Genomic DNA, 115,343 nt, shown 5'->3' with positions numbered 1-115,343 from the left:
TGAGGAATACCCAGGTTCATTTGATGTTTATGTCAACGGAAACCAAGCTCATAGTTCTAAGCAATATACATTCAATTAAAAGAAGAGAGCTTAGTGAATAAGCTAAGCTCTTTCTACTTGCTTTGGGGGAAATTAAGGAGGTCATGCATGGCAACTGGTATGATTGTAAAAGCCTTAAGTGGTTTTTATTACGTTCAAAATGAAGATGGAATATTCCAATGCAGAGGTCGTGGAAATTTTAGAAAGCGCAAGATTAAACCGCTTGTAGGAGATGAGGTGGAATTTGAAGCCGAAAATCGAACAGATGGTTATATTTTAGATGTATTTGATCGAAAGAATGAACTGGTACGTCCGCCTATTTCTAATATCGATCAAGCATTGCTTGTTTTTTCAGCGAAGGAACCTGACTTCAGTCCGCTGTTGCTCGACCGTTTTTTAGTACATATCGAAGCAAACAATATCAAACCGGTTATTATTATTTCTAAGGTCGATTTATTATTACCAAATGAACTAGCGGAAATAAAAGAATATCAAAAGCAATATGAAGCCATTGGGTATACCGTCATTTTAACAACAAATCAAAACCAATCTTCAAATCAAACGAACGAAATGGTAGAAATTCTATCTTGTATCAAAGATCAAGTCACCGTTATCGCGGGTCAGTCAGGAGTAGGTAAATCCTCTCTGCTAAACGTACTAAAACCGGAACTAGAAATTGAAACTAATCAAATTTCAAGTCATCTAGGTCGAGGCAAGCATACAACAAGACACGTAGAATTATTAGCAGTAGGCGGGGGATTAATTGCAGATACCCCTGGCTTTAGCTCACTTGATTTTATTGAAATGGAGCCTGAAGACTTATCAAGCTGTTTTCCTGAAATGGCAAGCGTCCATAATCTATGCAAGTTTCGGGGCTGTACGCACACCTCTGAACCTAAATGTGCAGTAAAAGAAGCGCTTGTGCAAGGTGAAATTGATAACGGCCGTTATGAGCATTATCTTGTTTTTTTAGATGAAATTAAGAACACTAAACGGAGGTATTAGATCATGATTAAAATTGCACCATCGATTCTTTCAGCTAATTTCGCTACCCTTGGAGAAGACATTAAAGAAGTAGAGGCAGGCGGTGCCGATTACATCCATGTTGATGTGATGGACGGGCATTTTGTTCCAAATATTACGATCGGTCCCTTAATTGTGGATGCGATCCGTCCCGTTACTAAACTGCCGTTAGATGTTCACTTAATGATCGAAAATCCTGATCAATATATCCCGCAGTTTGCAAAATCAGGTGCAGATATCATTACCGTGCATGTAGAAGCGTGTCCGCACCTTCACAGAACCATTCACTTAATTAAAGAGAATGGCTGCAAGGCAGGAGTCGTTTTAAATCCTCATACCCCGTTTGACGCGGTTAAACCAATAGTGGAGGATCTGGATATGATTTTATTTATGACCGTAAATCCAGGTTTCGGCGGCCAGTCTTTCATTTCATCTGTTCTGCCAAAAATTAAAGAAGCTTCTTCCTACATTAAAGAAAAAGGCTTAGATGTTGAGATTGAAGTGGACGGAGGAGTGAATCCGGAAACAGCTAAACAATGCGTGGAAGCTGGTGCTAATGTGTTAGTAGCTGGTTCAGCTATTTACAATAAAGAAGACCGTGCGAAGGCAATTGCTGACATTAGAGGGTATTAATCTGTGTGAACGTTAGTCATTTGACTAACGTTTTTTTGTTTTCTTAGGTTCTTTTTAATTGCAGGGAACGGTTGGGTCAACTAGTGCATATAAGTATTATGTGCTTTAGGGTCAGATAAAGAGGTGTACTTACCCAAAAAGTCCAAGACATATCTAGTAAAGAAATGCATATGTATAAGGTAGGAAGACAAGGTTAGAGAATTCTCGGGAAAAAGTAGGTATAGTTCTTAGCTTGTGAATATACTAGTAGAAAAGAGTGTTGTTTTTATCCTTTCTCTATTATACTGCAAGTCTTTTTATCGAAAGGGTGAAGCAAGCTTTGCTAACGCCCGCTCTGGTCGCTAGCTAAAGTTCTTTATCATTAACTCATGGGTTTTACGTTGAGGAGGAGGAGCTATGAAATTCTACACAATCAAACTGCCCAAATTTTTAAGTGGATTCGTAAGGGCCATGCTGAACTCATTCAAAAAGGGGTAAATACAAAAAAGCACCGTGTATACGGTGCTTTTTTGTTAGTAACGAAGTAAATTATACGCGTTCAACTTTACCAGACTTAAGCGCACGAGTAGAAACATATACACGCTTAGGCTTACCATCTACTAAAATACGAACCTTTTGTACGTTTACACCCCAACGGCGTTTTGTTTTATTCAATGCGTGAGAACGCTTGTTGCCGCTTTTTGCTTGTTTTCCAGTAATTGCACATTTACGAGCCATGATCTGCACCTCCTTATACCAATAGCGATGACCACAGAAATCATACTTGACTATAGTAGCACAGCCCCTATATGAATGCAATAGCTACACGGAAAGTTTATCAAGTAAAGTTGCTTGACAGTGTATCTTTGCCCCGCTTATTTTAAAACAACTTTAAAAAACCCTTTGAGTATAGTAAAATGACGATAATGACCGAAGTCTTGAATTCGAGAAGGAGGAATCATTTATGTCCATTGAAATGAAAACCCAACTAGGTGTTGTAGATGTTTCTAAAGATGTAGTAGCTACAATTGCTGGCGGAGCAGCAGTCGATTGTTACGGTATTGTTGGGATGGCTTCCCAAAAGCAAATCAAGGATGGTATTACTGATTTGTTAGGAAAAGAAAACTTTCGCCGCGGTGTGGTAATTCGTGAGATCGATAAGGAAATTCATATCGATATGTACATTATCGTAAGCTATGGTACAAAAATTTCTGAAGTAGCTTACAATGTCCAAACGAAAGTGAAGTATCAGTTAGAACAAATGTTAGGGTTAGATGTTGATTCCGTGAATATTTTTGTTCAAGGCGTCCGCGTTACTAATCCGTAAGGTGTAGTTAGGAGGAGCTTGTTGTGTCAGTAAATTCGATTGAAGGAAAAAAACTTGCCCATATGTTTGTCGAAGGGGCAGCTAATTTATCAAAACATGTTAAAGTGGTGGATTCACTTAATGTATTCCCTGTTCCGGATGGAGATACAGGTACAAATATGAACTTGTCCATTACTTCTGGGGTAAAAGAAGTGAAAGCACAAGTTAGTGATGATGCAGGTAAGGTCGCTGCCTCTTTTGCAAAAGGACTCTTAATGGGAGCACGTGGTAATTCCGGTGTTATCTTATCTCAATTATTCCGTGGTTTCTCTAAGGATGTAGAAGGTAAAGAGTCGATTGGTGCACTAGATTTAGCTAAGGCATTTGAACATGGTGTTGAAACAGCATATAAGGCGGTTATGAAACCTGTTGAAGGAACGATTCTAACTGTTGCAAAAGATGCGGCAAAACACGCTGTGAAAACAGCCAAACATGAAAAAGATGTCATAGCAATGATGGAAGAAGTGCTTAAAGAAGCACGTGCTTCTTTAAAAAGAACACCGGATCTTCTCCCTGTATTAAAAGAGGTTGGAGTGGTTGATTCTGGTGGGCAAGGATTAGTTTATATTTACGAAGGATTTTTAGCAGTGCTTAAAGGTGAAAAGCTGTCTGATTCATTGCCTGAAGAGCCGCAAATGGAAGATCTTGTAAAAATTGAACATCACAATGCTCAAAGTCATATGTCTACAGAAGATATTGAATTTGGCTATTGTACAGAAGTGATGGTGCGTTTTGAGCAAGAGAAATTAGCTGCTAATCCATTTGATGAAACATCATTCCGTAATGAACTAAGTGAACATGGTGATTCACTTTTAGTGGTATCTGATGAAGATCTTCTGAAAGTACATATTCACGCAGAGGAACCAGGAGCAGTTCTATCGAAAGCTCAACGTTTTGGTGATCTAATCAACATTAAAATTGAGAATATGCGTGAACAACATACCCACCTTCTAGACGAAACGAAGGCTGTATATGGAGGCGAAGAAGCTTCTGCGGCCACACCGAAGGAAAAGAGTGAATACGGTATTGTAACGGTATCTATGGGCGATGGTATTGCCAAGCTGTTTGAAGGCTTAGGAGCAAGTGCTGTCATTCAAGGCGGGCAAACGATGAATCCTAGTACTGAGGATATTGTGCGTGCGATTGAAGAAGTAAACGCAGAAAAAGTAATTATTCTTCCTAACAACGGGAATATCATTATGGCAGCAGAACAGGCTGCGCAAGTAGTGGATGCAAAAGCGGTTGTCATTCCTTCTAAAACTGTTCCTCAAGGACTTGCTGCACTACTCGCATTTAACCCATCAGATGCGCTTGATGCAAATGCACAAGGAATGAAAGAGGCAATGTCTCATGTGAAAACAGGACAAGTTACATTCGCTGTTCGTGATACAAATATTGATGGTATCGATATTAAAAAAGATGATTTCATGGGAATTGCAGAGAAAAAGATCGTCAGCTCAGGTGCCGATGTACTAGAGGTTACAAAAGAGCTGCTGCAAAAGTTAATGGATGAAAATAGTGAGATTATTACAATCCTGCAAGGGGAAGATGCAAGCAGTGAGTTAACAGATGAGTTAGCTGCCTACATTGAGAGTGAGTATCCAGATGTAGAGGTAGATATCCATTTAGGTAATCAGCCGCTATACTCATATATTTTCTCGGTTGAATAATCCGTACGGGGGTTGGATTGTATGTCAAAAGTAGTAGTGGTAACAGATAGCACAGCGGATATTCCAAAGGAGCTTGCTGAACAATTAAACATTACGGTCATTCCATTAAACGTGATCTTCTCTGAAGAGGAGACATATCAAGATGGAGTCACTTTAACATCGACTGAGTTTTATGAGAAGGTTGTAGCAGAGGATCGGATCCCTTCAACATCTCAGCCGACTCCTTATCAATTTGAAGAATTGTATCGTGAGCTGCTTACTGAAGAGGATACAACGATCATCTCGATTCATTTATCATCTAAAATGAGCGGGACATACCAAGCTGCCATGATTGCAAAGCAATCACTGGATCTTTCTGATAAGCTTCATGTGATTGACTCGAAGCGAGCATCCTATGCGATTGGAATAATCGTTGTTGAAGTCGCGAAGATGGCTAAAGAAGGAAAGTCAGTTGAAGAATGTCTTAGCCGTATTGATGAGTTAATGAACGACACGAAGGTGTATTTCTTAGTAGATACGCTTGAATTTCTGCAAAAGAATGGCCGAATCGGAAAAGCGTCAGCTATGCTTGGTTCATTGTTAAAAATTAAGCCCATTCTCAGCCTGACAGAAGACGGGGAAGTGTACCCTGTAGAAAAAGTACGTGGTCAGAAGAAGGCGTTAAGTCGTATTTTAGAAGTGCTGCGTGATCAATATGGACAAGATCGTGTTCATGTTGGCGTCTCACATGCTGTAAACGAAGAGCTCGCTCGTGAAATGCTGGATCGAATGCGAGCTGAATTTAATGTGGAATCAGAAGTGATGACAGATATCGGAGCCGTAATCGGTGCACACGTCGGCCCGGGCACTGTTGCCTTTTCCATCACAAAAGCATGATGAATCATAAGGATATTCCTGCCTACACCATAGCTAGGTAGGGATATTTTTGCTTTGTAGATTGGTTTCATTTCGTCGTTTCTAGAGAATTGTAGTAGTATATGGATGATAATCACAGGAGGAAAGCTATGAAGTATCGTACAGTGTTTGATATTATTGGACCTATTATGATTGGGCCTTCAAGTTCTCACACTGCAGGAGCAGCGAGAATAGGGAGAGTAGCAAGAACATTGTTTGCAGAAAAACCAGATCGTGCAGATATATATTTTTATGGATCATTTGCTAAAACGTATAGAGGACATGGAACAGACGTAGCGATCGTTGGAGGAATATTAGACTTTGACACCTTCGATTCTAGGATTACGAATGCGCTTACAATTGCGAAAGATGAAAAGATTGATATTCATTTTCATGAGGAAGAAGCCTTAACGGATCACCCCAATACGGCTAAAGTGGTGTTAACTAAAGGAGAGGTCACAATTGAACTGGTCGGTATTTCCATTGGGGGCGGTAAAATAGAAATTATTGAGCTGAATGGATTTCAATTAAAGCTTTCTGGAAATCATCCTGCTATATTAGTCGTTCATAATGACCGGTATGGTGTGATAGCAGGCGTATCGAATGTGCTTGCTAAGCATGAAATTAATATTGGACATATGGAAGTATCGCGAAAAGAAAAAGGGAAAGAAGCTCTTATGGTGATAGAAGTGGACCAAAATGTACCAAATACGATTTTAAAAGAACTAGAAAGCCTGCCAAATATCGTGAAAGTGACAAAGATTCATGATTAGGCTGAATGCTAGTAGGAGGAATGAATATGTTTCGTAATGTGGCGGAGCTTGTAGAATTAGCTGAATCACAAGATATACCTATTTCTGAAGTGATGATCAGACAGGAAGTAGAAGTAAGCGGCAAATCACGAGAGGTCGTCATAAATCAAATGAGAGAAAATTTGAAGGTGATGAGAGCCGCTGTTGAAAGAGGAATTTCTGAAAATGTTCGTTCAGTATCCGGCCTAACTGGCGGAGATGCGGTTAAGTTACAAGAATATATTAAAAAAGGCAATTTTCTATCTAGTGATGTCTTATTAGATGCGGTTAGTAAAGCAGTTGCAACGAATGAAGTAAATGCTGCAATGGGAACGATCTGCGCCACGCCGACAGCAGGTGCTGCAGGCGTTGTACCGGGAGTATTATTCGGACTAGAAGCAAAATTAAATCCGACAGAAGATGCGATGATTGGTTATTTATTTGCATCAGGTGCTTTCGGATTTGTAGTAGCGAATAATGCTTCTATCTCTGGTGCGGCTGGAGGATGCCAGGCTGAGGTGGGCTCTGCAACCGGAATGGCAGCAGCAGCCTTAGTAGAGCTTGCTGGAGGCACGCCGAGTCAATCCGCAGAAGCAATGGCAATTGCTTTGAAAAATATGCTTGGTCTTGTATGTGATCCTGTGGCAGGGCTTGTAGAAGTACCGTGTGTGAAACGTAATGCAATGGGAGCATCAAATGCTGTGGTGGCAGCGGACATGGCATTAGCAGGCATTACAAGCAGAATTCCGTGTGATGAAGTAATTGATGCGATGTATAAAATTGGACAAACGATGCCTGAAGCTCTCCGTGAAACAGCTCAAGGAGGATTAGCAGCGACACCAACTGGACGGGAGCTAGAAGCCAAAATTTTTGGTGTATCGCTTGATAAGAAATGAATCACATCATGAGTTTACCGGTTACCGAAGTAAAAGGAGTCGGTGAGGAAACCGCAAAACAAATGGCTGGGATGAATGTTCATACAGTCCAAGACTTAATCGAGCACTTCCCTTTTCGGTATGAGGATTACCAGTTAAAAGATTTACAAGATACAAAGCATGATGAGAGAGTAACGGTAGTCGGTGTAGTGCAAAGTGAACCATCGATCCGCTACTACGGAAAGAAAAAAAACCGCTTGTCCGTAAGGCTGTTAGTCAATCAAATTTTAATAACGGTTACTTTTTTTAATCGGGCGTTTCTAAAAAAGTACTTTCAAATCGGCCAGGAGGTTACCGTTACAGGAAAATGGGATCAGCATAGAATGACCATCGCCGGCAGCGAGTGCTATCCAGGCAGAGTAGAAAAAGAACAGACGATCGTACCTGTCTATTCAGTATCAGGCAAATTGACGTCAAAATCACTTAAAAAATATATTTATCAAGCGATGCAGCAATACGGTGAGGATATACCTGAGGTGCTTCCGGAATCGTTTTTAGAAAAATACAAGCTTCCAACTAAAAGAGAAGCGATCTACCGTCTGCATTATCCATCAAAAGATGAAGCAACAAAACATGCGCGACGAAGAATGGTCTATGAGGAATTTCTTTTCTTCCAGTTGAAAATGCAAGCATATCGAAAAATAAACCGTGAACAATCAGTCGGTGTGCCGCTTATGCTTGATCGAAACAAGGTGAGAGATTTTGTGAGCGGACTGCCATTCCCGCTTACGGGTGCTCAAAAAAGAGTAGTGAAAGATATTCTTCATGATATTGAATCTGATTACCGGATGAACCGCCTTTTGCAAGGGGATGTTGGATCCGGTAAAACCATCGTTGCGGCCGTATGTATGTATGCCGTTGTTCAAGCCGGAAAACAAGCAGCACTTATGGTGCCCACAGAAATATTAGCAGAGCAGCATGTTTCCTCACTTAAACCTCTCCTTGAACCATTCGGTATTGAAGTTGAGCTCTTATCAGGTTCAGTCAAAGGGAAGAAAAGAAGAGAGAGACTCGAGCGCCTTGAATCAGGGGAGATGCATATTGCTGTTGGCACTCATGCGCTCATTCAAGAAGATGTCATCTTTCACGACTTAGGTCTAGTCATTACAGATGAGCAGCATCGTTTCGGTGTAGAACAAAGAAGAGTGCTTCGAGATAAAGGGGAGCATCCTGACGTATTATTTATGACGGCAACACCAATTCCTAGAACGCTTGCTATTTCCGTTTTTGGGGATATGGATGTATCAATTATTGATGAGATGCCTGCCGGGCGGAAGGTAATTGAAACGTATTGGGCAAAACATGACATGTTAGACCGTGTGCTTGGTTTTATTGAAAAAGAATTGCAAGCAGGGAGACAAGCCTATGTCATTTGTCCGCTTATTGAAGAGTCGGAATCACTCGATGTACAAAATGCGATTGATGTTCATGCGATCCTCCAGCAGCATTACGGCGGGAAGTTTAAAGTCGGCTTAATGCATGGGCGTCTTCATCCAAAGGAAAAAGATGAAGTGATGGAAGCGTTTAGTGAGAATTCGACACAAATTTTAGTATCGACTACTGTGGTTGAAGTTGGTGTGAATGTGCCTAATGCTACTGTTATGGTTATTTATGACGCCGAGCGCTTCGGACTTGCTCAGCTTCATCAATTAAGAGGCAGGGTAGGACGAGGTGAAGCTCAGTCTTATTGTATATTGCTCGCTGATCCTAAATCGGAAGTCGGAAAAGAGCGGATGCGGATTATGACAGAGACAAATGATGGGTTTGTGCTGTCTGAGAGAGATTTGGAGCTGCGAGGACCTGGCGATTTTTTCGGTTCAAAACAAAGCGGACTTCCTAATTTTAAAGTAGCTGATGTGGTTCATGATTACCGGGCGCTTGAAGTGGCCAGGCAAGATGCAGCTGAATTAGTAAACAAAGCTGATTTCTTTGAAAACCCTGTCTACAGCTACTTTAGAAAGCACTTAGAGGAGTCTGGTGTATTTGCTGGAGAAAAGCTTGATTAACTATTGAAATTATAAGTGTGCAATTATATACTACTCTTAGTACCTAGTCATATAAATATGAGTTGTTTGATTGAACCAACAGGGCTGCGATCGTCACAAGCTTTTCACGCACTTTTTATGACTTTGCTTGAAAAGTAATATCGTGAGGTGTCTGCACCTAGGTAAAGGGTGGTAGGGCAAGATATGAAAAGACGTAAAAAAGAACGCCAATCGATTTTACAAGAAACGCTGGCAAGCAATCCATTTATGACAGATGAAGAGCTTGCCAAGCGTTTTTCCGTAAGTATTCAAACGATTAGGCTTGATAGAATGGAACTTGCAATCCCTGAACTTCGTGAGAGAATTAAAGATGTTGCTAAACAGCAGCTTGATGATGTTCGTGCGCTTCATCCTGATGAGGTGATCGGAGAAATTGTCGATTTACAGCTTGATGAACGAGCGATATCCATTTTAGATGTACAAAACGAACATGTCTTTAGTCGTTCAGGTATTGCAAGAGGGCATCATCTATTTGCCCAAGCGAACTCGCTGGCAGTGGCGATCATAGATGATCCGCTTGCATTGACACAGCGGGCTGTCATTCACTTTACACGGCAGGTTAAAGCCGGCGAAAGGGTTATAGCCAAAGCGAGTGTATTACTGACAGAACAAGGGCGTACCACTGTTAAAGTAGAGAGCTTTGTAGACCAAGAAATGGTTTTCCAGGGTGAGTTTGTGATGTATCGCAACAATGATATAGGTTGAATAAAAAAGGAGAATGAAAATGAGAATTGCAATTGATGCAATGGGCGGAGATCATGCACCGCGTGCCCAAGTAGCAGCTGCCGAGCAAGCAGTGAAAGATTTTTCCGGGCTGGAAATTACGCTGGTGGGCAACGAATCAGACATTCGTCCACATTTAAAAGATGATACAAATATTACGATTCTTCATACAACAGAAAAAATTGAAGATACAGATCAGCCGACAACAGCTGTCCGCAGAAAAAAGGAAGCTTCGATGGTTCTTGGTGTGCGTGAAGTACGAGAAGGTCGTGCTGATGCCAGCATATCGGCAGGAAATACAGGTGCTCTAATGACAGCAGGGCTCTTGCATGTTGGCCGGATTAAAGGAATTGATCGACCAGCCCTCGCGCCAAAGCTGCCAACACTTGACGGCAATGGTTTTTTACTGCTTGATGTAGGGGCTAATATGGATGCAAAACCAGAGCAGCTGCTTCAATATGCAATCATTGGCAATACATATATGGAAAAAGTACAAAAAGTTAAAAAGCCTCGTGTAGGACTATTAAATGTCGGTACTGAGAGCGGAAAAGGAAACGAATTAACAAAAGAAGCGTTCCCGCTCCTAGAAGCAGCTAATTTTCATTTTATCGGAAACGTTGAGGCCAGAGACCTTATGAACGGGGTCGCTGATGTAGTGGTTTGTGATGGCTTTGCAGGGAATTTAGTTTTAAAAACAATTGAAGGAACAGCAGGAACTTTATTTTCTTTGTTGAAAAAGGAACTAACGAAATCTGTGAAAAATAAACTTGCAGCTGGAATGCTTAAGTCAAGCTTTAAAGATATTAAAAGTCAACTAAGTTATTCAGAGTATGGCGGTGCGGGGCTGTTTGGGCTTAAGGCACCTGTCATTAAAGCACATGGTTCCTCTGATGAAGTGGCAGTATACCATGCGATCAGACAAGCAAGACAAATGGCTGAAGAGCAGGTTACAACCATTATTGAAACAGAAGTTGCTGCAATAAATTCTACACAAAGCAAGTAGAGAATGGGGAGGAAGCTAATGGGGAAAATCGCTTTTTTATTTCCAGGACAAGGTTCACAAGCTGTTGGGATGGGAGTAGAACTCAGAACGAATGAGCCAAAATGTAAGGAAATTCTAGATCGTGCTGATTCCAGGCTCGGATATTCTTTAACAAAAATTATGGCAGAAGGGCCAGAAGAGAAGCTCCGCCGCACTGAGAATACTCAGCCTGCACTTGTCACAATGAGTATTGCGGTTCTAGAACTGTTAAAAGAAGAAAATATAACGCCTGATTATGTAGCCGGCCACAGTTTAGGAGAGTACAGTGCGCTAGTTGCTGCGGGGTCTCTATCTTTTGAAGATGCTGTGTATGCAGTACATAATCGCGGTTTATTTATGGAAGAAGCTGTTCCTTACGGGGAAGGCGCCATGTCTGCTGTTCTTGGTATGGAAGCAGATCTCTTAGCCGAAGTATGTAAGGAGATTCAAGCAAAGGGGCATGTGGCAGAACTTGCGAATCTAAACTGTCCTGGGCAAATTGTTATTTCTGGTTGTAGCGAAGGCGTTGCTCTATGCGGTGAACTTGCTAAAGAAAAAGGGGCTAAACGGGTGATTCCACTTCCGGTAAGCGGGCCATTCCATTCATCTTTAATGAAGCCTGCTGCAGATAAATTAGAAGGTGTATTAAAGGAAATCACGATTAAAGATGCAAAAGTTCCTGTCATTGCAAATGTGACAGCTAAAGCGCAAACAGATGCGAATGAGATCGAACAAAAATTAGTAGAGCAAGTATATTCTCCTGTGCGTTGGGAAGAAACGATTAGAGAACTACAAGATCTTGGAGTCGATACATTTATTGAAGTCGGTTCAGGAAATGTATTAACGGGTCTTGTGAAAAAAGTAAACCGCCGCGCGCAAGCTTTTGCTGTAAATGATCGAGAAAGCCTTAATAAAGTGGTCGCTAAACTTGAAGGAGTGAAGGAATAATGCTACAAGGGAAAGTCGCAGTCGTAACAGGTGCATCACGAGGAATCGGACGTGCTATTGCACTAGAACTTGCTAAGAACGGCGCAAATATTGTGGTGAATTATGCAGGAAGTGTCGCTAAAGCTGAAGAAGTAGTTGCTTCATGTAAAGAATTAGGTGTGGATGCACTGGCTGTTCAAGCAGATGTGGCAAACAGCGAAAGCGTCCAAGCTATGATAAAAGAATCAATCGAGGCATTTGGCCGAGTAGATATTCTTGTTAATAACGCAGGTATTACTCGTGACAATCTTCTCATGAGAATGAAAGAAGATGATTGGGATGCAGTGATTGATACAAACCTTAAAGGAGTATTTAACTGCTCTAAGGCTGTGACCCGTCAAATGATGAAGCAGCGCTACGGGAGAATAATTAATGTAGCTTCAGTAGTCGGTATTTTAGGTAATGCCGGGCAAGCAAATTATGTAGCAGCAAAAGCGGGTGTCATCGGTTTAACTAAGACAATGGCAAGAGAGCTTGCTAATAGAAACATTTTAGTGAATGCTGTCGCACCTGGCTTTATTACAACGGATATGACAGATGAATTAACAGAAGATATGAAAGCACAAATGCTTGGGCAGATTCCTTTAGGAGCCCTAGGCAAGCCAGAACATATTGCCTCTGTCGTGCGCTTTTTAGCTAGTGATGATGCAGCGTATATGACTGGCCAAACACTGAATGTTGATGGCGGTATGGTTATGCAGTAAAAGGAAAGTTCAATACGGTATTGACATGTTGCTTCTTTACCGTTAAAATTCTTCTAGCTTTCACACGACTTGAGAGGGGGTGAACGTACATGGCAGATACATTATCACGTGTAACGACGATCGTTGTTGATCGTTTAGGTGTTGAGGAAGCAGACGTAAAACCGGAAGCTTCATTCAAGGATGATTTAGGCGCAGATTCATTAGACGTAGTTGAGCTTGTTATGGAGCTTGAAGATGAGTTTGATCTTGAGATTTCTGATGAAGAAGCTGAGAAAATTTCGACTGTTGCTGATGTCGTTGATTACATAAACAGCCGTCAGTAGTTGGTGAGGAGTCCCATATGCAAATCATGTGGGACTTGCTTTACAAAAACAGATAATCCCAAACAAGTACATTTTCATAGTGTTGGAGGTCAACATGCCGCAATCTTCTAAGAACCACCGTAAACCGAGATCGAATTATTACGATCGCCGGCGTCATAATCGCCGACTCACTTTGACCGAAGAACAAAAAAAGCAATTTGATGATTTGCTTTTGAAAATTGATCTGACTTTTGAAAATCGTAAGCTACTCATCCAAGCATTTACTCATTCATCCTATGTGAATGAGCACCGTATCTACTCGTTTCAGGATAACGAAAGACTTGAATTTTTAGGGGACGCTGTACTTGAACTAGCTGTTTCACAATTTCTTTATAAGAAATTCAACTCGATGAGTGAAGGGGAAATGACGAAGCTTCGTGCTTCTATTGTATGTGAGCCGTCATTAGCCCGTTTTGCCGAAGAGCTTGAGTTTGGAGAGCTTGTTTTATTAGGTAAAGGGGAAGAGATGACGGGCGGCCGCAATAGACCAGCCCTGCTCGCCGATGTGTTTGAATCCTTTATCGGCGCCCTGTATCTAGATCAAGGTTTAGAAGCAGTTTATAAATTTTTAAGTCAAACGATGTATCCTAAAATTAACGATGGTGCTTTTTCTCATATGATGGATTTTAAAAGTCAGCTGCAAGAGTTTATTCAAAGAGATAACCTCGGTCAGATTCAATATGTGATTGTCCAAGAAATCGGACCAGCGCATAATCGTGAGTTTGTATCAGAAGTACAATTAAATGAAAGTAAGTTAGGTGTTGGTTCTGGCCGTTCTAAAAAAGAAGCCGAACAACACGCAGCCCAGCAAGCTCTTATCAAGCTGAGCGAGAAAAAAGATAAGTAGACATTAAAAAACGTGCCTGATCCATGAGTTATGGAAGGCACGTTTTTTATTAGCGTTTTCTCATTTTGCCTAGCTCTGAAACGATTGCATCCAGTTCACTTACAGAAAAGGATTGTTTGCTCATAATCATTTCATAAATATCACGAAGGTCTTCATACTGATCTGTGTCAAAACTCTTTGCATTTAGTGCACCGGCATTTACAATTTGTAACTTCGTCTTAATTTCTTCAATCATATACTCAATATTTTCACGGCTTGTAGTGGAGAGATCCATATTTACACCTCATCTATAAATTAGTCAAATTCTATCGTATCATACGAGGGTCTATTTGTCCTACAACGTTTAAAGAAACTGAGTTTAATTTAAATTGAGTATGATCTAAGGAGCAGGTTCCTGAGTAAGAGACGGATGTATTCATACAGGTATTATGGTAAAATAGGAAAGTTGTTAAACAAGGTTAGGGGGAAGGATTATGTTCCTCAAACGACTAGAGGTCGTAGGATTTAAATCATTTGCAGAACAAATGAATATTGAATTTGTCCCAGGGGTCACAGCAGTAGTCGGTCCAAATGGGAGTGGGAAAAGTAACATATCAGATGCGGTTAGATGGGTGCTTGGTGAACAATCTGCTAAGTCACTGCGCGGTTCGAAAATGGAAGATATTATTTTTGCCGGAAGTGATACGCGCAAGCGGTTAAACTACGCAGAGGTCAGCTTGATTTTAGATAATGAGGATCAGCACTTATCGATTGATTATAGTGAAGTGAGTGTCACAAGACGGGTCTATCGTTCTGGTGATAGTGAATACTTAATTAATAAGCAGCCATGTCGATTAAAAGATATCATCGATTTGTTTTTAGACTCGGGGCTTGGCAGAGAAGCTTACTCCATTATTGGACAAGGAAAAGTAGAGGAGATTTTAAGCAGCAAGGCAGAAGATCGCCGAGTGATATTTGAGGAAGCTGCAGGTGTCCTTAAGTATAAGACGAGAAAAGTTAAAGCAGAAAAGCGATTAACTGAAACACAAGATAACTTACTGCGTGTTGAAGATATTCTTCATGAATTGAAGGCTCAAGTAGAACCGTTGGAGATTCAGGCTTCGATCGCTAAAGATTACTTAGAGAAAAAAGAAGAATTAAAAGAAGTAGAGATCGCTTTAATGGTGCATGAAATCGAAGAGCTGCATCAAGAATGGAACAGTGAAAAGGAAAAACTCCAAAGCTTGCATCAAGAGCATGATAAAAGACATCAAAAGCTTATTGAGATGGAAGAAGAACTTGAGAGTCTTAGAGAGCGCTCTAAACATTTAGATCGAGAGCTCAGCGTAACGCAGGCAAACTTGCTCGCAGTGAGTGAAGAACTTGAGAAAAATGAAGGGAAGCGAGAAGTATTAAAAGAACGAAAGAAAAATGCTTCGCAAAATAAAGAACAGTTAGAGAAGTCAATAGAGCGGATTTGTGAACAACAAGCAGCGCTTTTGGCCGAGCTTACTGAGCAAGAAGATAAGGTGATATCCGCCCAATCCATTGTTAAATCTTTAAATGAAGAAATTACAGAACAAGAAAAACGATTAAAGCTAACTGAAAAAGATGTTAATAAAGAGTTAGATCGTTTGAAATCAGATTATATTGAAGTCCTTAATGAACAAGCATCGATTCGAAATGAGCGCCATTACTTGGTCGAACAAAAAAGGCAGCAAGCATTTAAACAATCAAGGTTAGAAGATGAAAATCAAGACCTGCTTAAAGGCCGCGAGCAGCTTTCTAGCAGGTTGAATGAAGCAAAAGTGGAAGTTGAAGTGAAAGAACGTGAACTAGAACAAAATATAGACCAGTATCGCAAAAGTCAAACTCAATTAGATCAAGTAAGAACACGTTACCAAAAGCGTGAATCTAAACTTTATGAAGCCTATCAGCTCATTCAAAAAATGCAGTCAAGGGCAGAGGTGCTTGAAGAAATGCAAGCTGACTTTTCTGGGTTCTTTCACGGGGTAAAAGAAATCCTGAAGGCCAGAGAAGGGAAGCTTGAAGGGATTGTTGGGGCGGTTGCAGAATTAACTACCGTACCAAAAGAATATGAGACAGCTCTTGAAATAGCATTAGGAGCTGCTTCACAGCACATCGTGGTTGAGAGTGAGAAAAGTGCTAGGGGAGCCATTACTTTTCTTAAACAACATCGTCTTGGCCGGGCCACGTTCCTGCCTTTGCCGGTTATGAAAGAGAGACAGCTTCCCGATCACCTGCTTCATTCCTTAACACAGGAACCAGCTTTTGTCGGAATCGCCTCTAAGCTATTAACATATGAAGAACGGTACCATCAATTGTTTTCGCAGCTTCTTGGTCAAGTTATTATTGCTCGTGACTTAGAAGGGGCCAATAAAATAGCTAGGATGCTTAACCATAGATACCGCGTCGTCACCCTTGAGGGGGATGTGGTTAATCCAGGCGGTTCTATGACTGGCGGAAGCATTAAACAAAAGCAAACACCGCTCCTTGGCCGTAAACGCGAGCTCGAAGAATTAGTGGCGAAACTAAATAAACTAAAAAGTTCAGCTGCTGCGCTTGAAACAGAAGTGAAAGAATCAAAAAGAGAAATGCAGTCGCTGGAAGCGGATTTAGAGTCGCTTAAAACAAACGGAGAACAGGCGAGAAATGCTTTTCAAGATGCAAAGACCCGTTTGAGAGAGTTAGAACTAGAATCAGGCAGCATGGAAGATCGCTTTAAGCGCTACGACCGTGAACAATCTAGTTTCAGTACAGAAACAGAAAAGATGGACGAGCGCTTACGTGAGCTTGACACGCATGAAGAAGAGATGAAAGCAAGCGCAGCTCGACTTGAACATCAGGTGAGCGAATTAGAAGCAAGACAAAAAGAGCAGCAGCAATCTAAAGAAACGATTTTGCAAGAGTTAAATCAAGCAAAAATTGATTATGCAGCTGCACAGGAGCGCTATTTATCTGCGAAAGCTCAAAAAGAAGGAACAGAAGCTCGTTACAATGAAGTGTTAAAAGATGCATCTGACCTTAAGGATCAATTAAACCTGCTGCAGATGGAAGCTTCAGATCGTACAGATGGCGAGAGCAGTATATCAAATAGGATCGAAGCGAATAAAAAGCATAAACAAGAGATTACCATCAAACTCGAGCAATTAAAGAAAGAAAGGCAAGAGATCGATGAATCGTATGCATCTCTTGATAGTATGATCAAGATGCAGCAAGGTGAACACCGATTAATTGCTGATGAATGCCGTCAAATTGAAGTGCGGGTAAACCGCCTTGATGTAGAACTAGACAGCCGGCTCAATCATTTGAGAAATGAATATGAATTGTCGTATGAAGCTGCGCGTGAATCCTACAATTTAACGGTTGAGCCTGACCAAGCGAAAACAAAAGTGAAGCTTATAAAGCTAGCTATTGAAGAACTTGGATCAGTGAATATCGGGGCAATTGATGAGTACGAGAGAGTAAGAGAACGTCATGATTTTCTTACAGAGCAGCAATCAGACCTTCTTCACGCGAAAGCAACGTTACACGACGTCATTCAAGAAATGGATGTTGAGATGACAAAGCGTTTCCAAGAAACATATGTCATGATTCAAAAAGAATTTAAAGGCGTGTTTTGTGAACTGTTTGGAGGCGGTGAAGCCGATCTCGTCTTAACTAGTCCGGAAAACCTTCTTGAAACGGGTGTCGAAATCATGGTGCGGCCGCCTGGAAAGAAACTACAGCACCTTGGCTTATTATCAGGCGGTGAGAGAGCACTAACGGCTATTGCTTTATTATTTGCTATTCTAAAAGTACGTCCTGTGCCGTTTTGTGTACTAGATGAAGTGGAGGCAGCCCTTGATGAGGCGAATGTCAGTCGTTTTGCGCATTATTTAAAAGATTTCAGCGGCTCGACACAATTTATCGTGATTACTCATCGTAAAGGTACAATGGAAGAGGCTGATGTGTTATATGGGGTGACCATGCAAGAGTCAGGAGTCTCAAGGCTGGTCTCTGTCAGACTTGAAGAAACTAAACAATTAATGGAGACATAGGAGGCAGAATCATGAGCTTTTTTAAAAAACTTAAAGAGAAGTTGACCACTCAAACAACCGAAGTGACTGACAAATTTAAGACGGGTCTAGAAAAAACGAGAGATTCTTTTGCGACGAAAATGAACGAACTTGTCTACCGTTACAGAAAAGTAGATGAAGAGTTTTTTGAAGAGCTTGAAGACATTTTGATTGGTGCTGATGTTGGCGTCAATACGGTCATGACCTTAATTGATGACCTAAAAGATGAAGTGAGAATCCGCAACATTAAAGATACAAAAGATATTCAACCGGTTATTTCAGAGAAATTAGCAGAACTTCTTCAAAAAGAAGAAGAGGATGCCGCATTGAATATTCAAACAGACGGAATGACGGTTATTTTAGTGGTAGGAGTTAATGGAGTTGGAAAAACGACAACGATCGGCAAGCTTGCTAATCACCTGAAGCAGGACGGGAAATCGGTTATGCTTGCAGCTGGCGACACTTTCCGTGCAGGAGCAATTGAACAGCTAGAAGTGTGGGGAGAACGTGTTGGAGTTGACGTGATTAAACAGCAAGAAGGGTCAGATCCAGCTGCTGTTATGTATGATGCGCTTCAAGCCGCTAAGTCTAGAGGCGTGGATGTATTAATTTGTGATACAGCAGGCCGTCTTCAAAACAAAGTGAATTTAATGAATGAGCTTGAAAAGGTGAAGCGTGTGATTGAGCGCGAAGTTCCTTCTGCTCCTCATGAAGTCCTTCTCGTATTAGATGCGACAACCGGTCAAAATGCGATGAGCCAAGCAAAGACGTTCGGCAAGAGTACAGATGTGTCAGGTATTGTATTAACGAAGCTTGATGGCACAGCTAAGGGTGGTATTGTACTTGCGATCAGGCATGAACTCGATATTCCTGTTAAATTTGTCGGTCTTGGTGAAAAAGTAGATGACCTGCAGCCGTTTAATGCAGAGCAATTTGTCTATGGACTATTTAAAGATATTTTAGAAGAACAGGAAAAAGAAGAGATCGAAGACTAAGTTATAGGATGTAGTATATCTCTTTGCGATCAGGGGTCTCTTTAATGCGTGGTACATAGGGATTTAAGTTTGTTAAGAAAAAAACTTGACACTTAAATCCCTATCCTGTAAGATGTTATCTTGTAAAGGGAAATCACTTAACAAGGAGTTGGATGGTGTGCTGGACAAAACGCTTCGAATGAATTACTTATTCGATTTTTATCAGTCTTTATTAACACCTAAACAACGAAAATACATGTCATTGTACTACCTTGATGATTTTTCTTTAGGTGAAATTGCCGAAGAGTTTGAAGTTAGTCGCCAAGCCGTTTATGATAACATTAAGCGTACAGAAGCGATGCTTGAGGAATATGAAGAAAAGCTGTCTCTGCTTGTTCGATTTGAAGAACGCCAGCAGATATTGAATCACTTAAGAACAGCAATCCAAAGCAACGCGGCTCCTGAAGAGATCATAGAGCACATTCAATCTCTTGAGAAATTGGATTAGGAGGCGACAGCATGGCATTTGAAGGTTTAGCTGAACGACTGCAAGATACATTAACTAAGATTCGCGGAAAAGGAAAGGTAAGTGAACAAGACGTTAAAGATATGATGCGTGAAGTTCGACTTGCTCTGCTTGAAGCGGATGTTAACTTTAAAGTTGTTAAGCAATTTATTGCCAGTGTGAAAGAAAAAGCACTCGGGCAGGAAGTTATGAAAAGTCTTACTCCAGGGCAGATGGTTATTAAAGTAGTTAATGAAGAATTAACAGCTTTAATGGGCGGCGAGCAAAGTAAAATTGCTGTTGCCAATAAACCGCCTACGGTTGTCATGATGGTTGGTTTGCAAGGGGCGGGTAAAACCACCACTACTGCAAAACTTGCCAATCATCTCCGTAAAAAGCAAAATCGTACACCGATGCTTGTAGCAGCTGATATCTACAGACCTGCAGCAATAAAACAATTAGAAACTTTAGGAAAGCAGTTAAATATGCCTGTATTCTCACTAGGAGATCAAGTAAGCCCTGTTGAGATTGCCAAACAAGCGATTGCTAAGGCAAAAGAAGATCACCATGATTACGTGTTGATTGATACAGCCGGACGTCTTCACATTGATGAAGAGTTAATGGGAGAGCTTCAAGAGGTAAAAGAAATTGCTAAGCCGGATGAAATTCTGCTTGTTGTTGATGCAATGACTGGTCAAGATGCAGTAAATGTTGCTGAGAGTTTTAATGAGCAGCTAGATGTAACAGGTGTTGTGTTAACGAAGCTTGACGGTGATACACGCGGTGGTGCTGCGATCTCAGTTAAAGCCGTTACAAATACCCCGATTAAGTTTGCAGGGATGGGAGAGAAAATCGATCAGTTAGAACCATTTTATCCTGATCGCATGGCCTCGAGAATTCTTGGAATGGGTGATATGTTAACGCTGATTGAAAAAGCACAATCAAATGTGGATGAAGAAAAAGCAAGAGAGCTAGAGAAAAAAATGCGGACGATGGATTTTACGTTCGATGATTTCTTAGAGCAGCTTGATCAAGTGAAAAGCATGGGACCGCTTGATGAAATTCTAAACATGATGCCTGGAATGAATAAGGCTAAAGGCTTAAAGGATCTAAAAGTCGATGATAAACAGCTGGTGCGTGTTGAGGCCATTGTCAGATCAATGACTAAAGCAGAAAAGCAAGATCCGAGTCTTATGAATGCAAGCAGACGCCGCCGTATTGCAAAGGGCAGCGGAACGACCATTCAAGATGTCAATCGTTTGCTGAAGCAGTTTGAAGATATGAAGAAAATGATGAAGCAAATGACTAACATGACATCAGGTAAAGGCAAGAAAAAAGGTAAAGGTTTTGGAGGCTTAAAGCTTCCGTTTTAAAGAGGAAATCCTTTTTTTTAGACTGTAAAGGAAATTCCCTTGAAATCTAAGAAAATTGATGATATTATATACCATTGTGTTAACTATTTTTGGAGGTGTCTAACGAATGGCAGTAAAAATTCGTTTAAAACGTATGGGTTCAAAGAAAGCCCCATTTTATCGTGTAGTAGTAGCAGATTCTCGCGCACCGCGTGATGGTCGTTTCATCGAAGAGATCGGAACGTACAACCCATTAACTCAACCAGCTAAAGTTGATCTTAAAGAAGATAAGGCTGTTGACTGGATGTTAAAAGGTGCTAAGCCTTCTGACACAGTTCGTAACCTATTCTCTAAAGCTGGTTTAATGGAAAAGGTTCATAACGCGAAGAACCAAAAATAATTCTTCTACAAAAAGGAGAATGTGATGAAGTCTTTAGTTGAACACATTGCAAAAGCACTTGTTGATGAGCCCGATGAAGTTCTGGTAACAGAGCAGCAAGAAGGAGACACGCTTTCGATCACACTTTATGTCCATCCAAGTGATGTCGGTAAAGTGATTGGCAAGCAAGGTCGTACAGCAAAAGCAATGCGCTCGCTTGTCTATGCGGCAGCAGTGCCTGAGCACAAGCGAGTACGATTAGACATCGTCGATTAAACAGCATGAATACAAAAAAGGGTGAGGGCAACCTCTCCTTTTTTGTTTATCTGCTCCTTTTATAGAATAAGATAAGCAGCGTAAACTAGAACGTAACTAAACTCTTTACATAAAGGAGTATTAGATGAATGCTTAAAATAATTCGCAATGCTCAGGTAAAGTATATTTTAACAGATGTAAAAAAGGAAGAAATTAAAAAGCAGCTTGAATCTGACCTACACCAAACCAAACGAGAATTAGCACAGTTAACATTTCAAATGCAAAAATCAATAAAGAGTCAAAAACATAACGAAGAGACAAGTCGTAAACGATATAAAGAAGAATGCATAAAAAAAGAAGAGCAAATGAAGTCGCTGACCTTTCAACTAGATCAGCTTGGTTTACTTCAAAATGGAACTGAGTTGAAGGGAGAAACAGTTGAGACGATGACAGAGCTCTCTATTGGTGATGAGTGGGTTCATCCATCAGATCCGCTTGAGATCATTGTTAAAGATGGAATTATTCTAGATATTCGAGGAAGTGGGCAAAAGTAATGGCGGATTTATTAAAGGTTGGAAAAATCGTAAATACACATGGTGTTCGTGGAGAGATTCGTGTGATCTCATCTACGGATTTTCCCGATGAGCGTTACGCTAAAGGCTGTGAGTTATGGATTGTAGATGCTAATACGAAAAAGCATATCTCTGTTGTCGTAGCAAACCACCGAGTTCATAAAAACTTTGATCTTCTTACTTTTGAAGGGTACGATTCCATCAATCAAGTAGAAGAATTTAAAGGGAGCACGTTGTATGTATCAAAAGACCAGCTTAGTGATTTAGATGAAGGAGAGTTTTACTACCATGAAATCATCGGCTGTGAAGTGTATACAACGAACAACGAGCATTTAGGACAAATTAAAGAAATTATTGAAACAGGCGCAAATGATGTATGGGTGATTCGCCGTGCAGGCGGTGGAAAGGATATTTTAATCCCGTATATAGAGGATGTTGTTATTGAAATTAATCTTGAGGAAAACAAGGTTATCATTGATCCAATGGAAGGGTTAGTCGAATGAAGATCGATGTGTTAACGCTCTTTCCTGAGATGTTTGAGGGAGTTTTTGGCTCATCTATTTTGAAAAAAGCAAAAGAAGAAGGTCATGTTTCCTACCAAGCCGTCGACTTTCGGGAATACACGACAAACAAGCATAAAAAAGTTGATGATTATCCTTATGGGGGCGGGGCAGGCATGGTACTTAGTCCTCAGCCGATCTTTGACGCTGTAGATGATCTCAAGCAGCAAAATGATACCTCACCTCGAGTGATTATGTTATGTCCTCAAGGGGAGCGTTATACTCAAGCTAAAGCAGAAGAACTTGCTAAAGAAGAGCATTTAATTCTGCTTTGCGGCCATTATGAAGGGTATGATGAGCGGGTACGGAAACATCTTGTAACAGACGAAATTTCAATAGGAGATTATGTGCTTACTGGCGGTGAATTAGGAGCAATGGTGATTGCAGACAGTGTAACACGCCTTCTGCCAAATGTACTTGGTAATGAAGAATCTGCTGTAACAGACTCTTTCTCTACTGGCCTGCTTGAGCACCCTCAATATACGAGGCCGGCCGAATTCAGGGGTATGGAAGTACCGGATGTCTTATTATCAGGGCATCATGCCAATATTGAAAGATGGCGTAAAAAGGAGTCTTTGAAAAGGACACTTGAACGCAGACCGGACCTGCTAGAAGAAAGAGAATTGACTGTTGAAGAAGAACGTCTTCTAGAGGAAATAAAAAGAGAGCAATAGCGGTAAAAGTTTCGTTGATTTATAATGAAATGCTTGTATATTTATTTTCTGTATGATATTATATTCTTTGTGGCTTAGGCCAGTGATTACGATGTTCCGCTGCAGGAAATTCTGATAAGAGCATCTGTATGGAAGGAGTGGAATTATACGATGAACAACCTTATTCGTGAAATCACAAGTGAGCAATTACGTACAGATCTTCCGGCATTCCGTCCTGGTGACACTTTAGTTATCGACGTTAAAGTTGTTGAGGGTACTCGTGAACGTATTCAAAAATTCGAAGGTGTCGTGATCAAGCGTCGCGGTACTGGAGTTAGCGAAACATTCACAGTTCGTAAAGTGTCTTACGGTGTTGGTGTTGAGCGTACATTCCCATTACATTCACCGAAAATCGCTAAGATTGACGTGAAACGTCGCGGTAAAGTACGTCGTGCGAAACTTTACTATCTACGTGCATTACGTGGTAAAGCGGCTCGTATTAAAGAAATCCGATAAGAAACGAGAGAAGGAGCTTAGGGAACTAAGCTCCTTCTTTTAAATTGGAAAAAGTATGAACGTCGATTAAACCTATGCTAAAATAAAGAAATGATACATATAGAGATCGTATAATAAAATAGAGATGTGATTCAAGTTATTGGGGGCGGAAAAATGGAAAGTAGCAAGTCGAATTCGATGGAGTGGATTAAAGCTGTAGTCATTGCGGTTCTTGTCGCATTTACTATTCGTTATTTTTTGTTTGCTCCCATTGTCGTTGATGGTCAATCGATGATGCCTACTTTAGAACATAGCGATCGAATGATTGTAAACAAGATCGGTTATGTGGTCTCTGAGCCTAAAAGATTTGACATTATTGTCTTTCATGCACCAGGCGGAAAAGATTATATCAAAAGAATTATCGGACTTCCTGGAGATCATATTGAGTATCGGGATGACCAGCTGTACGTCAACGGAGAGGTCTTAGATGAACCTTACTTAGATGAACTGAAAGCTGCATACGGCCCTGAATTTGTCACAAGAGATTTTGAGTTGTCAGAAGTCATTGGCGGACAAGTCGTACCGGATGATCATTTATTCGTTCTTGGGGATAATAGACATAACAGTTTAGATTCAAGGGATATAGGTTCGATTCACAAAGATGAAGTAATAGGTAAAGCAAATGTTGTTTTTTGGCCATTTGCTAATATTGGATTTGTAGAGTAGGTGAATAGGTTGGCAATACAATGGTTTCCTGGTCATATGGCCAAAGCGAGAAGAGAAGTAACTGAAAAACTTAAATTAATTGATGTTGTTATTGAATTAGTTGATGCAAGGCTGCCTCTGTCTTCGAGAAATCCGATGATGGATGAAATTGTCGGGCAGAAGCCGCGTCTTGTTTTATTAAACAAAGCGGATTTAGCAGATCCTCATATGACAAAAAAGTGGGCAGGATATTTTGAAGAAAAGGGTGCTACCGTTCTTGCTATTAATGCCCAAACAGGAAAAGGGGTAGAAAAAATCAGCGGTGCATGCCGAAAGCTTGCAAGCCCTCTGATCGAAAAGTGGAAATCTAAGGGTATGAAGCCGCGGGCAATTCGCGGAATGATTCTTGGAATCCCAAATGTCGGGAAATCCACCCTTATTAACCGTCTTGCTTCAAAGAAAATTGCTAAGGTCGGAGATCGACCGGGCGTAACTAAGAAGCAGCAATGGATTAAGGTAGGAAATGATGAACTGGAACTGTTAGATACTCCAGGTATTTTATGGCCTAAATTTGAAGATCAAGTGATTGGGTACCGATTAGCTGCAACAGGTGCGATAAAAGATGAGTTATTAGATTTTCAGGATATTGCCCTCTTTGTACTAAACTATATGAAAGACCACTACCCAGAACGGATTGCGGAAAGGTATAAGCTAGAGGAAGTACCGGAGGAAGGGCTTGCTTTATTTGATGCGATTGGTAAAAAACGAGGCTGTCTGCTTCCTGGCGGGTATATTGATTATGATAAAGCCGCTGAGATTATCTTAAGAGAACTACGTTCAGGCACGCTCGGACAAGTTACACTCGAGCAGCCGCCGCATACTGTATAAGCCGTGGAGACGATAAAAAGTCTTCTGCGGCTTTTTTTCAGGTCCCGGCAATTTGTGTGATGGATAATTAAAGCAATTGCCAGTTTAGCCTAGTAATGAAAAATGATCTCTAGTACGATAAAAAGGTTATAAAAAAATGGACCATAGCACCGATAAAAAGGGTAAGAGAAAGATAGGGGAGAATATGAAACGCTTAGCAATTAAAGAGATTGAAGCAACATTGTTTAATGAAATGGAAGTAAGTGAGGAATGGATTGATCAACTTAAGTATGATGAACGTAAAGGAGTTCAGCGTCTCCTTGGTAAATATGAAAAACAAAAAGCGTTAGAAGCTGAACGAATGCAAATGCATGAGATCATGCTGATGCATGAACGAGAGGCTTGGCAGAATGGTTATAACTATGTAGCAGGACTAGATGAAGTCGGGCGCGGACCGCTTGCAGGACCTGTAACAGCAGCAGCAGTTATTCTACCGAAGGATGCGTCTTTACCAGGATTAACAGATTCTAAAAAGCTATCTAAAGAAAAAAGAGAGTTTTTTGTTGAAGAAATAAAAAAACAAGCCTTAGCTTATTCGGTTGTTTTTGTAGATGCAGATGAAATTGATCGAGTAAATATTTACGAGGCAACCAAGCTTGCTATGCAAAGGGCAGTCAATAATTTAGACATTCAACCAGATTACTTGCTGCTTGATGCGATGAAACTAGCTAACTCTCTTCCACAAGAATCATTGATTAAAGGTGACCAAAAAAGCTTAACAATTGCAGCGAGTTCTGTTCTTGCAAAAGTAGCAAGGGATGAGTATATGGTGGAACTTGAAAAGGTGTATCCTGGTTACGGCTTTGCCAAACATGTAGGCTATGGCACCGAAGTGCATTTAAAAGCGATGAACGCATTAGGTATCACAAAAGAACACAGAAAATCATTTAAGCCAGTAGCTGACTGTTTAATTAAACAAAGCACGTAGCTGACAGGCGAGGGGAGAAGAAAAATGATACATACGACCAGTATTAATCAAGAAGTGAAGACAGCAGGTGCAAAAAAGCGGACTCCCCTCACGTTTGTGCCTGGTCATATATTTCAAGGGAAGATTACGAAGTTGTTCCCTAATCACCTAGCTTCTCTTTCGATTAATGGGATGCAAGTGACAGCAAGGCTTGAAGCTGCATTAACAGCTGGGGGAAGGTATTGGTTTGAAGTACAGGAAGGAAGCGGTCTGCCAAAGTTAAAAGTGATTGACAATCAAGGGAGAACAGGCCAAGGGTCACCGCCTCCAGTAAATGAACAATTGATTAGGCAGCTGGGTCTTCCTCAAAATCCCGCGATTAATGCTCTTTTGGACCAGTTAGCTGTCAAGCAGCTGGCTCTGCCAAAGCATGCATTAAAAGAAGCTGCGCAATTGTTGACTACTTTAAATAAGTACGATCGTCAAACAGTAGATTTAGTCCACCTCCTCATTCAAAAGAACCTGCCGTTATCAGAAGAAGCAGTGAGGGCAGTACAAGCATTTCAAAAAGAGACGGGTGTGAATCAGCAGATACAGCAAGTTATACAGCTTGCGCAGAGTGCAGAATATGCCTCTCATCCGTCGATTGAAAAATTAGTGTCAGCCTTAAAACAATTTAATGCCCAAACCGAATTCGGCCAAACGAAGCAGCCAGTCCTACACTTGCTTCAGCAGCTAGTCCACCCATCTGCAACAGCTGAACAACGTGAGGCTGCTAAGATTCTTTTAACAAGGCTAGGCTTAAGTGACACAAAAGAAACGATAGATGGCTTTATCCATCGATTTCATCAGGTTGTGCTTAATCAGCAGCAAACAAGCAGTGAGGTTCGCCCGCTTTTGCCGCCTCAGTTGACCAACCAAGTTGTTCAGTTGCAGCCGAGAGAAGCAATGCAGCATATCTTAGGCTCCTTAAGCAATTTGCCGCAAGGGGAAAAGGGCAGCCTAGAGTTACTGTTCCAACGGTTAAATGGATCTCAGAAGGCGCTTGATATTGAAGGTGGACTAAGGCACTTAGTCAGCCAGCAGCTGCCAGCGAATGAGCGATCGATGCTGCTGGCTGCCTTATATCATTCCGTCTCACCTGCCATAACGGATGCGAAAAGCGGATTTGGTTCTCACCTTCAAAATGTGGCAGCATTACTTGGCTTACATTATGAAAGCGAAATAGCTAGGCATGTTCAACAAACGAATGTAAATGAACTAAGTCATCAAGAACGTCTAAAAGGGATGCTTATGCAGCTAGAACAATCGTTGCCTCTGCCGGTAAGAGAGAAAGTAACAGAAATGATTCAGCGTATAACAGGCAGTCAATTAATGGCTCAAGAGCAGCAAGGTCCCCTTCAACAAGTGCTTATGCAATTACCGCTTGTCTTAGGTTCTTACCAAACAGATGTAACGCTGCAATGGGAGGCAAGGCGGCAGGAAGACGGCAGTCTAGACCCAAATCATTGCCGAATTCTATTTTATTTAGAGCTAGAAACACTCGGAGAGCTTATCGTGGATATGCAAATACAAAATAGAGTCATTTCACTTACTGTATTTAATGAGGGGGATAAACCGAGCAGACTTATTGATCTATTACTGCCGACTTTACATGATGCATTAGATGGATTTGATTATAAGCTCACTACCCTCACTTGGAAAAATATTAATGAATACAGCCATAATAAGGTTCAATCGCATCATGAGTCTGCCTATAAACAACGCGTTGATTACCAGGGAGTGGATATTCGGATATGAATAACGAGCTGAAAAAGCAAGCAGTAGCATTACGGTATGATGCGGCGAAGCAGGATTCACCTGAAGTGATTGCTAAAGGGAAGGGCATCATTGCAGAAGAGATCATTGAAAAAGCAAAAAATCATCATATCCCGATTCAAGAAGATGCCTCTTTAGTTGAATTATTAAGCCAACTAAACATTAATCAAACGATCCCCCCGGAACTTTATGAAGTGGTAGCAGAAGTATTTGCCTTTATTTACAGAGTGGATAAAAACTCTGCAAAAGGGTAGAAATGCAATCGAACCATTTATATTTGAACAAGTCATAGCATCGGGACATTAAGGACATACTAATCCACACACCTAATCAGGTGATCTTTAAGCGGGAGGTATGAATTATGAAACCGAACAAATTAAATGTTCCTGAACTTGATTCGTTTATGAATCAATATAAAGAGGAATATGCTCAAGAATTTGGAGTTCATCACTCTATTCAAGAACAAGATGCAAAAGCGAAAGATATGACAAAGTCAGTCATGCAAAAAGCTCAAAACAAAGAAAAATGCGACTAGTAAAATGAAAAGCTAGTAAATTCTCTCAGAATTTCTAGCTTTTTTTATTTTTATTTTAACGTTGATAAATTCTAACGTTAAAGCTAGAAAGCCTTGTCACACCAAGGGTATGGTAAAAAGTAATTTTATGAATTGGACTCTAAAAAAGTTAGAATTAAAAGAAATTTGAAAGAGGTTACACATTTCTCTCCCAAAATATTTTAAAAAGTGCTAAAATGGAAGAGGAATTTGTCGTTCATCCACGTATAAACGAAAGAGCGACTTGAAATCATATGCAATTGATAGGAGGCTGGAGAGAGAATGAATATTCATGAGTATCAAGGTAAAGAACTCCTTCGTAAATACGGAGTTGCAGTCCCTAATGGGAAAGTCGCATTCTCAGTAGAAGAAGCAGTTGAGGCTGCAAAAGAATTAGGCACAGAAGTTTGTGTTGTAAAAGCTCAAATCCATGCAGGAGGCCGCGGTAAAGCTGGCGGTGTAAAAGTTGCTAAGAACTTGGATGAAGTTCGTACATATGCGGATGAGATTTTAGGTAAAACACTTATTACTCACCAAACAGGTCCTGAAGGTAAAGAAGTAAAGCGCTTACTTATCGAAGAAGGATGCGATATTAAAAATGAATACTACGTTGGTTTAGTTCTAGATCGTGCGACAAACCGCGTTGTATTAATGGCTTCTGAAGAAGGCGGTACTGAAATCGAAGAGGTTGCAGAAGCAACTCCTGAGAAGATCTTCAAAGAAGTAATTGACCCGGCTGTAGGCTTACAAGGCTTCCAAGCTCGTCGTCTAGCATTTAACATTAATATCCCTAAAGAGCTTGTAGGACAAGCTGTTAAATTTATGATGGGACTTTATAAAGCATTCTCTGAAAAGGATTGCTCAATTGCTGAGATCAATCCGCTTGTTACAACTGGAGACGGAAAAGTAATGGCGCTTGATGCGAAGTTAAACTTTGATTCAAATGCTCTATACCGTCAAAAAGACGTACTTGAATATCGTGATTTAGAAGAAGAAGATGAAAAAGAAATCGAAGCTTCTAAATATGACCTAAGCTACATTTCATTAGATGGTAACATTGGATGTATGGTTAATGGTGCTGGACTTGCTATGGCAACAATGGACATCATTAAGCATTACAGCGGCGACCCAGCTAACTTCCTAGATGTTGGCGGCGGTGCTACGGCTGAGAAAGTTACAGAAGCATTCAAGATTATCCTTTCTGATGAAAACGTTAAAGGTATCTTCGTTAATATCTTTGGTGGAATCATGAAATGTGACATCATCGCAGAAGGTGTTGTAGCAGCTACAAAAGAAGTAGGTCTTGAAATTCCATTAGTTGTTCGTCTTGAAGGTACAAACGTAGACCTTGGTAAACAGATTCTTAACGAATCAGGTCTGAACATCACTGCTGCAGATTCAATGGCTGATGGTGCACAGAAGATTGTATCTCTAGTTAAGTAATAATTTGTATAAAATACTAACTTAAAAGACTCTTGTTAAAGATGTCTTTAGATAAAATGATTCAATTTAATTGTTAATACGAAAGGCGGGACAAAGAGAATGAGTATCCTTATTAACAAAGATACAAAAGTCATTGTACAAGGAATTACAGGCGCAACTGGCCTATTCCATACACAACAAGCAATTGAGTACGGTACACAAATTGTTGGTGGTGTAACACCTGGTAAAGGCGGAACAGAAGTTGAAGGTGTCCCTGTATTTGATACAGTAGAGGATGCTGTTAAAGCTACAGGAGCTAACGCATCAGTTATTTATGTTCCACCTGCATTCGCTGCAGATGCAATCATGGAAGCAGTAGACGCTGAATTAGATTTAGCTATTTGTATTACTGAAGGTATTCCTGTAATGGATATGGTAAGTGTTAGACGTTACATGGAAGGCAAGAAGACTCGTCTTATTGGACCAAACTGCCCAGGTGTCATCACACCGGAAGAATGTAAAATTGGAATTATGCCAGGCTACATTCATAAAAAAGGTCATGTAGGTGTTGTATCTCGTTCTGGTACATTAACGTATGAAGCTGTTCACCAGCTTTCAACGAATGGTATCGGTCAATCGACAGCTGTTGGTATTGGTGGAGACCCGGTAAACGGAACAAACTTCATCGATGTATTAGAGTTGTTTAACGAAGATCCAGAAACATATGCTGTGATCATGATCGGTGAGATCGGCGGTACAGCAGAAGAAGAGGCTGCTGAGTGGATTAAAGCTAACATGAAGAAGCCGGTAGTTGGTTTCATTGGCGGTCAGACAGCACCTCCAGGAAAACGTATGGGTCATGCTGGTGCGATTATCTCTGGTGGTAAAGGAACAGCAGCCGAGAAAATCAAAACACTTGAGAGCTGCGGCGTAAAAGTGGCTGAAACACCTTCTGTTATGGGTGAAACACTTATCAAAGCTCTTAAAGAAAATGACTTGCTTGAAAAATGTACAACTCATGAAGTAGCAAAATAATCAAAAAAGCTCCTCTTATTTGAGGAGCTTTTTTATCTTATGAACCCCGCACCACTACCCTCATCTCCCCAAAAGGAAGTGTTCATAAATGAATACATTTAGAGAACGGTTGATTGTGCTGCACAGCAGCATGTTTTTGTCTTGGAAACAAATTGCTGCACTGATCAATCATGACCCAGAGCTTCTGACTCCATTCACCTCATCCTCTGCCTTTTTTATAAAGCATCTCCATTTAAAGCGAGATAAAGCAGTAAAACTTGTAACCTATTTAAAGGAAGTAAACTCACGTGAATATGTAAGCAAGCTAGCAACCTCGCAAATTACTACGTTAACTCGTTTTGATGCAGATTACCCTGAACAGCTGAAAGAGTTATATGATCCTCCTTGGGTGCTTTATTGCAAAGGGGATATAGATCTTTTGCTTATCAAGATAAAATTGGCAGTAGTAGGTTCAAGAACGCCCACAAATAGGGGGCTTGGGGCTGTTGCAAATCTAGTGAAACCGCTTGTGAAGGAAAATGTATGTATTGTAAGCGGGTTAGCTCTTGGCATTGATACGGCAGCTCATCAACAGACCATCTCGCAAAATGGACATACGATCGCTGTGTTAGGATCTGGCTTTCATCACTTCTATCCAAAAGAGAATAAAAATCTTTTCACTTACATGGCTGCCCATCAGCTTGTGATAAGCGAATACCCTCCGCATCAACCTCCAGCAAAGTGGACATTTCCAGCAAGGAATCGCATAATTAGTGGTTTATCAAAAGGGGTTTTGGTCATAGAAGCAAAAGAAAGAAGCGGCTCACTTATTACGGCGGACCAAGCATTAGATCAAAATCGTGATGTATTTGCCGTGCCTGGTCCTATTGACAGCGAGTTATCAAAGGGCACAAATCAACTGATTAAAGAGGGAGCAAAATTAGTAGTAGAAATGAGTGATATTTTAAACGAATGGACATAAAATCGTCATAAAATTTCCGAGTTTCTTCTATATAATATAGTCGTTTTTTGTCAATTTCCATACGTTTTAATACGAAATTTTTAAACTCTTGTTTGACAAATGGTAAAAGTCTGTTTAATAATAGGGAAGATTTTAATTTAACTTCGAGAGAGGGAGCTGCTTGTTATGGCCGATTATTTAGTAATCGTTGAATCTCCCGCCAAAGCAAAGACCATTGGTAAATATTTAGGCAAAAAATACATTGTAAAGGCTTCAATGGGACATGTCAGAGACTTACCAAAAAGTCAAATGGGAGTAGATGTTGAAGAAAATTTTCAACCAAAGTATATTACAATCCGCGGGAAAGGCCCCGTGTTAAAAGAATTAAAGACAGCTGCTAAAAAAGTGAAACGAATTTATCTCGCAGCTGACCCCGATCGTGAAGGAGAGGCTATCGCTTGGCATCTTGCCCATAGTCTTAATATTGATGAGCAGTCTGATTGTCGCGTAGTGTTTAATGAAATTACAAAGCAGGCAATTAAAGATGCATTTAAAACACCGAGAAAAATTAATATGGATTTGGTAGATGCTCAGCAAGCACGACGCATTTTAGACCGTTTAGTTGGCTATAATATTAGTCCTCTTTTATGGAAAAAAGTTAAAAAAGGATTAAGTGCAGGTCGTGTTCAATCTGTCGCCGTCAAAATGATTATTGAGCGTGAGAAAGAAATACAAGCGTTCGTACCTGAAGAATATTGGACCATTCAAGGCAAGTTCTCATTAGGGGATGAGGCTTTTGACGCTAAATTTTACGGAGTAGACGGCAAGAAGCAAGAACTTAAATCAGAGGAAGAGGTCCAAGCGGTTTTAAAGCAATTAAAAGGTAAGTCGTTTGATGTGGCATCTGTAAAAAAGAAAGAACGTAAAAGAAACCCTGTAACTCCATTTACTACCTCTTCTCTTCAGCAAGAGGCTGCAAGAAAGCTGAATTTTAGAGCAAAGAAAACAATGATGATTGCTCAGCAGTTATATGAGGGGATTGACCTAGGCAAGGAAGGGACAGTTGGTTTAATTACGTACATGCGTACCGACTCTACACGAATCTCAGAGACTGCGCAAAATGAAACAAGGCAATACATTGTAGAACAATTTGGGGAAGAATACACGAGAGTAGGACAGCGTGCGGTGAAGAAAGATAAGAAAGCACAAGACGCTCACGAAGCTATTCGCCCTACTGCTGTATTTAAAGATCCTAAAAGTTTAAAGAGCTATTTATCACGTGACCAGCTTCGTTTGTATCGTCTAATCTGGGAACGTTTAGTTGCAAGTGAAATGGCTCCAGCTATTATGGATACGATGTCTGTGGACCTTGTAAACGAAGGAGTACTATTTAGAGCAACAGGTTCGAAAGTGAAGTTTCCTGGTTTTATGAAAGTGTATATCGAGGGAAATGATGACGGAAAGAAAGAAGAAGACCGTCTGCTGCCTAACCTTGAAGAAGGTCAAAAAGTAAAGAAAGAATCTATTGACCCGAACCAGCACTTTACTCAGCCCCCGCCAAGATATACAGAGGCGAGACTAGTAAAAACGATGGAAGAGTTAGGGATTGGCAGACCGTCAACCTATGCACCTACACTTGATACGATTCAAAAGCGTGGATATGTGGCTCTTGAAGAAAAAAGATTTGTTCCGACAGAATTAGGTGAAATTGTATTAGAGTTAATCGTTGAATTCTTCCCAGAAATTTTAGACGTGGAATTTACAGCTAAAATGGAAGGTGACCTCGACTCTATTGAAGAAGGGAATCATGAATGGGTCCACATTATTGATGGTTTTTACCAAGGCTTTGAAAAGAGACTTAAGGTTGCAGAAGAAGAAATGAAAGAAGTCGAGATAAAAGATGAACCTGCTGGTGAAGATTGTGAAAAATGTGGACATGAAATGGTGTATAAAATGGGACGCTACGGAAAGTTCATGGCATGTTCTAATTTCCCAGAATGTCGAAACACGAAAGCAATTGTAAAAGATATCGGTGTGAAATGTCCGACGTGTAAAGAAGGAAATATCGTAGAGCGGAAAAGTAAGAAACGTCGTACATTTTACGGATGTGACCGCTACCCAGAATGTGAATTCATCTCATGGGACAAACCAATTTCTCGTCCGTGTCCAAAATGTTCCGCGATGCTCGTTGAGAAGAAAACGAAAAAAGGTGTCAATGTTCAATGTTCTTCATGCGATTACAAAGAAGAAGCAAATTAATTTGTTTTTGTTGAATCTTGACGAAAAAAGTATTATGATGTACTAGGATTCATAGAAAGTCATGGTGAGCACGTACTCACCAGCAAAGAATGGTTAGTTGATACAATTGCCACAAGGTGATTGAACAAGGAAAAACCAAGGGTCTGAACCGCTAATGTGCAAGTACTCACCAGGATAATGGATCGCTTCGTTATCTTGTCCTTGCCTTAGTCACCGTTCAGACCTTTTTGAATGATTTTAGAGTGGAGGCGTTAAAAAATGGATCAACAACATGTAAATGTGATCGGTGCTGGCCTTGCTGGAAGTGAAGCGGCTTGGCAGCTAGCGAAGCGTGGAATAAATGTACGATTATACGAAATGAGACCTGTAAAACAAACACCAGCACACCATACAGACAAATTTGCTGAGCTTGTATGCAGTAACTCTTTGCGTGGAAACAGCTTAACAAATGCGGTTGGTGTATTAAAAGAAGAGATGAGGAAGCTTGATTCGGTTATTATTTCATCAGCTGATGACTCATCTGTACCTGCTGGTGGAGCCCTTGCTGTGGACCGTCACGAATTCGCTCAAAATGTTACTGATCGTGTGAAGAATCACCCGAATGTAACCGTGATTAATGAAGAAATCTCTGAAATACCTGAAGGACCGACGATTATTGCTACTGGTCCGTTAACCTCAGAAGGACTTTCAAAGCAGCTTCAAGCACTAACAGGTGAAGAGTACTTATACTTCTATGACGCAGCCGCGCCTATTATCGAAACGGATTCAATCGATCGTGATAAAGTGTATCTTAAATCTCGTTATGATAAAGGAGAAGCAGCATATCTAAACTGTCCAATGACGGAAGAAGAGTTTGATCGCTTTTATGAAGCGTTAATCTCAGCTGAAACGGTTCCTTTAAAAGAATTTGAAAAAGAGATTTTCTTTGAAGGGTGCATGCCGATCGAAGTCATGGCAAAAAGAGGGAAGAAGACGATGTTATTTGGCCCGATGAAACCAGTCGGCCTCGAGCATCCTGAAACAGGGAAGCGCCCATATGCAGTTGTACAATTACGCCAAGACAACCAATCTGGTACATTGTATAATATCGTTGGTTTCCAAACACATTTAAAATGGGGACCGCAAAAGGAAGTCTTAAAATTAATACCAGGCTTAGAGAATGCAGAGATTGTGCGCTATGGAGTTATGCACCGTAATACGTTTATCAATTCGCCGAATTTATTAAAGTCTACTTATCAATATAAAGATCGCGAAGATTTATTCTTTGCTGGTCAGATTACTGGTGTTGAAGGTTATGTGGAATCAGCAGCTGCGGGGTTAATTGCCGGTATTAATGCTGCAAGGCTCGTTAATAATGAGGAGCTGCTTACGTTCCCGGAAGAAACCGTTTTAGGGAGCATGGCAAATTACATCACTACTGCGAACCCAAAAAACTTCCAGCCGATGAATGCGAACTTTGGTTTGCTTCCGCCTCTTAGTGAGCGCATTAAAAATAAAAAAGAACGCTATGAACAACTTGCTGAGCGAGCTTTAGGGTCAATTCAGAATTTTGTGAAAAAAATGTAAATATCATTGCGGGAGCTACTGAATCGTGATAGAATTTAGTAGCTCTGTGAGGTGATTCGGATGGATCAATCAAATGAAGATTCGATGATGAAGGATTCAATGATAAAGGACTCGATTACCAACAATACGAAAACAAACGATTCTATACAAATGTTCGTACGCTACATGCAAGTTGAAAAAAATTATTCCCTACATACTGTTAAAAGCTATCTTAGTGATATAGAGGATTTTTGTCACTTCATGAAAGAGCATAACTGTGCTGCTTTTTCTGATGTGACTTATCTTTTTGTGCGCTCATATCTGACGTTTCTTTATGATAAAGCGTATGCTAGAAATTCAGTGGCAAGAAAGATCTCTTCTATGCGCAGTTTATTTCACTTTCTTATGAGAGAAGAAGAACTTACCCGCAATGTCTTTGCAGAAACTCATCTTCCAAAACAGGCTTCAAAACTTCCAAGCTTTTTGTATGAAGAAGAAATGGATGAGTTATTTAAAGCGTTTGAAGGAAATACACCTCTTGATAAAAGAGACCGAGCAATCCTCGAACTTTTATATGCAACCGGAATGCGCGTAGGTGAATGCAGTCAATTAGATGTAGCGGATATAGATCTTAGGATTGGCACTGCCTTTGTCAAAGGTAAAGGCAATAAAGAGCGCTATGTACCGATTGGTTCGTTTGCATGCGATGCATTACATGAATATATTGAGGATGCTAGAGTAAACTTACTTAAAAAAGGTAATAGTGAGACTAAACGTCTTTTTCTGAATTATCGCGGAGGTCCGTTAACTGACCGAAGTATACGGAGGATGTTAGCTAAAAGAGTGGAAGAGGCATCAATGCAAAAGCATATCCGACCTCATGATTTGAGGCACTCATTTGCAACTCATCTTCTAAATAATGGAGCGGACCTTAGAGTGGTTCAAGAATTACTAGGTCATGAACATCTTTCTACGACTCAAGTGTACACTCATGTAACAAAAGACCGGCTTCGGGAAGTGTATAAAAATCATCATCCTCGTGCGTGAAATAGAGGGATATCAGCTATCTAGGAGGTCTTTATAATGAATGAGAAAATGACTTTCCACGCGACAACGATATTTGCAGTGCAGCATAATGGGCGATGCGCGATGGCTGGAGACGGCCAGGTAACGTTAGGAAATGCTGTTGTAATGAAACATACTGCCAAGAAAGTACGTAGAATCTATCAGGGGAAAGTGTTGGCTGGTTTTGCTGGGTCAGTAGCAGATGCTTTTACACTGTTTGAGAAATTCGAGAGTAGACTTGAAGAATTCAACGGCAACTTGAAAAGAGCTGCTGTAGAGCTTGCTAAAGAATGGCGAAGTGATAAGGTGCTTAGACAGCTTGAAGCGATGCTCATTGTTATGAACCGAGAACACATTCTCTTAATATCAGGAACTGGTGAAGTGATTGAACCAGATGATGGGATTCTTGCTATTGGTTCTGGCGGGAATTATGCATTATCAGCAGGACGTGCGCTAAAAAAACATGCCCCTGATCTGTCGGCTAAAGAGATTGCAACAGCTGCCCTTGAGACAGCTGGAGAAATTTGTGTGTACACGAATTTAAATCTAGTTGTAGAGGAACTTCAATAGAAGAACTTCAATAGAAGAACTTCAATAGAAGAACTTCAACAGAAGAGGCTGGATAAAACGATAACTGGAGAGTGATCGCGTGAAAACTAATCTAACGCCTAAACAAATTGTTGAACGCTTAAATCAATATATCGTTGGTCAAGAAGGAGCAAAAAAATCAGTAGCTATTGCACTAAGAAACCGCTATCGCAGAAGTTTGTTAGAAGATAAGCTTAAAGAGGAAGTTACTCCAAAAAATATCCTGATGATTGGTCCAACGGGTGTCGGTAAAACAGAAATTGCGAGGCGTTTAGCGAAGCTTGTAGGTGCCCCGTTCATAAAAGTTGAGGCGACAAAGTTTACAGAAGTAGGCTATGTTGGACGTGACGTTGAATCGATGGTTAGAGATTTAGTAGAATCAAGCGTTCGGATCTTGAAAGAAGAAAAGATGGAAGGCGTCAAAGAAGAGGCTCTAAGACATGCAAATGAACGTCTTGTTGAACTTTTGGTGCCTTCTAACAAAAAACAATCCACATACAAAAATCCTTTTGAAATGCTTTTTAATCAACCTGGTCAACAGCAGCCGGATGATTCAAACGGTGAAGAAGAGGGTATGAAAGAACAAAGAAGGAGAATGGCCCATCAATTAGCTTTAGGCGAGCTTGAAGACCGTATCGTTACCATTGAAGTAGAAGAACAGACACAACAGTTCATGGATATGTTCCAAGGTGCAGGTATGGAACAAATGGGGATGAATATGCAAGATATGCTTGGCAGTATGATTCCTAAAAAGCGTAAGAAACGTAAAATGCCTGTATCTGAAGCAAGAAATGTTCTAGCGGAAGAAGAAGCTCAAAAGCTGATTGATATGGATGAAGTTACACAGCTCGCTGTTGAGAGGGCTGAGCAGCTGGGGATTATTTTTATTGATGAAATTGATAAAGTTGCCGGTAAATCTTCTGGACAATCGGCTGATGTTTCAAGAGAAGGCGTCCAAAGAGATATTCTGCCTATCGTTGAAGGATCGACAATTGTTACGAAGTACGGTGCGGTGAAAACAGATCACATTTTATTTATTGGTGCAGGTGCATTTCATATTGCCAAACCATCTGATTTAATCCCTGAACTTCAAGGTCGTTTTCCGATTCGTGTTGAGTTGAAAAACTTGACAGTCGATGATTTTGTTCGCATTTTAGTAGAGCCTGATAATGCATTGTTAAAACAATATTCAGCTCTTTTGCAAACGGAAGGTATAAAAGTTACATTTACTGACGATGCTGTTCGTAAGATTGCGACAATTGCAACGGAGGTAAATCAAGACACGGAGAATATAGGGGCAAGACGCTTACACACGATGCTTGAAAAATTATTAGAAGACCTTTCGTTTGAAGCCGCAGATATTACATTAGAAGAGATTGTTATTACACCAGAGTATGTAGAAGAAAAGTTAGCAACCATTGCGAAAAATCGCGACTTAAGCCAATATATTTTATAGTGAATCTAGGAGGAGATTTTTAATGAATTTATTATCAAGAACAAGACAAATTAATGAAATGTTACAAAAATCAGGAGGGCAGCATGTTAACTTTAAAGACATGGCTGAAACACTTCGTGATGCGATCAGTGCCAATGTCTTTGTCGTAAGCCGCCGTGGTAAATTACTAGGCTTTGCTATTAAACAGGAAATTGAAAACGAGCGTATGAAAAAGATGTTAGAAGACCGTCAATTCCCAGAAGAGTATACAGGTGGATTATTTAAAGTAGAAGAAACGTCACCGAACTTAGATATTGAAAGTGAGTACACAGCCTTCCCTGTTGAAAATAAAGACTTATTCCAACACGGTTTAACGACAATCGTACCTATCCTTGGAGGAGGTCAGCGTCTAGGAACTCTGGTACTAGCTCGCTTAAATGATTCATTTAATGATGATGACCTCATCTTAGCAGAGTACGGGGCAACAGTAGTAGGTATGGAAATTCTTCATGAAAAGACACAAGAAATTGAAGAAGAAGCACGTAGTAAAGCGGTTGTACAAATGGCAATCAGCTCATTATCTTACAGTGAACTTGAGGCAGTTGAGCATATCTTTGAAGAGCTTGACGGTAAAGAAGGGCTGCTTGTTGCAAGTAAGATTGCTGACCGTGTAGGTATTACACGCTCTGTAATTGTAAATGCTCTTCGTAAACTAGAAAGTGCAGGCGTGATTGAATCACGTTCACTTGGTATGAAAGGTACGTATATTAAAGTACTAAACGACAAGTTCTTGCTTGAACTTGAAAAAATTAAAACAAAATAAATCATTTCTTCATAAAAGGGTCACATTGTGGCCCTTTTTTATTTGCGAAAATAGTCCTGTAAGATAAAACGATCATGAATATGTAATTATTTTGTAAATAAATTAGGCAAAAAAAAGTATTAATATATTTATAATTAATCCTAAAAGTAGATACTTAAGCCTAAAGTAGGTGTAAATTGGTGGTGCTTTTTTATCGAATCGACTTTTATTAAAAACTTTATTAGACATTTCGGGTCATTTTGATTACAATTTTCGTAGTGGTTATGATGTGAAAATGTGTATTATTTTGTTTATAAATGCCGGAATTTGGCGGAAATATGAATGGATTGTCGAAAGGTGTGGCACGTATGGAGTTATTTTCTAACTCGACTTTTAGAGTATTAGAAAGAGGGTTAGATGGTTCGCAGCTAAGGCAGCGAGCGATCTCTGACAATATCGCAAATGCAGGAACGCCCAATTATCAAGCTAAAAAGGTAAGCTTTAAACATACATTAAATGAAGCGATGGGCACAAACCTAGAAGCAAATAAAACAAATGCGAAACATATAGACTTTAGTACTACAAATACAGGGACTAAGGTATATACGAATCCTCATACAACTTACAATCACAATGGAAATAACGTTGATATAGATCATGAAATGTCTGAATTAGCTAAAAATCAAATCTATTACAATGCATTAATTGATCGGATGAACGGAAGATTTCAAAGTTTGCAGACTGTGATCAGAGGGGGAAATTAACAGATGACACTCTTTAGTGGATTTAATGCAAGTGCCTCAGCACTTACCACACAGCGACTTAGGATGGATGTAATTTCTTCTAATATGGCGAATGCAGAGACGACGCGTGCGCGAATGGTAGATGGTGAGTGGACACCATATCGAAGAAAGATGGTTGTCGTTGAACCGAATCAAAAGCAGCCTTTTTCTGCTTTCTTAGGAAATGCGATGAAACAGAATTCAGAAGCCGGAACTGGAGTAAAAGCTTCGGCAATTGTTGAGGACCAAAACCCTTTCAAACTTCTCTATGATCCAACTCATCCTGATGCTAATGAAGATGGATACGTTGAAATGCCTAATGTAGACCCGCTGAGAGAAATGGTTGATTTAATGACAGCTACTAGGTCTTATGAAGCAAATGTGACGTCACTAAATGCGACAAAGAACATGTTAATGAAAGCCTTAGAGATAGGAAGGTAGGGGGATAACTAGATGGAGTTAAATCGTATTTCATCACCATTTATGTTACATAATCAGCTAGGAGTACAGAACCAGCCGTTGAAAACTCCAGCCGAGGCAGGGGAGACGTTTAAAGCGGCATTAACAGAAGCGGTTCAAGAAGTGAACGAACTTCAAAATGTTTCTGCTATGAAAACAGAACAATTGGCTCGTGGGGAGATTGATAATCTTCATGATGTTATGATTACCGGCCAAAAGGCAAGTGTAGCGCTGCAGGCTACAGTAGAAATCAGAAATAAAGTGATTGAATCTTATCAAGAAATAATGCGAATGCAAGTTTAAGCAAGTTTACAAATTTGCATAGTCATTTGCTTTGTAGGTTGTGGGAGGGCGCATGAACGAGAAATTTGTACTATATAAACAGAAAGTGACAGAATTCTGGAGCGGGCGTACAAAAAAGCAAAAAAGCATCTATGCAGGTGCTTTCATTGCCGTCGCTCTTTTATTGATACTATTGTTATTGCTTGGAAACAGATCGAATAACGTCCCTCTTTATAGCAATTTAACTCTACAAGAAACAGGGCAGATTAAAGAAACGTTAGACGCAAGAGGGATACCAGCTGAAATATCAGATAACGGTACAACGATCCTAGTACCAGAAGCGATGGTCGATAGTTTAAAAGTAGATCTTGCAGCTGAGGGGATACCTAGAAGCGGCAGCATTGACTACAGCTTTTTTCAAGATCAAATGGGTTTTGGTATGACAGATAATGAATTTTCCGTGATGGAGCGAGGTCTCATGCAAACGGAACTTCAAGACTTAATCCGTAATATTAACGGCGTCAATCATGCCAATGTCATGATTACCCTGCCTGAGGAGAGTGTTTGGCTTAACACGACTCAAGAGGCAGCTACAGCTTCCATCGTAGTGGATTTAGCCCCTGGCTACCAATTGGATCAAAATCAGGTTAAAGCACTTTATCATCTAGTATCTAAAAGTGTTCCAAACCTCCCTATAGAGAATATCGTCATAATGAACCAAATGTTTGAGGATTATTTTTATGATAATGATGGAAATCAGTCAACGACATTATCTGCTTTTGAACAACAACGTACGATTCAACGTGAAATTGAGAGAGACTTAACCCTAAACTTACAGCGGATGCTAGGAACCGTCGTAGGTCAGGATAAGGTGCTGGTGTCAGTTACAACTGATATTGATTTCACTCAGGAGAATCGTCAAGAATCTTTAGTAGAACCAGTTGATCCTGAAAATATTGAAGGCATTGCTGTGAGCATTGAACGAGTTACTGAGACGTATACAGGAGAGGGAACGCCAGCCGGCGGGGTTGAAGGAACTGGTGAGGGTATTCCAAACTTCCCTGGTGCTGTAGGACAAGGGGAATCGGAATATGAGCGTACGGAAGATCGAATTAATAATGAAGTCAACCGTATTAACCGTGACATAGTAGAAAGCCCTTATAAAATTCGTGATCTTGGTATTCAAGTCATGGTAGAGCCGCCAGAAGGAATGGATGTTCTTCCTCAGGAACGATTAGATGATATACAGCAAATTTTAGGGACGATCGTACGCACAAGTATCTCAGGTGTTTATGCGGATGAGTTAACAGAAGCTGGTATTAATGAAAAAATTTATGTTTCCTCGCAGCCATTTGAAGGGAAGCCGGATACAACCCAAGCTCCATTAACGGTTATACCTGTTTGGATGTATGTGGTTGCAGGGGTCTTAGTTGTTATTATCATTTTGCTTATCGTCTTATTAATGAGAAAAAGAAAGCAAGAAGAGGAAGAAGAACTCGTTATTCAGCAGCAAGCAGCAGTTGTACCTGATCTTCCAGATGAAGACACCGGTGAATCTGCAACAAAACGCAAGCAATTAGAACGTATGGCGAAAGAAAAGCCTGAAGAATTTTCAAAACTTCTTCGTACATGGTTATCTGAAGATTAGGAGGGAGAGCTTTGGCACAGTCAGCAAAAAAAGGATTAACAGGGAAGTGAAAAGCAGCAATTCTCCTAATCTCACTTGGTCCAGATGTATCTGCGCAAGTGTATAAGCATTTATCGGAGGAAGAAATTGAACAGCTTACCCTTGAGATTGCGAATGTTAGAAAAGTAGATAGTGAAATGAAAGAAGATATACTTGAGCAGTTTCATTCTCTTGTTTTGGCTCAAGACTATATTGCTCAAGGCGGTATTGGATATGCCAAAAGCATTCTTGAGAAAGCACTAGGGGAAGCGAATGCGATGGATATTATTAATCGGCTGACGTCTACTCTTCAAGTGAGACCTTTTGATTTTGCAAGAAAATCAGATCCTTCACAAATCTTAAACTTTATTCAAAATGAACACCCGCAAACCATTGCATTAATTTTAAGTTATTTAGATTCAACTCAAGCGGGAACGATTCTTTCTGAACTGCCACAGGAAGTTCAAGCAGATGTTGCAAAAAGGATCGCATTAATGGACAGCACTTCCCCAGAAATTATAAATGAAGTGGAATCCATCTTAGAACAAAAGCTGTCTTCTACAATGACACAAGATTACACAGAAGCAGGCGGGATTGAAGCGGTCGTTGACGTGCTTAACAGTGTTGACCGTTCAACTGAACGCACAATCCTTGATGCGCTTGAAATACAAGACCCAGAACTTGCTGAAGAGATTAAAAAGAGAATGTTTGTCTTTGAAGATATTGTCACACTTGATAACCGCTCCATCCAGCGCGTAATTCGTGATGTTGAGAATGAAGATTTACAATTATCGCTTAAAGTGGCTAGTGATGAAGTGAAAGAAGTGGTATTCAGCAACATGTCTCAACGTATGGCTGAGGCCTTTAAAGATGAAATGGAGTTTATGGGGCCGGTTCGATTGAGAGATGTTGAAGAAGCTCAAACAAGAATTGTCGCTGTCATCCGCCGCTTAGAAGAGGCAGGAGAAATCGTTATTGCCCGTGGCGGAGGGGATGATGTGATTGTCTAAAGTTATTAAGTCAGTCCATTCTAAGTCCAGCTTTAAGCAGGCTAAGCAAATTGTAATCCGAAAGCTAGCTGAAGATGAAAGTTTTCAACCTCTCATTCATGCAGAAGAAGACACGCATGTAGAGAGCTTTAGAACTGCTAGTACTATTAATAGTATGGATGCAGACGAGATTGTAAAACAAAAATTAGATGAAGCTGACCAAAAGGTTAAGCAAATGATAGAAGACGCAGAGCTTCATATTAAAGAAATGTATGAGCAAATTGAGTTTGACAAAAGTGAAGCTATAAAAGAGCAAGAATATATGTATGAGCAGATGAAGGAGGAAGGCTACCAGGCAGGTCTCCTCAAAGGGCGAGAAGATGGATTTAATGAATACAAAGAAAGTATTGAAGAAGCAAACAGCATTATTATGAGCGCAAAAGATGAATTTCATAAAGTTGTAGAACAGGCAGAGTCAGTGATTGTCGATTTAGCTGTAGAGCTTTCCAGAAGAGTGATCGGCCGTGGACTAGATGAGCTTCCAGAAGTGTGGGATCAACTTGTAAAGCAGGTCATCAAAGAGGTTCAAGAACATGAAGATGTGAAAATTTATGTCCACCCTGATTGGTTTGAACGAACAAGGCAGCAAAAAGAAGAGTTACATCTATTTCTTACACATAGCGAGGAGCTCTATATTTATGCAGACCCCGCTCTAGCTGAGAACGGCTGTGTGATTGAAACGAAATACGGCCGAATGGATGCAACAATTGACCATCAGCTTACTCAGTTAAAAAAACAGCTTCATGATCGACTCGAGGAGGCTTAAGTGATGAAAGCTCAATCATTAATCTCTTCAGTTCCCTCACTTCAACCCTATAAATGGTATGGAAAAGTATCTAGAGTAGTAGGATTGATGATTGAATCAATCGGTCCTGTCGCATCCGTAGGAGAGCTGTGCTACATACTAGTCGGCAAACAGAACCAAACGAGAGTCAGAGCAGAAGTAGTTGGCTTTAGGGACGAATATGTTCTGTTAATGCCCTTAAACGGAATTCAAGAAATTGCACCCGGCAGTTTAGTAGAAGCAACAGGAAGTCCCCTTGAGATTAAGGTAGGAAGCGGCTTAATTGGCAAGGTGGTTGATGGGTGCGGAGAACTGCTTGATCAGCAAAAGCTGCCTAAAGGATTAACATCTTTTCCAACAGATAATGAGCCTCCAAATCCATTAAAGAGACCACGTATTGAGCATGCAATGAGTCTGGGAGTTAGAGCAATAGACAGCTTGTTTACAGTAGGAAAAGGTCAGCGAATCGGTATTTTTGCCGGCAGCGGGGTTGGTAAAAGTACATTGCTTGCAATGCTTGCCAAAAACTCATCAGCGGATTTAAATGTGATTGCTTTGATTGGTGAACGTGGTCGGGAAGTGAAAGATTTTATTGAGCGGGATCTAGGCGCGGAAGGGCTTAGCCGCACAATCTTAGTTGTAGCTACCTCAGATCAGCCAGCTTTAATGAGAATTAAAGGAGCCATGACGGCTACAGCAATTGCCGAGTATTTTAGAAATCAAGGTCTTGATGTCAATTTGATGATGGATTCGGTCACCCGTTTTGCGATGGCGCAGCGTGAAGTCGGGTTAGCGACCGGAGAACCACCAACGACGAAAGGATATACTCCTTCTGTTTTTGCTATGCTCCCTAAGCTGTTAGAACGGTCTGGGACAGATGCAAAAGGAAGTATTACCGCGTTTTATACTGTATTAGTAGACGGTGATGATATGAATGAGCCGATAGCTGATGCGGTGCGAGGTATTCTTGACGGTCACTTAGTCTTAGATCGGAAGTTAGCCAATAAAGGACAGTTTCCTGCGATAAATGTGTTAAAAAGTGTCAGCCGGGTGATGTCAGATCTTGTTAATCCAATTCATAAACAGGCTGCAGAACGTGTGCGTAAATTAATCGCTACATATGAAGAAGCCGAAGATTTAATTAATATAGGCGCTTATAAGCGAGGCTCTTCAAAAGAGATTGATGAAGCGATCCAAGCTTATCCAGCGATTATTGAATTTTTAACTCAAGCTACTGATGAGCGGATGTCATTTGAAGAGTCTGCCAGCCTTCTAATGAAACAATTTGGGTGAGGTGTAGAGGATGTCGTTTGATTTTGCACTACAGAAAGTAATGAACGTGAAAGAACAAGAACAAAAAAACAGCCAGAATCAATACACAGAAGCGATGAATCAATTTGAACAAGTAGCAACAGAGCTGTATGACCTGCTTAAAAAGAAAGAGGATCTTGAACAAGCAGGAAGAGAAAAGGTTACGAAGGGAATTTCTATATATGAACTCCAAAGTAGTCAATCTCAGTTATTACGTCTGCAGCAAGCAATCAATGAGACTCAACACACTACCCAATTAGCTCGTGAGCGGATGAATCGTAAACAGCAGGATATGGTTAGACATTCTATTGAATTTAAAAAATATGAAAAAATGAAACAAGTAAAACAGGAACAATTTAAAGAAGAACAACGTCGTCTTGAAAATGCTCAAATGGATGACATTGCGATTCAACTATTTCAAAAGCGTTGGAATTAGGTGGATAGGATGAGTATAAAGGAAAAAACGCATAGCAAACTTCAAATGTTTGTTCTCGTTATTCTTATTCCGGTTATTTTTGGGGTGATCTTCTTTAGCGTCATTCTTAATATGATCGGCTTTGATGTGTTGGGAACAGCTAAGCAAGCCGCGTCATCAATCCCTTATGTGTCAAGCCTAATGGAGGATGATGAGGAGGACATTATTGAATCAGAGACAGAAGATCAGGACATAGATATTACAGCGGATCAAAATGAAATTGCCTTATTGCAGCAGCAGATTGCTGAAAGGGATGCAAAAATTACAGAGCTTGAAAATGAAGTCATAGAAATGGAACAAAGGCTGCTAGTTGAACAGGAATTAAATAATAACGCAACACAAGAACTGAGTGAAATCGCTAAAACGTACGAAGCGATGTCTGCTAAAAATGCAGCAGCGATTATTTCTGAGCTTCAAACAGAAGAAGCGCTCCTTCACCTCTCCCAATTAAAAACGGATTCAAGAGCAGCGATTCTTGCAAAGATGGACTCAGCTGCTGCAGCTGATTTAATGAGCCGTTTAACAAGTCAATGATTGGAATTAGATTGTGAAAGGAGGTGAAAGAATGAATGCGAACGCGATGATGAACTTTTTTGCACCAGTAACGACAAGTAATACAGTTACTGTTCCTAAACAAGGGAATGGAAATTTAACATCAGGTGACCCTTTTTCGAATATTTTGAGCCAACAGTTATCGGCAGAGCTTATTAGCGAGGACTTGCTAATACCTCAAGAGGAACAAGGTGAAATATCTCTGAGCGAATGGTTACAGTCGTTAGCTGGAGTTAGAATTGAGGAAGAATTAGAAGACTTGTTAGAGAATGGATCAGTGGAGAAACTGATTTCTATCCTTCCTGTTGAATGGAAAGATGAGATTATGGCTTGGATTAATAATCTGAGTGACGGGGGAGGACTGACGATTTCTTCAGATGCGGTAGAGCGAATGGTGAAGGAATGGCCGGAAGAACAACTGGCAGTTATCGGAGTGCTTTTAAGTCAGTTTATAGAAACACAAGGGACCGCTAAAGTTCCAGACATAATCCCATTTGACAAGGTGCTTCCACAGGTAATGGCTGATACTCCAAAAGAACCGAATATCTCGAGGATTGAACGGTTTTTAGAAGGTATGGAACGAGCGCTCTCACAGCAGAAAGCTCAAGCTCCTGCAGATGAAGTGATTAAAGCTGCGATTAATAGGTTGTTTACTGAGAAACCGGATGTAACTCAAACATTTGCTCGAACAACTGCTGATCAACAGCCCCCTTCAACTATATTACCGCTGCATAACGGCGTGATGTTTAATCCTTTGATGAGCAGAACCGAACAAGCGGTTATTCATCTAGGGGATCAGCACCCTAAAGAGGTGCAGCAGCAGCAGCTATTAAGACAGTTTGAACAAATGATACAAAGAGGTCATTTCCGCACTAATGAAGCAGGTATGAACACGTTCTCTATCAGACTGTTTCCAGCTCATTTAGGAAGGTTAGATGTTCAACTAACTCAAGTAGAAGGTATGTTAGTAGCAAGACTGCTAACTAGTTCAAGCGCTGCAAAGGAACTAGTGGAATCACAGCTTCACCATTTGAGGCAAGCTTTTAACAGCCAGCAGATTAACGTAGAACGTGTGGAAGTATTCTCTCAAAACCAATCATCCATTAAGGATGACCAATCATCTAATAAAGAAAGACCTCATGATGACAGAGAACAGCAAAAAGAGACTCAACAAGCAGAAGAGGATGATACCTTCCGCGCCTTTTTAGATGAAATAACATTTAACGAAGAAGTGTAGGTGAATAGGATGCCGACCATTAATGAAAGTTACTTTTTGCAAAATCAACCGAAGCCGACCTCCAATACGGGTCAAAATATGTTAGGGAAAGATGATTTTCTGAAATTATTAATTACCCAGCTTCAAAACCAAGATCCTTCAAACCCGATGGACGACCGAGAGTTTATTGCGCAAATGGCACAGTTTTCTTCACTAGAACAAATGACCAATATGAACAACACCATTCAAAAATTTGTGGATGTTCAAACAAGTCAAAGCCTTGTTCAATTTAGTGAGCTGATTGGCAAAGAAGTGAAGTGGGTGCAAGAAGTCGATGTGGATGAGTACCGGACGGAACTTCAATACAACGACAATAAAGTTCAATCTGTAAAAGTAGATTTTGATGGAACAATCCGAATTTTACTAGATAATAATCGCTGGATTCATCACGAACAGCTTACTCAGGTTAGTGCAGTAAAAGGAAGTCAACCGGCCAATCCGCCAAGTGGAGATTCGAGTGATGAGAACACAGCAGAATAAAAGGGGGTATGACCATGAATAATGGGTTTCCTATCCAATCGGTACATGCTCTGCCGAAACCTTATTCAAAAAAAGAGATACCCAAAAATGCGGCCGCTAAAACATCATTTAAAGATGTATTACAGCAGCAGATTGTCAAGCCGGCTGCACTTAAAATAAGCAAACACGCTAACGATCGGATGGATAAACGCGGGATAGAAATCAATTCAGCGCAATGGGAGACAATTAACCGAAAAGTAGCTGAAGCGAAACAAAAAGGGGTAACCGATTCTCTAGTAATAACGGATGATGCAACCTTAGTTGTCAGTGCGAAAAATAACACTGTCATAACCGTCATGGACCGCCAAGAAGCAAAATCACAAATTTTCACCAATATAAACGGAACGATTGTAATTGATTAAAAAGGCTGGACCCTTATGGGAGGCTGTCGCTGCTGACCGACTGATGCAGCATACACTAAAAGGAGTGACTGACATGTTACGTTCAATGTACTCAGGTATTTCAGGAATGAGAAACTTCCAAACAAAATTAGATGTAATTGGAAATAATATTTCAAATGTGAATACTGCAGGTTTTAAGAAGGGGCGCACAACATTTTCTGATATGGTAAGTCAACAAATAGCGGGCGCAAGTGGACCTGTTGTAAATGGTAGAGGTGGAACAAACCCACGCCAAGTAGGATTAGGCTCTCAATTAGCTACCATTGATACGATTCATACACAAGGAAGTTTACAGAATACGAACCGATCGCTTGATTTAGGTATATCTGGTAATGGTTATTTTAGATTGAGCGACTCAGAAACTGGTGGTACAACGTATTATTCGAGAGCTGGTAATTTTTATCTGGATGAAGATGGTTATATTGTAAATGCCAATGGTCTCTATCTCTTAGATGATAGCGACCCGGGCTCGCGGATTCAAATTGCTCCTGATTCTCAAAGTTTTAGTATAGGTCAAGCTGGTGTTGTAAATGTGATTGATAGCGCTGGTCAGTTGACATCCCCAGGAACTATATCTCTTGCATATTTTAGTAACCCTGAAGGTTTGCAGAAAGAAGGGGATAATTTGTATCAGGTCACTGATAACTCAGGGGCAGCTCAAAGGACTACACCGACTAATGATGGTACCGGCGCACTAGTAGCCGGCACTCTTGAAATGTCTAACGTTGATTTATCTGAAGAATTCACAGAGATGATTGTTGCACAGCGCGGTTTCCAAGCGAATACTCGTATTATTACAACGTCTGATGAGATTCTACAGGAATTAGTAAATCTAAAACGTTAATTTTATAGCGGGATCACTTAGATGATCCACTAGGTAAAGGAGGTTTGAGGCTGGGGGTTAATTATTGTGTTTGACTAAGAATGCGAACGAAGCACTAATCTAGCGGTTGAAATATACGAAGACTCCTGTGGGGGCTAGAGCAGGGGTGAGATCCCGAGGTGCAATAGCACGAGGAAGCTCACCAGCTCCCCATGGAAAGCGAAGTATATTTCAAGAGCGGTATATATAAACCGCATCTATAATGTTCGTATTCCTATGAGTTAAAATACTTTTACCCCAGCCCATCCATAAAATGATTGAATTAATTCGATTAAATGGGCAGCCGTTCATCCTGAATGTCTTGTTAATAGAACAAATAGAAGCATTTCCAGATACAACAATTACGCTTGTCAGCGGGAAAAAAATTGTAGTTAAAAATGATATCAAAGAAGTCTACTCATTAATTAATCAAAGGTACAAAGAAATTGGTCTTATATCGATTTATAAAGGTTTGGAGGGCTCATGATTGTTTAAAAATAAGCTCATTAATATCATGCTTATCATTTTAATTGCCTTAACTTTAATTGGTGTGATTACGCTGGTCTTGTTTAATCATTTTACAAATCAGCCTGAAGCCAATGCTGAGCCTACGATTGATGAAATTATTGCCCAGTCCTATGTAACTGAAGAAATTACGACAAACTTATTATCAAATGATTTTGTACGTACTCAGTTCCATATTCACGTAGATAGCAAAAAAGCGTTGCAAGAAATTCAGAAGCGTGATTTTCAAGTGGAAAACATTATTCTTAGAACGTTATCTGGTAAAAAATCTCCGGATCTTGCCGGCTCTGCTGGGATCGAAGAGCTAGAAGCAGAAATAAAGGAACAAATTAATCAATTATTACAAGAGGGCTCGGTTGTTCAAGTGTATACCACAAGCTGGGTCATTCAATAATCAACTCCCGCCAATCTATTATAAAGGTCGATAGATTTGCGGGATGAAAGATTTATAAAGAAACGTTAGATAGCTGTTTTAAGGAATGGAGAGGTGAGGCTCTTGGCTGACATTTTATCGCAAGGTGAGATTGATGCTCTGTTATCGGCACTTTCTACTGGAGAAATGGATGCTGATGAACTCAAAAAAGAAGAGACGGAAAAGAAAGTTAAAGTGTACGATTTCAAACGAGCCCTGCGCTTTTCTAAAGATCAAGTTCGTAGTTTAACTCGTATTCATGAAAATTTTGCAAGGTTATTAACCACTTATTTTTCGGCTCAACTTAGGACGTTTGTTCAAATATCCGTGGCATCCGTTGATCAGCTGCCATATGAAGAATTTATCCGTTCGATCCCAAAAATGACCATCTTAAATGTATTTGAACCGTATCCGTTAGAAGGACGTTTATTGATGGAAGTGAACCCTAATGTAGCATATGCAATGCTGGACCGGTTATTAGGCGGGAAGGGCATCAGTATTAACAAAATAGAAAATTTAACTGAAATAGAAACGAGAATCATGTCACAACTGTTTCAACGTACATTAGACAGCTTCGAGGAAGCATGGAGCAGCGTGGTTGAAATGGATCCTGTGATGGAAGAAATCGAGGTTAATCCTCAATTTCTCCAAATGGTTTCACCAAATGAAACGGTTGTTGTCATTTCTCTATCTACAACGATTGCAGAAACATCAGGCATGATTAATATTTGTTTGCCACATGTTGTTCTTGAGGAAGTGCTCCCTAAGCTTTCTGTTCACTACTGGATGCAAGAGAAGAAGAAACAACATCAGCCAGGTGAAAAGGAAGCGATTGAAGCAAAAATTAAAAAGGCACCATTACTTATTCAATCAGAGCTTGGACGCTCGGAAATAACGATAAATGAATTTCTGCAATTAGGTGAAGGAGACGTCATTGAGTTAGATCAATTAATCAATGAGCCTCTTCTTGTAACCGTTGAAGGCGAGAAGAAATTCTATGCTCAGCCAGGAAAAATGAAAAATAAAATGGCCGTTCAAGTGACGGATGTAATTGAGGAGGCAGAAGATGATGAATGACGATATGCTGTCCCAAGATGAAATAAACGAACTGCTAAAAGGTATCGGTAATGATGATGATACAAAAGAAGAAACGAAAGAAGAAACGAAAGAAGAAATTGAAACATCCCCATCATCATCCACTTCGTTAAATGTAAATGATTATTTATCGGATATTGAACAAGATGCCTTAGGAGAGATCGGAAATATTTCTTTTGGCAGTGCTGCTACAGCGTTATCAACACTATTAAACCAAAAAGTAGAAATTACGACACCTACCCTTTCTTTAGTAGAAAGCAAAGAACTGCCGGCCGAGTTTCCACAGCCTCATGTAGCGGTTCATGTTGAGTATACTGAAGGCTTTGAAGGAATGAACCTGCTTGTCATAAAAACAGGCGATGCGGCCATCATTGCTGATTTAATGCTTGGAGGAGACGGCACAAATCCTGCTAGTGATCTTTCAGACATGCATGTGAGTGCAGTGCAAGAAGCAATGAACCAAATGATGGGCTCCGCTTCGACTTCAATGTCGACTGTATTTAATAAACGCGTAGATATTTCTCCGCCTGGCATTGATTTAATGGATTTAAAACATAATGTAGGCACATCGAATGTGCCAGAAGATCAAATTTTAGTAAAAATCTCATTCCGTTTAAAGATCGGAGAGTTAATTGATTCAAATATTATGCAGCTCGTTACGGTTACATTTGCTAAACGTTTAGTAGATGATTTAATGAATCCAGCTCCAATAGATGGAGATTTCCTAGGTGAAGAGGTTATTCCAGAAATGCCTGCTAATGAGCCACCTGCCGAAAAGTCTGAGGTTCATTCACGCCGAAGCGAAATGCCGCAAAATGATCGATCTCATCATGTGGATCAATCTTTCGAACAACCAATCCATGAAAGAACGAGAGAACAACAGCATATTGGCTCTGGCATGCACGGAGGCAGGGAAGTAGATGTGCAGCCCGCAGCTTTCTCTCATTTTGAACCACAGCCTCTGTCAAACCATGAATCTAAAAACTTGAGTATGCTGTTAGATATTCCTCTTCAAGTAACCGTTGAATTAGGTCGGACAAAGCGCTCAATTAAAGAGATTTTAGAGCTAGGTCAAGGATCCATTATTGAGTTAGATAAACTTGCTGGCGAACCGGTTGATATTTTAGTGAATCAAAAGCTTATCGCTAAAGGCGAAGTCGTTGTCATTGAAGAGAGTTTTGGTGTTCGGGTGACAGACATTGTCAGTCAGGAAGATCGTATTCGTAATTTAAAATAATTGTTGGAAATGAGGAGACCGAAATGGCACACAAAGTATTAATCGTTGATGATGCAGCGTTTATGCGCATGATGATTAAAGATATTCTTACCAAAAATGGATTTGATGTAGTGGGGGAAGCGAATGACGGTGCTCAAGCTGTCGAGAAGTATGAAGAGCTATCACCTGATCTTGTCACAATGGACATCACGATGCCTGAAATGGATGGGATTACATCATTAAAGGAAATCAAAAAAATTGATCCAAATGCAAAAGTAATCATGTGTTCTGCGATGGGTCAACAAGCAATGGTCATTGATGCGATCCAAGCGGGGGCCAAAGATTTTATTGTTAAACCTTTCCAAGCGGACCGCGTGCTAGAGGCAATAAAGAAAACACTTGGATAATTGGATTAGGAAAGTAAATGAGGTGTCACCTGGTATGTGCAAGAAGGTGTTAGCTTCTCTCCTAGCAGCTTCTTTAGTTGCATTTACGGCAGGAGAGGCAGAGGCAGAAAGTCAAACTGAAAATCGGTCGGTTCAAGAAGCCATTGAGGAAGCTCGTCAAGGAATGAATCAAGAAGAGCCTTCAACTGAATTTCCGGCCGAAGAGAATATCGAGCAAAATGACCAGCAAGATAGTGAATCCGGGCAAGAAAACGAAGCAAGTGAGATGAATAACGAGCAAGACGAAATGATTGGTTTGACAGATCAAAATCCATTTTTAATGTTCATACAAATGATTGCAGCTCTCGTCTTTGTTGTCTTCTTGATTTATATACTTCTGCGGTTTGTTAATAAACGAACCCAGTCATTTAGATCGACAAAAGTGCTGCACAATATTGGCGGTGTTCCTCTTGGCGGCAACCGCTCCGTTCAATTAGTAAAAGTAGGAGATCGTCTTCTTGTCGTAGGTGTAGGGGAATCCATTCAGTTATTGAAAGAACTTGATGACCCAAAAGAGGTTGAAACATTTGTTCAGATGCAAGAACAGCAATACGAGCAATTTGAGCAGCCTCTTACAAAAGCATTAAGCAAGGTCAATCGTTTGTGGAATAGAGAGTCGCACTCGCCACCAGCTGCAAATGATAATCAAGAAGCTTTTAAGGCCTTATTAGGTAAACAGTTAAAAGATGTTTCGAAGTCTCAAAAAGAGATTCATGATGTAGTTAGGGAGAGAGATAAATGATGGTTGACCAACTTATAATGCCTGCTATTACTCAAATCCCGGGACTAGATCTTGATTTCTTATCAGAGGATCCAGCGAACGTTGCTACGACCATTCAGCTGCTTATCGTGCTGACTGTCTTATCGCTTGCACCAGGCATTTTGATTCTAATGACCAGCTTTACAAGAATTGTGATTGTCCTTTCATTTGTCAGACAAGGCTTGGCTACTCAATCCATGCCGCCAAACCAAGTTCTGATTGGACTAGCTCTATTTTTAACGTTCTTCATTATGGCTCCAATATTTGCTGAGGTGAACGAACAAGCACTTACACCGTTTCTTGAAGGGGAACTTACTCAAGAGGAAGCCTTAGAGCAAGCAGCTGTGCCGATGAAAGAATTTATGGCTCAGCATACGAGGGAAAAAGACCTTGCCTTGTTTATGGGGTATGCTGGGATGGATCGTCCTGAGTCATTAGATGATATTCCGTTGACAGCCTTAATTCCTGCTTTCGCGATAAGTGAATTAAAAACGGCTTTTCAAATTGGATTTTTAATATTCGTTCCTTTTCTCGTAATCGATATGATTGTAGCGAGTGTATTAATGTCTATGGGGATGATGATGCTTCCTCCTGTTATGATTGCTCTACCGTTTAAAATTTTACTGTTTGTACTTGTAGATGGTTGGTATTTAATTGTTCAATCACTACTGCTTAGCTTCAGTTAGGATGTGTTCTTAATGAGTTCTGAATTTGTCATAAGCATGGCGGAAAATGGTGTCTGGACAGTACTGATTGTAGCTGGTCCGCTTTTAATCGTTGCATTGGGGTTAGGGCTTTTAGTTAGTATCTTTCAAGCAACCACCCAAATACAGGAACAGACATTAGCTTTCATACCGAAAATTGTCGGGGTCCTTGCATCACTTGTTATTTTCGGGCCGTGGATGCTTTCACAGGTAACAAACTTTGCTTACCAAATATTTAGCAATCTCCACCGGTTTATCGGATAATGGTTGAATTTATTAACCTTCTTCCGGCTTTTTTGTTAGTGTTTGTTCGAGTTCTTGCCTTCTTTTCGGTGCTGCCTATTTACGGCCACAGGTCCATTCCTACGACTCATAAAATAGGCCTAGCTCTTATGCTCAGCTGGATTATGATCTTTACATTAGATACACCAGAGGTTTTAATTGACGCTGTATTTTTCTTGCTTGTGATTAAAGAAATTTTAGTCGGGCTTAGTGTTGGGCTGATTGCGATGATTTTATTGTATGCCGTACAAGTAGCAGGCGGATTTATTGATTTTAATATGGGATTTATGATTGCTAACGTGGTCGACCCTCAAACAGGAGCACAGTCTCCCCTGATAGGTGGGTATCTATATACGTTTGCTCTATTATTCTTGCTTGCGGTAAATGGACATCATTTACTGTTAGATGGAATTTTTTACAGCTATCAGTTCGTGCCAATGGATCAAGTTTTTCTGCCGTTTGGACAAGAAAACATCGTCCATTATATCGCAACAACCTTCAATGCGATGTTTATCATTGCATTTCAGATGGCTTTTCCGATTGTCGGCTCTTTGTTTCTAGTTGATGTTGCACTTGGGATGGTGTCACGAGCTGTACCGCAAATGAACGTGTTCGTGGTGGGGATGCCGCTGAAAATTTTAGTCGGTTTGCCGCTTCTAATCGTTTATATGTCTGTATTTATTATGGTCGTACAAAAATTATTTGATCAAATGGTGCTCGCAATGCGAACGCTGCTGCAATTATTAGGAGGAGCATAATGGCTTTTCTACGGATGAATCTGCAATTTTTTGCAGATGAAAAAACAGAAAAAGCAACACCTAAAAAAAGGCAGGATTCAAGAAAAAAAGGACAGGTTGCTAAAAGTACAGATGTTAATACAGCTATTATTCTTCTTTTAGTCTTTTTATTTTTATGGTTTTTTGGAGGAGCCATCATAGGATCTACGTTGATGGATTTAATGAAGCATGTGTTTCAAACGTATCTATTAATGGATGTCACTCCAAGAAGTTTTGAAGCCATGTTTAAAGAAATTGTGATGGAAGCGGCCGTTGTGTTACTTCCAATTATGCTTGTGGCAATGGTTGCAGGAGTTGCGGCGAGCTACATTCAAGTCGGTCCATTATTTACCACTGATCCGCTTAAAATGAAGCTCAGTAAAATTGATCCCATCAAAGGATTTAAAAGAATCTTTTCTGTACGAGCTATTGTTGAATTGCTGAAATCCTTATTAAAAATAGCTTTTGCTGGTGTGGTCGTATTCGTTATTCTGTGGTTTAACTTAGAAGATGTCCTTCTGTTAAGTCAAAAAGCGGTTGCTGATGGATTTTATGTCATTGCTCAGCTGACCGCATTAATGGGTGTAGCTGTTGCTGTCTTGCTTTTGTTTTTATCGATCCCAGATTATCTCTATCAGAAATATGACCATGAAAAGCAAATTAAAATGTCCAAAAAGGATATTAAAGATGAGCACAAAAACATGGAAGGGGACCCGAGGATCAAATCAAAGCGTAAGCAAAAGCAAATGGAAATGGCGATGCAGAGAATGATGCAGGAAGTCCCTAATGCAGATGTCGTTATCACAAACCCGACTCATTATGCCATTGCTTTGAAATATGATGAGGAAAAAGCGGATGCTCCGATTATTGTTGCTAAAGGTGTAGATTATGTAGCCCAGAAAATTAAAGGAATCGCAAGTGAACATGACGTGGTGCTGGTTGAAAATAAGCCGCTTGCACGGGCCCTGTATGCCAACGCTGACATAGGAGAACAAGTGCCGGAGGATATGTTTAAAGCTGTAGCCGAGGTGCTTGCTTATGTATACCGTTTGAAAAACAAGCAAGTGAATTAAATTTGTATGAAAGTTAGGAGAGAAGTTTTGTGAGGCCAAGAGACTTATCGGTATTACTGGGCGTTATTTTAATTGTTGTTATGCTCATTATTCCATTACCACCAGGGATACTGGACTTTTTAATTATTATAAATATTTCTCTTGCGCTCATTATCATTTTAGTTGCAATGAGTACAAATGATTCACTGCAATTTTCGATTTTCCCGACCTTATTATTACTCGTCACTTTATTCCGGCTGGGACTAAATGTTTCTACGACGAGGTCTATTTTAGGTAATGCAGAAGCAGGAAATGTTATCGACACATTTGGTAACTATGTGGTAGGCGGTAACGCCCTTGTCGGGTTTGTAGTCTTTTTAATCTTAATTATTATTCAGTTTGTTGTTATTACCAAAGGGGCTGAACGTGTATCAGAGGTTGGAGCTAGATTCACCTTAGATGCGATGCCTGGTAAACAAATGAGTATTGATGCTGATTTAAATGCAGGAATGATTTCTGATGCCGAAGCGAAAGGCCGTCGTGAGCGTATTGAAAAAGAAGCTGATTTTTACGGGGCGATGGATGGTGCGAGTAAATTCGTAAAAGGTGATGCGATTGCAGGTATTGTAATTGTTATCATTAATATGATTTTTGGTCTTGTTATTGGGATGATGCAGATGGGAATGGATCTTGGAACTGCAGCAACGACGTATACCCTTCTAACAGTAGGTGACGGTCTTGTCAGTCAAATTCCAGCCCTGTTAATTTCTACAGCAACAGGTATTATTGTCACACGTGCCGCCTCAGATGGTAACTTGAGCCAAGATTTAACGAAACAATTATTTGCCTTTCCAAAAATGCTTTACGTAGCAGCAGGTACGATTTTCTTATTAGGGGTAGCAACACCGATTGATAAATTTGTAACGTTTACGGTGGCTGCACTGCTTGCCTTTGGGGCCTTTCAACTGTCTAGGATAGAGAAGGGCTCCGTTGAAGAGGAAGAAACAGAAGAAACGGAAGAAGAAAAAGATGATATGAAATCACCGGAAAGTGTGGTTTCACTTCTGCAGATTGATCCGATTGAATTCGAATTTGGCTACGGGTTAATTCCGCTTGCGGATGCAAATCAGGGCGGGGATTTGCTTGATCGAGTGGTCATGATCAGAAGGCAGATGGCACTAGAACTCGGTATGATCGTTCCGGTTATTCGGATTCGTGATAATATTCAGCTTCAGCCAAACGAGTACACGATTAAAATAAAGGGTAATGAAGTAGCAAAAGGTGACCTGCTGCTCGACCACTATATGGCGATGAGTCCTGGTGTAGAGGATGAATCAATTGTTGGTGTGGATACAGTCGAACCAGCATTTGGTCTGCCGGCTCTCTGGATTGGTGAAGAAATGAAAGAACAAGCGGAACTCTCAGGTTATACAGTAGTGGACCCGCCTTCTGTCGTTTCCACCCATTTAACAGAAGTGATCAAACGCCATGCCCATGAATTATTAGGTCGTCAAGAAACGAAACAGCTTGTGGAACATCTACAAGAAACGTATCCCGCTTTAGTGGAAGAAGTGACGCCAAATACATTATCTACTGGAGAAGTCCAAAAGGTGCTGACCAACTTATTGAAAGAAAACATTTCGATTCGTAATTTGCCGATTATTTTTGAAACATTGGCTGATTACGGGCAGATGACAAAAGATATGGATCTCCTTACAGAGTATGTAAGACAGTCTTTATCACGGCAGATTTCTAGGCAGTTTACAACTCCAGGGGAACCTCTCTATGTCATCACATTAAGTGGAAGTGTAGAAAAGAAAGTTGCTGATGGAGTTCAGCAGACCGAGCATGGAAATTTCTTGTCAATGGATCCTAATGTATCGCAGCAGATCTTAGAATCAGCTGCCGGCGAAGCTGACCGTCTTCAAGGAATGGGACAAGTGCCTGTCATTCTTTGTTCCCCTGCTGTCAGAATGTATGTGAGACAATTATTAGAACGCTATCTTCCGCATGTGCCGGTCCTTTCTTATAACGAATTAGAAGCAAATGTAGAAGTTCAAAGTGTTGGAGTGGTGAATGCAGAATGAAAATAAAAAAATATACAGCAGCCTCTATGCACGAAGCTATGAAACTAATTCGAGCAGAACTAGGTGATGAAGCGGTTATTTTAAGTTCAAAAGAAGTAGAGTCGGGCGGATTTCTAGGCTTCTTCACCAAGAAGAAACTTGAAGTCGTAGCAGCCATTGACCCAATGCCTGACCATAAGCCGGCAAAAAGAAATGAGGTAAGAAGAGCACCTGCTGCCTCCTCTGTACAAGTCGAGAGGAATATACAACCAGCCGAGAGAGCAGGACGTTCTGATGAAGATCTAGTCAGAGAAGTGAATGAATTAAAAAAGCTGATAAAAGAAATAAAGCCTGCACAACCGCTTTCTGAACAAGAATATCCTCTGCCCTTTCAAACAATAGAGAACCAACTAAAAGGGCAGGGGGTTTCACGCTCCATACGTGCTGAAATGTTAGGAACTCTCCTTAACGAATGGTATAAAAAGCCGGAACAAGATAGAGACCCGAAAGCTTTACTAAATCAAACCGCAGAATGGCTGAAAAAAGAGCTGTCCATATTACCTGTAGGCGGCCTTCGCTTTGAAAAGAAAATCATTAATATTGTAGGACCGACGGGGGTAGGCAAGACAACAACCATTGCAAAAATAGCCGCAGAATGTGTGCTAAAACAGCAAAAAAAGGTAGCTCTTATCACGACCGATACCTATCGAATTGCAGCGGTCGAACAGTTGAAAACATACGCCAAGATTTTGAATATCCCGATAGAAGTTGCTTATTCAATAGAAGATTTTAAAAAAGCGAAAGATTTATATAAGCATTTTGATGTGATTCTCGTTGATTCTGCAGGAAGAAATTTTAGAAATAAACTTTACGTCGAAGAGTTATCTAAAGTCATGGACTTTACTGAAGAGGCAGAAACTCTTCTTGTTTTAGCCTTAACTTCTAAATATGAAGACATGAAGCAGATCATTGCTCAATTTTCCCTGCTTCCTATTAAACAAGTTATTTTTACAAAGCAAGATGAAACCTCGTCATATGGTGCCTATATTAATGTCCCGCTAGAATTTGGCTTAGGTGCAGCTTATATTACCAATGGTCAAAATGTACCAGATGATATGAAAGAAGCAACGATCGAACAATTAATTGAACCCGTATTAAAGGAAGCTGAACATGAATGATCAAGCAGAAAGCTTACGACGCATTGTAAGTCATTCGGGCGGACCGGAAGCTAAAGTAGTCGCTGTAGTAAGTGGCAAAGGCGGCGTAGGGAAGTCGAATGTATGTCTTAATTTTGCTCTTAGTTTAATTAAACTTGATAAAAAAGTAGCTATTATTGATTTAGATATTGGAATGGGCAATCTTGATATCTTAATGGGAATGCAATCAAAACGAACGATTGTTGATCTGCTGAAGAGTGAATGGACGATTTGGGATATTATTGAGAAAGGTCCAGAGGATTTAGCTTACTTAGCAGGAGGTTCAGGTTTTTCTGAATTGATAGAGCTTAAAACGGAGGACATGGAACGCTTCCTGACTCAATTAAAAGCATTAGAGACGGAATATGACTATATATTTCTTGATATGGGGGCAGGTGTGACAAAGGAAGGCTTGAAGTTTATTCTTGCCGCTCATGAAGTGATGGTTGTGACAACACCTGAACCTACTGCGATGACCGATGCTTATGCCATGATTAAATACATCTATTTAGAAGATGAGACAAAAGAAATAATGGTGATTGTTAATCGGTGTGAAACAAGCCGAGAAGGAGAACAAACGGCAAGTAACTTTAAAAGAGTAACAAAAGAATTTCTAAGAAAAGAAATTAGTGTACTTGGAAGCCTGCCAGACGACCGCTCTGTCAGCCGAGCGGTCAAAGCACAAAAACCGTTCGTTCACTTCGATAAAAAATCGAATATATCAAAAGCTATGAGGGAAATGGTTTTACGTTATACAGGTACAAAAAGACCTAAACCCAGCTATTCTTTTAGTCAACTTATTAGAGGACTAAAACGAAAAATAGTTGATTAATGAAAATGAAGTTAATGAAAATGAAGTTAATGAAAATGAACAATAATGAATGAACAATAACGAAAGATAAACAACGAAATGAAAGAACGCAGGAAGATAGTCCATATGAAAGAGAGAGGTGATCATATGGTAGAGCAGATCAACGTTTTGGTAGTAGATGATTCTGCATTTATGAGAAAAGTAATCAGCGATATGTTGAATAAAGACCCCTATATACATGTTGTAGGTACAGCAAGGAATGGAAAAGAAGCCCTCACAAAACGTGTGTCTCTTGCTCCGGATGTCATTACCTTAGATGTAGAAATGCCTGTAATGGATGGGATATCGACACTTGAACAATTAATGAAGCAGGATCCTATTCCTGTGGTTATGATCAGCAGTTTAACAAAAGAAGGAGCTCTTCAAACGCTTCTTGCTATGGAGCTTGGTGCTGTAGATTTTGTTGCAAAAACCTCAGGAGCCATATCCCTAGATCTGCATGTGATTGAAAAAGAAATTGTGCAGAAAGTAAAGCTCGCGAGTCAAGCAAACCTTATTAATAACACAAGTAAGCGCCATATTCAGCAAATGCCCTCATACCGTCCTTTTGTGACTAAGCACTCAACAAGCAGCAGCAATAAAAGAATTATTGCTATTGGAACATCGACTGGCGGACCTAAGGCATTAAAGGAAGTATTAACAAACCTGCCCAAAGAAATTGATGCACCGATTGTCATTGTTCAGCATATGCCAAGCGGATTTACACAATCTTTAGCCCAACGTTTAGATACGCTCTCTCACATTGATGTGAAAGAGGCGGCTGGCGGGGATATCCTTCGAAATGGAACTGCCTATATTGCACCTGGTGGTTCGCATATGGAAATAATGAAAACGGGTCAAGCGTATTCTATTCATCTGAATAAAGGTGACATGAGAAGAGGGCATAGACCTTCAGTGGATGTCTTATTTGAATCACTAGCGAAGTTTCCTGACTTACAAAAAATTGCCGTTATTATGACAGGCATGGGTTCAGACGGCAAAGCAGGTTTAGAGAAGTTAAAAGAAAACGGCCTTTGTTTTTCTATTGCTGAATCGGTTCGTACATCGGTAGTATACGGGATGCCAAAAGCAGCAATCGAAGCACAGTTAGTTGATGAAATAAGTGATCTTGATAAGATAAGTGACCATATTATGCGTCATCTTAATCAATTTAAATGAAGGGGAGTTATCCATTGGGTGAATTGAGAGATCTAAATCAGCTTAAGCCATTTCATTTAGATGTGTTAAAAGAAATTGGGAATATTGGGGCTGGTCATGCAGCTGCTTCGCTTTCTACATTATTAAGACGCAAAATAGATATGAAGGTTCCTAATGTTCGAGTGGTTCCTCTGCAGGATTTACCTGATCAAGTTGGGGGAGCAGAGGCGGAGGTAGCTGCTATTTTTTTGCGGATTGAAGGCGATGCGCCAGGCAGCATGTTTTTTTTATCAGAGATCGACCAAGCCGAGCGCTTAATTCGATCACTTATTGAAGACGAGGATTTTCAATTAAAGCAGCCTCCGTTTGATCAAATTGGACTATCTGCTTTACAAGAAGTAGGAAATATCCTCTCAGGCTCTTATCTTTCATCGTTAGCAGACTTTACTAAACTTAATCTTCAGCCTACGGTACCTGGTTTGAGTATAGATATGGTCGGAGCAGTATTAAATTATGGTCTGATGTCAATCTCTGAAGTGAGTGACCATGCGCTTGTTATCGATACTCATATAAAAGAAGCAGACAATAAGAGTGAAGAAACGTCAGGTCATTTCTTTCTATTGCCAGATCCTGACTCATTTCAGGTGATTTTTAAAGCTTTAGGGGTGGACGTTGATGAGTGAGGTAATCAAAGTGGGGATGGCAGATTTAAAGCTTGCCGCACCGCCCAATACAATACGCACCTCTGGATTAGGGTCTTGTGTAGGTGTGGTCATCTATGATGAAATGACAAACATTTCAGGCATGGCCCATGTGATGCTCCCTGATTCAAGTCAATCAAAACAAGTAACATTAAATACAGCGAAATATGCAGATACAGCGATTAAAGAATTGTTTAACAAAATGATCGCTGAAGGGGCACGATCTTACTCCCTTAAAGCCAAGATGGCGGGCGGTGCACAGATGTTTACCTTCCAAAGCGGCAGTGATGTGATGAGAATCGGACCAAGAAATGTAGAAGCAGTTAAGCTTGCATTAAAACAATTGAGGATCCCAGTATTGGCGAGTGATGTCGGGGGAAAAAGCGGTAGAACAATTGAGTTTGATCCTGTGACAAAAAAGTTACATATAAGAACCGTTAATCAGGGGACCGTGGCCATTTAGAACACATTTAACGAAGTGAGTTTGATTGGGATGAATGGAATGTAGTGATAGGAGGGACAAATGATGGCACGTGTATCTACTAATGAAAATCAGAAAATTTGGGATAAGTGGTTAACAAGCCGAGACTTAGATGCTTGTGATGAATTAATTCGTTTATACATGCCGATTGTGAACTATCATGTACAACGAATCTCTGTAGGCCTTCCTAAAAATGTCTCAAAAGACGATCTTACGAGCCATGGAATGTTAGGTTTATATGATGCGCTAGAAAAGTTCAATCCCAATCGAGATCTCAAATTTGATACATACGCATCGTTTCGTGTGCGTGGTGCGATTATAGATGGTTTGCGTAAAGAGGATTGGCTTCCGAGGTCGATGCGTGAAAAAATTAAACGGGTAGAAGCATGTATCCAGCAATTAGAACAAGAGTTTGGAAGAAATGTGAGTGCAAAAGAAGTTGGAGTTAAGTTAGACATGCCTGAAGAAGAAGTCTATCAAATCATGAATGAACACTATTTATCTAATTTATTATCAATCGATGAACGAACAAATGATTCCGACCGAAGCGATTCAAATAACAGTGCCTCTTATTCTGCAACGCTTATTGACAAACAAACAAAAACACCTGAAGAAAGCCTGATGTTTGAAGCGGTGAAAGAGGAATTAATAAAAGGGATCAATCGCCTATCTGAAAATGAAAAGCTGGTTATTAGTCTATTCTATTTTGACGAGCTAACGTTAACTGAAATAGGCCATATTTTAAATTTATCGACATCAAGAATTTCGCAAATTCATTCAAAGGCACTTTTCAGGATGAATCAGCTCATCAACAAATAATCCTTACATGAAATCACTCGTTATTGGGGGCGGGTCAATGTTAGAAATGGATGATTATTTTAAAATAGACGTCTCAACCGATAAAATGCAGGCGCACTTGATTCAAATAAAAGAAAGAAACGAAGAGGATCAACTCACTAGAGACGAGTTAGAGGAATGGTTAAAAGAATACGGTGTTACCCATGGTCTGATTGAAGAATCCCTCTTATTACTTATAAGTGGTGAAACGGTAACATCCCCTCTAAAGGTTGCATCAGGGCGTCCGGCTGTTAATGGAAATCATGCCTATTTAAAAGCACTTTTCCATTCACATGAGACCACAAATGATGATGGCTTAGGGCCAGTCAACCTGCGTGATGTTATCGATATCGAGTCAGTGACATCAGGAGAGAAGATCGCTTGTAAAATAGCAGCAACAGACGGGGTCAATGGAGTGAACATTTTTGGTGAAGAGCTAAAAGCAGTTCCTGGCAGAGACTTTGTTTTACGTAAGGGTAAAAATACTCGTGTGGATGAGACAGGACAAGCGGTCTATTCTTTAATAAATGGTCAAGTCAGTATGAGCGAGAAGCAAGTTCACGTGTATCCTATATTTGAAGTCAAAGGTGATGTCGACATGAAAGTTGGAAACATCACCTTTGTTGGTAACGTCATCATAAATGGAAATGTACCAACTGGGTTTAGTGTACAAGCTGATGGAGATATAAGAGTAAGAGGAACAGTAGAGGGAGCACGCCTCCTTGCAGGCGGCTCGATCTATGTAGGAGCAGGGATTGTCGGACAGCATAAAAGTTTTCTTAAAGCTGGGCAGGATATACAAACTACCTTTATCAATCAAGGGGAAGTAGAAGCTGATGGAACGATAGAAGTCACTCAAGCCATTTTGCACAGCTCAAGTATTGCCGGCAGGTCCATTATCTGTACAAAGGGAAAAGGAAATATTGTCGGAGGAACGGTATCTGCAGGAGAAGAGATCCGGGCTAAAACGATAGGCAATGCGATGCAGACAAAAACCTTGCTGTATATAGGAATGAATGCACGCCTTATGAATAAGCAGAAAGCAGCTGAGAGTAATCAAAAAAAGGCCCAGGACGAGTTGGTGAAACTAGGCAAACTGCTAAAAGTGTATATGGACAAACATAAAACCAAGGCTCTTACCGGAAAAGAGAAGATCTTAATGCTTAGAGTTCAGCATTCCTTTAGAGCTGCTAAAGAATTATTAGATCAATCAACTGACGAGCTTGAATCTTATGGAGTTTCAGAAGAAAGGCAGCGGCATGGAGCCGTATATGTGCAGCAGACAATCTATCCGAATGTCGATATTCATTTTGGCAAGTACCGCAGAAAGCTTGTAGCTCCTCATCAGTATGCTAGAATTTCTTTAATAGATCGTGAGATTACGATTGCAAGTCTTTAAGGAGATGACGACATGAGTATAAAGCCTATTGAAGTACAAGGTTCCTTTCCGCAATCTCAAAAGACAGGCAAACTTCAAGAACAAATGCAGCAAAGAGGCCAAGTTTCTCAGGAAATTATCGGACAACAGCTAGAAGCGGAAGATCGTTTAAAGCGTAAGCAAGTCACGAAAACACAAGAGTCAGAGAAAAGTAAACTTCAAAAAGAACGAGATCAAAGCAATAAAGATAGGAAAAAAAAGAATAATGAAAATGATTCAAATCAAAAAGGCGCAAACAACAAAAATGATGAGGTTGAGCTAAATAATTCTCATCCTTATAAAGGGAAATTTATTGATTTTTCGGGTTGACCATTCTGTCGTTCATGCTGTTTTGTCTTCATGTAAATGAAAGGAAAGGTTCTAGATGGTATATATATTAACGATCAGCTTGCTGCTGCACGGCTTAACGATCCTGTGGATGATGACATTAGCCAAAAAAATAAGCGTTGGGCCACCTTCTGGTCATACTGAAAATGAAAAAGTAAAAAGGGAAATAGAGGATTTACTTTTTGCCTACACATCTGAGATGAAAGAAGAGAATGAACGGCTGCTGTATGAAATAAAGCAGTTAAAAGAGGTGCCTTCTCCTCGTGAAAACAAAAGCAAAGGAGAAAATAACGAGCAAGGTCAGTCAACCTCTCTTCAGCAAGATAAAAGGGATGGGAAAACATTTAAAAGCCGGGATGATCATCCTCAAATTAAGAAGCCTGTAAATATTGAGCAGGAAAAAGATCCGTTCCTAGACGAAAAATACAATGACTATCTTCCACCTTCACCTTCATGTAATGAAGAATCAGCAGCGATTTTTGAGCAGTCTGACACGGCAAATGTATTGATGCTGTCAAAAAGAGGGCTAAATGCCGAACAAATTGCCAAACAACTTCAATTAGGCAAAGGGGAAGTAGAACTTATTTTGAAATTTTATCGCTAAAAGAAGTTGGAATAACTTGCAACAAGGCATTGGATGTGGTATATTAATCCACGGTGTTAATCACACACGCCTCTAATTTAAGCGTTGGTGCTGCATTTGCAGTCTCGCTTAAAGATGATGAGAGCGGAGGACAAAAAAACCATTTATTGAAGGAGGTGTTTGATGTGGCAGTAATCTCCATGAAACAATTACTAGAAGCTGGGGTACACTTCGGTCACCAGACTCGTCGCTGGAACCCAAAAATGGATCGCTACATCTTCACAGAACGTAACGGAATTTATATCATTGATCTTCAAAAGACAGTGAAAAAAGTTGAGCAAGCGTACAACTTTGTACGTGACTTAGCAGCTGACGGAGGAAAAATCCTTTTCGTTGGTACTAAAAAACAAGCTCAAGATTCAGTAAAAGAAGAAGCTGAGCGTTGTGGCATGTACTACATCAACCAACGTTGGTTAGGTGGTACTCTTACTAACTTTGAAACAATCCAAAAACGTATTACTCGTCTTAAGAATCTAGAGAAGATGCAAGAAGACGGCACGTTTGATGTTCTTCCTAAGAAAGAAGTAATTCTTCTTAAGAAAGAAATGGATCGTCTTGAAAAGTTCTTAGGCGGTATTAAAGACATGCAAGGAATTCCAGATGCACTATTCGTTATCGACCCACGTAAAGAGCGCATTGCAATTGCGGAAGCTCACAAGCTGAACATTCCAATTGTTGCGATTGTAGATACGAACTGTGATCCAGATGAAATTGACTATGTAATCCCTGGTAACGATGATGCAATTCGTGCAGTAAAACTTCTTACTGGTAAAATGGCGGATGCAGTGATCGAAGCTACTTCAGGTGAGGAAGAAGAAGTAGTTGCTGAAGAAACAACTACTGCTTAATTTCATTTGATCAAAAAGGGTGGTGAAGGGGATGACCCTTTGCCACTTTTTTTACGAAATAAGAACATGACATACATAAGGACAAGCTTTGATGTTTGTTCTCTTGGCATGTGTGACATACTGACAATTTAAGGAGGCGTTTTGACATGGCAGTAACAGCAGCAATGGTAAAAGAATTACGTGAAAAAACAGGCGCAGGTATGATGGATTGTAAGAAAGCTTTAACAGAAGTAGATGGGGATATGGAAAAAGCAATTGACCTACTTCGTGAAAAAGGTATTGCAAAAGCTGCTAAAAAAGCAGATCGTGTAGCTGCAGAAGGTCTTACAGTAGTTAAAGCTGAAGGAAATAAAGCAGTAATTGTTGAAGTTAACTCTGAGACAGATTTCGTTGCTAAAAACGAAAACTTCCAAAAGTTAGTTCAAGAATTAGCTGAGCACGTATTAACTCAAACTCCGGCTTCTGTTGAAGAAGCAATGGGTCAACCTTTTAAAGGTGAAGGCCAAACTGTACAAGAGTACATCAATGCGTCAATCGCTAAAATTGGTGAGAAGATCTCTCTTCGCCGCTTTGAGTTAGTTGAGAAAACAGATGCTGACGTATTTGGTGAGTACCTGCACATGGGAGGTCGTATCGGAGTTCTTTCTGTAGTAGGAGACTCAACTGATGCTGATCTTGCAAAAGATATCTCTATGCACGTAGCTGCTATCAACCCTACGTACGTTTCTCGTGATGAAGTATCACAAGAAGAAGTTAACCGTGAGCGTGAAGTATTAAAGCAGCAAGCATTAAACGAAGGTAAGCCAGAGAACATTGTAGAAAAAATGGTTGAAGGCCGCCTAAGCAAATACTTCGAGCAAGTTTGTTTACTTGATCAGCCTTTCGTTAAAGATGGCGATCAAAAAGTAGGTAAATATGTACAAAACAAAAACGCTTCTGTTAAATCATTCATCCGTTATGAAGTTGGAGAAGGTATGGAGAAGCGTGAAGATAACTTCGCTGAAGAAGTTATGTCACAAGTTAAAAAGTAATCCAGCTAAGAGGGGGCACACTGTGTCCCTTTTTTCAAGAGGTTGTAAGTAATGGTATATTTAATAATGTCCATAAAATAGATTGGCAAAATCATGCCTGAAATCTTTTATTGAGTATTAAAGCGAGAGTTTAAGTAAAAGAAAAGTCTACACGTCTTGTGTTGATGGAGGTTGTCATGCAAAAATTTAATCGAGTTGTCCTAAAGCTAAGCGGGGAAGCATTAGCAGGAGAATTAGGCTATGGAATTGACCCCACAGTCATCCAATCTGTAGCTAAGCAAGTAAAAGAAATTATTGAGCTTGATGTAGAAGTCGCTGTCGTTGTGGGCGGTGGAAACATTTGGCGTGGAATGGCTGGAAGTGCTAAGGGCATGGACCGTGCTACAGCTGATTATATGGGAATGCTTGCGACAGTAATGAACTCATTAGCTCTTCAAGATAGTTTAGAGGATATTGGTGTTGAGTCGCGCGTTCAAACTTCTATTGAAATGAGACAGGTAGCTGAACCGTATATTCGCCGTAAAGCGATTCGTCATCTAGAGAAAAAACGTGTAGTTATTTTTGCTGCAGGAACCGGCAACCCATACTTCTCTACAGATACAACAGCTGCTCTTCGTGCTGCGGAAATTGAAGCAGAAGTTATTCTTATGGCTAAAAACAAAGTAGACGGGGTATACAGTGCAGACCCTTCTGTAGATGAAAATGCTAAAAAGTATTCAAGTATTTCTTATATGGATGTTTTAAAAGAGGGCTTAGCGGTGATGGATACAACAGCATCATCTTTATGCATGGATAACAATATTCCACTTGTAGTCTTCTCTATTATGGAAGAGGGCAATATTAAGAAGGCCGTACTCGGTGAAAAAATCGGAACTATTGTAAGGGGGAACTCATAATGTCAGCAGAAATTATGCAAGATGCAAAAGAGCGTATGACCAAAGCAATTGAATCATTAAACCGTGAATTAGCAAAGCTTCGTGCCGGGCGTGCGAACCCTGCTATTCTAGATCGGGTAACAGTTGAGTATTATGGTGCAGAAACACCATTAAACCAACTAGCTACTATTACAGTACCTGAAGCTCGCTTGTTAATGATTCAACCATTTGATAAGACATCAATGAATGATATTGAGCGTGCGATTCAAAAAGCAGACCTAGGCTTAACACCTTCAAATGATGGTACAGTTATCCGTATTGCAATTCCTCCATTAACGGAAGAACGCCGTCGCGAACTAGTAAAGCTGGTTAAAAAGTCAGCAGAAGAAGGAAAAGTAGCTGTTCGTAATGTGCGTCGCGATGCGAATGATGACTTGAAGAAGCTGCAAAAAGACGGTGAAATGACAGAAGACGAACTTCGCCGTTATACAGATGATGTTCAAAAGCTGACAGATAAACATATTTCTGATATTGATGCAGTGGCAGATAAGAAAGAAAAAGAAATCATGGAAGTCTAAGCAGTTTCAAGGTAAAATAGATGATGTATAAGACCCTCTTATTTTATAGGGGGTTTTTTACACGTTCTTATTAGTATAGTTATGAGCTAGCTGTGATTAGGATATGCTGATAAGGGCCTAACCTGCTTCAATTTAGATGGAGGGCATTTAAATGCTGGAAAAATTTTCGAAATGGAAATCAAGTCTTACACCTACAAAAACAGACGGTAAATTAGAATTAGACCCGGCTGCCGTTCCTAGGCATGTAGCCATTATTATGGACGGAAATGGCCGTTGGGCAAAGCAAAAAGGACTTCCTAGAATTGCTGGACACCGTGAAGGAATGAAAGTAGTAAACAAAATTGTTCGTCGGGCCAATGAATTAGGTGTTGAAGTCTTGACATTATACGCATTTTCAACAGAAAACTGGAAGCGTCCTAAAACGGAAGTCGATTATTTAATGAAACTGCCAGAACGCTTTTTAGGCATGGAGCTTCCTAAGCTTATGGAAGAAAACGTGAAGGTGCGTTTAATGGGAAGTCTTGATCACCTTCCTGAGCACACGCTGCGAGCTGTTAATAAAGCAGTGCATGAAACGAAAGACAATACAGGCCTTATTTTAAATTTTGCTCTCAACTACGGGAGTCGTTTTGAAATGGTAGAAGCAATGAAAGAGATTGCCTTGAAAGTTGAAAAGGGCGAGCTAAAACCAAGTGATATTGACGATAAGGTAATTGAATCAAACCTTATGACAGCAGATTTAAAAGATCCGGATTTATTAATTCGGACAAGCGGTGAAATTAGATTGAGCAATTTTATGCTTTGGCAGGTTGCCTATAGTGAATTCTGGTTTACCGATGTTCTGTGGCCTGATTTTAATGAAGAGCATTTTACAGAAGCCATTTCTATATATCAAAAAAGAGCAAGGCGTTTTGGAGGAGTTTAGAGGGGGGCGTATTAAATGAAGCAAAGAATAATTACGGGTGTGATTGGTGCGATCGTTTTTCTTAGCATGGTCATTCTCGGAGGTTGGTTTTTTTCTATCTTCATTTCTCTCGTCGCCTCAGTGGCAATGATTGAACTATTAAAAATGAAAAAAATTGCACCTTTATCTTTAATGGGATTGGTTAGTCTTGCCTCAATGTGGCTGCTGCTTGTGCCTACATCTTGGTTTGATCAATTAATTCCAATTACATACACAAAAGTAGAAACGTTTATATTCTTAATTTTAGTCCTATTAATGTTTACCGTCTTAACGAAAAACAGCTTTACATTTGACGAGGTTGGCTTTGTCATCTTATCATCGGTTTATGTAGGGTTTGGCTTTCACTTTCTAATTTTGACACGCGACATTCCGGATATTGGAATGCATTTAGTATTCTTTGTATTATTTATTATTTGGGCAACAGATTCTGGTGCCTACTTTGCAGGAAGATCTTTCGGAAAGCATAAACTTTGGCCTGATATTAGTCCTAAAAAGACGATAGAGGGGTCCATTGGCGGCATCCTTACAGCGCTCGTTATAGGCTCTGTTTTTTATAGCTTTTTCCCAATCTTCCCTAACTATTTAACAGCATTATTTATTATTTTAATCGCCTCTACCTTTGGACAGCTTGGCGACTTAGTAGAATCAGCACTTAAAAGACATTACGCTGTGAAAGACTCAGGAAACGTGCTGCCTGGACATGGCGGGATCCTAGACCGTTTTGACAGCTTGATTTATGTGATGCCTATTTTGCATTTACTGCAGCTGATTTAACATCTTTATGATATACATAGGAAAAAGAATGGTGATAATTTAGATAGTAGGTGAGTATGTTGAAAAAGATTAGTTTATTAGGTGCGACAGGTTCTATAGGAACACAAACTCTTGATGTGATTAAACACCATTCTGATCAATTTTCACTTATTGCGATGTCTGTAGGGCGTAATATAAACCTTGCGCTCGATCAAATCAATATGTTTAAACCATCGATTGTCTCTGTAATGACACAAGAGGATGCACAAAAACTACAGCTTCAAATATCTGATGAAATCAAAGTCGTATATGGTGAAGAAGGATTAATTGAAGTAGCTGCCAATAACGAAGCAGATATTTTAGTCAATGCAGTGATAGGCAGTGTAGGGCTCGCTCCTACACTAAAAGCAATCGAAGCAGGTAAGACAATTGCGATTGCAAATAAAGAGACACTAGTCACAGCAGGACATATAGTAACAGATGCGGCCAAAAAACATCAGGTTCCTCTCTTACCAGTTGATAGTGAGCATTCAGCTATTTTTCAAGCATTAAATGGTGAGAGTTCATCAGAGGTCGATCGCCTTATTTTAACGGCCTCAGGCGGAAGTTTCCGTGACAAAACAAGAGACGAGCTTAATGGAGTGACAGTAGAGGAAGCTCTTAATCACCCTAACTGGTCAATGGGAGCAAAGATTACCATTGATTCTGCGACAATGATGAATAAAGGGCTAGAAGTAATTGAGGCGCACTGGCTGTTTGATATTCCATACGACAATATTGATGTAGTTCTTCATAAAGAAAGCATTATTCATTCAATGGTTGAGTTTGTGGATAGAAGCGTCATTGCCCAGTTAGGGACACCTGATATGAAAGTGCCCATTCAATATGCGCTGACCTACCCAAACCGACTAGAAGCTTCTAACAGTGAACGATTAAATCTGTGGGAGATTGGAACGCTGAATTTTTCCAAACTAGATACAGAACGTTATCGCTGCATGAAGTTTGCTTATGAAGCGGGAAGAATCGGCGGGACGATGCCAACGGTTTTAAATGCTGCGAATGAAGAAGCAGTAGCTGCCTTTCTAGATGGTAAAATTACATTTCTAGACATAGAAGATCAGATTGAACAAGCTCTAGAGCGGCACGAAAAAATTAATCACCCGACACTTGATGTGATTAAAGAAGTAGATCGTGAGACGAGAAAGTTTATCCACTCGTTACGTAATTAAATAAAGTGGAGGTTAGTCATTTGAATACATTAATCTCGTTTATAGTAGTATTTGGCCTGCTTGTTTTTATCCACGAGTGGGGGCACTTGTACTTTGCAAAACGTGCAGGGATCTTATGCCGAGAGTTTGCGATCGGTTTTGGCCCTAAATTATTTTCCTTTAAACGGAATGAGACTGTTTATACCATCCGTATGCTGCCGCTTGGTGGATTCGTTCGTATGGCTGGAGAAGACCCCGAAATGATTGATATTAAGCCCGGCTATGAAATAGGGCTTGTATTTAACGGCAGGCACGAAGTTTCTCAAATTATTATTAATAATAAATCAAAACACCCTGAAGCAAAGGTTGTTCAAGTAGAAAAGGTTGATTTAGAGCACGAATTATTTGTGCAGGCATACGATGATGATGAACTTGTCCGTTATAAAGTGAATGAGAAAGCGGTTTTGGTTCAAGATGAGCAGCCAACACAAATTGCTCCTTGGAATCGTCAATTCGGCTCGAAATCAGTAGGGCAGCGTGCTTTAGCGATCTTTGCAGGTCCAATGATGAACTTTGTTTTAGCCTTCGTATTGCTAGCAGCGCTTGCACTAATGCAAGGTATTCCAGTTGACCGAGCTGAAGTTGGGGAAATTATGGAAGGCGGTGCAGCTGAGGAGGCTGGACTTGTTGAAGGTGATCAAGTAACCAGTATCGAGAATACTCCAGTAGATACGTGGGAAGAGATGACAACAATCATTCAACAAAACCCAAATGAGTCGATTACGTTCACTGTTGTCAGGAATGGACAAACGGAATCCATTGCCGTAACTCCGAATGAGCGAGTCGGACAAATGGGCGATGCGGAAGGATTTATTGGTGTGACACAGCCGCGGGAGTTTTCCGTTATAGGATCTTTAACATTTGGTGTAACTCAAACCTACTTGTTTATGACAATGATCTTTGAAGTGCTAGGATTATTAGTTACAGGTCAGTTCTCGCTTGATTATGTAGCAGGGCCAGTTGGGATTTATAATTACACCGGTGAAGCCGCAGCTCTTGGAATTTTCGTATTAATGCAATGGGCAGCTGCCTTAAGTGTTAACTTAGGAATTATTAATTTGCTGCCGATTCCTGCAATGGACGGCGGACGGCTAGTGTTTATTGGTTTAGAAGGACTGAGAGGCAAGCCGATTGATCCGCAAAAGGAAGGAATGGTTCACCTTGTAGGGTTTGCTCTTCTATTCTTATTAGTTATTTTTGTAACATGGAACGATATAAACCGTTTGTTTATGTAAATTAGACACGGGTTGGATTGCATAGTTGATTAGGAAAGGATTTTGAATATGAGACAACGTTCACTTTTATTACCGACTTTACGTGATGTACCAGCAGATGCAGATATTATTAGTCATCAACTAATGCTACGTGCAGGGATGATTCGCCAAATTGCTGCAGGTGTATATAGTTATTTACCACTAGCAAAACGAGTACTGCATAAAGTTGAATCTATTGTACGTGAGGAAATGGATGCTGCCGGAGCGCAAGAATTAACCATGCCGACGATGCATCCTGCTGAATTATGGCAAGAGACTGGCAGATGGGATAAAATGGGCGGAGAGTTAATGCGCCTTAAAGATCGTCATGATCGTGATTTTGCACTTGGACCGACTCATGAAGAAGTCATTACAAGCATTTTACGTGACAGTATCAGCTCTTATAAAAAGCTGCCTGTAAATCTATATCAAATTCAAACAAAATTCCGTGATGAGCGCCGTCCTCGTTTTGGACTGCTGCGCGGCAGAGAATTTATGATGAAGGATGCTTATTCTTTCCACGCAACACCTGAGAGCTTAGATGAGGCGTATAAAGAAATGTATGATGCTTATTCAAGAATCTTCTCACGTGCAGGGTTGACATTCCGTCCTGTCATTGCTGATTCTGGTGCAATCGGCGGGAAAGACACACATGAGTTTATGGCGCTTGCTGATGTCGGAGAAGATACGATTGCTTACTCTGATGAGTCTGATTATGCAGCTAACATTGAGATGGCTGCAGTTAAGATTAACTATGTTAAACCTGATGTAGAAGCAGAAGACCGTACCAAAGTGGATACGGGTTCAGCGAAGACGATTGAAGAAGTTTCAACTGCACTTAGTATACGTGAAGATCAAATTATTAAAACATTGCTGGTTTCTATTGATGAGGAATGGGTGCTTGTACTGCTTAGAGGTGACCACGAATTAAACGACATTAAGTTAAAGCATGAACTGTCAGCGGGTGCGATCCGTTTTGCTGAAGCTTCTGAAGTAGCAGACATTCTTTCTGCTCCTGTAGGTAATATTGGTCCAGTCGGTGCAGACGGTGTGAAAATTATCGCAGATCACGCAGTCTCGGCAATGGTGAATGCGGTTTGTGGCGCAAATGAAGAAAACTACCACTTCACAGGTGTAACGGCTGATCGAGATTTCAAGGTTGATCAATATGCAGACCTGCGCTTTATTAAAGAGGGAGACCCTTCTCCATGTGGCAAGGGAACCATTCGTTTTGCTCAAGGTATAGAAGTTGGACAAGTCTTCAAATTAGGAACGGTCTATTCTGAGGCAATGAATGCAACCATCCTTGATGAAAATGGGAAAACGCAGCCTATGATTATGGGATGTTACGGGGTAGGGGTTTCTCGTACTGTTGCTGCCATTATTGAACAGCATCATGATGAAAACGGAATCGTATGGCCGCCGTCAGTTGCCCCTTACGATGTTCACCTGCTCACGTTAAATAGTAAAAATGCTGAACAGAGCGAGCTATCTGAAGAACTATACCAGTCGCTTAAGAAAACTGGATTTGATGTACTTTATGATGATCGTCCTGAGCGAGCTGGAGTAAAGTTCAAAGACTCAGATCTAATCGGAATTCCGCTTCGTGTATCTGTTGGAAAACGTGCGGCTGAAGGTATCGTAGAAGTGAAAATTCGCAAGTCAGGTGAAGTCATTGAAGTAGCTGTAGCCGATTTAGCTGAAGTGCTTAAGACTCAGCAAAGAAAACTTGAAGAATTATACCAATAAATAAAAGATATATAAGGTGAGGTATCTCAATTAGAGGTACCTTCTCTTTTATGCAAGGCTTATTTAAGCAGGGGGGAGAAAAATGTCTCAAGATGAACAACTAAGAAAAGAGCGATTTCAATTACTCCTTTCACAATTACAATTCCCTGAAGAAGTGATACATGGGGTATTTAAGGATGGGAAGATTCGCAAATTAACGATTTTAAAAGAAAAACGAACATGGCATTTTCATATAGATCTTCCTCTTTTAATTCCTGCTCATTTATATGAGCTGTTTGGACAAAAGTTAAAGGAAACGTTTACTCATATTGCAACAGTCGGCTTCACATTTTATTATGACAGGTGTGAGCCAAGTCAGAGTGACTGGGAGCAGTATTGGCCGATGATCGTTTCTCGTCTGCAAGCAGTATCCGATGGATTGCGTTCATTACTCTCAAATCAGAGCCCTCGTTTTGATGGGAAACGCTTGGAGATTAATGTACGCAATGAAACAGAAGCTGTCGCGCTAAAGCGGAAATTACAAGATCCCTTAAGAGAAAGTCTCGTGTCACTAAGTCTTCCAAACGTGGGCTTTGAGCCTGCTATAAAAGAATCTAAACAAGAATTTCAAAAGTTTGTCGAGCAGCGCGAGCAAGAAGATCACTCTAAAGTAGTAGAAGCCATTTTAGAGAAGAAGAAAATGGAGCAAAAAAGTGATGAGTTTGAAGGAAAGGATCTCGTATTGGGCTATCCAATTAAAGATGATCCTATACCGCTTGAGGCCATTGTCGATGAGGAACGCAGAGTAACGGTTCAAGGGTATGTATTCGACGCTGAAACAAGAGAATTGCGCAGCGGACGTACACTGCTTACCTTTAAAATTACCGACTATACTGATTCCATCATGGTTAAGATCTTTTCACGGGATAAAGAGGATATCCCGCTTCTTCAAGCTGTTAAAAAAGGCATGTGGCTGAAAGTTCGCGGTGGTGTACAAAATGATACATTCGTTAGAGACTTGGTTATGATTGCTAATGACTTCAATCAAATTAAACCGGCTGAGCGTACAGATAATGCAGCTGATGAAGAAAAAAGAGTAGAATTGCATCTACACACGTCAATGAGTCAAATGGATGGCATGACATCTGCGGGTAAGTATGTTGAGCAGGCAGCCAAATGGGGACACCCTGCTATTGCCATTACAGACCATGGAGTTGTTCAGTCTTTCCCAGAAGCATACGGGGCCGGAAAGAAACATGGCATCAAAGTGCTGTATGGGGTAGAAGCGAACCTTGTAGATGACGGAGTTCCGATTGCTTATAACGAAGCGAACCGTGAGCTGATGACCGAGGAATACGTTGTTTTTGACGTGGAAACGACGGGGTTATCTGCTGTTTATAATACAATTATCGAGCTAGCTGCTGTTAAGATCAAAAACGGGGAAATCATTGACCGGTTTGAATCCTTTGCAGACCCCCATGAGCCATTAACCAATACGATCATTGAATTAACAGGTATTACTGATGATATGGTAAAAGGCCAGCCAGAAGTGGGAGAGGTACTAAAAGATTTCCATGAATTTGTGGGGACTGCTACTTTAGTAGCTCATAATGCTAGTTTTGATATGGGCTTCTTGAATGTTGGCTACCAAAAAATCGGACTGGGAGACGCGACAAACCCTGTTATCGATACATTAGAGTTAGGGAGATTCCTGTATCCAGAGCTGAAGAATCACCGATTGAATACTCTTTGTAAGAAGTTCGATATTGAACTTGTCAGTCATCACCGCGCGATCTATGATGCCGAAGCGACGGGGTATTTATTATGGAAGATGGTTCGAGATGCAAACGAGCGGAATGTTACTCATCATGATCAATTAAATAATCATATGGGGCAAGGGAATTTTACCAGACAGCGTCCGTCACATTGTACGATCCTAGCACAAACGCAAGAAGGCTTGAAAAATTTATACCAATTAGTTTCAATGTCTCATGTTGAATACTTTTTCAGAACACCGCGTATTCCAAGGTCGCAGCTGCAAAAACATCGTAAAGGATTGTTGATTGGCACCGCGTGTGATAAAGGAGAAGTGTTTGAAGGGATGATGCAAAAATCTCCTGAAGAAGTAGAGGAGATTGCAAAGTTCTATGATTATTTAGAAATTCAGCCTCTAGAAAATTATCAGCATTTAATTGAGAAAGAACTAGTTAAAAACGATGAATCGTTAAAAGAAATTGTCTCAAATATTGTTGAATTAGGCGAAAAGCTTGATAAACCGGTTGTGGCAACGGGTAATGCGCATTATTTGAACAAAGAAGACGCGATCTACCGTAAGATTTTAATTGCATCGCAAGGAGGAGCGAACCCGCTGAATAAGCAGACGCTGCCCCCTGTTCATTTTAAAACAACCGACGAAATGATCGATGCTTTTGCCTTTTTAGGAGACGACAAGGCTAAGAAACTGGTAGTGGAAAATACACAAAAAGTGGCTGATTTAGTTGAAGAGATTCATCCCATCCCTGATCAATTGTATACTCCAAAAATTGAGGGTGCGGATGATGAGATCAGAGAAATGAGCTATTCTCGTGCTCGTAGTATTTACGGGGATGATCTGCCGGAAATTGTAGAGGCGAGGATTGAAAAAGAATTAAAAAGTATTATCGGCCACGGATTTGCGGTTATTTATCTTATTTCACAAAAGCTGGTTAAAAAATCATTGATTGATGGATATCTTGTAGGTTCTCGTGGGTCTGTCGGATCTTCATTTGTTGCAACCATGACTGAAATTACCGAAGTGAACCCTCTCCCGCCGCATTATGTGTGTCCAAACTGCCAGCATTCCTATTTCTTTAACGATGGTTCAGTTGGATCAGGATTTGACCTTCCTGATAAAGATTGTCCTGAATGCGGCACGGCATATGTGAAAGATGGACAAGACATCCCGTTTGAAACCTTCCTTGGATTTAAAGGAGATAAAGTTCCAGATATTGATCTTAACTTCTCAGGGGAATATCAGCCGAGAGCCCACCATTATACGAAAGAATTATTTGGTGAGGAGTATGTGTACCGGGCAGGAACAATCGGCACCGTTGCAGAAAAGACAGCTTATGGGTATGTTAAAGGATACCAAGGAGATCATGATCTGCATATGAGAGGCGCAGAAATTGATCGGCTTGTATCAGGCTGTACAGGAGTGAAGCGGACGAGCGGGCAGCACCCGGGTGGTATTATTGTCGTACCAGATTACATGGATATTTATGATTTCACACCGATTCAGTTCCCTGCAGACGATAAAACTGCTGAGTGGAAAACGACACACTTTGATTTCCATTCCATTCATGATAATCTGCTGAAACTTGATATTCTCGGACACGATGATCCGACCGTTATACGAATGCTTCAAGACCTATCCGGAATTGACCCGAAAACGATTCCTACCGATGATCCTGAAGTCATGAAGATATTCAGCGGTCCTGATGTGCTTGGAGTGACAGAAGATCAAATTTTGTGTAAAACAGGTACCCTTGGCATTCCTGAATTTGGGACGAGATTCGTTCGTCAAATGCTTGAAGAGACGAAGCCTAGCACATTTTCAGAGCTCGTGCAGATCTCAGGACTTTCTCATGGGACGGATGTTTGGTTAAATAATGCCAATGAGTTGATTTATAACGGTACATGTGAGCTTAAAGATGTAATTGGATGTCGTGATGACATTATGGTATATCTGATATACAAAGGACTAGAGCCATCTCTTGCTTTTAAGATCATGGAGTTTGTACGTAAAGGTAAAGGCCTCCAGCCGGAATGGGTCGAGGAAATGAAAAAGCACGATGTGCCTGATTGGTATATCGGCTCATGTACAAAGATTAAATACATGTTCCCTAAAGCCCATGCAGCAGCCTATGTATTAATGGCTGTGCGGATTGCTTATTTCAAAGTGCATCACCCAATTCTTTATTACGCTTCTTATTTCACGGTTCGAGCAGATGACTTCGATCTCGATACAATGATCAAAGGATCAACAGCTATTAAAGCGAAAATTGAAGAGATTAATGCTAAAGGTCTAGATGCTTCACCTAAAGAAAAGGCTGTCTTAACCGTTCTAGAACTTGCTTTAGAAATGTGTGAGCGAGGCTTTTCGTTTAAGAAGGTAGATCTGTACGAATCAAGTGCAACAGAGTTTATTGTTGATGGGATGAGCCTGCTTCCGCCGTTTAACGCAATGACTGGGGTTGGTACAAACGCTGCCCTTAATATTGTGAAGGCAAGAGAGGGTGGCGAATTTCTCTCAAAAGAAGATCTGCAGCAAAAAGCACGTTTAACAAAGACTGTGCTTGAACATCTTGATGATCACGGCTGCTTAGCAGGCATGCCCGATTCCAATCAGCTTTCCTTATTCTAGCTTTCCTTGTTCAACTATCAGGCGCAAAAGCTGATCTGACGCTATCTAGAGACACAGAGTAAGTTGCAAACAGCTAGAGAGTATGATATCCTTGTTATGGTAATACTTAGAATACGGAACCTAAAAAGAGTGGGGAAACCCACTCTTTCGTTTTCGTTTAGACCTATATTTATGAATCGTTTCTCTTAAATAACAGGATGTAAAGTAACCTTTATTTATATAGATGGGTAAGATCAAGGAGGGTATGAATTGAGTAAGAAAGTAACGGACATCGTAGCAGAATTAGTGACACCGCTATTGGACGAGCTAAACTTAGAGCTAGTAGATGTTGAATTTAAAAAGGAAGGACCTAACTGGTTTCTTAGAGTGTTTATTGATTCAGATACAGGTGTTGATTTAGAGGATTGTGGGAAAGTAAGTGAACAATTAAGCGAAAAACTTGATGAAATGGATCCAATTCCACAAGCTTATTTCCTTGAAGTATCTTCTCCTGGGGCTGAGAGACCTTTAAAGAAAGTTAAAGATCTTGAAAAAGCAGTTGGGAAAAATGTTCATGTTACTACGTACGAACCAGTTGATGGAGAAAAGGCATTCGAAGGGATGCTTCAATCTTTTGATGGCGAAGTATTAACTATTGAAGTGAAAATAAAAACACGGAAGAAATCATATGAAATTCCGTACGATAAGGTAGCAAACGCTCGTTTAGCTATTATTTTCTAAAATGATATTTTTTGTGGAAGTTGAAAGGGGGATGTTCCATTCATGAATAGTGAATTTATGGATGCGTTAACGACATTAGAGAAAGAAAAAGGTATAAGTAAGGAAGTTATTATTGAGGCGATTGAGGCTGCACTTATTTCAGGATACAAACGTAATTTCAGCCAGGCACAAAATGTTCGCGTGGACGTCAACCGGGATAACGGAAGTATCCGTGTATTTGCACGCAAAACGATTGTGGAGGAAGTCTTTGATGCACGTCTTGAAATCTCATTAGACGAGGCTAAATCAATCAACCCTAATTACGAAGTAGATGATGTCGTCGAGATTGAAGTAACACCAAAAGACTTCGGCCGTATCGCTGCGCAAACAGCTAAACAGGTGGTCACGCAACGTGTGCGTGAAGCTGAAAGAGGCATCATTTATTCTGACTTCATTGATCGTGAAGAAGATATCATGACAGGGATTGTGCAACGCCAAGACCATCGCTTCATTTATGTGGATTTAGGCAAGGTTGAAGCGCTTCTTCCTTTAAATGAACAAATGCCTAATGAAACCTACAAGCATAATGACCGCATCAAAGCGTTTATTACAAAAGTAGAAAAAACAACAAAAGGACCACAAATTTTAATCTCACGTACACACCCTGGCCTCTTAAAACGTTTATTTGAGCTTGAAGTGCCTGAGATTTATGATGGAACTGTGGAAATTAAATCCGTCTCTCGTGAAGCTGGTGATCGTTCTAAGATTGCTGTACATGCAGAGAATCCAGAAGTTGATCCAGTAGGCTCGTGTGTAGGGCCTCGCGGACAGCGTGTACAAACAATTGTAGATGAATTAAAGGGCGAGAAAATTGATATTGTCCGCTGGTCAGAAGATCCAGTTGAATATGTAGCTAATGCACTTAGCCCATCTAAGGTTGTCAAAGTAAACGTGAATGAAGAAGAAAAGATGACTCAGGTTATTGTACCGGATTATCAACTATCACTAGCAATCGGCAAGCGCGGACAAAATGCACGCTTAGCAGCTAAACTGACAGGCTGGAAGATTGATATTAAGAGTGAGTCAGAAGCAAGGGAGTTAGGTCTTTTAAATGAGGAAGACAGTTCTGCTTCTGAATATGAAGACCCAGCAAGTGAAGAAGCATTTGTTCCTGATGTAGAAGATTACAACGAAGAGTAAGAAGAAGGAGACGGGGCCAATGAAACAGCGCAAAGTTCCTCTCAGAAAATGCATTGTTACTCAAGAAATGAGACCGAAGTCCGAACTTGTTCGGATTGTGCGTACGCCTGAAGGTGAGGTTGAGCTTGATCTTACAGGGAAGAAAAATGGGCGAGGCGCTTATCTCAGTAACAGTGAAGAATGCTTTTTGGAAGCTAAAAAGAAAGACAGCATATCTAGACACCTTCAAGTGAAACTTACCGAAGAACAGTACGATCAGCTAGAAATTGAGCGTAAAAAGGGGCGTAAGTAGATGACGTCAAAGCAGCCGAAGTGGATTTCACTTCTTGGGCTATGCGCTCGTGCAAGGCAGTTAGTAACTGGGGAAGAGCTCGTCATTAAAGATGTACGCAGCCGGTCAGTAAGGCTGGTACTGCTCTCAAATGATGCAGCTGAACAGACAAAGAAAAAGATATTGGACAAATGTGGGTATTATTCAATTCCTGTTCGAATTGTGAGCGATCGAACTACACTTGGAAATGCGATCGGTAAGGCAGAACGAGTGGTAGTAGGGATAAAAGATCCAGGATTCGCTAAGAAAATGACCGCATTATTGGACCAATAATTGTGGAGGTACGTATATGAGCAAAATGAGAATATATGAATACGCAAAAGAGAAGAACGTTCCTAGTAAAGATGTCATTGAGAAGTTGAAATCAATGGATGTATCTGTTTCGAATCATATGTCCTACATTGATGATGCGGCTATTGCTAAATTAGAAGGCAAGCCGGCTCCTGCGAAGACTGAAGCAAAAAAAGAAAAGCCTGCAAAACCAGCAGGTAAGCAACAAGGGAAGGCTACTAATCATATGAATAATAATAACAACAACAAGAAAAAAGGCAATAACAGACCTAATCAGCAGCAAAATCGCGGTAAGCAGCAAAATAAGCGTCATGACAAACCACGTCAAGAGCCGCCAAAGCCAAAACCATTACCAGAGAAGATTACTTTTATTGAATCATTATCAGTTGCAGAGCTTGCTAAAGCATTAGGCAAAGAGCCTTCTGAGCTGATCAAAAAACTGATGGCGCTTGGTGTGATGGCGACGATTAACCAAGAGCTTGATAAAGATACAATCGAGCTGATCGCGGGTGATTACGGAGTAGCGGTTGAAGAAGAGATTGTTGTAGATAAAATTGACCTTGATAGTTATGTGGAAGAAGAAAAAGAGGAAGACTTAAAAGAGCGTCCTCCAGTTGTTACAATCATGGGTCACGTTGACCATGGTAAAACAACCTTGCTTGACTCTATCCGCAACACTAAAGTAACAGCAGGGGAAGCTGGCGGGATTACTCAGCATATCGGGGCCTATCAAATTGAAACAGACGGCAAACCGATTACATTCCTTGATACTCCTGGTCACGCAGCATTTACAACAATGCGTGCGCGCGGAGCTCAAGTAACAGATATTACGATTCTTGTCGTAGCGGCAGATGACGGCGTAATGCCGCAAACAAAAGAAGCAATCAGCCATGCCAAGGCTGCTGGTGTGCCAATCATTGTTGCTGTGAATAAAATGGATAAGGAAGCCGCTAATCCAGACCGTGTTATGCAAGAATTAACAGAGTATGAACTTGTTCCTGAAGCTTGGGGCGGAGATACGATTTTCGTTAATGTTTCAGCATTAAATGGTCAGGGTATTGATGAACTATTAGAAATGGTCCTTCTAGTAGCAGAAGTTGCTGAATTAAAAGCGAACCCAGACAGAATGGCTCGTGGAACTGTTGTTGAAGCTGAGCTTGATAAAGGCCGCGGTGCAGTAGCTACTTTATTAGTACAAAATGGAACGCTTAATGTTGGTGATCCAATTGTAGTAGGGAACTCATTTGGACGTGTTCGTGCAATGGTTAACGATTTAGGACGTCGCGTTAAAACTGCAGGACCTTCTGCTCCAGTTGAAATTACTGGACTTAATGAAGTTCCACAAGCTGGTGATCAGTTCCAAGTATTTGAAGATGAAAAAACTGCTCGCCAAATTGGTGAAGCACGTATGAGCCGTCAACGCGAAGAAAACCGTGCTGAGAACTCTAAAGTCAGCCTTGATGACTTATTTAATCAAATTCAGCAAGGTGAAGTAAAAGATATTAATATCATTATTAAAGCGGACGTTCAAGGTTCGGTTGAAGCGATGCGCGGTTCATTAGAGAAAATCGACGTAGAAGGTGTTAAAGTAAATATTATCCATACGGGTGTAGGTGCCATTACAGAATCTGATATTATTCTTGCATCAGCATCAAATGCGATTGTTATTGGCTTTAATGTACGTCCTGATGGAGGAGCTAAGCGTACTGCTGAAGTTGAAAAAGTAGATATCCGCTTACACCGTGTTATCTATAATGCAATCGATGAAATTGAATCAGCGATGAAAGGAATGCTTGATCCTGAGTTTGAAGAAAAAGTCATTGGTCAAGTTGAAATCCGTACAACGTTTAAAGTATCTAAAGTGGGTACAATCGCTGGAGCTTATGTTACAGAAGGTAAAATTTCACGCGATTCAACTGTACGTTTAATTCGTGATGGGATTGTCATATATGAAGGAGCTATTAATGCGCTTAAACGTTTCAAAGATGATGCAAAAGAAGTAGCAGCCGGTTACGAGTGCGGTATTACTCTAGAGAAGTTTAATGACATCAAAGAAGGCGATGTGATTGAGGCTTACGTTATGGAGGAAATCGAACGTAAATGATCATCGGTTCAGTCCGTTGCGAGCTTCTAATTTACGACGTGCATTCACTTAAAGAAAAACGTTCTGTGCTAAAAAGTCTTCAAACTAGATTAAAGCAGCGTTTCAACCTAGCAGTAGCAGAAACCAATTTTCAAGATGTATGGCAGCGTGCAGAGCTCTCGATAGTGACTGTTTCAAATCAGAGAGTGATTTGTGAGCGAGAGCTCGAGCGGGCACTTAAATTCATTGATATTGAATCAGAGGCTGAGCGCACGCTGACAACATATGAGTGGTTATAATCGTATAAACAGAGGTGAACAACTATGAGTAACGTTCGAGCACATCGTGTAGGAGAACAAATGAAAAAAGAGCTAAGTGATATTATTATGCGGGAGTTGAAAGATCCTCGTATCAGTTTTGTCACAATTACTGGGGTAGATGTAACAGGCGACCTGCAGCAAGCGAAAGTATTCATTACCGTTCTTGGAGACGATGCGCAAAAAGAATCCACATTAAAAGGACTTTCAAAAGCAAAAGGATTTATTCGTTCGGAGATTGGAAAGAGAATCCGCCTGCGTAAAACACCAGAAATTACGTTTGAATTTGATGAGTCCATCGAATACGGAAATCGGATTGAAACATTGATTAATGATTTAAACAAATAACGACTTAAATAAATAAGTTCAGCGTTTTATTAGAATGCTGCTAAGAGGATAGGGGGCGCATGCTCTCTATCCTCTTTCGCCTTTGAGAATAAGAGCAAGGAGTACGATAATGAATAATATTGAAGGAATTTTAGCGTTATTAAAACCTGCAGGGATGACTTCTCATGATTGCGTCATGAAAATCCGCAGACTTTATCAAACAAAAAAAGTAGGCCATACAGGAACACTTGATCCAGATGTCGTAGGGGTCCTCCCTATTTGTATCGGCAAGGCGACAAAGGTGGCTCAATACATGTCCGATTACTCTAAAACGTATGTAGGAGAAGTAACCATTGGTTTTTCGACGACTACAGAAGATGCAAGCGGAGAAGTAGTTGAGACAAAGGGTGTTAATAAGCCTTGGTCTAAAGAGGTCATCATCGCCTTATTAGACTCCTTTAAAGGAGAGATTACTCAAATCCCTCCGATGTATTCAGCGGTTAAAGTTAATGGTAAGAAATTGTATGAATACGCAAGAGCTAATCAAACGGTTGAACGGCCAACAAGGAAGGTCAGGATTCATCGATTAGAGTTAACTAGCGATCTAACCTTAAATGAAACATCAAACACATTTTCTTTTTCTTTTGAAGTGGAATGTAGTAAAGGGACGTATGTACGAACACTTGCAGTTGATTTGGGAAAAGCTTTGGGATTTCCTGCGCATATGTCCCATCTAAAGCGGACAGCTTCTGGACCCTTCACAACGGAGGTATGCACCTCTCTTTCCGAGCTTGAAGAAATGGAGGGCGTAGATGAACGTGTAAAAGTTTTAAGGCCGTTAGATGAAGCAATAGCTCATCTCCCTATGCTCATTGTAGATAAAGAGGTAGAACAGCTGATAAAATACGGATCAGTTTTACCAGAAGAAAAAGGGTTAGATGAAATGCGGTTTACCGTATATAATGGACAAGGGGAATGCTTAGCCATTTATCAAAAGCATCCTACTAAGCCTGGGTTAATTAAGCCGGAAAAAATGATCTGGACAAGTTAGTATACCTGAAGTAAAGCAGAAAAAGGGGAATTATGATGGATACGATTTATTTGCATCACCCAATTGAAGCGAATACCTTAAAAAAACGTCCAATTGTATTAGCACTTGGATATTTTGATGGGGTTCATATTGGACATAAAAAAGTAATTGAAACTGCCTGCAGGCAAGCAGCTAAGCTGGGTGTGGAAGCAGCTGTTATGACCTTCCATCCACATCCAAAAGAGGTGCTGCGAAAAGAAGCACACCCTATGCCTTACCTCACTCCGCTTCCTTTAAAGGAAAAGAAAATTGCTGAGCTTGGTGTGGATACGCTTTATGTCGTTAACTTTACTAAAGAGTTTGCGTCTTTAACGCCTCAACAATTTGTTGATGATTATATTATTTCACTAGATGCTGTACATGTAGTAGCTGGCTTTGACTTTACATATGGTTCTCTTGGCAAAGGGACGATGGAAACCTTAGTCTTTCATTCTAGAAATAAATTTGACCAAACCACTGTCAGCAAAGTAGAACAAGGCGACATCAAAATCAGTTCTACAAAGATTAGGGAGCTGATTGAGGAGGGCAGTGTAGAGAAGATTCCTGCTTATCTAGGAGAGCCTTACTACGTGTTAGGAAAAGTAGTCGATGGTGATAAGCGCGGCCGCACCATTGGTTTCCCAACGGCTAATGTAGCGGCAATTGACCGGATGAAGATACCTAAAACCGGGGTATATGCCGTACGTTTTCAAGTAAAGGGGAATTGGTACAACGGAGTATGTAATATTGGCTATAAGCCTACGTTTAATCAAGAAAAAAAGGAGCCAACGATCGAAGTAAATATTTTTGATTTCAACCAAGAAATTTACGGGGAACAGGCTGTGGTCGTTTTTGAACGCAGAATAAGGGCTGAGAAAAAATTTAATGAGATCAATGAATTGATCTCACAGATTAATAAAGATAAAGAAGAAGCGATTGAATATTTTGCTGAAAAAAGCTGTTAAGTTTCTTGCATTCTGAAGCTGAACGTTGTATAGTAAGGGTTGTACTTCAAGTACACATCCGTTTCGTGGCAGAGCGACTCACCGACGCTTGCTAGGGAATAGGAGATTATTTAAAGGGAGGTGAATAGGATGGCATTAACACAAGAGCGCAAGAACGAGCTAATTGCTGAGTTCAAAACTCATGATACTGACACTGGTTCTCCAGAGGTTCAAGTAGCTATCCTTACTGAGCAAATCAACACATTAAACGAGCACTTACGTACTCACAAGAAGGATCACCATTCACGTCGTGGTCTTTTAAAGATGGTTGGTCAACGTCGTAACTTGTTAACGTACCTACGTAACAAAGATGTTACACGTTACCGTAACCTTGTTGACAAGCTTGGCTTACGTCGATAAGTTATGATGAAAGCGGGAAGATTTCCCGCTTTTTTCTACATTTATAAGTGTTGGAAAATGATCCCTACATCACATCGATATGTAGGGTCTTTACATAACAGAGCCTATAACCCCGAGATTTGCCATTGACTCTTTTATTTTTCACATAAATCGGTAATAATAAGAAAAGAATGAATAATTTTAGTGTACGAGAGGAGTACGCGTAATGGAACAAGAAAGACAAATTTTTTCAATTGACTGGGCAGGCCGTGAACTAACGGTAGAAACAGGTCAATTTGCTAAACAAGCAAATGGAGCAGTACTTGTTCGTTATGGTGATACAGCTGTATTATCAACAGTAACCGCTTCAAAAGAGCCAAAAAACTTAAACTTCTTTCCGCTTACTGTAAACTACGAAGAGCGTTTATATGCAGCAGGAAAAATCCCAGGAGGCTTTATTAAGCGTGAAGGCCGTCCTAGTGAAAAAGCGATCTTAGCGAGCCGCCTAATTGATCGACCAATCCGCCCTCTTTTCCCTGATGGCTTCCGTAACGAAGTTCAGGTAATCAGTATTGTTATGAGTGTGGATCAAAACTGTTCCTCTGAAATGGCTGCGATGATCGGTTCATCTTTAGCATTATCGATCTCAGACATTCCATTTGATGGACCAATTGCTGGTGTTACGGTTGGACGTAAAGATGGCGAACTGATCATTAACCCAACAACTGAACAGCTAGAAGAAAGTGATATTGATCTAGTAGTAGCGGGTACAAAAGATGCAATTAACATGGTTGAAGCAGGGGCCGATGAGGTGCCTGAAGAAACGATGCTTGAAGCGATTATGTACGGTCACGATGAAATTAAACGCTTAGTGGCTTTCCAGGAAGAAGTAGTACAAGCTGCAGGAAAAGAGAAAAAAGAAATCCAGCTTAAACAAGTTGATGCTGAGCTTGAGTCTGCTGTTCGCAATTTAGCTGAAGCAGATCTTAAAAAAGCGGTTCAAGTCCAAGAAAAGCATGAACGTCAAGCAGCGATTGATGCTGTGATGAAGCCTATTATTGAGAAGTATGAAGAAGAGCAAGAAGAGCTTGTAGGCGATGTGCGAGAAGTTCTTCAAAAAGTAGTAAAAGAAGAAGTACGCCGTTTAATTACGGTTGAAAAAGTGCGTCCTGATGGCCGTGCGATTGATGAGATTCGTCCCCTAGCTTCACAAGTTGATCTATTGCCTCGTACACATGGATCAGGTCTTTTTACAAGAGGACAAACTCAAGCGTTAAGTATTTGTACACTAGGAGCACTTGGCGATGTGCAGATTCTTGATGGACTTGGTATTGAAGAGTCTAAACGCTTTATGCACCATTACAACTTCCCGCAATTTAGTGTAGGGGAAACAGGACCGATCCGTGGACCGGGCCGTCGTGAAATTGGTCATGGTGCTTTAGGTGAACGTGCCCTTGAACCGATCATTCCAAGTGAAAATGACTTCCCATACACAATCCGTCTTGTGTCAGAAGTTCTTGAATCAAATGGTTCAACTTCTCAAGCAAGTATTTGTGCAAGTACTTTAGCAATGATGGATGCTGGTGTACCTATTAAAGCACCGGTAGCAGGTATTGCGATGGGTCTTGTAAAACAAGATGAGCATCTAACGGTATTAACAGATATTCAAGGTATGGAAGATGCGCTTGGAGATATGGACTTTAAAGTAGCAGGTACTAAAGAGGGTGTAACTGCTCTGCAAATGGACATTAAGATCTCTGGTATTAACCGTGAAGTTCTTGAGCAGGCTCTTGAACAGGCTAAGCGCGGCCGTATGGTTATTTTAGATAATATGTTATCTGCAATCAGCGAATCTCGTAGTGAATTATCTGAGTATGCTCCTAAAATTATGACTATGCATGTGAATCCAGATAAGATTCGCGATGTTATTGGACCAAGCGGTAAGATGATCAACAAGATTATTGAAGAAACTGGTGTCAAAATTGATATCGAACAAGATGGTACAGTTTACATCTCTTCAGTAGACAGTAAAATGAACGAACAAGCTCGTAAAATTATCGAAGACATTGTTCGTGAAGTTGAAGTTGGTCAAACGTACCTTGGTAAAGTAAAACGTGTTGAGAAGTTTGGAGCGTTTGTCGAGCTATTTAAAGGGAAAGATGGCCTTGTTCATATTTCTCAACTAGCTGAGGAACGTATTAATAAAGTAGAAGATGTCGTAAGTATTGGCGATGAGATTTTAGTTCGTGTAACTGAAATTGATAACCAAGGACGAGTGAACCTGTCTCGTAAAGTCATCTTAAAAGAAGAGAAAGAAAAACAAGAACAAGCAGGAAAATAAGATGAAGGAGACAAGGATAATCTTGTCTCTTTTTTAGTCGTTGCGGCATTGACCTTACTTCCTTAACTAAATAAGGGTATTAGGAAGCTTGTTCTATCAACCTTCTTTATTGCATAGTATGCCAATAGAAGGAGGATTGATTAGAATGAAAAAGTTTGTATCTGTGTTATTTCTAGGCTGCTGTTTAATGGTTATTTCTTTTGGAGCGGTGCAAAATCCGTTCTCTTTGCAATACATAAATGAATTGAAGCAAGATACAACAATGGTTATGAAGCAGCAAGATCCTCTTTATGAAGAAATTGAACTGAATAAAGAACAATTTGAAGAAGATGCGATAGATGCAAGGGTGGATCCGGTCTGGAAGGCTCTCCCCGGCTACAACGGGTTAAAGGTTGACGTTGATGCCTCCTATGATAAGATGAAGAAGCTGGGAACATTTAATGAGGATAGGCTTGTATTTAAGGAAACAGCACCGTCGGTTCATTTAGAGGACCTGCCTCCGACACCTATTTATAAAGGGAATGAAAAAAAGCCCATGGTCAGTTTTTTAGTGAATGTGGCATGGGGAAATGAGTATATTCCTGAAATGTTAAAGGTGATGAAGGATTACGGTGTGAAGTCGACCTTTTTTTTAGATGGATCTTGGGTTAAAAACAATCCGAAAATGGCTACAATGATACTAGAACAAGGTCATGAAATAGGAAATCATGCATACTCGCATCCTGATATGAAATCACTAACTACCGAAAGAGTAAATGAAGAATTACAAAAAACAAATGACGTCATACTTGCTACGTTAGATGTTACACCTAAGTGGTTTGCCCCGCCTAGCGGAAGTTATTCTCAAAGAGTGGTAGATCAAGCTCGTGCTCATGGAATGATGACCATCCTATGGTCGGTTGATACTGTAGACTGGAAAAAACCACATCCTGATGAAATGGTCAATCGTGTTTTAAATAAAGTACATCCTGGAGCGATGGTTTTGATGCATCCAACCGAGCCTACAGCGGCCGGGCTCAAGGAGATGATTGAAGGAATTCAAGCAAAAGGGCTTGAACTTGGTACGGTTTCAGAATTAATGAGTGAGACAAGAATTCATAATGGTGTAACCCTGGATGACTAATTTTAGGGGGATATAGATTGATACAAAAGATTGAATTAGATAATGGTGTACGAATTATGGCAGAGGCAATTCCGACGGTAAGGTCTGTTTCTATTGGAGTATGGATAGGAACAGGTTCTCGTTATGAAGAAGTGCATGAAAATGGTATTTCCCACTTTTTAGAGCATATGTTCTTTAAAGGCACAAAAAAGCGAAGTGCTGCAGATATTGCCGAGGCATTTGATAAAATCGGCGGTCAAGTGAATGCATTTACCTCAAAAGAATATACGTGCTATTATGCAAAAGTGCTGGATGAGCATGCACCGATTGCTGTAGATGTATTATCGGACATGTTCTTCAATTCTGAATTTGAGGCGAAAGAGCTTCAAAAAGAAAGAAATGTCGTGCTTGAAGAAATAAAAATGGTGGATGATACTCCTGATGATATTGTACATGATCTCTTAAGTAAGGCGGCTTATGGTGAACATTCATTAGGCTATCCTATTTTAGGAACACAAGATACTCTTAAAACATTCGATGAAAAGGCGCTACGTTCTTACATGGACCGTTACTATACTGGAGACCATGTGGTCATTTCTATTGCAGGAAATATAACGGATGAGGTCATTCAATCGATCAAAGATATTTTCAAAGAGGTTAAACCAACAACTTATCAATATGAAGCCAGTGCACCACGCTTTCAATCGGAGTTGATTACACGTAAAAAGGAAACGGAACAAGCACATTTATGTCTTGCTTATCCTGGTTTAGAAATTGGCAATAAAGATGTCTATTCCTTAATTCTGCTTAATAACTTACTAGGAGGCAGCATGAGCAGCCGCCTGTTCCAAGAAATTAGAGAAAAGCGTGGATTATGTTATTCCGTATTTTCTTACCATTCCTCCTATCAAGACAGCGGTATGTTGACCGTCTATGCAGGTACGGCATTAGAGCAATTAGATGAGCTGGTAGTTGCCCTTAATCAGACAACAAGCCGACTGTGTGAAGCAGGAATGAATGAAAAAGAACTTCAAAATGGGAAAGAACAATTAAAAGGAAGCTTAATGCTAAGTTTAGAAAGTACCAATTCAAGAATGAGCAGAAACGGTAAAAATGAGTTGATGTTAAAACGCCATCGCACGTTAGACGATATTTTAGCTGAGATCAATAATGTTACATTAGAAAATGTTAATCGTCTTGCTCAAACACTGCTTTCCACTGAACCTGCTATTTCACTTATTAGTTCAACGGGAGAGGTTCCTAAATCGTTAAGAGCCTAAGCGAGATAGACCAGCTATATTAGCTGGTCTATTTTAATTGCCGTTCTCATACACTATCATAAACCCTTAGAGAACGGAGGAAGAGCATGCGGCTAAGTGAGATCAGCAACAAAGAAATCATTGATTACCAAAAAGGAGAACGCATGGGAATCCTAGGTCAGACAGACCTACTGATTAATGAGGAGACGGGAGAAATTGAAGCGTTTATTGTGCCAACGATGAAATGGTTTGGATTTGGTAAAAAAGAAAAAGAAGTGACGGTATATTGGAATCAAATTAAAAAGATTGGTCAGGATATGATTATCATAGATATGGGGTTTCCTGATTAACACACTGCAGATAGGCAGTGTGTTTTTTTGTTTTAAGTCATGTCTTTTAAATCACTCCCTTTATTCACCCATTATCAAGTTTATACATATGCTATCGTGAATCAATTCAGATACTGTTACTCCCTCCAACGTATATAAAACTGACGACATGTGGGGGCGAAGGCTACTTTAGGAAAGGGGCAGGGACGCTGATGTTAACGGGTAAAGTAATAGTCGTCATCGGGGGTGACGCAAGACAGCTTGAGATTATTCGCAAATTATCAACGCTTGATGCAAAGCTTTCATTAGTTGGTTTTGATCAATTAGATGATGGTTATATAGGGGCATCCAAGCAATCGATTGATGATGTGAAGTGGAATAAAGTCGATGCGATCTTGCTTCCGGTAAGCGGAATGAACAATGAAGGGGAAATTGAAACCATTTTCTCGAATGAAAAAGTAACATTAACACCCGAGATGTTCAGTCAAACACCTCAGCATTGCACCATTTTTTCAGGGATCACAAATGACACCCTTAATCAATACGTAAAAAAAGCGAAACGAAGACTTGTTAAATTAATGGATAGAGATGATATAGCTATTTATAACTCGATTCCTACTGCAGAAGGAACCATTATGATGGCGATACAACATACGGATATTACGATCCATAGTGCGTGTGTAGCTGTTATAGGATTAGGTCGAGTAGGAATGTCTGTAGCGAGAACATTTGATGCCCTAGGTGCAAATGTTAAAGTTGGGGCAAACGAGTCACATCAACTAGCAAGAATCACAGAAATGGGATTAACGCCTTTTCATACCGATCACTTAAAAGAAGAATTAGCAGATGTAGATATATGCATTAACACCGTTCCTGAATTAATCATTACTGCAAAGGTTCTCGCAGAGATGCCGCTGCACGCTCTTATTATTGATCTAGCCTCAAAGCCAGGGGGAACGGATTTTAGGTATGCTGAAAAGAGAGGGATGAAAGCACTGCTTGCACCAGGTCTCCCAGGAATTGTCGCCCCTAAAACGGCTGGGAAAATATTAGCCAATGTACTTTCAGATCTCTTGCAAGGAGATTAGTAAAACAGAAGAAGGTTCACCTATTTAAGAAAACATCCCGAAGCTTTTTGAAATTGTTGAGGAGGGTTCATATGTCTTTAAAAGGAAAGCATATAGGATTTGGTTTAACAGGATCTCATTGTACGTATGATGCTGTACTGCCAGAAATGCAAAAGCTGGTAGACCTAGGGGCAAAAGTAACACCTTTTGTCACATATACAGTCGAATCTACTGATACGAAATTTGGGGACAGTGCAGACTGGTTAACCAAAATTAAAGAAATCACTTCAGAACCGATTGTTAATTCAATAGTAAAGGCGGAACCATTTGGTCCGAAAACTCCGCTTGATTGTATGGTTGTCGCACCTATTACAGGTAATTCAACGAGTAAGTTTGCTAATGCATTAACAGATTCCCCTGTATTAATGGGAGCTAAAGCAACACTTAGAAATGGAAACCCTGTTGTTCTTGGCATATCAACAAATGATGCCCTCGGACTTAACGGTGTAAATATCATGCGTTTAATGGCCACGAAAAATATTTACTTTATTCCATTCGGGCAGGACGATCCTGTTAAAAAACCTAACTCGCTTGTTGCTAGAATGGAAGCATTAGTGGATACAGTGGAGTCTGCCTTAGCTGGCGTACAGTATCAGCCTGTGCTGGTAGAAAAATTCAAAGATTAGCGATTAGACGAAGTTGCACAAATGAATGATTTCCCTTAAAGTTTAATAGAGGAAATTGACGAAAAGTTGAATTTATTGTGCTATAATCAGTTCAATCGCGTCAAGATAACGTAATCTATTAAACTTATGAACGCAGGAAGGGGAACTACACAAATGACAACATCAAACTATCATGTAGCTGTTGTAGGTGCAACAGGTGCGGTCGGACAACAAATGCTAAAAACATTAGAGGAGCGCAATTTTCCAATTGGGAAATTAACTTTACTTTCATCCAAGCGTTCAGCTGGTAAAGAAATCACTTTTAAAGGTGAAACATATATCGTAGAAGAGGCTACTCCGGAATCTTTTGAAGGAGTTCACGTTGCTCTATTTAGTGCTGGAGGGTCTGTATCAAAAGCACTCGCACCAGAAGCCGTAAAGCGTGGTGCTATTGTTGTTGACAATACAAGTGCATTTAGAATGGATGCCGATGTTCCGCTTGTTGTGCCTGAAGTGAATGAAGAAGATCTTCGTAATCACAACGGAATTATTGCCAACCCTAACTGCTCTACCATTCAAATGGTTGTAGCGCTTGAGCCGATCCGTAAACAGTATGGCTTAACAAAAGTGGTTGTGTCTACTTATCAAGCGGTATCTGGGGCAGGGCTTGAAGCTATTGAAGAAATGAAGAGCCAAACTCAATCTATTTTAAATGGGGAAGAATTCACTCCTGAAATTCTTCCGGTTGGCGGAGACAAAAAGCATTATCAAATTGCATTTAACGCTGTTCCGCAAATTGATTTATTCCAAGAGAATGGTTATACATTTGAAGAAATGAAAATGATTAATGAAACAAAGAAAATTATGCATATGGAATCGCTAGAGGTTGCGGCTACTTGTGTACGTCTTCCGATTGAAACAGGACATTCTGAATCTGTATACATTGAGACAGAAAAAAGCGGCGCAACTGTAGAGGAGTTAAAGGAATTATTAAAAACAGCTCCAGGTGTTACCCTTCAAGATGATCCAGCAAATCAAGTCTATCCGATGGCTGCTGATTGTGTCGGCAGGGAAGATGTATTTGTCGGCCGTATCCGTCGCGATCTTGATCGTGATAATGGTTACCACATGTGGGTTGTTTCAGATAACCTTATTAAAGGTGCTGCATGGAATTCAGTTCAAATTGCTGAGAGCTTAGTAAAATTACAACTGTTATCGTAGAAGAGTAGGTGGCTTATGAAGATTATCGTTCAAAAATTTGGAGGAACCTCTGTTAGAGATGAGGAGGTTCGAAAAAAAGCAGCGCAGCATGTGTTGAAATCTGTTCAGGAAGGCTACAAAGTGATTGTTGTAGTATCTGCTATGGGACGAAAAGGTGAACCTTATGCAACAGATACTCTTCTTGGGCTGGTTGATTCTAACCATATATCAAAACGGGAACAGGACCTTCTAGTTTCATGCGGGGAAGTCATTTCATCTGTCGTATTCACAGAGCTGATCAATGAGCTTGGTGCTAACGCAATGGCCTTAACAGGTGCTCAGGCTGGCTTTAGAACAAATGATGATTTTACAAGTGCTAAAATCCTTGAAATGCGTTCGGATCACCTTAAGAAGCTTTTAGAAACGAAGGATGTAGTGGTTGTTGCTGGATTCCAGGGTCAATCTAAAACAGGGGAAATTACGACACTAGGGCGTGGTGGAAGTGATACGTCTGCCACTGCTCTTGGAGCTGCAGTAGGAGCTGAATGGGTCGATATTTTCACAGACGTTGAAGGGGTCATGACAGCAGATCCGAGGATTGTCTCAGATGCAAGAGCGCTTGATACGATGACTTACAATGAAATCTGTAATATGGCGTATCAAGGGGCAAAAGTGATTCATCCGCGTGCAGTAGAAATTGCCATGCAGGCTAAAATCCCTATTCATATACGTTCTACCCATTCACAAAGCCGAGGTACGCTTGTTACATCTATGCTTTCCGATAAGGCAGCACAGGATGTTCAAGACAGAACGATAACGGGGATTGCTCATCTGTCAAACATCACGCAAATTAAAGTGCTGGCTAAAGATGGGCAGTTTGATCTTCAAGAGAAAGTATTTAAGGCTATGGCCAATGAGAAGATCAGTGTTGATTTTATTAATATTAATCCAAGAGGGGTCGTCTACACAGTGTCTGATGAAGTAGCTGACCGTGCTCTGTTAATTTTAAAAGAAATGGGATATGAGCCCGAAGTTCAAAGGCATTGTGCAAAAGTTTCTGCGGTAGGTGCAGGAATGAGCGGCGTGCCTGGGGTAACGGCTAAAATTGTTGGAGCCTTGTCGCGTGAAAACATCCAAATACTGCAATCGGCCGACTCTCATACAACGATCTGGATACTCGTCAAAGAAGAAGATATGAAAAAAGCGGTTAATGCACTACATTACATGTTCCATTTAGAAGAAGCAGGGAATAAGCAACTGTAATGGGTCAGCTAGAATTGCTCTTGTAAGGAGTTGGGCATTATGGATTTTGGCCATGTTTGGACGGCTATGGTAACTCCGTTTGATTCGTTAGGCAATGTTGATTTTGATAAAACACGAAAGCTGATTGATTATTTGCTTGACCGTGGGACAGATGCGTTGGTGATTGCTGGTACTACTGGCGAATCCCCTACGCTTACAGAAGAAGAAAAAATTTCGTTGTTTCAATTGGCTGTGAAACACGTAAATAAAAGAGCCGCTGTTATTGCTGGAACTGGCAGCAACAACACAGGTCAAACAATTAGATTAACAAAAGAAGCAGCTGAGGCCGGCGTGGATGGTGTTATGCTTGTAACACCATACTATAATAAGCCTTCACAGCAAGGATTGTATGATCATTTTCATGCTGTGGCCGCATCTACAAAACTGCCTGTTATGCTCTATAATGTGCCAGGGAGAACCTCTGTCAATTTAGAAGCTGAAACCGTAATTAGGCTATCAGAAATAGAGAACATTACAGCAGTAAAAGAAGCGAGTGGCGACTTGGAGCAAATGGCCGCTATTATCGAAGGAACGGCTGAGGATTTCTTTGTTTACAGCGGCGATGATTCACTTACGATTCCTGCATTAGCCATCGGCGCTGACGGGATCGTCTCGGTTGTTTCTCACGTGGCTGGTAAACAAATGCAGCAAATGATTCAATCATTTATAGCTGGGGATGTAGTAAAAGCAGGTGATATTCACCGAAAACTTTTACCTGTAATGAAAGCCATGTTTCATGCGCCAAATCCAACTTGTGTAAAATATGCTTTACAAGTATGCGGATTGGATACAGGCGGCGTGAGACTTCCTTTGGTTCCTCTGACAGCGCAAGAACAGTACTTTGTAAAAACAACGATTGAAGAGTCTAACCTTTAAGGTTAGGCTTTTTTTATTACATGATTTTGGTAGTAAAGGAAGTTCAGTCTTGTGTTTCATTTCATGAATAAGGTATACTGATTTCAAGTGATTCGTACGGGTTGTTAAGAGCACAAGATTAAATATATGCTTTTTTCTGTATTCGGAACCAATTATGTTAAAGGGTTAGAGTGGCTCACAGCACAGAGCTCATGTTAATTCCAACCATTAGTTAAAGTGAAATCATTATATTAATAGCGTATTAGAAAGAATTTATTTGCTTGTTTTATGCAGATGAGATTCCTTTCTTAATGCATATATCGTTTATTTTATTGTTTAGGAGGAACGCCAAGTGTCAAAGCAACAGACAGAGAAAGTACGTGTTTTTGCCTTAGGTGGAGTCGGAGAAATCGGCAAAAATATGTACGGAATAGAAGTAGACGACGATATTATCGTCGTTGATGCAGGATTAATGTTTCCAGATGATGATATGTTGGGAGTAGACATTGTCATTCCTGATGTATCTTATTTGGTCGAACAAAAAGACCGTGTTAGAGGAATTATTTTAACTCATGGTCATGAGGATCATATCGGCGGTTTAAGTTATGTATTAAAGAAAATTAATGTTCCAGTTTACGGGACAAAACTTACTCTAGGGTTAGTGGAAGAAAAGTTAAAAGAAGCGGGAATACACCGTCAAACGACATTAAAATTAATTGATTCAAATTCAAGAATCAAGGTTGGTTCAACCAATGTCTCGTTTTTCCGAGTGAACCACAGTATTCCTGATTCGGTTGGTGTATGTGTTGAAACGTCGCAAGGAGCGGTCGTACATACGGGAGATTTTAAATTTGATCAAACTCCGGTAGATGGAAAACAAGCAGATATCGGTAAGATGGCTGCCATAGGATCTAAAGGAGTTCTTTGCTTGATGTCTGATAGTACGAATGCAGAGCGCCCTGGAACGACAAAATCTGAAACTGAAGTTGGACAAGGAATTGCAGAAGTATTTGAACATACAGATGGCCGTATAATAGTGACCACCTTTGCTTCAAATGTTCACCGAATTCAGCAAGTTATTCATGCAGCTGTTAAAGCGAACCGCAAATTAGCTGTCGTCGGTAAAAGCATGGTTCGTGTGTTATCCATTGCTTCAAAATTAGGTTATTTAGAAATGCCAGATAACCTCCTTATTGAGATTGATGAAGTGAATAAATACAAAGATCATCAATTAGCAATATTAACAACAGGCAGTCAAGGCGAGCCGATGAGTGCGTTAACAAGAATGGCTAAAGGTGCACACCGTCAAATAACGATTACAGAACATGATACCGTTATTATCGCTGCATCGGCTATCCCTGGTAATGAACAATCTGTTTCAGGTATTATCGATAAATTGCACCGCATTGGAGCAGATGTCGTATATGGCCAAACAAAAGTGCATGCTTCAGGCCACGGTAGTCAAGAAGAGTTAAAGCTGATGCTCAACTTAATGAAACCTAAGTTCTTCGTTCCTGTTCATGGGGAATTCCGCATGCAGCATGCGCACCGTGCTCTAGCTGTTGAAGTTGGGGTTAAAGAAGAACATATCTATCTTGTTGATAAGGGAGAAGTCATTGAGTTTACAAAAGGACAAGCTAGAAGGGGAGGCAAAGTACCTTCTGGAAATGTTTTAATCGATGGCTTAGGTGTAGGAGATGTAGGTAATATTGTATTACGCGATCGCCGCCTCTTATCAAAAGACGGTATTCTGGTAGTCGTTGTTACGTTAAATAAGAAAACCGGTGAGATAGTTTCAGGTCCAAACATTATTTCTCGCGGATTTGTGTATGTACGTGAATCAGAGAAACTTCTTGAAGATTCAAATGAGCTTGTAAGCAATATTTTAAAGAAATGTGTAACTGAGAACGTTAATGAATGGTCTTCACTTAAGAGTAATGTTCGTGAAGGGTTAAGCCGTTATTTGTTCGAACAAACGAAACGAAGACCAATGATACTTCCAATTATTATGGAGGTATAATGGGGAAAGGCATGTCGCATAAGACATGCCTTTTTGTATGGATAAGAATGATTTTCCTTCATCACGCTCATACTACGATTACATAACAATGAAGGAGGAAAATAATCATGTCGGATTTTTATCAAGAAGATCAGCCGCAAGCGCCGCAGCAGCCTCAAAAAGAACAAAAGGGGTCAGGCATCTTAGAGAAGATTCAAGAATTAGGACAAACAAATGTCCCTGATATGGATGCTTCAAATATCCATTGCATGACCATTATTGGACAAATAGAAGGCCATATGCAGCTGCCTCCTCAAAACAAAACAACAAAGTATGAACATATTATCCCTCAGCTTGTAGCAGTTGAGCAGAACCCTAAAATAGAAGGACTATTATTAATATTAAATACGGTGGGCGGAGATGTAGAAGCAGGCTTAGCAATTTCTGAAATGGTTGCATCCATGTCTAAACCGAGTGTCACATTAGTACTTGGAGGAGGACATTCCATCGGTGTACCCATTGCCGTAGCAGCAAACTATTCATTCATTGCAAAAACAGCAACGATGACGATTCACCCGGTCAGGCTGACAGGTCTTGTGATTGGTGTACCACAAACGTTCGAATACCTTGATAAAATGCAGGAACGTGTCATTAGTTTTGTTACACAGCAGTCAGGAATCTCAGAAGAAAAGTTTAAAGAATTAATGCTGTCTAAAGGAAACCTTACTCGTGATATTGGGACAAATGTAGTCGGCACCGATGCTGTTGAGTATGGGTTGATTGATGAAGTAGGTGGAATTGGCAGTGCACTTAAAAAATTAAATGAGTTAATCGATGCGAATAAACCGGTAAAAGAAAAAGGAGATATGGTGCAATGATTTTATACACCATGATGCCAAGAGAACAGATTTTCCCTGAAGAAGAACATAGTTATGCGACACAGCAAGTGGTGAATTGTGCAGAAGGACAGCTGATTGTTGAACAAATTAATGCAAGCCAATATAAAGTGGTAAGACTTATAAGCGGAAATGCGATGAATTACTTGAATCCTAACTTATCTCCAGGGACGATCATTCAAGCAAAACCTCAATTTTATTGATGTAGCGCTAACCTTTATTATGCTATAATTAATTTAATCCAAGCATGGTCGAAGCAGCCAATTTTGGCTGCTTCTTCTCTATGCTTATCACATGTAACAATGCTAAAGAGGTGAGATAGATGGCAAGACGAAAAAAGAAAAAAAAGACCGAGTGGAAGTCACAGCTTACATACGAATTAATTGGACTCGGATTATTAGTCATTGCCGTCGTAACATTGGCAAGGTTAGGAACAGTTGGGGAAACATTTGTGAGACTGTTTCGTTTTTTCTTAGGACAATGGTTTGCAGTGCTTGCAGTTGGATTATTAGTGGTAGCCCTGTACATAATGATTAAAAGACAGCTGCCTTCTTTTTGGTCAAGAAGAATGGCTGGATTTTATGTGATGATACTCTCTTTAACTTTATTCAGCCATGTAGGGTTATTTCATCATTTAAATAACCGAGAAGGGTTTACAGACCAATCTGTCATTCGTAATACCTGGACGTTGTTTTGGATGGAGATGAGAGGAGAGGTGCCGCCAACAGATCTTGGAGGCGGGATGATAGGCTCTATTGCTTTTGCAATCAGTCATTTTTTATTTGCTGAGGCAGGTACATATTTTCTATGTTTTATTTTATTTATTATTGGAATTATTTTATTAACAGGCCGTTCATTATCTGAATTATTAAGTAAAGTATTTAAAAAAGGCTACGTCTTCATAGCAGATACGATTCTCTCTCTTGTAGATGAAGTTAAAAGCATGAAAGAAAAAACAAAGCAAAAAGTAACAGATGAAAAACAAGCTTACGAAGAACGCAAAAAACAGCGTCAAAAACAAAAAGAAGAAGACTCTTTAGACGATATAATGATTGAGCCTGAAGAAGAAGTTGAACCTGAAATTGTTGACTTTACTCAAAAAGCTTATCAAGAAGAAAGGACGCAAAGACAACAATCGGATGATGAACAGGAGAAAAAGCCACAGGTAAAGCAGAAAGCGGAAAAAACAGAGGGAAAAGTAGAAGATCAGGACGAGGTGACGGTTCCGCTTGTCACAGCAGCCAAAGAAAATGAATCCTACAAGCTTCCAGCGCTTGATGTTCTAAAACTTCCGCATAAAACTGGGCAATATAATGAGAAAAGACAGCTGGCATCGAATGCAAGAAAGCTTGAGCAGACTCTTGAGAGTTTTGGTGTTAAGGCCAAAGTATCAAAAGTTCACTTAGGTCCAGCTGTTACCAAATATGAAGTCCACCCAAGTGTTGGAGTCAAAGTAAGTAAAATTGTAAACCTAGCAGATGACTTAGCTCTTGCTTTAGCAGCAAAAGATATTCGGATGGAGGCACCTATTCCAGGTAAATCTGCGATTGGGATTGAGGTTCCTAATCAGGAAGTAGCCATTGTGACGTTAAGGGAAGTGCTTGATTCAGAGAAAGCAAAAAAGGATGAAAATGTACTAGCAGTCGGACTAGGTCGGGATATATCAGGAGAGCCTGTACTCGCTCCTTTAAATAAAATGCCCCATCTTCTCGTTGCCGGAGCGACAGGCAGCGGAAAGAGTGTGTGTATTAATGGTATTATTACTAGTATACTCATGAAAGCAAAACCTCACGAAGTAAAGCTGATGATGATTGATCCTAAAATGGTTGAGCTTAATATGTACAATGGAATTCCCCATCTTTTAACACCTGTTGTAACAGAGGCTAAAAAAGCTTCACAGGCGTTAAAAAAAGTGGTCGCTGAAATGGAAAGAAGGTATGACCTGTTTTCTCATACGGGAACAAGGAACATTGAAGGTTATAATGAATTGATCAATAAGCAAAATAAACTAGAGGATGCAAAGCAGCCGACACTGCCTTATATTGTTGTGATCGTAGATGAGCTGGCAGACTTAATGATGGTTGCTTCTGGTGATGTAGAAGATTCCATAGCAAGACTTGCGCAAATGGCGCGGGCAGCAGGTATTCATATGATTATTGCGACACAAAGACCATCTGTAGATGTTATTACCGGTGTGATCAAAGCGAATATTCCATCAAGAATAGCTTTTGGCGTTTCCTCGCAAACGGATTCAAGAACCATACTAGACTCAGGTGGAGCGGAGAAATTGTTAGGCCGAGGAGACATGCTGTATCTGCCAATGGGAGCCACTAAACCGACACGGATCCAAGGAGCATTCTTATCGGATGGTGAAGTGGAAGAAGTCGTTGATTTTGTCATATCACAACAAAAAGCACAGTACCAAGAAGAGATGACACCAACAGATGCGCCAGAAGTGAAAGAAAAAGCAGAGGACGAGTTATATGATGATGCGGTACAATTAGTAACAGAAATGGAGACCGCCTCAGTCTCTATGCTTCAACGGCGTTTTCGTATCGGATACACACGTGCAGCACGTTTAATTGATGAAATGGAAGTAAGGGGTATAGTCGGTCCTTATGAAGGAAGCAAACCAAGAGAAGTTCTTGTTTCTAAAGTGGAAAATGAAGATATAGATGCTACATCATAAAGTGGAGAGAGAGAATAAGTTCTAAAGGAGTGGAGACTTTGATTAAAGCAGATCATCGTCCGTTGTATTTACAGGTTATAGATCGTATTAAAGATGATATTGAAAATAAAGTGTATGAGGAAGGAGAAAAGCTGCCTTCTGAATTTGAACTATCAAAGCAGCTAGGAGTGAGCCGCGCAACGCTCAGGGAGGCGCTTCGCCTTCTTGAAGAGGAAGGAGTAGTGATCAGACGTCACGGAGTCGGGACGTTTGTTCACACCAAACCACTTTTCTCAGCAGGGATAGAAGAGTTATATAGTGTGACAGATATGATTAAACAGGCAAATATGGAGCCTGGTACGATCTTTTTATCTTCTGCTGTAAGAGAGGCAACGGATGAAGATCGACGCCGCTTTAATCAAGACGAATTAACAGAAGTAATGGAAATTGAGCGTGTAAGAACAGCAGACCAAGTGCCTGTTGTATATTGTTTAGATAAAGTCCCAAATCAATTGCTTGAGAACCATTCTATTCATGAAACTAAGTCAATCTTTAATTATCTTGAAGAAATTGGTCACTCTATAAGTTATGCCGTGACCTACATCGAACCGATTGGTTTTCACGAGCGTGTCTCTGAAATCCTTCAATGTGATCCTGAAACTTCGCTCTTACTGCTTAAGCAAATTCATTATGATCAAAGTGAGCGGCCTCTGCTTTACTCACTAAATTACTTTAGAGCAGATAAATTTAAGTTCCACGTAGTAAGAAAGCGAGTCAAAGCATAAACTAGGCATGAATGGTAAAAAGGAGATGATTTTATGCAGCTGATGGAGAAAACGAAAGAATCTAGAGGAATAAACATCCATACCATTAAAACCGATCGTTATAAAACGAATACATTAATGTTAATGATAAAAGCTCCATTAGATAGAGAAACCGTAGCCATGCGTGCACTATTGCCTCATGTTCTGCAAAATGGGACCGCTCAATCTCCTTCTAGAAAAGAGGTTCGCGGCCGCCTTGATGAACTGTACGGAGCGATGCTTGCATCTGATGTTCAAAAAAAGGGCGAGCAGCATGTCATAACGATCCGATTAGATGTAGCCAATGAAACCTTTTTAACTGATCAAACGCCTCTTTTTGAAGAAGGGATTAAATTAATCTCTGAGGTCTTGCTTGATCCGCTAGTGGAGGAGAATGGGTTTAATGCCTCTATTGTAGCAAATGAAAAGCGTTCCCTCGTGCAGCGTATTCAATCTGTATATGATGATAAAATGCGCTATGCAAATGTTCGTATCACTGAAGAAATGTGTAAAAATGAGCCGTTTGGACTTACTTCATATGGAACGGTGGAAGAAGTGGAAGCGATTACAGCTGAGGGGCTGTATGAATATTATCAACAGCTTCTAAAAAAAGACCGCATAGACCTTTACTTGGTAGGAGCAATGGAAGCAGATGAAGCCATTGCTAAAGTGGAAACCTATTTCAATATCAATGGACGTGAGCCAATTGATCAAACGCCGCCTAGTTCTGAGAGCCCAAAAGTAGAAAAAGAAAATGTCGTGATAGAAGAACAAGATGTTAAGCAAGGAAAGCTGCATATGGGGTATCGTACATATACAACCTATAAAGATGATGATTATGTAGCGATGCAAGTATGCAACGGGCTATTTGGAGGTTTCTCTCACTCGAAATTGTTTATCAATGTTCGTGAGAAAGAGAGCCTTGCCTACTATGCCGCTTCAAGATATGAAAGTCACAAAGGTGTCATGATGGTCATGAGCGGAATTGAATTTGCGAAGTATGACCGTGCAGTTACGATTATCAAAGAGCAGCTTGAAGCAATGTGTTCAGGTGATTTTACGGAAGCTGAATTAGATCAAACGAAAGCAATGCTGAAAAATCAGCTGCTAGAAACGTCTGATGTTGCTCGTGGATATGTGGAACTAAGTTATCACCAAATTGTAAGCGGACATAACCGTACTCTTGAAGATATGCTTAAAGAAATAGATCAAGTCACAAAAGAAGATGTAATGCATGCCGCTCAAAAAATAGAGTTAGATACCATTTATTTCTTAAAAGGCGGTGAAGCTTCATAATGAAACAACTTACTTTTGAACAGCTTAAAGAAACGCTTTACCATGAGAAGTTAGAAAATGGTTTAGATGTGTATATTCTTCCTAAAGAAGGGTTTAATAAAACATTTGCAACCTTCACTACAAAATATGGATCGATTGATAATAAATTTACCCCTCTTGGTGGTAATGATACGATTCATGTACCCGATGGAATTGCGCACTTTCTAGAGCATAAAATGTTTGAGGATGAAAATGGTGATGTGTTTCAGGATTTTAGTAAACAAGGTGCATCTGCCAATGCCTTTACAAGCTTCACAAGAACGGCGTATTTATTCTCAAGTACAACAAATGTCGAAAAGAATTTAGAAACCTTATTAGACTTTGTTCAGCATCCTTATTTTACCGAAGAAAGTGTGGAAAAAGAAAAAGGGATTATCGGTCAAGAGATTACGATGTACGATGATAACCCCGATTGGCGTGCCTACTTCGGTGTGATTGAGAATATGTTTGTGAATCACCCAGTCAAGTTAGATATTGCCGGAACAATTGAATCCATTTCCAACATTACGAAAGATCTTTTATATACTTGCTATCAAACATTTTACCATCCAAATAATATGTTATTATTTATCATCGGTCCAGTTGACCCACAAGCCATTATGAAGCAAGTAAAAGAGAATCAAGGGAGTAAGTCTTTTGCAGCCCCAGAGACGATCAACCGGGTCTTTGATGATGAACCTAATGAAGTCGCAACTGAGAAAAATGTCATTCATATGCCGGTTCAAACTCCGAAGTGTTTAGTTGGATTTAAAGAAGCGAATCCATCTAGACAAGGGGAAGATTTATTAAAGCATGAGCTTTCTATTAACATTTTACTTGATTTAATGTTTGGTCAAAGTTCAGCTAATTACCAAAAACTATATGAACAAGGTTTAATTGATGACTCGTTTTCCTTCGATTATTCGGCCGAAGAAGGGTTTGGCTTTACCATTCTTGGTGGAGATACGAAGAAACCGGATGAATTAGCTGAAGCGATCAAAGAAATGATTACAACATTCAAACAAGAAGCGCTAGATGAGTCTGTTGTTAATCGTGCGGTTAAGAAAAAGATAGGATCTTTTCTTCGTTCGCTTAATTCTCCAGAATATATTGCTAATCAATTTACGCGTTATCAATTCAATGACATGACTCTATTTGATGTAGTTCCTGTACTTGAAGGGATCACAAAAGAGCACCTAAGTGAAGTTCTAGAAGAACATTTTGACTTTAAGCGCTTCACAGTATGCCAAGTAAGAGCGGAAAAGTGAGATCGGAGGGTATAAATCCAACGATGAAATCAATTTTAATTACGGGAGCGTCGCGCGGGATTGGAGCAGCAATTGCAAAAGAGCTGGCTGCACCTGAGTGCGCTCTATTTTTACATTATTATCAAAACAAGAAGTTGATCGAAGAGGTTGCGCATACCTGCAGGGAAAAAGGTGCTGAGGTATGGATTGTGAAAGCGGATTTGAGTCATATTAATGGTGCAGATGAGCTCTTAGGACAACTACATACACCTATTCATACTATAATTCATAACGGTGGACTAAGCTCAACTGAACTATTTACAGACCTTACGGATGAACGACTTAATCAGATCATGAATATTCATTTACTTAACCCAATAAAGATAACGAGAACACTTATGCCATTCATGATTCAACAAAAAGAAGGAAAAGTGATTGCTGTCTCATCCATCTGGGGGATGACAGGGGCGGCATGTGAGGTGGCATATTCGAGTGCAAAAGGGGGCTTGAATAGCTTTGTAAAAAGCCTTGCTAAAGAGGTTGCCTTAAGCAATATTCAAGTTAATGGAGTAGCACCTGGTGCCATTGATACAGACATGTTGAATGAATACACAAAAGAAGATATTGAAGCCATCACTTCAGATATTCCTGCTGGGGCAATTGGGTCGGTAGAAGATGTTGCTCATGCAGTTGCTTTTTTATGTTCTAATAAATCGAATTACATAAACGGACAAATTTTATCTGTAAATGGAGCATGGTATTGTTAAAAGTCATGCATAAAAAAAGCCCTCTCTTGAGAAAATAAGCTTGTAATACATTTCTACTCAAGGAGGGGTTATTATGTCTGTACTCGATAATTGGGATCAATGGAAAGACTTTTTAGGTGATCGTCTTAATCAAGCTCAACACGAGGGCATGAATGAAAATGTGGTATCAGATGTTGCTTATCAAGTTGGTGAATATCTTGCACAGCAAGTCGAGCCTAAAAATGAGCAAGAGCGTGTTTTAGCTGAGCTATGGAAAGTAGCAGATGAAGGCGAGCAGCATGCTATCGCAAACATGATGGTAAAGCTTGTTCGCAACGAAGGGTAGTATAGGAAAACGCCGCAGCAGCTGCGGCGTTTTTTCTATGATTAAACAAGGTCTTATACAAAAAATGTTTTAGATTGCAAATAAAAGTGTATGAAGTAAAGATAGATTATAGTAAAATATGAATTCGTAATCCTTTTTATTCATTTAGCGATTAAAGTGACAAAGCACTTTCAATTATAACTAAAATCCATTATCATTAAAAGGAAGTAAAAAATTGAAATCTTGTTTTGTCAAATGTGTTACCTAAATACGGCTTTATTCTATAACGAAAGGTGACGTTAATAGATGAAAGAATGGTACTTAGAATATCAAATTCATAATAACAGGCCAGGGTTGTTAGGAGATATATCTTCATTACTTGGGATGCTGAAAATTAATATCGTGACAATAAACGGTGTAGACGATATGCGCCGCGGTATGCTTATCAGAAGTAAAAGTGATGATCAAGTTGCTAGGTTTCGCGCTATTTTACATACAATTGACAGCATTACTGTAAGGAAGTTTCGTGAACCTCATCTTCGTGACAGGCTGGCTATTCGTCATGGGCGTTATATTGAGCGTGACGCTGATGATCGGAAGACCTTCCGTTTTATTCGTACAGAACTTGGACTGTTGGTTGATTTTATGGCCGAGTTGTATAAGCGAGACGGCCACTACTTGGTTGGGATTCGAGGAATGCCTCGAGTAGGAAAGACAGAATCAATTGTAGCAGCAAGTGTGTGTGCCAATAAGCGCTGGTCGTTTATATCTTCTACGCTCTTGCGGCAAACGGTCCGTAATCAATTAGCCGATGATGAATTAAGTGAAGACCATATCTTTATTATTGACGGAATTGTCTCGACAATGCGCTCTACTGAAAGACATCGTACATTAGTCAGGGATATTATGCGTCTTCCGGCAGTTAAAGTGGTTGAGCATCCTGATATTTTTGTCCGTGAAACGGAATATGAACTAGAGGATTTTGATTGTATTATTGAACTTAGAAATAATGAAAAGGAGACGATTTCTTACGAAGTAATGGAATCTGGCTTTTCATCATTTGATATTAGTTAAAGTTGTAGGTAGGTGTTTGAAATGTCAGAATTAGGACAACATTTAAGAGAGGCTCGTGAGGAAAAGGGGTTATCGCTTGAGGACCTTCAACGCAGTACGAAGATTCAAAAGCGATATCTGCTTGCTATAGAAGAGGGGCGTTTTGATACGCTGCCCGGACTCTTTTATGCCCGCGCGTTTGTGAAAACATACGCAGAAGCAGTTGGGTTAGATCCGGAACCATTGTTTGATCAGTACAGAAATGAACTCCCAAATCCTCAAAAAGAATCAATTGATTTGCCATCAAGGTCTGAGCGGTCTAAATCGCCCGTACGTCAGCCAAAGAAATCATCTAAAGCGCCTGCATTCTTACCGGCTGTCATTGCGCTTGCCTTTTTGGTCGTCATTGCTCTAGGCATATGGCTTGTAACTCAAAGTATCGGCGGTGAGAGGGATGCTGCGATTGCCCCTGATCCAGAAGAAAATGTCGATGCTGATTTCTCTGAAGGAGCAACGGAGCCTGAAGCTGATGAAGAGGCAGAAGGAGATCAAGAAGCGGCTAATGAAGATGCAGTTGAAGAAGAGCCTGCTGTAGAGGAAGAGGAAGAAGAAGAGGAAACTTCGTCAGAAACCTCAACATTAAACCTTTTAAACAGCAGTGGTAATACTTCTTATTTTGAACTGGAAGCTGATCGTTTCGATGTAGTGATTCAATTTAGCGACAGCTCATATGTGGATGTGAAAAACGGTTTAGGTAATATGTTCTTCTCGGGTCAGCCCGCAAGTGGAGAAGAATTAGAGTATGACTTCCAAGGAGAAGAAGAAGTTGAATTTAACTTTGGCGCCTCACAAAATGTAACGTTGATCGTTAACGATGAAGAGGTTGACTTCCCATTAGAGATCATCCATCAAAAAATTAATATTACAAACAGCGTGAATGACTAAAAGAAATGGCAAGCAGCCATTTCTTTTTTTGATAGTGTCAGCCTTAGAGTGCATAAAACAGAAGGCAGAAGAACTTCAGAATCAGATAACTCTAAGAAAGATTAACTTCATTAGAGAAGTCCGACTTGTTTCTCAACTTAGTCCATAATATGGTACAATATGAGGTAGACTTTAGAAAAGAGATAGAGAGAATGGAGTGAAACAAATGGCAAAAGAACATTCATTTGATATTGTTTCAGATATTGATGGTCAAGAGGTAGACAATGCCATTGTCCAAGCAATGAAAGAGATTAAAAACCGCTATGATTTTAAAGGATCTAAAAGTTCAATTGAACGAACAGATGATGATCATATTACGATTATTTCTGATGATGAATACAAACTAGAAAGTGTTATTGATATTTTGCAATCAAAATTTATAAAACGTGGCCTTTCACAAAAAGCAATGGATTTTGGGAAAATTGAACGTGCACATGGCGGGACAGTGCGTCAAGTCATCACCTTAGTTAAAGGTTTGAGTGCAGACCGTGCTAAAAAAATCACTAAACTCATTCGTGATGAAAAGCTTAAAGTAAAAGCACAAATTCAAAACGAACAAGTTAGGGTAACAGGGAAAAGCATCGATGACTTACAACATGTAATTCAAGTTATGAAGCAGCAGGATTTCGACTTCCCTGTTCAATTTGTCAACATGAGATAATGTACATAGGAAACTGACGAAAGAAGGGACGTTTGGTGAATTTACCTAATAAAATTACGATTTCAAGAATTTGTTTAATACCGATTTTTATGGTGTTTCTGCTTGCACCGCTGCCAATGGGACAGTGGGAATGGTTAGGCGTTGAGATACCTGTGGCTCATTTTATTGCAGCATTGCTTTTTATATTTGCTGCGGCAACAGATTGGTTAGACGGGTATTATGCTAGAAAGTTAAACCTTGTAACCAATTTTGGCAAGTTTCTAGACCCGCTAGCAGATAAATTATTAATTACTGCTGCTCTAATAGGCCTGGTAGAACTTGGTGCTCTTCCTGCTTGGATGGCTATTGTTATTATCAGCCGTGAGTTTGCAGTGACAGGTATCAGGCTTGTCGCTGCTGCAGATGGTCAAGTAATTGCAGCCAGCAATTTAGGTAAATGGAAAACAGTGTGGCAGATTATCGGTATCTCTGCTCTTATGCTGTATAACCTGCCGTTTGAAGCATTATCTATCCCTTTTGCAATGATTTCAATTTGGATTGCTACGATCTTAACGCTGCTTTCTGGAATTGATTATTTCATGAAGAATCGTCATGTTATTTTAAAATCTAAGTAAAAGGGGGGAGAGTATGAAAGCGGAAATTATAGCCGTTGGTTCCGAATTATTACTTGGCCAGATCGTGAACTCAAATGCTGCTTTCTTATCCGTGGAACTAGCTCAGCATGGAATTGATGTATTTTATCATGTTGTGGTTGGTGATAACGAAGAACGGTTGACTGACGTTCTCAACCAAGCTTCTAAGAGATCTGATTTGGTTATATTAACTGGCGGGCTAGGTCCCACTAAAGATGACTTAACGAAAGAAACCGTTGCTGAGATCTGCGGGAAAGATCTTGTGTATCACCAACAATCGTTAGATGCTATTACTTCTTTCTTTGAAAAAAGAGGGCAGGTCATGACGGAAAATAACAAAAAACAGGCGCTTGTCATTGAAGACAGCCATGTATTGGTTAATCATAATGGAATGGCGCCTGGAATGGTTTTGGAGACCGATCAATGTAAGTTTGTGTTGCTTCCCGGCCCTCCAAAAGAAATGCAGCCAATGGTGGTGTCTGAATTAAGACCGCTGCTTGAGAAAGACAATGTGACACAGGAGAAAATTACATCCCGAGTCCTCAGGTTTTTTGGGATAGGCGAATCCAAATTAGCAGCAATGATTGATGATTTGCTTGTCAACCAAACCAACCCTACGATTGCACCGCTTGCTAGCGAGGGTGAGGTTACTTTGCGGCTGACAGTCAAACATTATGACCCAAACGTAAGTGTCCAGCTCCTTGATCAAGTAGAAAAAGCCATCCTTTCTCGTGTCGGAGAATATTTTTATGGGTACGGTGAGACAACGTTAATGGAAGTCGTATCTAAGCAGCTTAAAAAACATAAGTACTATATTGCGGCTGCTGAAAGCTTAACGGGAGGCCTTTTCTCAAGTGCACTTACATCCATTTCAGGAGCCTCTGAGATTTTTCATGGAAGTATTATTTCTTACGCAACAAAAGTGAAGGAAAATCATTTAGGTGTACCGAATAAAATTATTGCTGAAAACGGAGTGGTAAGTGCAGAATGTGCCTTGGAAATGGCTAAAGCTGTTAAACTGAAGCTTCAATCAGATATTGGGATCAGTTTCACAGGCGTTGCTGGACCTGGTACACAAGATGGTAAAAAGCCTGGAGAAGTTTATATCGGAATATGCGGCCCGAACAATGAGATGGCCGTACATAAGTTAAAACTAAGCGGCAACAGAGAAGCCATTCGTCAGAGGACGATAAACTATGGTTGTTTTTATTTGTTGAACGAACTGAAAAGGTGGAATATAGAATAATGACATATTTTAGTGATTTTCAGATTTCAGAACCAATTAAACGCGCTATTAAGGACATGGGTTTTGAAGAACCATCTCCTATTCAAGAAAAAGCTATTCCAGTTATTCTTGAAGGCGGAGATGTTATCGGACAAGCACAGACAGGGACGGGAAAAACAGCCGCATTTGGTATTCCTGTTATTGATAAAGTGACCGAAGAGCGCTATGTTCAAGCATTGATTCTAACTCCAACAAGAGAGCTCGCCATTCAAGTGTCAGGGGAATTGCAAAAACTATCTGCTCATAAACGAATTCGAACAATGCCTATCTATGGCGGACAATCGATCGGCCATCAGATTAAAGCATTAAAACAAGGCGTGCAAGTTGTGATCGGAACACCAGGAAGAATTCTTGATCATATCCGCCGGAAAACGCTGCAATTAAATAAAGTTCACACGATTGTGTTAGATGAAGCGGATGAAATGCTTGATATGGGATTTGTTGATGATATTGAGTCGATTTTGCGAGAAGTAAAAGGAGCAAGACAGACGCTTTTATTCTCAGCAACTATGCCTCCTGCCATCAAAAAGCTTTCCCGCCGTTATATGACGACTCCAAAAACCGTGACGATTAATAAGGGGGAAGTTACTGCCCCTTCTATCGATCAGCTTTACTATAAAGTGCTTGAACGTAATAAGATTGATTCCCTTTGTCGTATTATTGATAGTGAAGAAGTGGATCTTGGTATTTTATTTTGCCGTACCAAAAAAGGGGTTGCTGAATTAACAGAAGCCCTTCAAGCAAGAGGATACTTAGCTGATGGGCTTCATGGTGACCTAACACAATCGCAGCGCGATGCGGTGATGAAGAAGTTTAGGGATTCATCGATAGAATTTCTAATTGCAACGGATGTAGCTGCTCGTGGTATTGATGTGGATAATGTAACTCATGTAATTAACTATGATATCCCGCAAGACCCGGAAAGTTATGTTCATCGAATTGGCCGTACCGGGCGAGCTGGACGTAAGGGGCTGGCTCTTACACTTGTTACCCCGCGTGAAATGAAGCATCTTCGCTCAATTGAACAGGAAATAAAAATGGCCATTCCTTCACAAGATGTGCCGACAATTGAAGATGTGGTAGAAAAGCAGCAAAGTTCATGGAAGAAGCTTGTTCATGATACAATTGATACAGGTGGAAAGGAATTTGAATTATTTAAACCGCTCGTACAAGAAGTGTTAGCTGACCACAGTCCTGAGGATGTAGTGGCTGCCCTGTTAAAAATGAATTTCTCAAATGATTCTGCAGCTGAGGAAGCAGGATACAATTTTGGCGAGACTGGCGGAGCTAAGGGAATGGTGCGTTTCTTTATTAATGTCGGCCGTAATGTGAATATGAGTCCTAAAATTCTAATTGAAGAAATTTCTGAACTCGTTGGTATTCCTGGAAAAGCCATTGGCCGTATTGATATTTTCGAGAACTTTACTTTTGTTGAAGTGCCTGAAGATGTAGCGCCATTTGTTTATGAAGCCCTGCGTTATTCAAGAATTAATGGGGCTCGTGTAAACCTTGAACCAGCTAAACCGCGTCCAAAACGCGACAATCGTACACCACGCCCTACGAAAGCTCGTTCTTCTTAACGTTTGATGCTAGACCTCTCTTTCCTGAAAGTTTGGTCTAGCATTTCTCTTCTTCTCTACCTTTGAAATTCCCTTCGTCATAAGCTTCAAACCTCACTCCTATAAAAAACCGAATAAATGTTCGTAAAAACTATTGGCAAATGACTCAAAAGAGGGTATGATGAACAAGTAAGATTCTTTCATTCAACAATATGATTAATAGATTAGTTTATATATAGAGGAGAGATGTTCAATGGGTGATCGTAAAGCAGCTCTTGATATGGCGCTTCGCCAAATCGAAAAGCAATTTGGTAAAGGTTCAATTATGAAATTAGGAGAGCAAGTCGATCAACGTGTATCAACTGTATCCAGTGGTGCGCTGGCACTTGATATTGCACTAGGAGTAGGCGGGTATCCTCGCGGCCGTATTATTGAAGTGTACGGACCAGAATCATCTGGTAAAACGACGGTTGCTTTGCATGCAA

General features: G+C 40.3%; 121 protein-coding genes (2 of these 121 running past the window's edge). 119 read left to right on the top strand and 2 right to left on the bottom strand.

The window, feature by feature from the left end; all coding sequences use genetic code 11:
* From pknB to spoVM, 4 genes are all read left to right on the top strand, one after another.
* Positions 1 to 79 carry the final stretch of a Stk1 family PASTA domain-containing Ser/Thr kinase gene (pknB, locus tag BPOF4_RS11950; RefSeq protein ID WP_012959437.1) on the top strand. The gene continues 2,006 nt to the left of window position 1, outside the view, so only the last 79 of its 2,085 coding nucleotides appear in the window; its start codon lies beyond the left edge, outside the window; the stop codon is at positions 77 to 79.
* A 68-nt stretch (positions 80 to 147) separates the two neighbouring features.
* Positions 148 to 1,044 (top strand): ribosome small subunit-dependent GTPase A, encoded by an 897-nt coding sequence (gene rsgA, locus BPOF4_RS11945; protein ID WP_012959436.1) that lies wholly within the window; start codon positions 148 to 150, stop codon positions 1,042 to 1,044.
* A 3-nt stretch (positions 1,045 to 1,047) separates the two neighbouring features.
* Positions 1,048 to 1,695 carry a ribulose-phosphate 3-epimerase gene (gene rpe / locus BPOF4_RS11940; protein WP_012959435.1) on the top strand — a complete coding sequence of 216 codons (648 nt, stop codon included), beginning with the start codon at positions 1,048 to 1,050 and terminating at the stop codon, positions 1,693 to 1,695.
* Positions 1,696 to 2,091: 396 nt separating this feature from the next.
* Positions 2,092 to 2,172: a stage V sporulation protein SpoVM gene (spoVM, locus tag BPOF4_RS11935; RefSeq protein WP_012959434.1), complete on the top strand. Its 81-nt coding sequence runs from the start codon at positions 2,092 to 2,094 to the stop codon at positions 2,170 to 2,172.
* Positions 2,173 to 2,223: 51 nt separating this feature from the next.
* Here spoVM and rpmB read toward each other — a convergent pair whose 3' ends face one another.
* Entirely contained in the window at positions 2,224 to 2,412 is a 189-nt protein-coding gene (rpmB, locus tag BPOF4_RS11930) for a 50S ribosomal protein L28 (RefSeq protein ID WP_012959433.1), read from the bottom strand.
* Between the two features lie 226 nt (positions 2,413 to 2,638).
* Between rpmB and BPOF4_RS11925 the strand changes: the two genes are divergently transcribed.
* From BPOF4_RS11925 to rnc, 12 genes are all read left to right on the top strand, one after another.
* Complete coding sequence (locus BPOF4_RS11925; protein WP_012959432.1) at positions 2,639 to 3,001, top strand: Asp23/Gls24 family envelope stress response protein; 363 nt, start codon at positions 2,639 to 2,641, stop codon at positions 2,999 to 3,001.
* A 23-nt stretch (positions 3,002 to 3,024) separates the two neighbouring features.
* Positions 3,025 to 4,710 (top strand): DAK2 domain-containing protein, encoded by a 1,686-nt coding sequence (locus tag BPOF4_RS11920; protein ID WP_012959431.1) that lies wholly within the window; start codon positions 3,025 to 3,027, stop codon positions 4,708 to 4,710.
* Between the two features lie 21 nt (positions 4,711 to 4,731).
* On the top strand, positions 4,732 to 5,586 hold the full coding sequence (locus BPOF4_RS11915) for a DegV family protein (RefSeq protein ID WP_012959430.1): 855 nt from the start codon (positions 4,732 to 4,734) through the stop codon (positions 5,584 to 5,586).
* Positions 5,587 to 5,714: 128 nt separating this feature from the next.
* On the top strand, positions 5,715 to 6,377 hold the full coding sequence (gene sdaAB, locus BPOF4_RS11910; RefSeq protein WP_012959429.1) for an L-serine ammonia-lyase, iron-sulfur-dependent subunit beta: 663 nt from the start codon (positions 5,715 to 5,717) through the stop codon (positions 6,375 to 6,377).
* A 26-nt stretch (positions 6,378 to 6,403) separates the two neighbouring features.
* Entirely contained in the window at positions 6,404 to 7,291 is an 888-nt protein-coding gene (gene sdaAA / locus BPOF4_RS11905) for an L-serine ammonia-lyase, iron-sulfur-dependent, subunit alpha (RefSeq protein ID WP_012959428.1), read from the top strand.
* Positions 7,288 to 9,336: an ATP-dependent DNA helicase RecG gene (gene recG / locus BPOF4_RS11900; RefSeq protein ID WP_012959427.1), complete on the top strand. Its 2,049-nt coding sequence runs from the start codon at positions 7,288 to 7,290 to the stop codon at positions 9,334 to 9,336. The genes sdaAA and recG overlap by 4 nt, the downstream gene beginning before the upstream one ends.
* 183 nt (positions 9,337 to 9,519) lie before the next feature.
* Complete coding sequence (fapR, locus tag BPOF4_RS11895; protein ID WP_012959426.1) at positions 9,520 to 10,080, top strand: transcription factor FapR; 561 nt, start codon at positions 9,520 to 9,522, stop codon at positions 10,078 to 10,080.
* 19 nt (positions 10,081 to 10,099) lie between these two features.
* On the top strand, positions 10,100 to 11,101 hold the full coding sequence (gene plsX, locus BPOF4_RS11890; protein WP_012959425.1) for a phosphate acyltransferase PlsX: 1,002 nt from the start codon (positions 10,100 to 10,102) through the stop codon (positions 11,099 to 11,101).
* An 18-nt stretch (positions 11,102 to 11,119) separates the two neighbouring features.
* Positions 11,120 to 12,067 (top strand): ACP S-malonyltransferase, encoded by a 948-nt coding sequence (gene fabD, locus BPOF4_RS11885; protein ID WP_012959424.1) that lies wholly within the window; start codon positions 11,120 to 11,122, stop codon positions 12,065 to 12,067.
* Positions 12,067 to 12,810, top strand: a complete 744-nt coding sequence (fabG, locus tag BPOF4_RS11880) for a 3-oxoacyl-[acyl-carrier-protein] reductase (protein WP_012959423.1) — start codon at positions 12,067 to 12,069, stop codon at positions 12,808 to 12,810. Before fabD ends, fabG begins: the two co-directional genes overlap by 1 nt.
* Positions 12,811 to 12,899: 89 nt before the next feature.
* Entirely contained in the window at positions 12,900 to 13,133 is a 234-nt protein-coding gene (gene acpP / locus BPOF4_RS11875; RefSeq protein ID WP_012959422.1) for an acyl carrier protein, read from the top strand.
* Between the two features lie 94 nt (positions 13,134 to 13,227).
* Complete coding sequence (gene rnc, locus BPOF4_RS11870) at positions 13,228 to 14,019, top strand: ribonuclease III (protein WP_012959421.1); 792 nt, start codon at positions 13,228 to 13,230, stop codon at positions 14,017 to 14,019.
* A gap of 49 nt (positions 14,020 to 14,068) precedes the next feature.
* On the opposite strand, the gene BPOF4_RS11865 is transcribed toward rnc, so the two are convergent.
* On the bottom strand, positions 14,069 to 14,293 hold the full coding sequence (locus BPOF4_RS11865) for a DUF1128 domain-containing protein (RefSeq protein ID WP_012959420.1): 225 nt from the start codon (positions 14,291 to 14,293) through the stop codon (positions 14,069 to 14,071).
* A gap of 199 nt (positions 14,294 to 14,492) precedes the next feature.
* Here BPOF4_RS11865 and smc point away from each other — a divergent pair, with 199 nt between their 5' ends.
* From smc to recA, 103 genes are all read left to right on the top strand, one after another.
* Entirely contained in the window at positions 14,493 to 18,059 is a 3,567-nt protein-coding gene (gene smc, locus BPOF4_RS11860) for a chromosome segregation protein SMC (RefSeq protein WP_012959419.1), read from the top strand.
* An 11-nt stretch (positions 18,060 to 18,070) separates the two neighbouring features.
* Complete coding sequence (gene ftsY / locus BPOF4_RS11855) at positions 18,071 to 19,072, top strand: signal recognition particle-docking protein FtsY (protein WP_012959418.1); 1,002 nt, start codon at positions 18,071 to 18,073, stop codon at positions 19,070 to 19,072.
* 178 nt (positions 19,073 to 19,250) lie between these two features.
* Positions 19,251 to 19,559 carry a putative DNA-binding protein gene (locus BPOF4_RS11850; protein WP_235806183.1) on the top strand — a complete coding sequence of 103 codons (309 nt, stop codon included), beginning with the start codon at positions 19,251 to 19,253 and terminating at the stop codon, positions 19,557 to 19,559.
* A gap of 11 nt (positions 19,560 to 19,570) precedes the next feature.
* A complete protein-coding gene (gene ffh / locus BPOF4_RS11845) occupies positions 19,571 to 20,929 on the top strand; it encodes a signal recognition particle protein (RefSeq protein ID WP_012959416.1) in 1,359 nt (452 codons plus the stop codon).
* A 106-nt stretch (positions 20,930 to 21,035) separates the two neighbouring features.
* The gene (gene rpsP, locus BPOF4_RS11840; protein ID WP_012959415.1) at positions 21,036 to 21,308 is read left to right on the top strand and encodes a 30S ribosomal protein S16; all 273 of its coding nucleotides are present in this window, start codon (positions 21,036 to 21,038) and stop codon (positions 21,306 to 21,308) included.
* A 24-nt stretch (positions 21,309 to 21,332) separates the two neighbouring features.
* Positions 21,333 to 21,563, top strand: coding sequence for a KH domain-containing protein (locus BPOF4_RS11835; RefSeq protein ID WP_012959414.1), 231 nt, complete (start codon positions 21,333 to 21,335; stop codon positions 21,561 to 21,563).
* A 128-nt stretch (positions 21,564 to 21,691) separates the two neighbouring features.
* Positions 21,692 to 22,096 carry a YlqD family protein gene (locus BPOF4_RS11830; RefSeq protein ID WP_012959413.1) on the top strand — a complete coding sequence of 135 codons (405 nt, stop codon included), beginning with the start codon at positions 21,692 to 21,694 and terminating at the stop codon, positions 22,094 to 22,096.
* Complete coding sequence (rimM, locus tag BPOF4_RS11825; RefSeq protein WP_012959412.1) at positions 22,096 to 22,617, top strand: ribosome maturation factor RimM; 522 nt, start codon at positions 22,096 to 22,098, stop codon at positions 22,615 to 22,617. The genes BPOF4_RS11830 and rimM overlap by 1 nt, the downstream gene beginning before the upstream one ends.
* Positions 22,614 to 23,348: a tRNA (guanosine(37)-N1)-methyltransferase TrmD gene (trmD, locus tag BPOF4_RS11820; RefSeq protein ID WP_012959411.1), complete on the top strand. Its 735-nt coding sequence runs from the start codon at positions 22,614 to 22,616 to the stop codon at positions 23,346 to 23,348. The genes rimM and trmD overlap by 4 nt, the downstream gene beginning before the upstream one ends.
* A gap of 150 nt (positions 23,349 to 23,498) precedes the next feature.
* Positions 23,499 to 23,843, top strand: coding sequence for a 50S ribosomal protein L19 (gene rplS / locus BPOF4_RS11815; protein ID WP_012959410.1), 345 nt, complete (start codon positions 23,499 to 23,501; stop codon positions 23,841 to 23,843).
* Between the two features lie 153 nt (positions 23,844 to 23,996).
* Positions 23,997 to 24,548 (top strand): signal peptidase I, encoded by a 552-nt coding sequence (gene lepB / locus BPOF4_RS11810; RefSeq protein WP_012959409.1) that lies wholly within the window; start codon positions 23,997 to 23,999, stop codon positions 24,546 to 24,548.
* Between the two features lie 9 nt (positions 24,549 to 24,557).
* Complete coding sequence (gene ylqF / locus BPOF4_RS11805) at positions 24,558 to 25,415, top strand: ribosome biogenesis GTPase YlqF (protein ID WP_012959408.1); 858 nt, start codon at positions 24,558 to 24,560, stop codon at positions 25,413 to 25,415.
* A gap of 184 nt (positions 25,416 to 25,599) precedes the next feature.
* Positions 25,600 to 26,382, top strand: a complete 783-nt coding sequence (locus BPOF4_RS11800) for a ribonuclease HII (protein ID WP_012959407.1) — start codon at positions 25,600 to 25,602, stop codon at positions 26,380 to 26,382.
* A gap of 24 nt (positions 26,383 to 26,406) precedes the next feature.
* Positions 26,407 to 28,161, top strand: coding sequence for a hypothetical protein (locus BPOF4_RS11795; protein ID WP_012959406.1), 1,755 nt, complete (start codon positions 26,407 to 26,409; stop codon positions 28,159 to 28,161).
* Positions 28,158 to 28,433, top strand: coding sequence for an EscU/YscU/HrcU family type III secretion system export apparatus switch protein (locus BPOF4_RS11790; protein ID WP_012959405.1), 276 nt, complete (start codon positions 28,158 to 28,160; stop codon positions 28,431 to 28,433). Before BPOF4_RS11795 ends, BPOF4_RS11790 begins: the two co-directional genes overlap by 4 nt.
* 107 nt (positions 28,434 to 28,540) lie before the next feature.
* On the top strand, positions 28,541 to 28,714 hold the full coding sequence (locus tag BPOF4_RS21660; protein WP_012959404.1) for a small, acid-soluble spore protein, alpha/beta type: 174 nt from the start codon (positions 28,541 to 28,543) through the stop codon (positions 28,712 to 28,714).
* Positions 28,715 to 29,014: 300 nt separating this feature from the next.
* Complete coding sequence (gene sucC, locus BPOF4_RS11785; protein WP_012959403.1) at positions 29,015 to 30,175, top strand: ADP-forming succinate--CoA ligase subunit beta; 1,161 nt, start codon at positions 29,015 to 29,017, stop codon at positions 30,173 to 30,175.
* A 99-nt stretch (positions 30,176 to 30,274) separates the two neighbouring features.
* Positions 30,275 to 31,189, top strand: coding sequence for a succinate--CoA ligase subunit alpha (sucD, locus tag BPOF4_RS11780; RefSeq protein WP_012959402.1), 915 nt, complete (start codon positions 30,275 to 30,277; stop codon positions 31,187 to 31,189).
* A gap of 88 nt (positions 31,190 to 31,277) precedes the next feature.
* Entirely contained in the window at positions 31,278 to 32,150 is an 873-nt protein-coding gene (gene dprA / locus BPOF4_RS11775) for a DNA-processing protein DprA (RefSeq protein ID WP_012959401.1), read from the top strand.
* A gap of 165 nt (positions 32,151 to 32,315) precedes the next feature.
* A complete protein-coding gene (gene topA, locus BPOF4_RS11770) occupies positions 32,316 to 34,388 on the top strand; it encodes a type I DNA topoisomerase (protein WP_012959400.1) in 2,073 nt (690 codons plus the stop codon).
* 258 nt (positions 34,389 to 34,646) lie between these two features.
* Entirely contained in the window at positions 34,647 to 35,954 is a 1,308-nt protein-coding gene (gene trmFO, locus BPOF4_RS11765) for an FADH(2)-oxidizing methylenetetrahydrofolate--tRNA-(uracil(54)-C(5))-methyltransferase TrmFO (protein ID WP_012959399.1), read from the top strand.
* Positions 35,955 to 36,053: 99 nt separating this feature from the next.
* Positions 36,054 to 36,980, top strand: coding sequence for a tyrosine recombinase XerC (gene xerC, locus BPOF4_RS11760; protein WP_049779938.1), 927 nt, complete (start codon positions 36,054 to 36,056; stop codon positions 36,978 to 36,980).
* A gap of 36 nt (positions 36,981 to 37,016) precedes the next feature.
* Complete coding sequence (gene hslV / locus BPOF4_RS11755; RefSeq protein WP_012959397.1) at positions 37,017 to 37,568, top strand: ATP-dependent protease subunit HslV; 552 nt, start codon at positions 37,017 to 37,019, stop codon at positions 37,566 to 37,568.
* Positions 37,569 to 37,647: 79 nt separating this feature from the next.
* Positions 37,648 to 39,042 (top strand): ATP-dependent protease ATPase subunit HslU, encoded by a 1,395-nt coding sequence (hslU, locus tag BPOF4_RS11750; RefSeq protein ID WP_012959396.1) that lies wholly within the window; start codon positions 37,648 to 37,650, stop codon positions 39,040 to 39,042.
* A 22-nt stretch (positions 39,043 to 39,064) separates the two neighbouring features.
* A complete protein-coding gene (gene codY, locus BPOF4_RS11745) occupies positions 39,065 to 39,844 on the top strand; it encodes a GTP-sensing pleiotropic transcriptional regulator CodY (protein WP_012959395.1) in 780 nt (259 codons plus the stop codon).
* Positions 39,845 to 40,191: 347 nt separating this feature from the next.
* Entirely contained in the window at positions 40,192 to 40,587 is a 396-nt protein-coding gene (gene flgB, locus BPOF4_RS11740; RefSeq protein WP_012959394.1) for a flagellar basal body rod protein FlgB, read from the top strand.
* Between the two features lie 3 nt (positions 40,588 to 40,590).
* Positions 40,591 to 41,046 carry a flagellar basal body rod protein FlgC gene (gene flgC / locus BPOF4_RS11735; RefSeq protein ID WP_012959393.1) on the top strand — a complete coding sequence of 152 codons (456 nt, stop codon included), beginning with the start codon at positions 40,591 to 40,593 and terminating at the stop codon, positions 41,044 to 41,046.
* A 42-nt stretch (positions 41,047 to 41,088) separates the two neighbouring features.
* Positions 41,089 to 41,367 (top strand): flagellar hook-basal body complex protein FliE, encoded by a 279-nt coding sequence (fliE, locus tag BPOF4_RS11730; protein ID WP_476489876.1) that lies wholly within the window; start codon positions 41,089 to 41,091, stop codon positions 41,365 to 41,367.
* A gap of 52 nt (positions 41,368 to 41,419) precedes the next feature.
* On the top strand, positions 41,420 to 42,994 hold the full coding sequence (gene fliF / locus BPOF4_RS11725) for a flagellar basal-body MS-ring/collar protein FliF (RefSeq protein ID WP_012959391.1): 1,575 nt from the start codon (positions 41,420 to 41,422) through the stop codon (positions 42,992 to 42,994).
* 59 nt (positions 42,995 to 43,053) lie between these two features.
* A complete protein-coding gene (gene fliG / locus BPOF4_RS11720; RefSeq protein WP_049779892.1) occupies positions 43,054 to 44,022 on the top strand; it encodes a flagellar motor switch protein FliG in 969 nt (322 codons plus the stop codon).
* A complete protein-coding gene (gene fliH, locus BPOF4_RS11715) occupies positions 44,015 to 44,827 on the top strand; it encodes a flagellar assembly protein FliH (RefSeq protein ID WP_012959389.1) in 813 nt (270 codons plus the stop codon). The genes fliG and fliH overlap by 8 nt, the downstream gene beginning before the upstream one ends.
* A gap of 3 nt (positions 44,828 to 44,830) precedes the next feature.
* Positions 44,831 to 46,138, top strand: a complete 1,308-nt coding sequence (fliI, locus tag BPOF4_RS11710) for a flagellar protein export ATPase FliI (protein WP_012959388.1) — start codon at positions 44,831 to 44,833, stop codon at positions 46,136 to 46,138.
* Between the two features lie 10 nt (positions 46,139 to 46,148).
* Positions 46,149 to 46,592: a flagellar export protein FliJ gene (gene fliJ, locus BPOF4_RS11705; protein ID WP_012959387.1), complete on the top strand. Its 444-nt coding sequence runs from the start codon at positions 46,149 to 46,151 to the stop codon at positions 46,590 to 46,592.
* A gap of 9 nt (positions 46,593 to 46,601) precedes the next feature.
* Positions 46,602 to 47,165, top strand: coding sequence for a MotE family protein (locus tag BPOF4_RS11700; RefSeq protein ID WP_012959386.1), 564 nt, complete (start codon positions 46,602 to 46,604; stop codon positions 47,163 to 47,165).
* 31 nt (positions 47,166 to 47,196) lie between these two features.
* Positions 47,197 to 48,420, top strand: a complete 1,224-nt coding sequence (locus BPOF4_RS11695) for a flagellar hook-length control protein FliK (protein ID WP_012959385.1) — start codon at positions 47,197 to 47,199, stop codon at positions 48,418 to 48,420.
* 9 nt (positions 48,421 to 48,429) lie between these two features.
* Positions 48,430 to 48,939, top strand: a complete 510-nt coding sequence (flgD, locus tag BPOF4_RS11690; RefSeq protein ID WP_012959384.1) for a flagellar hook assembly protein FlgD — start codon at positions 48,430 to 48,432, stop codon at positions 48,937 to 48,939.
* A gap of 14 nt (positions 48,940 to 48,953) precedes the next feature.
* Positions 48,954 to 49,340: a TIGR02530 family flagellar biosynthesis protein gene (locus tag BPOF4_RS11685; protein WP_012959383.1), complete on the top strand. Its 387-nt coding sequence runs from the start codon at positions 48,954 to 48,956 to the stop codon at positions 49,338 to 49,340.
* A 73-nt stretch (positions 49,341 to 49,413) separates the two neighbouring features.
* Positions 49,414 to 50,223, top strand: a complete 810-nt coding sequence (flgG, locus tag BPOF4_RS11680) for a flagellar basal body rod protein FlgG (RefSeq protein WP_041822469.1) — start codon at positions 49,414 to 49,416, stop codon at positions 50,221 to 50,223.
* 292 nt (positions 50,224 to 50,515) lie between these two features.
* Positions 50,516 to 50,728, top strand: a complete 213-nt coding sequence (locus BPOF4_RS11675; protein ID WP_041822467.1) for a flagellar FlbD family protein — start codon at positions 50,516 to 50,518, stop codon at positions 50,726 to 50,728.
* Positions 50,729 to 51,160, top strand: coding sequence for a flagellar basal body-associated protein FliL (gene fliL / locus BPOF4_RS11670; protein ID WP_012959380.1), 432 nt, complete (start codon positions 50,729 to 50,731; stop codon positions 51,158 to 51,160). It begins immediately after the preceding gene.
* A 102-nt stretch (positions 51,161 to 51,262) separates the two neighbouring features.
* Complete coding sequence (fliM, locus tag BPOF4_RS11665) at positions 51,263 to 52,255, top strand: flagellar motor switch protein FliM (protein ID WP_012959379.1); 993 nt, start codon at positions 51,263 to 51,265, stop codon at positions 52,253 to 52,255.
* A complete protein-coding gene (gene fliY / locus BPOF4_RS11660; protein ID WP_041822465.1) occupies positions 52,245 to 53,510 on the top strand; it encodes a flagellar motor switch phosphatase FliY in 1,266 nt (421 codons plus the stop codon). The genes fliM and fliY overlap by 11 nt, the downstream gene beginning before the upstream one ends.
* Positions 53,511 to 53,533: 23 nt before the next feature.
* Positions 53,534 to 53,896 carry a response regulator gene (locus tag BPOF4_RS11655; RefSeq protein ID WP_012959377.1) on the top strand — a complete coding sequence of 121 codons (363 nt, stop codon included), beginning with the start codon at positions 53,534 to 53,536 and terminating at the stop codon, positions 53,894 to 53,896.
* Positions 53,897 to 53,930: 34 nt separating this feature from the next.
* Positions 53,931 to 54,677: a flagellar biosynthetic protein FliO gene (locus BPOF4_RS21230; RefSeq protein WP_012959376.1), complete on the top strand. Its 747-nt coding sequence runs from the start codon at positions 53,931 to 53,933 to the stop codon at positions 54,675 to 54,677.
* Positions 54,677 to 55,381 carry a flagellar type III secretion system pore protein FliP gene (gene fliP / locus BPOF4_RS11645; RefSeq protein WP_012959375.1) on the top strand — a complete coding sequence of 235 codons (705 nt, stop codon included), beginning with the start codon at positions 54,677 to 54,679 and terminating at the stop codon, positions 55,379 to 55,381. The genes BPOF4_RS21230 and fliP overlap by 1 nt, the downstream gene beginning before the upstream one ends.
* A gap of 12 nt (positions 55,382 to 55,393) precedes the next feature.
* Positions 55,394 to 55,663, top strand: coding sequence for a flagellar biosynthesis protein FliQ (gene fliQ, locus BPOF4_RS11640; protein WP_012959374.1), 270 nt, complete (start codon positions 55,394 to 55,396; stop codon positions 55,661 to 55,663).
* The gene (fliR, locus tag BPOF4_RS11635) at positions 55,663 to 56,439 is read left to right on the top strand and encodes a flagellar biosynthetic protein FliR (protein ID WP_012959373.1); all 777 of its coding nucleotides are present in this window, start codon (positions 55,663 to 55,665) and stop codon (positions 56,437 to 56,439) included. The genes fliQ and fliR overlap by 1 nt, the downstream gene beginning before the upstream one ends.
* The gene (gene flhB / locus BPOF4_RS11630) at positions 56,439 to 57,530 is read left to right on the top strand and encodes a flagellar biosynthesis protein FlhB (protein WP_012959372.1); all 1,092 of its coding nucleotides are present in this window, start codon (positions 56,439 to 56,441) and stop codon (positions 57,528 to 57,530) included. Before fliR ends, flhB begins: the two co-directional genes overlap by 1 nt.
* Positions 57,531 to 57,559: 29 nt before the next feature.
* A complete protein-coding gene (gene flhA / locus BPOF4_RS11625; RefSeq protein WP_012959371.1) occupies positions 57,560 to 59,596 on the top strand; it encodes a flagellar biosynthesis protein FlhA in 2,037 nt (678 codons plus the stop codon).
* Entirely contained in the window at positions 59,593 to 60,753 is a 1,161-nt protein-coding gene (gene flhF / locus BPOF4_RS11620; protein ID WP_012959370.1) for a flagellar biosynthesis GTPase FlhF, read from the top strand. The genes flhA and flhF overlap by 4 nt, the downstream gene beginning before the upstream one ends.
* Positions 60,746 to 61,603: a MinD/ParA family protein gene (locus BPOF4_RS11615; protein WP_012959369.1), complete on the top strand. Its 858-nt coding sequence runs from the start codon at positions 60,746 to 60,748 to the stop codon at positions 61,601 to 61,603. The genes flhF and BPOF4_RS11615 overlap by 8 nt, the downstream gene beginning before the upstream one ends.
* Before the next feature lie 105 nt (positions 61,604 to 61,708).
* Positions 61,709 to 62,800, top strand: coding sequence for a protein-glutamate methylesterase/protein-glutamine glutaminase (locus BPOF4_RS11610; protein WP_012959368.1), 1,092 nt, complete (start codon positions 61,709 to 61,711; stop codon positions 62,798 to 62,800).
* Positions 62,801 to 62,823: 23 nt separating this feature from the next.
* Entirely contained in the window at positions 62,824 to 63,462 is a 639-nt protein-coding gene (locus BPOF4_RS11605; RefSeq protein ID WP_041822889.1) for a chemotaxis protein CheC, read from the top strand.
* Positions 63,455 to 63,943 carry a chemotaxis protein CheD gene (locus tag BPOF4_RS11600; RefSeq protein ID WP_012959366.1) on the top strand — a complete coding sequence of 163 codons (489 nt, stop codon included), beginning with the start codon at positions 63,455 to 63,457 and terminating at the stop codon, positions 63,941 to 63,943. The genes BPOF4_RS11605 and BPOF4_RS11600 overlap by 8 nt, the downstream gene beginning before the upstream one ends.
* 63 nt (positions 63,944 to 64,006) lie before the next feature.
* Positions 64,007 to 64,780 carry a FliA/WhiG family RNA polymerase sigma factor gene (locus tag BPOF4_RS11595; protein ID WP_012959365.1) on the top strand — a complete coding sequence of 258 codons (774 nt, stop codon included), beginning with the start codon at positions 64,007 to 64,009 and terminating at the stop codon, positions 64,778 to 64,780.
* Between the two features lie 37 nt (positions 64,781 to 64,817).
* Positions 64,818 to 66,197, top strand: a complete 1,380-nt coding sequence (locus tag BPOF4_RS11590; RefSeq protein ID WP_012959364.1) for a DUF342 domain-containing protein — start codon at positions 64,818 to 64,820, stop codon at positions 66,195 to 66,197.
* 12 nt (positions 66,198 to 66,209) lie between these two features.
* Positions 66,210 to 66,545, top strand: a complete 336-nt coding sequence (locus BPOF4_RS11585) for a hypothetical protein (protein ID WP_012959363.1) — start codon at positions 66,210 to 66,212, stop codon at positions 66,543 to 66,545.
* Positions 66,546 to 66,600: 55 nt separating this feature from the next.
* The gene (locus tag BPOF4_RS11580; protein WP_012959362.1) at positions 66,601 to 67,167 is read left to right on the top strand and encodes a DUF6115 domain-containing protein; all 567 of its coding nucleotides are present in this window, start codon (positions 66,601 to 66,603) and stop codon (positions 67,165 to 67,167) included.
* A gap of 164 nt (positions 67,168 to 67,331) precedes the next feature.
* Entirely contained in the window at positions 67,332 to 68,054 is a 723-nt protein-coding gene (gene rpsB, locus BPOF4_RS11575) for a 30S ribosomal protein S2 (RefSeq protein ID WP_031311530.1), read from the top strand.
* Between the two features lie 146 nt (positions 68,055 to 68,200).
* Entirely contained in the window at positions 68,201 to 69,085 is an 885-nt protein-coding gene (gene tsf, locus BPOF4_RS11570) for a translation elongation factor Ts (protein WP_012959360.1), read from the top strand.
* Between the two features lie 176 nt (positions 69,086 to 69,261).
* Positions 69,262 to 69,981 carry a UMP kinase gene (gene pyrH / locus BPOF4_RS11565; RefSeq protein ID WP_012959359.1) on the top strand — a complete coding sequence of 240 codons (720 nt, stop codon included), beginning with the start codon at positions 69,262 to 69,264 and terminating at the stop codon, positions 69,979 to 69,981.
* On the top strand, positions 69,981 to 70,538 hold the full coding sequence (frr, locus tag BPOF4_RS11560; RefSeq protein WP_012959358.1) for a ribosome recycling factor: 558 nt from the start codon (positions 69,981 to 69,983) through the stop codon (positions 70,536 to 70,538). The genes pyrH and frr overlap by 1 nt, the downstream gene beginning before the upstream one ends.
* A 151-nt stretch (positions 70,539 to 70,689) precedes the next feature.
* Positions 70,690 to 71,463: an isoprenyl transferase gene (locus BPOF4_RS11555; protein ID WP_012959357.1), complete on the top strand. Its 774-nt coding sequence runs from the start codon at positions 70,690 to 70,692 to the stop codon at positions 71,461 to 71,463.
* A 15-nt stretch (positions 71,464 to 71,478) separates the two neighbouring features.
* Positions 71,479 to 72,276, top strand: a complete 798-nt coding sequence (locus BPOF4_RS11550) for a phosphatidate cytidylyltransferase (protein WP_012959356.1) — start codon at positions 71,479 to 71,481, stop codon at positions 72,274 to 72,276.
* A 59-nt stretch (positions 72,277 to 72,335) separates the two neighbouring features.
* A complete protein-coding gene (locus BPOF4_RS11545) occupies positions 72,336 to 73,484 on the top strand; it encodes a 1-deoxy-D-xylulose-5-phosphate reductoisomerase (RefSeq protein ID WP_012959355.1) in 1,149 nt (382 codons plus the stop codon).
* Positions 73,485 to 73,504: 20 nt separating this feature from the next.
* Positions 73,505 to 74,758, top strand: a complete 1,254-nt coding sequence (gene rseP / locus BPOF4_RS11540; RefSeq protein WP_012959354.1) for an RIP metalloprotease RseP — start codon at positions 73,505 to 73,507, stop codon at positions 74,756 to 74,758.
* Between the two features lie 48 nt (positions 74,759 to 74,806).
* A complete protein-coding gene (locus tag BPOF4_RS11535; protein WP_012959353.1) occupies positions 74,807 to 76,525 on the top strand; it encodes a proline--tRNA ligase in 1,719 nt (572 codons plus the stop codon).
* Positions 76,526 to 76,607: 82 nt separating this feature from the next.
* Positions 76,608 to 80,906 (top strand): PolC-type DNA polymerase III, encoded by a 4,299-nt coding sequence (locus tag BPOF4_RS11530; RefSeq protein WP_012959352.1) that lies wholly within the window; start codon positions 76,608 to 76,610, stop codon positions 80,904 to 80,906.
* 249 nt (positions 80,907 to 81,155) lie between these two features.
* Positions 81,156 to 81,626, top strand: coding sequence for a ribosome maturation factor RimP (gene rimP / locus BPOF4_RS11525; protein WP_012959351.1), 471 nt, complete (start codon positions 81,156 to 81,158; stop codon positions 81,624 to 81,626).
* A gap of 42 nt (positions 81,627 to 81,668) precedes the next feature.
* A complete protein-coding gene (nusA, locus tag BPOF4_RS11520; RefSeq protein WP_012959350.1) occupies positions 81,669 to 82,805 on the top strand; it encodes a transcription termination factor NusA in 1,137 nt (378 codons plus the stop codon).
* Between the two features lie 19 nt (positions 82,806 to 82,824).
* Positions 82,825 to 83,097, top strand: a complete 273-nt coding sequence (gene rnpM / locus BPOF4_RS11515) for an RNase P modulator RnpM (RefSeq protein ID WP_012959349.1) — start codon at positions 82,825 to 82,827, stop codon at positions 83,095 to 83,097.
* Positions 83,098 to 83,409, top strand: a complete 312-nt coding sequence (locus BPOF4_RS11510) for a YlxQ family RNA-binding protein (RefSeq protein WP_012959348.1) — start codon at positions 83,098 to 83,100, stop codon at positions 83,407 to 83,409.
* Between the two features lie 16 nt (positions 83,410 to 83,425).
* Positions 83,426 to 85,531 carry a translation initiation factor IF-2 gene (infB, locus tag BPOF4_RS11505; protein WP_012959347.1) on the top strand — a complete coding sequence of 702 codons (2,106 nt, stop codon included), beginning with the start codon at positions 83,426 to 83,428 and terminating at the stop codon, positions 85,529 to 85,531.
* Positions 85,528 to 85,809: a DUF503 domain-containing protein gene (locus BPOF4_RS11500; protein ID WP_012959346.1), complete on the top strand. Its 282-nt coding sequence runs from the start codon at positions 85,528 to 85,530 to the stop codon at positions 85,807 to 85,809. Before infB ends, BPOF4_RS11500 begins: the two co-directional genes overlap by 4 nt.
* Before the next feature lie 24 nt (positions 85,810 to 85,833).
* Positions 85,834 to 86,175 carry a 30S ribosome-binding factor RbfA gene (rbfA, locus tag BPOF4_RS11495; RefSeq protein WP_012959345.1) on the top strand — a complete coding sequence of 114 codons (342 nt, stop codon included), beginning with the start codon at positions 85,834 to 85,836 and terminating at the stop codon, positions 86,173 to 86,175.
* Positions 86,176 to 86,293: 118 nt separating this feature from the next.
* Complete coding sequence (gene truB, locus BPOF4_RS11490) at positions 86,294 to 87,205, top strand: tRNA pseudouridine(55) synthase TruB (RefSeq protein WP_180316884.1); 912 nt, start codon at positions 86,294 to 86,296, stop codon at positions 87,203 to 87,205.
* Positions 87,206 to 87,240: 35 nt separating this feature from the next.
* Positions 87,241 to 88,188 (top strand): bifunctional riboflavin kinase/FAD synthetase, encoded by a 948-nt coding sequence (ribF, locus tag BPOF4_RS11485; protein WP_012959343.1) that lies wholly within the window; start codon positions 87,241 to 87,243, stop codon positions 88,186 to 88,188.
* A gap of 129 nt (positions 88,189 to 88,317) precedes the next feature.
* Positions 88,318 to 88,587, top strand: coding sequence for a 30S ribosomal protein S15 (gene rpsO / locus BPOF4_RS11480; protein ID WP_012959342.1), 270 nt, complete (start codon positions 88,318 to 88,320; stop codon positions 88,585 to 88,587).
* Positions 88,588 to 88,792: 205 nt separating this feature from the next.
* Entirely contained in the window at positions 88,793 to 90,907 is a 2,115-nt protein-coding gene (pnp, locus tag BPOF4_RS11475; RefSeq protein ID WP_012959341.1) for a polyribonucleotide nucleotidyltransferase, read from the top strand.
* Between the two features lie 145 nt (positions 90,908 to 91,052).
* A complete protein-coding gene (locus BPOF4_RS11470) occupies positions 91,053 to 92,030 on the top strand; it encodes a polysaccharide deacetylase family protein (protein WP_012959340.1) in 978 nt (325 codons plus the stop codon).
* A gap of 17 nt (positions 92,031 to 92,047) precedes the next feature.
* Complete coding sequence (locus BPOF4_RS11465) at positions 92,048 to 93,289, top strand: M16 family metallopeptidase (protein ID WP_012959339.1); 1,242 nt, start codon at positions 92,048 to 92,050, stop codon at positions 93,287 to 93,289.
* An 86-nt stretch (positions 93,290 to 93,375) separates the two neighbouring features.
* Positions 93,376 to 93,618 (top strand): YlmC/YmxH family sporulation protein, encoded by a 243-nt coding sequence (locus BPOF4_RS11460; RefSeq protein WP_012959338.1) that lies wholly within the window; start codon positions 93,376 to 93,378, stop codon positions 93,616 to 93,618.
* Positions 93,619 to 93,809: 191 nt separating this feature from the next.
* The gene (dpaA, locus tag BPOF4_RS11455; RefSeq protein ID WP_012959337.1) at positions 93,810 to 94,685 is read left to right on the top strand and encodes a dipicolinic acid synthetase subunit A; all 876 of its coding nucleotides are present in this window, start codon (positions 93,810 to 93,812) and stop codon (positions 94,683 to 94,685) included.
* A gap of 71 nt (positions 94,686 to 94,756) precedes the next feature.
* A complete protein-coding gene (gene dpaB, locus BPOF4_RS11450; protein WP_012959336.1) occupies positions 94,757 to 95,350 on the top strand; it encodes a dipicolinate synthase subunit B in 594 nt (197 codons plus the stop codon).
* A gap of 153 nt (positions 95,351 to 95,503) precedes the next feature.
* Positions 95,504 to 96,550 (top strand): aspartate-semialdehyde dehydrogenase, encoded by a 1,047-nt coding sequence (gene asd, locus BPOF4_RS11445; protein WP_012959335.1) that lies wholly within the window; start codon positions 95,504 to 95,506, stop codon positions 96,548 to 96,550.
* Positions 96,551 to 96,565: 15 nt separating this feature from the next.
* The gene (dapG, locus tag BPOF4_RS11440; RefSeq protein ID WP_012959334.1) at positions 96,566 to 97,792 is read left to right on the top strand and encodes an aspartate kinase; all 1,227 of its coding nucleotides are present in this window, start codon (positions 96,566 to 96,568) and stop codon (positions 97,790 to 97,792) included.
* Positions 97,793 to 97,831: 39 nt separating this feature from the next.
* Positions 97,832 to 98,707 (top strand): 4-hydroxy-tetrahydrodipicolinate synthase, encoded by an 876-nt coding sequence (dapA, locus tag BPOF4_RS11435; RefSeq protein ID WP_012959333.1) that lies wholly within the window; start codon positions 97,832 to 97,834, stop codon positions 98,705 to 98,707.
* A gap of 331 nt (positions 98,708 to 99,038) precedes the next feature.
* Entirely contained in the window at positions 99,039 to 100,706 is a 1,668-nt protein-coding gene (locus BPOF4_RS11430) for a ribonuclease J (RefSeq protein ID WP_012959332.1), read from the top strand.
* A gap of 107 nt (positions 100,707 to 100,813) precedes the next feature.
* Complete coding sequence (locus BPOF4_RS11425) at positions 100,814 to 101,563, top strand: ClpP family protease (protein ID WP_012959331.1); 750 nt, start codon at positions 100,814 to 100,816, stop codon at positions 101,561 to 101,563.
* On the top strand, positions 101,560 to 101,784 hold the full coding sequence (locus BPOF4_RS11420; RefSeq protein ID WP_012959330.1) for a YlzJ-like family protein: 225 nt from the start codon (positions 101,560 to 101,562) through the stop codon (positions 101,782 to 101,784). The genes BPOF4_RS11425 and BPOF4_RS11420 overlap by 4 nt, the downstream gene beginning before the upstream one ends.
* Before the next feature lie 119 nt (positions 101,785 to 101,903).
* Entirely contained in the window at positions 101,904 to 104,270 is a 2,367-nt protein-coding gene (locus BPOF4_RS11415) for an FtsK/SpoIIIE family DNA translocase (RefSeq protein ID WP_012959329.1), read from the top strand.
* A gap of 38 nt (positions 104,271 to 104,308) precedes the next feature.
* Positions 104,309 to 105,034 (top strand): GntR family transcriptional regulator, encoded by a 726-nt coding sequence (locus tag BPOF4_RS11410; RefSeq protein WP_012959328.1) that lies wholly within the window; start codon positions 104,309 to 104,311, stop codon positions 105,032 to 105,034.
* Between the two features lie 33 nt (positions 105,035 to 105,067).
* Positions 105,068 to 106,348, top strand: coding sequence for an EF-P 5-aminopentanol modification-associated protein YfmF (gene yfmF, locus BPOF4_RS11405; RefSeq protein ID WP_012959327.1), 1,281 nt, complete (start codon positions 105,068 to 105,070; stop codon positions 106,346 to 106,348).
* On the top strand, positions 106,348 to 107,634 hold the full coding sequence (gene yfmH / locus BPOF4_RS11400) for an EF-P 5-aminopentanol modification-associated protein YfmH (RefSeq protein WP_012959326.1): 1,287 nt from the start codon (positions 106,348 to 106,350) through the stop codon (positions 107,632 to 107,634). Before yfmF ends, yfmH begins: the two co-directional genes overlap by 1 nt.
* Before the next feature lie 23 nt (positions 107,635 to 107,657).
* The gene (gene ymfI, locus BPOF4_RS11395) at positions 107,658 to 108,380 is read left to right on the top strand and encodes an elongation factor P 5-aminopentanone reductase (protein ID WP_012959325.1); all 723 of its coding nucleotides are present in this window, start codon (positions 107,658 to 107,660) and stop codon (positions 108,378 to 108,380) included.
* A 73-nt stretch (positions 108,381 to 108,453) separates the two neighbouring features.
* Entirely contained in the window at positions 108,454 to 108,705 is a 252-nt protein-coding gene (locus tag BPOF4_RS11390) for a DUF3243 domain-containing protein (protein ID WP_012959324.1), read from the top strand.
* A 285-nt stretch (positions 108,706 to 108,990) separates the two neighbouring features.
* Positions 108,991 to 109,758, top strand: coding sequence for a DUF3388 domain-containing protein (locus BPOF4_RS11385; protein WP_012959323.1), 768 nt, complete (start codon positions 108,991 to 108,993; stop codon positions 109,756 to 109,758).
* 21 nt (positions 109,759 to 109,779) lie between these two features.
* On the top strand, positions 109,780 to 110,682 hold the full coding sequence (locus BPOF4_RS11380) for a helix-turn-helix domain-containing protein (RefSeq protein ID WP_012959322.1): 903 nt from the start codon (positions 109,780 to 109,782) through the stop codon (positions 110,680 to 110,682).
* A gap of 205 nt (positions 110,683 to 110,887) precedes the next feature.
* Positions 110,888 to 111,382, top strand: a complete 495-nt coding sequence (locus BPOF4_RS11375; protein ID WP_012959321.1) for a YajQ family cyclic di-GMP-binding protein — start codon at positions 110,888 to 110,890, stop codon at positions 111,380 to 111,382.
* Positions 111,383 to 111,417: 35 nt separating this feature from the next.
* Positions 111,418 to 111,996, top strand: coding sequence for a CDP-diacylglycerol--glycerol-3-phosphate 3-phosphatidyltransferase (gene pgsA, locus BPOF4_RS11370; protein ID WP_012959320.1), 579 nt, complete (start codon positions 111,418 to 111,420; stop codon positions 111,994 to 111,996).
* A gap of 13 nt (positions 111,997 to 112,009) precedes the next feature.
* Positions 112,010 to 113,260 carry a competence/damage-inducible protein A gene (locus tag BPOF4_RS11365; RefSeq protein WP_012959319.1) on the top strand — a complete coding sequence of 417 codons (1,251 nt, stop codon included), beginning with the start codon at positions 112,010 to 112,012 and terminating at the stop codon, positions 113,258 to 113,260.
* A complete protein-coding gene (locus tag BPOF4_RS11360) occupies positions 113,260 to 114,879 on the top strand; it encodes a DEAD/DEAH box helicase (RefSeq protein WP_012959318.1) in 1,620 nt (539 codons plus the stop codon). The genes BPOF4_RS11365 and BPOF4_RS11360 overlap by 1 nt, the downstream gene beginning before the upstream one ends.
* 232 nt (positions 114,880 to 115,111) lie before the next feature.
* Positions 115,112 to 115,343, top strand: the 5' portion of a protein-coding gene (gene recA / locus BPOF4_RS11355) for a recombinase RecA (protein WP_012959317.1). The gene runs 818 nt beyond the window's last position; 232 of the gene's 1,050 nt are visible here — the first part of the coding sequence; it begins with the start codon at positions 115,112 to 115,114; its stop codon lies off the right edge, out of view.

The sequence above is a fragment of the Alkalihalophilus pseudofirmus OF4 genome, assembly GCF_000005825.2.
In the GTDB taxonomy this organism is placed as follows: domain Bacteria; phylum Bacillota; class Bacilli; order Bacillales; family Bacillaceae_D; genus Alkalihalophilus; species Alkalihalophilus pseudofirmus.
The sequence above is the reverse complement of the archived record's forward strand: the minus strand, read 5'-3'. Positions and strand labels throughout refer to the sequence as shown.

Coding starts and splice junctions, on each gene's coding strand:
- rsgA (WP_012959436.1), top strand. CDS start 148: ATGGCAACTGGTATGATTGTAAAAGCCTTAAGTGGTTTTTATTACGTT.
- rpe (WP_012959435.1), top strand. CDS start 1,048: ATGATTAAAATTGCACCATCGATTCTTTCAGCTAATTTCGCTACCCTT.
- spoVM (WP_012959434.1), top strand. CDS start 2,092: ATGAAATTCTACACAATCAAACTGCCCAAATTTTTAAGTGGATTCGTA.
- rpmB (WP_012959433.1), bottom strand. CDS start 2,412: ATGGCTCGTAAATGTGCAATTACTGGAAAACAAGCAAAAAGCGGCAAC.
- BPOF4_RS11925 (WP_012959432.1), top strand. CDS start 2,639: ATGTCCATTGAAATGAAAACCCAACTAGGTGTTGTAGATGTTTCTAAA.
- BPOF4_RS11915 (WP_012959430.1), top strand. CDS start 4,732: ATGTCAAAAGTAGTAGTGGTAACAGATAGCACAGCGGATATTCCAAAG.
- sdaAB (WP_012959429.1), top strand. CDS start 5,715: ATGAAGTATCGTACAGTGTTTGATATTATTGGACCTATTATGATTGGG.
- sdaAA (WP_012959428.1), top strand. CDS start 6,404: ATGTTTCGTAATGTGGCGGAGCTTGTAGAATTAGCTGAATCACAAGAT.
- recG (WP_012959427.1), top strand. CDS start 7,288: ATGAATCACATCATGAGTTTACCGGTTACCGAAGTAAAAGGAGTCGGT.
- fapR (WP_012959426.1), top strand. CDS start 9,520: ATGAAAAGACGTAAAAAAGAACGCCAATCGATTTTACAAGAAACGCTG.
- plsX (WP_012959425.1), top strand. CDS start 10,100: ATGAGAATTGCAATTGATGCAATGGGCGGAGATCATGCACCGCGTGCC.
- fabD (WP_012959424.1), top strand. CDS start 11,120: ATGGGGAAAATCGCTTTTTTATTTCCAGGACAAGGTTCACAAGCTGTT.
- fabG (WP_012959423.1), top strand. CDS start 12,067: ATGCTACAAGGGAAAGTCGCAGTCGTAACAGGTGCATCACGAGGAATC.
- acpP (WP_012959422.1), top strand. CDS start 12,900: ATGGCAGATACATTATCACGTGTAACGACGATCGTTGTTGATCGTTTA.
- rnc (WP_012959421.1), top strand. CDS start 13,228: ATGCCGCAATCTTCTAAGAACCACCGTAAACCGAGATCGAATTATTAC.
- BPOF4_RS11865 (WP_012959420.1), bottom strand. CDS start 14,293: ATGGATCTCTCCACTACAAGCCGTGAAAATATTGAGTATATGATTGAA.
- smc (WP_012959419.1), top strand. CDS start 14,493: ATGTTCCTCAAACGACTAGAGGTCGTAGGATTTAAATCATTTGCAGAA.
- ftsY (WP_012959418.1), top strand. CDS start 18,071: ATGAGCTTTTTTAAAAAACTTAAAGAGAAGTTGACCACTCAAACAACC.
- BPOF4_RS11850 (WP_235806183.1), top strand. CDS start 19,251: ATGAATTACTTATTCGATTTTTATCAGTCTTTATTAACACCTAAACAA.
- ffh (WP_012959416.1), top strand. CDS start 19,571: ATGGCATTTGAAGGTTTAGCTGAACGACTGCAAGATACATTAACTAAG.
- rpsP (WP_012959415.1), top strand. CDS start 21,036: ATGGCAGTAAAAATTCGTTTAAAACGTATGGGTTCAAAGAAAGCCCCA.
- BPOF4_RS11835 (WP_012959414.1), top strand. CDS start 21,333: ATGAAGTCTTTAGTTGAACACATTGCAAAAGCACTTGTTGATGAGCCC.
- BPOF4_RS11830 (WP_012959413.1), top strand. CDS start 21,692: ATGCTTAAAATAATTCGCAATGCTCAGGTAAAGTATATTTTAACAGAT.
- rimM (WP_012959412.1), top strand. CDS start 22,096: ATGGCGGATTTATTAAAGGTTGGAAAAATCGTAAATACACATGGTGTT.
- trmD (WP_012959411.1), top strand. CDS start 22,614: ATGAAGATCGATGTGTTAACGCTCTTTCCTGAGATGTTTGAGGGAGTT.
- rplS (WP_012959410.1), top strand. CDS start 23,499: ATGAACAACCTTATTCGTGAAATCACAAGTGAGCAATTACGTACAGAT.
- lepB (WP_012959409.1), top strand. CDS start 23,997: ATGGAAAGTAGCAAGTCGAATTCGATGGAGTGGATTAAAGCTGTAGTC.
- BPOF4_RS11800 (WP_012959407.1), top strand. CDS start 25,600: ATGAAACGCTTAGCAATTAAAGAGATTGAAGCAACATTGTTTAATGAA.
- BPOF4_RS11795 (WP_012959406.1), top strand. CDS start 26,407: ATGATACATACGACCAGTATTAATCAAGAAGTGAAGACAGCAGGTGCA.
- BPOF4_RS11790 (WP_012959405.1), top strand. CDS start 28,158: ATGAATAACGAGCTGAAAAAGCAAGCAGTAGCATTACGGTATGATGCG.
- BPOF4_RS21660 (WP_012959404.1), top strand. CDS start 28,541: ATGAAACCGAACAAATTAAATGTTCCTGAACTTGATTCGTTTATGAAT.
- sucC (WP_012959403.1), top strand. CDS start 29,015: ATGAATATTCATGAGTATCAAGGTAAAGAACTCCTTCGTAAATACGGA.
- sucD (WP_012959402.1), top strand. CDS start 30,275: ATGAGTATCCTTATTAACAAAGATACAAAAGTCATTGTACAAGGAATT.
- dprA (WP_012959401.1), top strand. CDS start 31,278: ATGAATACATTTAGAGAACGGTTGATTGTGCTGCACAGCAGCATGTTT.
- topA (WP_012959400.1), top strand. CDS start 32,316: ATGGCCGATTATTTAGTAATCGTTGAATCTCCCGCCAAAGCAAAGACC.
- trmFO (WP_012959399.1), top strand. CDS start 34,647: ATGGATCAACAACATGTAAATGTGATCGGTGCTGGCCTTGCTGGAAGT.
- xerC (WP_049779938.1), top strand. CDS start 36,054: ATGATAAAGGACTCGATTACCAACAATACGAAAACAAACGATTCTATA.
- hslV (WP_012959397.1), top strand. CDS start 37,017: ATGAATGAGAAAATGACTTTCCACGCGACAACGATATTTGCAGTGCAG.
- codY (WP_012959395.1), top strand. CDS start 39,065: ATGAATTTATTATCAAGAACAAGACAAATTAATGAAATGTTACAAAAA.
- flgB (WP_012959394.1), top strand. CDS start 40,192: ATGGAGTTATTTTCTAACTCGACTTTTAGAGTATTAGAAAGAGGGTTA.
- flgC (WP_012959393.1), top strand. CDS start 40,591: ATGACACTCTTTAGTGGATTTAATGCAAGTGCCTCAGCACTTACCACA.
- fliE (WP_476489876.1), top strand. CDS start 41,089: ATGTTACATAATCAGCTAGGAGTACAGAACCAGCCGTTGAAAACTCCA.
- fliF (WP_012959391.1), top strand. CDS start 41,420: ATGAACGAGAAATTTGTACTATATAAACAGAAAGTGACAGAATTCTGG.
- fliI (WP_012959388.1), top strand. CDS start 44,831: ATGAAAGCTCAATCATTAATCTCTTCAGTTCCCTCACTTCAACCCTAT.
- fliJ (WP_012959387.1), top strand. CDS start 46,149: ATGTCGTTTGATTTTGCACTACAGAAAGTAATGAACGTGAAAGAACAA.
- BPOF4_RS11700 (WP_012959386.1), top strand. CDS start 46,602: ATGAGTATAAAGGAAAAAACGCATAGCAAACTTCAAATGTTTGTTCTC.
- BPOF4_RS11695 (WP_012959385.1), top strand. CDS start 47,197: ATGAATGCGAACGCGATGATGAACTTTTTTGCACCAGTAACGACAAGT.
- flgD (WP_012959384.1), top strand. CDS start 48,430: ATGCCGACCATTAATGAAAGTTACTTTTTGCAAAATCAACCGAAGCCG.
- BPOF4_RS11685 (WP_012959383.1), top strand. CDS start 48,954: ATGAATAATGGGTTTCCTATCCAATCGGTACATGCTCTGCCGAAACCT.
- flgG (WP_041822469.1), top strand. CDS start 49,414: ATGTTACGTTCAATGTACTCAGGTATTTCAGGAATGAGAAACTTCCAA.
- BPOF4_RS11675 (WP_041822467.1), top strand. CDS start 50,516: ATGATTGAATTAATTCGATTAAATGGGCAGCCGTTCATCCTGAATGTC.
- fliY (WP_041822465.1), top strand. CDS start 52,245: ATGATGAATGACGATATGCTGTCCCAAGATGAAATAAACGAACTGCTA.
- BPOF4_RS11655 (WP_012959377.1), top strand. CDS start 53,534: ATGGCACACAAAGTATTAATCGTTGATGATGCAGCGTTTATGCGCATG.
- BPOF4_RS21230 (WP_012959376.1), top strand. CDS start 53,931: ATGTGCAAGAAGGTGTTAGCTTCTCTCCTAGCAGCTTCTTTAGTTGCA.
- fliP (WP_012959375.1), top strand. CDS start 54,677: ATGGTTGACCAACTTATAATGCCTGCTATTACTCAAATCCCGGGACTA.
- fliQ (WP_012959374.1), top strand. CDS start 55,394: ATGAGTTCTGAATTTGTCATAAGCATGGCGGAAAATGGTGTCTGGACA.
- fliR (WP_012959373.1), top strand. CDS start 55,663: ATGGTTGAATTTATTAACCTTCTTCCGGCTTTTTTGTTAGTGTTTGTT.
- flhB (WP_012959372.1), top strand. CDS start 56,439: ATGGCTTTTCTACGGATGAATCTGCAATTTTTTGCAGATGAAAAAACA.
- flhF (WP_012959370.1), top strand. CDS start 59,593: ATGAAAATAAAAAAATATACAGCAGCCTCTATGCACGAAGCTATGAAA.
- BPOF4_RS11615 (WP_012959369.1), top strand. CDS start 60,746: ATGAATGATCAAGCAGAAAGCTTACGACGCATTGTAAGTCATTCGGGC.
- BPOF4_RS11610 (WP_012959368.1), top strand. CDS start 61,709: ATGAAAGAGAGAGGTGATCATATGGTAGAGCAGATCAACGTTTTGGTA.
- BPOF4_RS11600 (WP_012959366.1), top strand. CDS start 63,455: ATGAGTGAGGTAATCAAAGTGGGGATGGCAGATTTAAAGCTTGCCGCA.
- BPOF4_RS11595 (WP_012959365.1), top strand. CDS start 64,007: ATGGCACGTGTATCTACTAATGAAAATCAGAAAATTTGGGATAAGTGG.
- BPOF4_RS11590 (WP_012959364.1), top strand. CDS start 64,818: ATGTTAGAAATGGATGATTATTTTAAAATAGACGTCTCAACCGATAAA.
- BPOF4_RS11585 (WP_012959363.1), top strand. CDS start 66,210: ATGAGTATAAAGCCTATTGAAGTACAAGGTTCCTTTCCGCAATCTCAA.
- BPOF4_RS11580 (WP_012959362.1), top strand. CDS start 66,601: ATGGTATATATATTAACGATCAGCTTGCTGCTGCACGGCTTAACGATC.
- tsf (WP_012959360.1), top strand. CDS start 68,201: ATGGCAGTAACAGCAGCAATGGTAAAAGAATTACGTGAAAAAACAGGC.
- pyrH (WP_012959359.1), top strand. CDS start 69,262: ATGCAAAAATTTAATCGAGTTGTCCTAAAGCTAAGCGGGGAAGCATTA.
- frr (WP_012959358.1), top strand. CDS start 69,981: ATGTCAGCAGAAATTATGCAAGATGCAAAAGAGCGTATGACCAAAGCA.
- BPOF4_RS11555 (WP_012959357.1), top strand. CDS start 70,690: ATGCTGGAAAAATTTTCGAAATGGAAATCAAGTCTTACACCTACAAAA.
- BPOF4_RS11550 (WP_012959356.1), top strand. CDS start 71,479: ATGAAGCAAAGAATAATTACGGGTGTGATTGGTGCGATCGTTTTTCTT.
- BPOF4_RS11535 (WP_012959353.1), top strand. CDS start 74,807: ATGAGACAACGTTCACTTTTATTACCGACTTTACGTGATGTACCAGCA.
- BPOF4_RS11530 (WP_012959352.1), top strand. CDS start 76,608: ATGTCTCAAGATGAACAACTAAGAAAAGAGCGATTTCAATTACTCCTT.
- nusA (WP_012959350.1), top strand. CDS start 81,669: ATGAATAGTGAATTTATGGATGCGTTAACGACATTAGAGAAAGAAAAA.
- rnpM (WP_012959349.1), top strand. CDS start 82,825: ATGAAACAGCGCAAAGTTCCTCTCAGAAAATGCATTGTTACTCAAGAA.
- BPOF4_RS11510 (WP_012959348.1), top strand. CDS start 83,098: ATGACGTCAAAGCAGCCGAAGTGGATTTCACTTCTTGGGCTATGCGCT.
- infB (WP_012959347.1), top strand. CDS start 83,426: ATGAGCAAAATGAGAATATATGAATACGCAAAAGAGAAGAACGTTCCT.
- BPOF4_RS11500 (WP_012959346.1), top strand. CDS start 85,528: ATGATCATCGGTTCAGTCCGTTGCGAGCTTCTAATTTACGACGTGCAT.
- rbfA (WP_012959345.1), top strand. CDS start 85,834: ATGAGTAACGTTCGAGCACATCGTGTAGGAGAACAAATGAAAAAAGAG.
- ribF (WP_012959343.1), top strand. CDS start 87,241: ATGGATACGATTTATTTGCATCACCCAATTGAAGCGAATACCTTAAAA.
- rpsO (WP_012959342.1), top strand. CDS start 88,318: ATGGCATTAACACAAGAGCGCAAGAACGAGCTAATTGCTGAGTTCAAA.
- pnp (WP_012959341.1), top strand. CDS start 88,793: ATGGAACAAGAAAGACAAATTTTTTCAATTGACTGGGCAGGCCGTGAA.
- BPOF4_RS11470 (WP_012959340.1), top strand. CDS start 91,053: ATGAAAAAGTTTGTATCTGTGTTATTTCTAGGCTGCTGTTTAATGGTT.
- BPOF4_RS11460 (WP_012959338.1), top strand. CDS start 93,376: ATGCGGCTAAGTGAGATCAGCAACAAAGAAATCATTGATTACCAAAAA.
- dpaA (WP_012959337.1), top strand. CDS start 93,810: ATGTTAACGGGTAAAGTAATAGTCGTCATCGGGGGTGACGCAAGACAG.
- dpaB (WP_012959336.1), top strand. CDS start 94,757: ATGTCTTTAAAAGGAAAGCATATAGGATTTGGTTTAACAGGATCTCAT.
- asd (WP_012959335.1), top strand. CDS start 95,504: ATGACAACATCAAACTATCATGTAGCTGTTGTAGGTGCAACAGGTGCG.
- dapG (WP_012959334.1), top strand. CDS start 96,566: ATGAAGATTATCGTTCAAAAATTTGGAGGAACCTCTGTTAGAGATGAG.
- dapA (WP_012959333.1), top strand. CDS start 97,832: ATGGATTTTGGCCATGTTTGGACGGCTATGGTAACTCCGTTTGATTCG.
- BPOF4_RS11425 (WP_012959331.1), top strand. CDS start 100,814: ATGTCGGATTTTTATCAAGAAGATCAGCCGCAAGCGCCGCAGCAGCCT.
- BPOF4_RS11420 (WP_012959330.1), top strand. CDS start 101,560: ATGATTTTATACACCATGATGCCAAGAGAACAGATTTTCCCTGAAGAA.
- BPOF4_RS11415 (WP_012959329.1), top strand. CDS start 101,904: ATGGCAAGACGAAAAAAGAAAAAAAAGACCGAGTGGAAGTCACAGCTT.
- yfmF (WP_012959327.1), top strand. CDS start 105,068: ATGCAGCTGATGGAGAAAACGAAAGAATCTAGAGGAATAAACATCCAT.
- yfmH (WP_012959326.1), top strand. CDS start 106,348: ATGAAACAACTTACTTTTGAACAGCTTAAAGAAACGCTTTACCATGAG.
- ymfI (WP_012959325.1), top strand. CDS start 107,658: ATGAAATCAATTTTAATTACGGGAGCGTCGCGCGGGATTGGAGCAGCA.
- BPOF4_RS11390 (WP_012959324.1), top strand. CDS start 108,454: ATGTCTGTACTCGATAATTGGGATCAATGGAAAGACTTTTTAGGTGAT.
- BPOF4_RS11385 (WP_012959323.1), top strand. CDS start 108,991: ATGAAAGAATGGTACTTAGAATATCAAATTCATAATAACAGGCCAGGG.
- BPOF4_RS11380 (WP_012959322.1), top strand. CDS start 109,780: ATGTCAGAATTAGGACAACATTTAAGAGAGGCTCGTGAGGAAAAGGGG.
- BPOF4_RS11375 (WP_012959321.1), top strand. CDS start 110,888: ATGGCAAAAGAACATTCATTTGATATTGTTTCAGATATTGATGGTCAA.
- BPOF4_RS11365 (WP_012959319.1), top strand. CDS start 112,010: ATGAAAGCGGAAATTATAGCCGTTGGTTCCGAATTATTACTTGGCCAG.
- BPOF4_RS11360 (WP_012959318.1), top strand. CDS start 113,260: ATGACATATTTTAGTGATTTTCAGATTTCAGAACCAATTAAACGCGCT.